At 42.7% G+C, this 83,478-nt stretch carries 71 protein-coding genes and 8 tRNA genes; 37 read left to right on the top strand and 42 right to left on the bottom strand.

From position 1 onward, the window contains the following. Window position 1: 1 nt before the first annotated feature. From CTN01_RS18940 to orn, 5 genes are all read right to left on the bottom strand, one after another. Window positions 2–77 (bottom strand) — tRNA-Gly (locus CTN01_RS18940). Between the two features lie 22 nt (window positions 78–99). Then, window positions 100–176: transfer RNA gene (locus CTN01_RS18935), tRNA-Met, on the bottom strand. A 71-nt stretch (window positions 177–247) separates the two neighbouring features. Then, a tRNA-Gly gene (locus CTN01_RS18930) sits at window positions 248–323 on the bottom strand. Window positions 324–345: 22 nt separating this feature from the next. Beyond that, window positions 346–422 (bottom strand) — tRNA-Met (locus CTN01_RS18925). Window positions 423–552: 130 nt separating this feature from the next. After that, window positions 553–1,098, bottom strand: a complete 546-nt coding sequence (gene orn, locus CTN01_RS18920; RefSeq protein ID WP_045150157.1) for an oligoribonuclease — start codon at window positions 1,096–1,098, stop codon at window positions 553–555. Between the two features lie 72 nt (window positions 1,099–1,170). Between orn and rsgA the strand changes: the two genes are divergently transcribed. From rsgA to CTN01_RS18900, 3 genes are all read left to right on the top strand, one after another. Beyond that, window positions 1,171–2,223, top strand: a complete 1,053-nt coding sequence (gene rsgA / locus CTN01_RS18915; protein ID WP_039872903.1) for a small ribosomal subunit biogenesis GTPase RsgA — start codon at window positions 1,171–1,173, stop codon at window positions 2,221–2,223. Between the two features lie 200 nt (window positions 2,224–2,423). After that, the gene (gene asd / locus CTN01_RS18910; protein WP_045129035.1) at window positions 2,424–3,296 is read left to right on the top strand and encodes an archaetidylserine decarboxylase; all 873 of its coding nucleotides are present in this window, start codon (window positions 2,424–2,426) and stop codon (window positions 3,294–3,296) included. Between the two features lie 302 nt (window positions 3,297–3,598). Then, on the top strand, window positions 3,599–4,315 hold the full coding sequence (locus CTN01_RS18900; RefSeq protein ID WP_045184630.1) for a carbonic anhydrase: 717 nt from the start codon (window positions 3,599–3,601) through the stop codon (window positions 4,313–4,315). Window positions 4,316–4,593: 278 nt separating this feature from the next. Here the strand turns inward: CTN01_RS18900 and epmA are convergent, their stop codons facing one another. After that, window positions 4,594–5,562: an elongation factor P--(R)-beta-lysine ligase gene (gene epmA, locus CTN01_RS18895; RefSeq protein ID WP_045129032.1), complete on the bottom strand. Its 969-nt coding sequence runs from the start codon at window positions 5,560–5,562 to the stop codon at window positions 4,594–4,596. Window positions 5,563–6,092: 530 nt separating this feature from the next. Between epmA and frdA the strand changes: the two genes are divergently transcribed. Genes frdA through frdD form a run of 4 tightly spaced genes read left to right on the top strand, consistent with a single transcriptional unit; the run spans window position 6,093 to window position 9,415 of the window. Next, entirely contained in the window at window positions 6,093–7,916 is a 1,824-nt protein-coding gene (gene frdA / locus CTN01_RS18890; protein WP_045150155.1) for a fumarate reductase (quinol) flavoprotein subunit, read from the top strand. Beyond that, a complete protein-coding gene (locus CTN01_RS18885; RefSeq protein ID WP_045084710.1) occupies window positions 7,916–8,656 on the top strand; it encodes a succinate dehydrogenase/fumarate reductase iron-sulfur subunit in 741 nt (246 codons plus the stop codon). The genes frdA and CTN01_RS18885 overlap by 1 nt, the downstream gene beginning before the upstream one ends. 2 nt (window positions 8,657–8,658) lie before the next feature. Then, complete coding sequence (gene frdC, locus CTN01_RS18880; RefSeq protein ID WP_005372596.1) at window positions 8,659–9,042, top strand: fumarate reductase subunit FrdC; 384 nt, start codon at window positions 8,659–8,661, stop codon at window positions 9,040–9,042. A 10-nt stretch (window positions 9,043–9,052) separates the two neighbouring features. Then, a complete protein-coding gene (gene frdD / locus CTN01_RS18875) occupies window positions 9,053–9,415 on the top strand; it encodes a fumarate reductase subunit FrdD (protein WP_107188529.1) in 363 nt (120 codons plus the stop codon). 177 nt (window positions 9,416–9,592) lie between these two features. On the opposite strand, the gene efp is transcribed toward frdD, so the two are convergent. Then, window positions 9,593–10,159: an elongation factor P gene (gene efp, locus CTN01_RS18870; protein WP_005372599.1), complete on the bottom strand. Its 567-nt coding sequence runs from the start codon at window positions 10,157–10,159 to the stop codon at window positions 9,593–9,595. A gap of 33 nt (window positions 10,160–10,192) precedes the next feature. Here efp and epmB point away from each other — a divergent pair, with 33 nt between their 5' ends. The 3 genes from epmB (at window position 10,193) to CTN01_RS18855 (ending at window position 13,447) form a co-directional block, all read left to right on the top strand. Then, a complete protein-coding gene (gene epmB / locus CTN01_RS18865) occupies window positions 10,193–11,215 on the top strand; it encodes an EF-P beta-lysylation protein EpmB (protein ID WP_045084713.1) in 1,023 nt (340 codons plus the stop codon). A 438-nt stretch (window positions 11,216–11,653) separates the two neighbouring features. After that, a complete protein-coding gene (rimK, locus tag CTN01_RS18860) occupies window positions 11,654–12,556 on the top strand; it encodes a 30S ribosomal protein S6--L-glutamate ligase (protein ID WP_045137470.1) in 903 nt (300 codons plus the stop codon). A gap of 432 nt (window positions 12,557–12,988) precedes the next feature. After that, window positions 12,989–13,447, top strand: coding sequence for a hypothetical protein (locus tag CTN01_RS18855; protein WP_005372602.1), 459 nt, complete (start codon window positions 12,989–12,991; stop codon window positions 13,445–13,447). 1,010 nt (window positions 13,448–14,457) lie between these two features. Here the strand turns inward: CTN01_RS18855 and CTN01_RS18845 are convergent. From CTN01_RS18845 to CTN01_RS18830, 4 genes are all read right to left on the bottom strand, one after another. Next, window positions 14,458–14,679: a DUF2188 domain-containing protein gene (locus CTN01_RS18845; protein ID WP_045150153.1), complete on the bottom strand. Its 222-nt coding sequence runs from the start codon at window positions 14,677–14,679 to the stop codon at window positions 14,458–14,460. Between the two features lie 122 nt (window positions 14,680–14,801). Then, window positions 14,802–16,460 carry a group II intron reverse transcriptase/maturase gene (gene ltrA / locus CTN01_RS18840; protein ID WP_045150152.1) on the bottom strand — a complete coding sequence of 553 codons (1,659 nt, stop codon included), beginning with the start codon at window positions 16,458–16,460 and terminating at the stop codon, window positions 14,802–14,804. 1,531 nt (window positions 16,461–17,991) lie between these two features. Then, the gene (gene groL, locus CTN01_RS18835; protein ID WP_045130908.1) at window positions 17,992–19,635 is read right to left on the bottom strand and encodes a chaperonin GroEL; all 1,644 of its coding nucleotides are present in this window, start codon (window positions 19,633–19,635) and stop codon (window positions 17,992–17,994) included. Between the two features lie 41 nt (window positions 19,636–19,676). Next, window positions 19,677–19,967, bottom strand: coding sequence for a co-chaperone GroES (locus CTN01_RS18830; RefSeq protein ID WP_005372610.1), 291 nt, complete (start codon window positions 19,965–19,967; stop codon window positions 19,677–19,679). A gap of 209 nt (window positions 19,968–20,176) precedes the next feature. Between CTN01_RS18830 and CTN01_RS18825 the strand changes: the two genes are divergently transcribed. Continuing rightward, window positions 20,177–21,544, top strand: a complete 1,368-nt coding sequence (locus CTN01_RS18825; RefSeq protein WP_045150151.1) for an MATE family efflux transporter — start codon at window positions 20,177–20,179, stop codon at window positions 21,542–21,544. Window positions 21,545–21,625: 81 nt separating this feature from the next. Here CTN01_RS18825 and CTN01_RS18820 read toward each other — a convergent pair whose 3' ends face one another. Beyond that, complete coding sequence (locus CTN01_RS18820) at window positions 21,626–22,141, bottom strand: FxsA family protein (protein WP_045150150.1); 516 nt, start codon at window positions 22,139–22,141, stop codon at window positions 21,626–21,628. A 446-nt stretch (window positions 22,142–22,587) separates the two neighbouring features. Between CTN01_RS18820 and aspA the strand changes: the two genes are divergently transcribed. The 7 genes from aspA (at window position 22,588) to CTN01_RS18785 (ending at window position 30,191) form a co-directional block, all read left to right on the top strand. Beyond that, complete coding sequence (gene aspA / locus CTN01_RS18815; RefSeq protein ID WP_005372625.1) at window positions 22,588–24,051, top strand: aspartate ammonia-lyase; 1,464 nt, start codon at window positions 22,588–22,590, stop codon at window positions 24,049–24,051. 348 nt (window positions 24,052–24,399) lie between these two features. Further along, window positions 24,400–25,707 (top strand): anaerobic C4-dicarboxylate transporter, encoded by a 1,308-nt coding sequence (locus tag CTN01_RS18810; protein ID WP_045150149.1) that lies wholly within the window; start codon window positions 24,400–24,402, stop codon window positions 25,705–25,707. Window positions 25,708–25,844: 137 nt separating this feature from the next. Next, entirely contained in the window at window positions 25,845–26,426 is a 582-nt protein-coding gene (locus CTN01_RS18805; protein ID WP_045129021.1) for a thioredoxin fold domain-containing protein, read from the top strand. Between the two features lie 164 nt (window positions 26,427–26,590). Beyond that, a complete protein-coding gene (locus CTN01_RS18800; RefSeq protein ID WP_045129020.1) occupies window positions 26,591–27,220 on the top strand; it encodes a response regulator transcription factor in 630 nt (209 codons plus the stop codon). Window positions 27,221–27,378: 158 nt separating this feature from the next. Beyond that, window positions 27,379–28,011 (top strand): MarC family protein, encoded by a 633-nt coding sequence (locus CTN01_RS18795; protein WP_045129019.1) that lies wholly within the window; start codon window positions 27,379–27,381, stop codon window positions 28,009–28,011. A 198-nt stretch (window positions 28,012–28,209) separates the two neighbouring features. Continuing rightward, window positions 28,210–28,476, top strand: a complete 267-nt coding sequence (locus CTN01_RS18790; protein ID WP_005372635.1) for a DUF4212 domain-containing protein — start codon at window positions 28,210–28,212, stop codon at window positions 28,474–28,476. A gap of 11 nt (window positions 28,477–28,487) precedes the next feature. Further along, complete coding sequence (locus CTN01_RS18785) at window positions 28,488–30,191, top strand: sodium:solute symporter family protein (protein WP_045150148.1); 1,704 nt, start codon at window positions 28,488–28,490, stop codon at window positions 30,189–30,191. A gap of 85 nt (window positions 30,192–30,276) precedes the next feature. On the opposite strand, the gene CTN01_RS18780 is transcribed toward CTN01_RS18785, so the two are convergent. Continuing rightward, window positions 30,277–33,729 (bottom strand): hybrid sensor histidine kinase/response regulator, encoded by a 3,453-nt coding sequence (locus CTN01_RS18780; RefSeq protein WP_045150147.1) that lies wholly within the window; start codon window positions 33,727–33,729, stop codon window positions 30,277–30,279. 170 nt (window positions 33,730–33,899) lie between these two features. Further along, window positions 33,900–35,078: a 3-phenylpropionate MFS transporter gene (locus tag CTN01_RS18775; RefSeq protein ID WP_045129017.1), complete on the bottom strand. Its 1,179-nt coding sequence runs from the start codon at window positions 35,076–35,078 to the stop codon at window positions 33,900–33,902. 386 nt (window positions 35,079–35,464) lie between these two features. Between CTN01_RS18775 and acs the strand changes: the two genes are divergently transcribed. The 9 genes from acs to fis all read left to right on the top strand — a co-directional run bounded on the left by acs (window position 35,465) and on the right by fis (window position 44,667). Next, complete coding sequence (gene acs, locus CTN01_RS18770; RefSeq protein ID WP_045150146.1) at window positions 35,465–37,414, top strand: acetate--CoA ligase; 1,950 nt, start codon at window positions 35,465–35,467, stop codon at window positions 37,412–37,414. 497 nt (window positions 37,415–37,911) lie between these two features. Next, window positions 37,912–38,364: a type II 3-dehydroquinate dehydratase gene (gene aroQ / locus CTN01_RS18765; protein ID WP_045150145.1), complete on the top strand. Its 453-nt coding sequence runs from the start codon at window positions 37,912–37,914 to the stop codon at window positions 38,362–38,364. Window positions 38,365–38,390: 26 nt separating this feature from the next. Continuing rightward, window positions 38,391–38,870 (top strand): acetyl-CoA carboxylase biotin carboxyl carrier protein, encoded by a 480-nt coding sequence (gene accB / locus CTN01_RS18760; protein WP_045150144.1) that lies wholly within the window; start codon window positions 38,391–38,393, stop codon window positions 38,868–38,870. 14 nt (window positions 38,871–38,884) lie between these two features. Next, a complete protein-coding gene (gene accC / locus CTN01_RS18755) occupies window positions 38,885–40,228 on the top strand; it encodes an acetyl-CoA carboxylase biotin carboxylase subunit (RefSeq protein WP_005372645.1) in 1,344 nt (447 codons plus the stop codon). 197 nt (window positions 40,229–40,425) lie between these two features. Continuing rightward, a complete protein-coding gene (locus CTN01_RS18750; protein ID WP_045129013.1) occupies window positions 40,426–40,707 on the top strand; it encodes a YhdT family protein in 282 nt (93 codons plus the stop codon). Beyond that, the gene (gene panF / locus CTN01_RS18745) at window positions 40,700–42,157 is read left to right on the top strand and encodes a sodium/pantothenate symporter (RefSeq protein WP_045129012.1); all 1,458 of its coding nucleotides are present in this window, start codon (window positions 40,700–40,702) and stop codon (window positions 42,155–42,157) included. Before CTN01_RS18750 ends, panF begins: the two co-directional genes overlap by 8 nt. 163 nt (window positions 42,158–42,320) lie before the next feature. Next, window positions 42,321–43,205, top strand: a complete 885-nt coding sequence (gene prmA / locus CTN01_RS18740) for a 50S ribosomal protein L11 methyltransferase (protein ID WP_045129011.1) — start codon at window positions 42,321–42,323, stop codon at window positions 43,203–43,205. Window positions 43,206–43,381: 176 nt separating this feature from the next. After that, a complete protein-coding gene (gene dusB, locus CTN01_RS18735; RefSeq protein WP_005372649.1) occupies window positions 43,382–44,347 on the top strand; it encodes a tRNA dihydrouridine synthase DusB in 966 nt (321 codons plus the stop codon). Between the two features lie 23 nt (window positions 44,348–44,370). Next, window positions 44,371–44,667: a DNA-binding transcriptional regulator Fis gene (gene fis, locus CTN01_RS18730; RefSeq protein WP_005372656.1), complete on the top strand. Its 297-nt coding sequence runs from the start codon at window positions 44,371–44,373 to the stop codon at window positions 44,665–44,667. A gap of 112 nt (window positions 44,668–44,779) precedes the next feature. On the opposite strand, the gene CTN01_RS18725 is transcribed toward fis, so the two are convergent. From CTN01_RS18725 to malX, 3 genes are all read right to left on the bottom strand, one after another. Then, window positions 44,780–46,417 (bottom strand): methyl-accepting chemotaxis protein, encoded by a 1,638-nt coding sequence (locus CTN01_RS18725; RefSeq protein WP_107342202.1) that lies wholly within the window; start codon window positions 46,415–46,417, stop codon window positions 44,780–44,782. Window positions 46,418–46,722: 305 nt separating this feature from the next. After that, window positions 46,723–47,901, bottom strand: a complete 1,179-nt coding sequence (locus CTN01_RS18720) for a MalY/PatB family protein (RefSeq protein WP_045150143.1) — start codon at window positions 47,899–47,901, stop codon at window positions 46,723–46,725. Between the two features lie 71 nt (window positions 47,902–47,972). Then, complete coding sequence (malX, locus tag CTN01_RS18715; protein ID WP_045084730.1) at window positions 47,973–49,553, bottom strand: maltose/glucose-specific PTS transporter subunit IIBC; 1,581 nt, start codon at window positions 49,551–49,553, stop codon at window positions 47,973–47,975. A 286-nt stretch (window positions 49,554–49,839) separates the two neighbouring features. On the opposite strand from malX, the gene malI reads away from it, so the two are divergent. Continuing rightward, window positions 49,840–50,865: a Mal regulon transcriptional regulator MalI gene (gene malI / locus CTN01_RS18710; RefSeq protein ID WP_045129009.1), complete on the top strand. Its 1,026-nt coding sequence runs from the start codon at window positions 49,840–49,842 to the stop codon at window positions 50,863–50,865. 71 nt (window positions 50,866–50,936) lie between these two features. Here malI and ppnP read toward each other — a convergent pair whose 3' ends face one another. Further along, the gene (ppnP, locus tag CTN01_RS18705) at window positions 50,937–51,218 is read right to left on the bottom strand and encodes a pyrimidine/purine nucleoside phosphorylase (protein ID WP_006647687.1); all 282 of its coding nucleotides are present in this window, start codon (window positions 51,216–51,218) and stop codon (window positions 50,937–50,939) included. A 181-nt stretch (window positions 51,219–51,399) separates the two neighbouring features. On the opposite strand from ppnP, the gene CTN01_RS18700 reads away from it, so the two are divergent. Continuing rightward, window positions 51,400–51,603 carry a hypothetical protein gene (locus tag CTN01_RS18700; protein ID WP_005372666.1) on the top strand — a complete coding sequence of 68 codons (204 nt, stop codon included), beginning with the start codon at window positions 51,400–51,402 and terminating at the stop codon, window positions 51,601–51,603. A 10-nt stretch (window positions 51,604–51,613) separates the two neighbouring features. On the opposite strand, the gene zntR is transcribed toward CTN01_RS18700, so the two are convergent. Beyond that, a complete protein-coding gene (zntR, locus tag CTN01_RS18695; protein WP_199883636.1) occupies window positions 51,614–52,075 on the bottom strand; it encodes a Zn(2+)-responsive transcriptional regulator in 462 nt (153 codons plus the stop codon). A 241-nt stretch (window positions 52,076–52,316) separates the two neighbouring features. On the opposite strand from zntR, the gene purH reads away from it, so the two are divergent. Both purH and purD read left to right on the top strand, forming a co-directional pair. Further along, on the top strand, window positions 52,317–53,909 hold the full coding sequence (purH, locus tag CTN01_RS18690) for a bifunctional phosphoribosylaminoimidazolecarboxamide formyltransferase/IMP cyclohydrolase (RefSeq protein ID WP_045150142.1): 1,593 nt from the start codon (window positions 52,317–52,319) through the stop codon (window positions 53,907–53,909). Window positions 53,910–54,016: 107 nt separating this feature from the next. After that, window positions 54,017–55,306: a phosphoribosylamine--glycine ligase gene (gene purD / locus CTN01_RS18685; protein WP_045150141.1), complete on the top strand. Its 1,290-nt coding sequence runs from the start codon at window positions 54,017–54,019 to the stop codon at window positions 55,304–55,306. 69 nt (window positions 55,307–55,375) lie between these two features. On the opposite strand, the gene CTN01_RS18680 is transcribed toward purD, so the two are convergent. Both CTN01_RS18680 and hupA read right to left on the bottom strand, forming a co-directional pair. Further along, window positions 55,376–56,062 (bottom strand): DUF1481 domain-containing protein, encoded by a 687-nt coding sequence (locus CTN01_RS18680; protein WP_244156103.1) that lies wholly within the window; start codon window positions 56,060–56,062, stop codon window positions 55,376–55,378. Window positions 56,063–56,105: 43 nt separating this feature from the next. Beyond that, window positions 56,106–56,378, bottom strand: a complete 273-nt coding sequence (hupA, locus tag CTN01_RS18675; protein ID WP_005372678.1) for a nucleoid-associated protein HU-alpha — start codon at window positions 56,376–56,378, stop codon at window positions 56,106–56,108. Between the two features lie 227 nt (window positions 56,379–56,605). Between hupA and CTN01_RS18670 the strand changes: the two genes are divergently transcribed. Then, window positions 56,606–57,664 (top strand): CNNM domain-containing protein, encoded by a 1,059-nt coding sequence (locus tag CTN01_RS18670; protein ID WP_005372680.1) that lies wholly within the window; start codon window positions 56,606–56,608, stop codon window positions 57,662–57,664. Window positions 57,665–57,730: 66 nt separating this feature from the next. On the opposite strand, the gene brnQ is transcribed toward CTN01_RS18670, so the two are convergent. From brnQ to CTN01_RS18660, 3 genes are all read right to left on the bottom strand, one after another. Further along, window positions 57,731–59,038, bottom strand: coding sequence for a branched-chain amino acid transport system II carrier protein (brnQ, locus tag CTN01_RS18665; RefSeq protein ID WP_045150139.1), 1,308 nt, complete (start codon window positions 59,036–59,038; stop codon window positions 57,731–57,733). Between the two features lie 115 nt (window positions 59,039–59,153). After that, window positions 59,154–59,276, bottom strand: a complete 123-nt coding sequence (locus CTN01_RS23135) for a hypothetical protein (RefSeq protein WP_258179906.1) — start codon at window positions 59,274–59,276, stop codon at window positions 59,154–59,156. 350 nt (window positions 59,277–59,626) lie between these two features. Next, entirely contained in the window at window positions 59,627–60,214 is a 588-nt protein-coding gene (locus CTN01_RS18660) for a YjaG family protein (protein WP_005372684.1), read from the bottom strand. A 67-nt stretch (window positions 60,215–60,281) separates the two neighbouring features. Here CTN01_RS18660 and CTN01_RS18655 point away from each other — a divergent pair, with 67 nt between their 5' ends. Continuing rightward, complete coding sequence (locus CTN01_RS18655; protein ID WP_045150138.1) at window positions 60,282–61,193, top strand: D-2-hydroxyacid dehydrogenase; 912 nt, start codon at window positions 60,282–60,284, stop codon at window positions 61,191–61,193. A gap of 31 nt (window positions 61,194–61,224) precedes the next feature. Next, a complete protein-coding gene (locus CTN01_RS18650; RefSeq protein ID WP_045150158.1) occupies window positions 61,225–61,812 on the top strand; it encodes a uracil-DNA glycosylase family protein in 588 nt (195 codons plus the stop codon). 59 nt (window positions 61,813–61,871) lie between these two features. On the opposite strand, the gene hemE is transcribed toward CTN01_RS18650, so the two are convergent. Further along, window positions 61,872–62,939 carry a uroporphyrinogen decarboxylase gene (gene hemE / locus CTN01_RS18645; protein WP_045150137.1) on the bottom strand — a complete coding sequence of 356 codons (1,068 nt, stop codon included), beginning with the start codon at window positions 62,937–62,939 and terminating at the stop codon, window positions 61,872–61,874. A 118-nt stretch (window positions 62,940–63,057) separates the two neighbouring features. After that, complete coding sequence (nudC, locus tag CTN01_RS18640; RefSeq protein ID WP_045150136.1) at window positions 63,058–63,834, bottom strand: NAD(+) diphosphatase; 777 nt, start codon at window positions 63,832–63,834, stop codon at window positions 63,058–63,060. A gap of 150 nt (window positions 63,835–63,984) precedes the next feature. On the opposite strand from nudC, the gene CTN01_RS18635 reads away from it, so the two are divergent. Further along, window positions 63,985–64,467 carry an Rsd/AlgQ family anti-sigma factor gene (locus CTN01_RS18635; RefSeq protein WP_005372693.1) on the top strand — a complete coding sequence of 161 codons (483 nt, stop codon included), beginning with the start codon at window positions 63,985–63,987 and terminating at the stop codon, window positions 64,465–64,467. 167 nt (window positions 64,468–64,634) lie between these two features. Here CTN01_RS18635 and rpoC read toward each other — a convergent pair whose 3' ends face one another. The 16 genes from rpoC to murB all read right to left on the bottom strand — a co-directional run bounded on the left by rpoC (window position 64,635) and on the right by murB (window position 81,285). Continuing rightward, window positions 64,635–68,852, bottom strand: a complete 4,218-nt coding sequence (gene rpoC / locus CTN01_RS18630; RefSeq protein WP_045084739.1) for a DNA-directed RNA polymerase subunit beta' — start codon at window positions 68,850–68,852, stop codon at window positions 64,635–64,637. A 100-nt stretch (window positions 68,853–68,952) separates the two neighbouring features. Beyond that, entirely contained in the window at window positions 68,953–72,978 is a 4,026-nt protein-coding gene (gene rpoB, locus CTN01_RS18625; RefSeq protein WP_045150135.1) for a DNA-directed RNA polymerase subunit beta, read from the bottom strand. A 227-nt stretch (window positions 72,979–73,205) separates the two neighbouring features. Further along, window positions 73,206–73,571 (bottom strand): 50S ribosomal protein L7/L12, encoded by a 366-nt coding sequence (gene rplL / locus CTN01_RS18620; protein WP_005372701.1) that lies wholly within the window; start codon window positions 73,569–73,571, stop codon window positions 73,206–73,208. Between the two features lie 59 nt (window positions 73,572–73,630). Continuing rightward, window positions 73,631–74,125 (bottom strand): 50S ribosomal protein L10, encoded by a 495-nt coding sequence (rplJ, locus tag CTN01_RS18615; RefSeq protein WP_005372704.1) that lies wholly within the window; start codon window positions 74,123–74,125, stop codon window positions 73,631–73,633. Between the two features lie 234 nt (window positions 74,126–74,359). Next, a complete protein-coding gene (rplA, locus tag CTN01_RS18610) occupies window positions 74,360–75,064 on the bottom strand; it encodes a 50S ribosomal protein L1 (protein ID WP_045084740.1) in 705 nt (234 codons plus the stop codon). Window positions 75,065–75,068: 4 nt separating this feature from the next. Beyond that, window positions 75,069–75,497 (bottom strand): 50S ribosomal protein L11, encoded by a 429-nt coding sequence (rplK, locus tag CTN01_RS18605; RefSeq protein WP_005372708.1) that lies wholly within the window; start codon window positions 75,495–75,497, stop codon window positions 75,069–75,071. Between the two features lie 125 nt (window positions 75,498–75,622). Next, a complete protein-coding gene (gene nusG / locus CTN01_RS18600; protein WP_045084741.1) occupies window positions 75,623–76,168 on the bottom strand; it encodes a transcription termination/antitermination protein NusG in 546 nt (181 codons plus the stop codon). 11 nt (window positions 76,169–76,179) lie between these two features. Further along, entirely contained in the window at window positions 76,180–76,557 is a 378-nt protein-coding gene (secE, locus tag CTN01_RS18595) for a preprotein translocase subunit SecE (protein ID WP_005372715.1), read from the bottom strand. Window positions 76,558–76,796: 239 nt separating this feature from the next. Then, window positions 76,797–77,981, bottom strand: a complete 1,185-nt coding sequence (tuf, locus tag CTN01_RS18585) for an elongation factor Tu (RefSeq protein WP_045184670.1) — start codon at window positions 77,979–77,981, stop codon at window positions 76,797–76,799. A 100-nt stretch (window positions 77,982–78,081) separates the two neighbouring features. Then, a tRNA-Thr gene (locus CTN01_RS18580) sits at window positions 78,082–78,157 on the bottom strand. Window positions 78,158–78,169: 12 nt separating this feature from the next. Beyond that, window positions 78,170–78,244 (bottom strand) — tRNA-Gly (locus CTN01_RS18575). A 39-nt stretch (window positions 78,245–78,283) separates the two neighbouring features. After that, window positions 78,284–78,368 (bottom strand) — tRNA-Tyr (locus CTN01_RS18570). Between the two features lie 14 nt (window positions 78,369–78,382). After that, a tRNA-Thr gene (locus CTN01_RS18565) sits at window positions 78,383–78,458 on the bottom strand. A 96-nt stretch (window positions 78,459–78,554) separates the two neighbouring features. After that, window positions 78,555–79,286, bottom strand: coding sequence for a type III pantothenate kinase (locus tag CTN01_RS18560; protein WP_045150620.1), 732 nt, complete (start codon window positions 79,284–79,286; stop codon window positions 78,555–78,557). Then, window positions 79,286–80,248 carry a bifunctional biotin--[acetyl-CoA-carboxylase] ligase/biotin operon repressor BirA gene (birA, locus tag CTN01_RS18555; protein ID WP_045150621.1) on the bottom strand — a complete coding sequence of 321 codons (963 nt, stop codon included), beginning with the start codon at window positions 80,246–80,248 and terminating at the stop codon, window positions 79,286–79,288. Before birA ends, CTN01_RS18560 begins: the two co-directional genes overlap by 1 nt. Then, complete coding sequence (gene murB, locus CTN01_RS18550; protein WP_045150622.1) at window positions 80,245–81,285, bottom strand: UDP-N-acetylmuramate dehydrogenase; 1,041 nt, start codon at window positions 81,283–81,285, stop codon at window positions 80,245–80,247. Before murB ends, birA begins: the two co-directional genes overlap by 4 nt. An 85-nt stretch (window positions 81,286–81,370) precedes the next feature. Here murB and CTN01_RS18545 point away from each other — a divergent pair, with 85 nt between their 5' ends. Continuing rightward, complete coding sequence (locus CTN01_RS18545; protein ID WP_005363553.1) at window positions 81,371–81,838, top strand: GNAT family N-acetyltransferase; 468 nt, start codon at window positions 81,371–81,373, stop codon at window positions 81,836–81,838. 84 nt (window positions 81,839–81,922) lie between these two features. Further along, complete coding sequence (gene pssA / locus CTN01_RS18540; RefSeq protein WP_045150623.1) at window positions 81,923–83,272, top strand: CDP-diacylglycerol--serine O-phosphatidyltransferase; 1,350 nt, start codon at window positions 81,923–81,925, stop codon at window positions 83,270–83,272. Window positions 83,273–83,478: the final 206 nt, after the last annotated feature.

Here is an 83,478-nt window from a genome sequence, read left to right as displayed (position 1 = left end):
TTGGAGCGACACACGAGGTTCGAACTCGTGACCTCAACCTTGGCAAGGTTGCGCTCTACCAGCTGAGCTAGTGTCGCATCACATCTCTTTAAAAGAGATTGGTTGCGGGGGCCGGATTTGAACCAACGACCTTCGGGTTATGAGCCCGACGAGCTACCAAGCTGCTCCACCCCGCGTCCGATTTTGCACCTGTTTTAAGTTGGGTGACAACTATTTTTATTCACCGCCGTAGCCATGAATATTAATTTGGAGCGACACACGAGGTTCGAACTCGTGACCTCAACCTTGGCAAGGTTGCGCTCTACCAGCTGAGCTAGTGTCGCATCACATCTCTTTAAAAGAGATTGGTTGCGGGGGCCGGATTTGAACCAACGACCTTCGGGTTATGAGCCCGACGAGCTACCAAGCTGCTCCACCCCGCGTCCGATTTTTATCGAAAGGAAACAAACACGTTATCTCCTTTCGAGGCTGCGCATTATACGACTAAAATTGACTGATGCAAGGCTTCTGCAGAAAAAAACGAAGAAAGTTCTTCAAGTGCCGATTTAACCATCAAATTGTAAATATATTCTCTCGATAGTAGCGTAATTCATCAATTGAATCGCGAATATCATCAAGCGCTAAATGACTACCTTTTTTATTAAGCCCATCTAATAATTCAGGTTTCCATCGACGCGTTAATTCTTTTAGGGTACTGACATCTAAATAACGGTAATGAAAGTACTGCTCAAGCTGAGGCATATGCTTGTATAAGAAACGACGATCCTGACCAATACTATTACCACAAATAGGTGACGCTCCTTTAGGAACCCACTGCTCTAAAAATGCAATTGTTTGTGCCACCGCTTGTTGCTCTGTTACGGTACTTTTACGAATACGCTCAACTAGACCACTATTTGTATGCGTATTTGTGCACCAATCATCCATTTTATCCAACTCAGCTTCAGGCTGATGGATCGCAAGTACAGGACCTTCCGCTAAAATATTGAGTTGAGGATCAGTAACAATTGTCGCTATTTCAATGATTTTATGGGTTTCTGGATCTAATCCTGTCATTTCAAGATCGATCCAAATGAGATTCTTGTCGCTGATTGTCATTCGATATTGCCTATTTTGTGACTAAACCATGTATGATAATACCGAAAGCTAACCAAATTGAATGATATTCTTGTGGCAAAAAAGAAAAAGCTAACTAAAGGTCAGAGCCGACGCGTCCGCTCAAACCAAAATAAACGCCTAACTCGCGAAAAAAATGACGTCCAATGGGATGAGTCATTATTAGAAAATGCGCGAGAAGGGTTGGTGATCACTCGTTTCGGCCAACATGCTGATGTCGAAGATCCCGAAACAGGCATAATTCATCGCTGTAACTTACGTCGCAGCATTCAAAGTCTCGTCTCTGGCGATCGTGTTGTTTGGCGTCCAGGGGTTGAAACCCTACAAGGTATTGCTGGCGTGGTTGAAGCGGTGCATGAGCGCCAATCAATGCTGACTCGTCCTGATTACTATGATGGCGTAAAAGCAGTCGCAGCCAACGTTGACCGTATTGTTATCGTCTCTGCTATTTTACCAGAGCTATCTCTTAATATAATCGATCGCTATATTATTGCCGCAGAAACTATCGGCATTAAGCCGCTTATTGTCGTAAATAAAGTCGATTTATTGAACGCAGACGAGCGTAAAGGTGTTGAACAAAAACTCGCACAATACGAGAAAATTGGTTATCACGTTCGCCTTGTCAGTACCGATACAGGCGAAGGCTTAGATGGCTTAAAGCAAGACTTAAAAGATCATACCAGTATTTTTGCGGGCCAATCGGGTGTGGGCAAATCAAGTATGGTTAATGCCTTAATGCCTGAAGTTGAAGCCGATATCGGTGATGTTTCAAGCAATTCAGGGTTAGGTCAACATACCACGACAGCGGCACGCTTATATCACTTTGAAGAAGGTGGTGATCTGATTGATTCACCTGGAGTGCGTGAATTTGGCTTGTGGCACTTAGAATCAGAGCAAGTAACAGAAGCTTTCGTTGAATTCCGTGATTACCTTGGTGGGTGTAAATTCCGCGATTGTAAACATAAAAACGATCCGGGCTGTATTTTGCGTGAAGCCGTTGAGAAAGGTGAAATTAGCCAAGACCGTTTCAATAGCTACCATAAGATCATTGAAAGCATGTCGGAAAATGTTGCTAACCGCCAATTTTCTCGTAACAAGCCTGATTGATCCCCCTCCCCTAAGAGAGTGCCTATACTCTCTTAGGGATGCTCTTCATTTTTGGACTCGACTCTCAAACTCTTAGCCACCCATGCAGATAACCTGACTTTCCCCTAAGAGTTAGGTATCATTGCCGATTCGGGTTGTTCTTTGTCTTTGACAGAAGCAGCTAGACTATTGATTAAGTGGTATTTTTCGGAAGATTAATTGTGCTAGATAAGATAAAAATCGGCCTGCAATATTGTACGCCAAAGCATGCGCTAACACGTTTAGTGGGCAAACTGGCTTCATTAGAAGGCGGCAAAGTAACCACAGCGATTATTCGTTGGTTCATCAAACAATACAATGTTGATATGGCAGAAGCACGTAATCCCGATCCTACGGCTTACCCAACGTTTAACGCTTTCTTTGTTCGTGAACTAAAAGATGGGGCGCGTCCAATTAATGAAGATACACGTATCATTAGCCACCCAGCAGATGCTTGCGTTAGCCAACTCGGTCCAATCAAAGAGGGCCGTTTATTCCAAGCAAAAGGTCACTATTTTGATGCTTGTGAACTTTTAGGTGGCGATAAAAATCTTGCCGATGAATTTATGGGCGGTGATTTCGCGACACTATACTTATCACCGAGTGATTACCACCGTGTTCACATGCCATGCGATGGTGTGCTACGCCAAATGATTTATGTACCCGGCGATCTTTTCTCTGTTAACCCACTAACTGCAGAAAATGTCCCTAATCTATTTGCGCGTAACGAGCGTGTTGTGTGTATCTTTGATACCGAATTTGGCCCATTAGCACAGATACTTGTTGGTGCTACGATTGTCGGCAGTATCGAAACCACGTGGGCGGGAACAGTAACACCGCCAACGGGCCCAGAAGTACGTCGTTGGGATTACCCAGCAACAGGTACTGAAGCAATTAGCCTGAAAAAAGGTGAAGAAATGGGCCGCTTTAAGCTCGGCTCTACGGTGATCAACTTATTCCCTAAAGGTACGGTACGTTTTGTAGAGGAAATGAAACCACTACAAATAACACGTATGGGTCAGCCTTACGCAGAGCAAATCTCCCAAGATCTGTAATAATAGATAAAAGAAAAAAGGGCTAATATAGCCCTTTTTTCTTATCCATAATACGGTAAACACTGGGCTCTAGTTGACGACGCCATGTAATCATCGATCAACCATTGCACTAAAGAATATGACATTTCCTCCACTCTCAATACCGTAAACCCGTAACAAAGATAATCTTATTTTCCTTTCTCTCGTATTCGACTTACCATCATACCTATCTAGAATAAATACCGTTATGTCAGTCCTTAACCTGACAACACCAACGCGCCGCTTTTTCACTATATAAAATGCGATATAACAAAGGTTTTCACATGATAAAAAAAGCATCTTTAGTTCTTCTTTCTCTCCTTGCAGGAGTGTCTCTAACTGCACAAGCCGCTGACTGGGGCTATGGCAAAAGCAACGAACACTGGGCTGAAAGCTATCCAATGTGTGGATTAGGTAAAAACCAAAGCCCAATTAACATCACTTCTGCGCTACAAACAAACCTTGCCCCACTGCGAATTAAGTACGACGGAAAAATCACAGATATCACCAATAATGGGCATACAGTGGAAGCACTCGTAAGTGGCGATAATAAGCTGATTGTGGATGGCGATACGTATACCTTGAAGCAAATTCATTTCCATACGCCATCTGAAAACTTAATCAACGGTAAGCAATACCCGTTAGAAGCGCACTTTGTGAATGTAGATGATAAAGGCAACATTGCCGTTATCGCAGTGATGTTTGAAAACGGCTTACGTGAGAACAATGCTCTTAACTCTTTACTCAAAAATATCCCAACTAAAGGCAATACCATCGATTTCACCGATGACCTGAGCCCGAATAACCTTCTTCCTCGCGAGCGAGAGTACTATCAATTCAATGGCTCGCTAACGACACCACCATGTACTGAAGGTGTTCGCTGGTTTGTGTTAGAAACACCACAATACAGCTCTAAAGATCAAACCGAGAAACTGCATCAAGTCATGGGCAATAACAACCGACCAGTACAACCCATTAATGCTCGAATTATCGTTGAATAAGCACGTAATGAGAATTACTTGCATTTAAAACATAAATTCTCTATATTGGATTATTAAAGATAAGACGCCTTGAAATCCTATTTGCGGACTATCTAAATGAATTTAAGCTGTTTTAGGTAAATTTGCGGTCGCCCTGATACCGTCCTCTGTTGATATTTATCTGCATCTTGGACATATCAGTTAAATTTATCTTACGTAATAAAAAAGCACGGTAATGATGATAATTACCGTGCTTTTTTACGTTTATAACAAACGTAACGTCTCAAAAATATTGCCGATTATGCTCGATCAATAGGAAAGGCCGTCACTTTTTCAATGTGATCAAGCCCTAATGCCAACATGATCAAACGGTCGATACCTAATGCGACACCCGCACAGTCAGGGAAGCCAGCACGTAGTGCATTAACCAAATTCATATCAATCGGTTGAGGTTTTAATCCCATCTCCAAACGCTTTTGATTATCTTGATCAAAACGTTGTAATTGCTCATCACCATTTGCTAACTCATGAAACCCATTCGCCAATTCGATACCTTTAAAATACACCTCAAAGCGCTCTGCCACACGAGGGTCCGTGGGGTTAATTTGCGCCAATGCCGCTTGCGAGGCAGGAAAGTCATAAACAAAAGCCGGTACATGCTGACCAATTTTACCTTCAACCCCAATACTAAATAACAACTGTAATAAGGTATCGCGATCGTCTTCAGGTTCAGCAATATCAGATAGCCCTAGCGTTGCAGCCGCCGCTTTAAGTTCCGTCATTGTGCCAGTTAAAGGACACACGCCAAGTTGGTTAATAAACGCCTGTTGGTAGGTCATCTTCTCAGCGGCCCCACAACCTAAAACTAACTGCAGTAAGTCATTCATTTCATCCATGAGCAAATGATGATCAAAGTTAGGACGGTACCACTCTAACATGGTGAATTCGGGGTTATGGTAACGACCAGACTCTTCATTACGAAAAGATTTGCAGATCTGATAAATCGCCCCACTTCCCGCAGAAAGTAATCGTTTCATGTGAAATTCGGGGCTGGTCATTAAAAATAACGTTTGCCCATCAGCATACCCAGGTCCTACAAACTCCGTTTGAAAAGTATGTAGGTGTACATCCGTCACCGTTGCTTGACTCATGGCAGGAGTATCGACCTCCATCACATCACGAGCGGCGAAAAACTGACGAATAACCGCTAACAGATGAGCGCGTTTTTTGAGTTGCTCGATAGATGCAGTAGGTTGCCAAGTAGACATAAACTTTCTTCTTTGATGAAATTGAGTAATGCTCACATTTTATCAGAGCTCAGCAATAAACGTCGCTGATTCCCACAAGAGATCGCAACAAAGTCTCTATATCGGATAGAGATATGAATAAATTATGAAAAAATAGCTTCTCTTTTTTCTCGCTGATGAAAACTTAATGTCAAACCGTTAGTTTTCAACATCCATATCCCCCGCACTAAATCATTTCTTTATTTATCTTTTCTATCATCAAGTTAGAAGAAACTCCCAATAAAAACAAAATAACCACCATACATCTATTAACATTTATTAAACATAAAAACCAACAAATACAAAGAGATGACAATTTTAAAACATGATCGATTGTGACAAATATCACAGGTTTTGTAATCTTCTTACATTTTTTGACCATTTAGGTAAAAACATGCGTCTAAATCAATTTATCTAATCACAGGGTTTCATAGAATGCGCTCAGGATTTCAAGGATAGATGCGCCGCGCGCGTCTTTTCAATTTTTACCGTCTTACCTTCGGAGGATAGCTGTGAAGACTATTACCACAGATATCGCTGTAATCGGCGCAGGTGGTGCAGGCCTACGTTCTGCCATCGCTGCTGCAGAAGCTAACCCAGAACTAGAAATTGCACTGATCTCAAAAGTGTATCCAATGCGTTCGCACACTGTTGCGGCTGAAGGTGGCTCTGCTGCCGTGATCAAGGACGAAGATAGCTTAGATAACCACTTCAACGATACCGTTGGCGGTGGTGATTGGCTATGTGAACAGGATGTTGTTGAATATTTTGTAGAAAACGCCACTCGTGAAATGATCCAAATGGAACAGTGGGGATGCCCATGGAGCCGTAAAGAAAACGGTGAAGTGAACGTTCGTCGTTTTGGTGGTATGAAAGTAGAACGTACATGGTTTGCTGCAGATAAGACTGGCTTCCACATGCTACACACCTTATTCCAAACTTCAATTAAGTACTCTCAAATCAGACGTTTTGATGAATATTTTGTGGTTGATCTTTTAGTTGAAGATGGTGAAGTACAAGGTCTAATTGCTATCCACATGTCTGAAGGTGAGTTGATTTGTATTAAAGCAAAATCAGTGATCCTGGCAACGGGCGGTGCAGGCCGTGTTTACCACTGTAATACTAACGGTGGCATCGTCACTGGCGATGGTATGGCAATGGCGTACCGTCACGGTATTCCACTACGTGATATGGAATTCGTACAATACCACCCAACAGGTCTTCCAGGCACAGGTATCTTGATGACGGAAGGCTGTCGTGGTGAAGGCGGTATCATTGTAAATAAAAACGGTTACCGTTACTTGCAAGACTACGGCATGGGCCCTGAAACACCGGTGGGCCAACCAAAGAACAAATACATGGAATTAGGCCCTCGTGACAAAGTGTCACAGGCTTTCTGGCATGAACAACAAAAAGGTAACACCATCAAGCACCCACTTGGTGATGTGGTACATCTAGATCTACGCCATCTTGGTGAAGAATACTTACATGAACGTCTTCCATTCATCTGTGAATTAGCAAAAGCCTACGTCAACGTGGATCCAGCGAAAGAGCCGATCCCAATTCGCCCTACTGTTCACTACACCATGGGTGGTATTGAAACAAATGGCGAATGTGAAACTCGTATTAAAGGTTTATTTGCTGTGGGTGAGTGTGCTTCTGTCGGTCTTCACGGAGCCAACCGTTTAGGTTCTAACTCATTAGCAGAGTTCGTAGTATTTGGTCGTGTTGCTGGTGAGCACGCGGTTAAACGTGCTGAGGAATTCAAAGGTTGGAATGACGCATCGATCAATGCACAAATTGATGCTGTTCAAGCACGTATTGATGCCCTAATGGCACAAGAAGGTGATGAAAACTGGGCAGAGATCCGCACTGAAATGGGTCACACCATGGAAGCGGGTTGTGGTATCTATCGCCAAGAAGATTTAATGCAGGCAACGATTGATAAGTTAGCTGAGCTAAAAGAGCGTTACAAGCACATCTCAATTCAAGATAAAGGCAAAGTCTTTAACACCGATCTGCTATACGCAATTGAAATTGGTTACGGCCTAGAGGTGGCTGAAGCGATGGCACACTCAGCGATTAATCGTAGAGAGTCGCGTGGTGCACACCAACGCTTAGATGATTGCTGTACTGAACGTGATGATGTGAACTACCTAAAACACACGTTAGCGTTTTACAACAATGGAGATGCGCCAATTATCGATTACAGCCATGTAACGATCACCAAATCTCAACCAAAAGCACGTCTATATGGTGCTGCCGCTGACGAAGCTGCAGCAAAAGACTCTGCTGAAAAACTAGCAGCCACAGAGCAACAAGAGGAAAAGGCATAATGTCAGCGACTCGCATTCAATCAGTTGAAATTCTGCGTTATGACCCAGCAAAAGACGCAGAACCGTACCTAGAAAAATTCGAAGTACCGTTCAATGAAACCATGTCTGTTCTTGATGCGCTTGGTTACATTAAAGACAACCTAGATAAGGATTTATCCTACCGTTGGTCTTGTCGTATGGCTATCTGTGGCTCTTGCGGCATGATGGTTAATGGCGTTCCAAAGCTCGCTTGTAAGAGCTTTTTACGTGACTACCCTAACGGTGTAAAAATTGAGCCTTTAGCAAATTTTGCGATTGAAAAAGATTTAATTGTCGATATGACGCCATTTATTGAGCGCCTTGAAGCAATTAAGCCATACATCATTGGTAACGATCGCACGCCTGAAGATGGTACAAACCTACAAACACCAGAGCAAATGGCGAAATATAAGCAATTTGCAGGCTGTATTAACTGTGGTCTATGTTACGCCGCGTGTCCTCAGTTTGGTTTAAACCCTGAGTTTATAGGCCCTGCGGCATTGACTCTGGCTCACCGTTACAACCTTGATAGCCGTGATAACGGTCAACATGAGCGTATGGAGCTTATCAATGGCGAAAACGGTGCGTGGGGCTGTACATTTGTAGGTTATTGCTCGGAAGTCTGTCCTAAGCACGTTGATCCAGCTGCGGCTGTTAACCAAGGCAAAGTGGAGTCTTCTAAAGATTTCGTTATTGCGATGATCAAACCGATGGAGGCATAAGGATGAGCAATCGTAAACCTTACGTTCGTGAAATGAAGCGTACTTGGTGGAAAGACAGCTCTTTCTATCGCTTCTACATGATCCGTGAAGCAACAGTATTACCTTTGATCTTTTTTACTATCTGCTTAACCTTTGGTTTAGGTAGCCTAGTAAAAGGTCCAGAAGCATGGCAAGGCTGGTTAGATTTCATGGCTAACCCTATTGTGATTATTTTAAATATTCTTGCCTTAGCAGGTAGCCTATTCCACGCATTCACCTACTTCAATATGATGCCACAAGTTGTGCCTATTCGTATTAAAGGCAAATTGCTTGATAAGAAAATTATCATTCTTGCTCAGTGGGCTGTTGTTGCTGTTATTACCTTGTTTGTTCTTGCGATAGTTTAAGGAGTCCGTCGTGGTTAATTTACATCCTAAACGTTCTGACGAGCCAGTATGGTGGAGTCTGTTCGGTGCTGGCGGTACTTGGTTTGCAATGATCACACCGGTTACAATTCTAGTGCTCGGTATTCTTGTTCCTCTTGGCATTATTAGCCCAGAAGCAATGACTTACGATCGCGCAGCAGATTTCGCAACAAGCTTTATTGGTGCGCTATTTGTTATCGTAACTCTATCGCTACCAATGTGGCATGCGATGCACCGTTTGCACCACGGTATGCATGATTTAAAAATCCATGCAGGTGTAGTCGGTAAGATTGTTTGTTACGCATTTGCGTTTTTGATCACCGCCCTATCCATTATTTTTGTATTCATGATTTAAGCTTTATACAAAAACACAAAAAGCACCGCTTGCGGTGCTTTTTTATTATCTAAATTTTATGATGGAGACAGTTTCTAACTTACCTTTATTCCATCAACATCAAAAAATAGAAACAAAAAAGGCCGCTTACGCGACCTTTTCATCGTTAATGATATAACGACCTTATAAACCGATTAATTACTTAACGCGGCTTACGTATTCACCAGAGCGAGTATCAACTTTGATCACTTCGCCGATAGCGATGAATAGAGGTACACGAACAACAGCACCAGTACTTAGTGTTGCTGGCTTGCCGCCAGTACCTTGTGTATCACCTTTAAGACCAGGATCTGTCTCAGTAACTTCTAGCTCAACGAAGTTTGGTGGAGTAACAGCAATTGGGTTACCGTTCCAAAGTGTTAGCGTACAAGTGTTATTTTCAACTAACCACTTAGCATTATCACCAACAGCTTTAACGTCAGCAGCAATTTGCTCAAACGTTTCGTTGTTCATGAAGTGGTAGAATTCACCATCGTTGTATAGGTAATCAAGATCAGTATCGATTACGTCCGCAGCTTCAACTGATTCACCTGATTTAAAAGTCTTCTCTAAAACTTTACCAGAAATAAGTTTACGGATTCGTACGCGGTTGAACGCTTGACCTTTACCAGGCTTAACAAATTCATTTTCGATAATGACACATGGTTCATTATCTAGCATAATTTTCATTCCGCCGCGGAATTCATTGGTGCTGAAAGACGCCATTCTAATCCTCTTAACATCTTCGAGTTGTATTTAATGTCGCATATCATACCCCTAAACGTGCCATCTGTTGAGCAAAACTGGCTTAATGATCTATCGAATGCGATATCTGATCCCTTTCAGTTACTCAAATTGCTCAAAATTGATCCCACACCATGGGAAAATGGCCTCGCCGCAAGGAAACTGTTTGCGCTACGTGTTCCATTGAGCTTTGTTGATAAAATGGAAATCGGCAACCCACATGACCCACTTTTACGTCAAATTTTACCCTTAGAGCAAGAATTCGAAGTTCACCAAGGTTACTCTGTCGATCCCCTAGAAGAGCAGCAGAACGATATTCCAGGGTTACTGCATAAATACCACAATCGTGTATTGCTGATAGTCAAAGGGGGCTGTGCGGTAAACTGCCGTTATTGTTTCCGTCGTCATTTTCCATATAGCGACAATAAAGGTAACAAACATCAATGGCAGCAAAGCCTTGCGTACATCGCCGCCCATCCTGAAATCAATGAAGTGATTTTATCCGGTGGCGATCCTTTAATGGCGAAAGATCATGAGCTCCAATGGCTTGTTGAGCATATTGCAGCAATACCTCATATCAAGCGCCTACGCATCCACAGCAGGTTACCTGTGGTGATCCCTAACCGTATTACTGATAATTTGTGTCAAATACTGGCAGAGACGCGTTTACAAACGATTTTGGTGACTCATATTAATCATGCAAACGAAATAGATGATGCGCTAACCACTGCAATGAAGAAGCTAAAACAAGCCAATGTTACCTTACTAAACCAAGGCGTACTGCTAAAAGGCATTAATGACTCTGTAAAGACATTAACAGACCTTAGCGAAGCATTATTTGATGCAGGCATTCAGCCTTATTACCTTCACGTTTTAGACCGCGTGCAAGGCGCTGCGCATTATATGGTAGATGATGAAACGGCTCGTCAATTAATGGCAGGATTAATCACCCAAGTCTCGGGGTATCTAGTCCCTAAACTCACCAGAGAAATCGGTGGACGAGCAAGTAAAACGCCGCTGGACTTACTGCTTGAATAGGCCATAAACCCAACAGCAACACGAAAAAAGACGATTTAATCGTCTTTTTTTACACCCAAAATAAAACGATCACCTTTTTATTGAAATTACACCAAAAAGATGAACGAGAAATCACAACCACTTAAAGAAACATGGCAGCTCACATATAAGATATTGATTAATAACAATTAAAATATCATGTACAGCTTTTCAAGAAAAATAACAACCGAGCATAAGTAACATGATGTTATTTATACTTACATTAAAAAGAACATCATGTTACTTATACCTCTTCGATAAATAAAATTATCCAAGACAATCAAAAAAAATCATCATTAAGGCTATCGATTTTTTATTGTTTTAAGCGCATAGTCGCGATTCATACAGCAGCATATCTTTAACAAGTTCGCCAAACTTAACGCTGCTGACTATCACCTCTTATTTGTCGCGAGTAACGCAATGAAAATTGGCATTTTGTCGCAAAACGCTAACCTATACTCCACCCGTCGCCTTGTTGAAGCTTGTGAGCAACGAGGACATGAAGCTGTAATTATTAATGCACTGCGTTGTTATATGAACATCAACTCCGTGCAGCCTTCAATTCACTTTGAGGGCAATGATTTAACAGGTTTTGATGCCATTATTCCGCGTATTGGCTCAGACATTACCTTTTATGGCTGCTCTGTGTTACGTCAGTTTGAAATGATGGGTGTCTTCCCTGTCAATCAATCCATTGCTATCTCTCGTTCACGCGACAAACTACGTTCATTACAGTTATTAAGCCGTAAAGGTGTTGGTATGCCTGTTACTGGCTTTGCGAGTAAACCAGATGACGTGCCTGATTTAATCAAAATGGTCGGTGGTGCACCTTTAGTTATTAAGTTATTGGAAGGAACTCAAGGGATTGGCGTAGTATTAGCTGAAACTCAAAAAGCAGCAGAGAGTGTGATTGAGGCTTTTATGGGCCTAAAAGCCAATATTATGGTTCAGGAATATATTAAAGAAGCCGGTGGTGCCGACATCCGTTGTTTTGTTATTGGCGATAAAGTCATTGCTTCAATGAAGCGCCAAGCAGCAGAAGGTGAGTTCCGCTCAAACCTACACCGTGGTGGGAGTGCATCACTGATCCGTATTACACCTGAAGAGCGTAAAACGGCGATTGCAGCAGCGAAAGCAATGGGATTAAGCGTGGCAGGTGTAGATTTACTGCGTTCTAACCGTGGTCCATTAATCATGGAAGTCAACTCATCACCAGGCCTTGAAGGCATTGAAGCCGCAACAGGTAAAGATATTGCTGGTATGATCATCGAATATATTGAAAAAAATGCCAACAAGAGCAAAAGGTTTCAATTAAATCAATAACTTGAAATCGCCGTTGTTATATTTCATAACAACGGCAACTATGAACTAAAATAAAGATCAGCTTTTCACTTAAAATACAGCAAAAAGCAGAACAGAATCATCCTCAAGTAAAAACCTCAATCAACCAATATAACCTATTGATTATAAGCAAATTAATTCCGTACAGCTTTTTAAGCTTTTTCCTCAACAAACTAAAGCTTTTATACCACTGAGTTCTTTATATCTTATTTATTATTAATATAGTTAGTAAGTAACAGCTTACCTATTCACTGAAAAAGCAAAGTTTGAAACAATATATCATCACATTTCTATAAATGTGATCGTTAAAACATCCATTAATCACTGGGAGATTAACACTATCAGACAGTTCAAATTTACGTTAACGTAGTACGTTATATAATGATGATGATATTAAAGATCAAAGGATTAACAATGACAGACTTTACCTATAACGTTGCTATGATTGAAGATGAAAAGCCTTTTGACATGGGACAGGTAAATACTAAAGATGTACCAGAAGAAGCCCTAGAGACTTATACAGAGATGCTTTCTCAGCTATTACAGCAAGAAGATCCAAGTAAGCATTACGCAGGCTTTGGCTTTGAAGGTGCTGAAAAGTTAGCGTTTAGCGCTTTACCTATCACTGAACACGATCAAATTGGCGCAGGTATGGTTTACAACCCAGACGATAATGGTGAGAACCTAGTACTGGTTGGTCGTGTATTCTTCAGCATAAAGGATCGTACCGTTTCTTTTAACATGGAAACTAACGCCGATGATGTATTAGTTCAAGGTGATATCGATTTACGTGGTTTCATCCAGTCCTTCATTGTTTGCTTTATGGCTGCGTGGGTCTCATTAAATCAGGATAACCTACCTAGCGAAAGCTAATAGACTCCCTTTTTGATATTCACTACGCCTCTGTCAATACAGGGGCGTTTTTATAACTAAATACCATCTTTTCCAGCCCTATTAGACATCAAAATCATCTCCCCGAACCAACCTGTACAGCTAAACACAAAAATTACAGCTTTTTTGCGCTCAAATTCAGTCGCATTTGCAGTGCCTTTTGATTTTAACGTAAGTAATTGAAATAAAACAACAAAAATAAAGTACAGCTTTTGGAGGTTTTTTCTAGGTGAGCGATAGTTCATGGCTGTCAATATACTGGGGAAACATATTTATCGACCACGTCAAAGTCGATAATTTAATTAAGTATTATTAAAGGAATATTGCCGTACACATTTTTAACATTATTTCACAAAAAACATGTTTTAATATATTTATGATATTTAAGTGGCTTAGTTAAGTTAAAACACAATAAAAATATAAAGACACTTACTTAAACAAAAACATGCAAATAGAAATCTTTATATACTTATGAATTAAGATGTGGTTATTGGTGTTTTTTAGATAAAATACTGTACGCCATTTTTACTAATTACACGCTTGATTATAACAATCACGCCTTATTTTTATCTGAGTCTATTAGAGAGAACAACAGGACAAGATGAACACCTTTACACGACCAGAACAACAAATAGGTGTACACTTTCAACAATATAAGCTAACACATCGCAATGCTCACATAACCCACTGTTTTTAAATGACTTTATTTTTGTGCAGCTTTTTAAGGAATATTCCCGGCAAACTATGTACAAAAATAAAATAATATTACGCATCTTGGTTCTATATTTGTCAGACAATAAAAAAGCCGAGCATCACGCTCGGCTTTTCAAATAACTAAGAGACAAATCTCTACTGTTATTAATGGATGTCGGGTAGCAGTAGTGTATTGCTACAACCACCGCCCCCTAAGAACCGTACGTGCGAGTTTCCCCGCATACGGCTCAAGTCTTTATAAGTTCTGGAATCATCATGAACCAGCAACAAAGTTGTATTTAACCTTTTGGTGGGTAGCTGTCATTACCGTAAGAGTTTTTTTCTCGAATCTTATGATCTTTACCTTGTATTATAAGTTCGCTTTTTTGATTTTTTGCTATGGATTTAGCAGCAGCAATAGCGTCTTTTTGTGTGTTGTGAAATGAAGTAATTCTTTCATTTCCTTCACCTTTAACACCCCATTGCTCACCTTTTTTTACTACCCATTGATTCTTTCCCATACTTTACCCCCTAATATACAACAACACTAATATATATGTGGGTGATGCATGTAGAAAACAACCATTAAAAACAAAATTTAAGCAAAAATACAGATAGTTATATGATTTAAATTAAAATTCGTTCACTCTAATTGGTGTAGCTGCCGATGACAGTTAATATGCAACATCATCAAATTTGAGCTAATGTCCGTGCCACCATCTACTCTTCTGACAATATGGTGAATATCCCATTCATCTTCCGAGTTAAACTGCTGATGGCAAACCGCACATTTGTAATCTTGTCTCTCGACAATTTTCCATAGCTTCCAGTTACCTTGCATAGACTTTTTCATTCTTTGCATCTTTAGACGCTCAAAATATTGTTCGTCTTCAGGTAGGTAACAGTTAGCTAATGCCCGAATTTTAACATGCTTGTCGATTTTGACTCTCGTTGCACTAAGCAAACGATAGTGCCCATCATTCCCATTTGGTTTAGGTGCACTAAATACCCAGTTTCTATCCCCCACTGTTTTAAAGTATTTGTCTTTAATCCAGCGCTTACGGCGATTCAAATGTATTCGGCGGCACCACTGCCACAACATTTTCCAGATCCTGTAATCGATATATTTGAATGTCTCACTCGCACATACCCAGCGATGGTAGTTACACCACCCTCTGATCATCGGATTCAACTTCGCTATCACCGCTGAAGCTGGCACCGTTTTATGGCTGTTGAGATAATCTCGTATACCGCGCAGAAAGCTCTTCACGTTTTTCTTTGACGGCTTAATTAACATCTTACCGTCGTATTTACGCAAATTCTGCCCGAGAAAATCGAACCCGTCGTCTATGTGCGTGATCAGCGTTTTTTCTGCTGACAATTGCAATCCCCGTTCTGCCATAAAGGCTTCAACTATTGGTAAGACCTTATCTTCTAGTAGCTCTTTCGAGATTCCCGTGATGATAAAGTCATCTGCATAACGAACATAATTAACCTTAGTTTTGTAACTGGCTTTCGTGTTCTTCTTCCCGAAGTGGGATTCGATCACCGTTTCCAGTCCGTCTAAGGCCATATTAGCGAGTACAGGTGATATAATCCCACCTTGCGGTGTACCCGCCTCCGTCGAGTTAAACTTCCCAGATTCCATGAATCCAGATTTCAGCCACTTCTTGAGTATCGCCTTATCCAAAGGAATATTGGCGATAAGCCAATCATGGCAGATAAAGTCAAAACACCCTTTGATATCACCCTCCAGTACCCAACGGGCACTAGTCTTACGACTGAGGTTCACGAAACATTGTTCGATCGCATCAGCACAAGAGCGATTCGGGCGAAAGCCATAGCTGTTTCGATCCGCCGTGGTTTCCGATATGGGTTCAAGAGCTAACAGGTATAGTGCCTGCATTGCTCTATCACGCATGGTTGGTATTCCCAACGGTCTACGCTGGCCATTAGCTTTAGGAATATAGACTCGCTTCATCGGTCTGGGCTTATAACCTTTACGCGTCAGCTGATCTATGGCTCCCCACTTCAAAACCGGAGTGTTCCAAATTTCTCCATCAACACCCGGGGTGTTTTTCCCTCTGTTTTCGGTGACACGCCGAATGGCTATCACCTTGGCAGCAAACGAACGAGTTAGCATGCGTTGCAGCTTTTTAACCTGTCTCCAATCAGATTTTAGTGTTGCTTTCGCGATCCTTACCTGTAGCCCCCTCACTCTATGGTGCATCAGTTCCCAGTTAATACTGTGCCAATGCTCCGCCGAGTGGGAGAATGCAGGTAATACGGAAGAATTACTCATCTTGCTCTTCTCCTAGTTGGGCGAACCAAGATCCTAGAGAAAAGACAGAATTATCCCTAGAGGGATAAAATAGCCTTCATCCCTCAGGGTTTAGTTCGAGTTTAACGTCTAAACGTATGTTTATGTTTGGTGGCTTTACCTGTTTTCACACGATTAAAGACCAGAAAGAAGTCAGCCCGCTTTCACGTGAGGCAAATTTTGAACCTCTATTTCTACCATTACAGTAGAACATTCGCTTTTTCCTTCGTCCTTTACCCTCTTATCCATCAGATCATCTTACGAATCACTTGCCAACAAGGGCGGATAGTAGGGCTTACCGAGTTCCCATGTCTGTACAAAAATAACTTAGGTGCTGTCTATTCACCGGTGGCTTATAAGCAGTGTATCCCTAGATGTAAAAGAAATAACTATGCCACATACCTTTTGGTTTAAGCGTATCAATACATTTCGCTTAGTGCGGTTGACGGTGTTTAACAACAGTTCACATGTGTTCACCTTATTATCTAGCCTAGCCTCTAAACCTACTGTATTTAGGTTGTCTTAATAAGAACTCACGTTCAATATTAACTGTTTGCACAGGAGTACATTGTTAGGAAGCTTCAGACAATTTGTTACCAAATTTGCCCTATCCCTAGGCTACGATTGACTGCACAATCGGTTCGATAGTTTAACTTCGAACAATACAGACAAGAGCTTAAGTCGTGACTGTCTAAGTTGGTTGTATGATTGGTTAGATCATATTTGGGGAATATTTCTATGAGAATTAATACAGGCTAAGATCAAAATAAACCAAGTAATGATTTTAAGCTTCTCAACATAGAAATATGATTGCTGGTGTGGATGGATTTCCATAGTATTTTAGTTTCTCAGTCGAGAAATTAATATTATTGCAGTTAGCAATGTATGAGGATGATCAACTTAAAAGCTTAGGTGTTCCAGATCATCACCTAATTTAGTTTATGAAATACATTAAAAAAATATCTCAATAAAACCTTAGAGCAGATATGCATCATAATCAATCGATTAAGTACATATTTTGTGATTTAAGTCTTATAGAAAGAAAGCTTTCTGAATCTACTCAATATAATTAACCTTGGATATCAACAGATAACAAGATAACAAGATAACTAAATACGTAAATATATGGTTAGACTGATATTTAAAACCTATCAAATCTAGTTCCATTAAGAACAGCTTTATTTCAATCGACAATTTATAGATATCTTAATATCAAAATTAATTAGATATAAGAATATTATGACAAAGTTCATGCCATTAGAGGGATTATGGAGAATCCAGATAATATAAATATTCTAAAAAAAACTTAGAAATTATATAGAGTTGCATTACGCAGGTAGTGTTTTAATCAGCTGAAAGCTTGAGTGTTTCAGATTATCACTCAATTCGGTTAGTCAATGAGGTGTTAACCTCATTGACTACCTTAGGCTAGTGGCGATTAATTTTCAACCACTAGAGCGAGAGTCCATTCAAAAGTTTGAACTGGATCTCAGACAGCACGACTCTCGTCGCACTACATCATACCGCCCATGCCACCCATACCACCCATGCCGCCCATATCAGGCATTGCAGGAGTATCAGTCGGTTTGTCAGTAATCATTGCTTCTGTCGTGATCATAAGACCAGCAACAGATGCTGCGAACTGAAGTGCTGAGCGAGTTACTTTTGTTGGGTCTAGGATACCCATTTCAATCATATCACCGTACTCGCCAGTTGCTGCGTTATAACCGTAGTTCGCTTCACCTGCGCGTACGTTATTAGCAACAACAGATTCTTCATCACCTGCGTTCTTCGTGATTTGACGGATAGGAGCTTCCATTGCACGAAGTGCTACACGGATACCCACGTTTTGCTCTTCGTTGTCGCCAGTAAGGCCTGCAACTTTAGATGCTGCGCGGATAAGTGCAACACCACCACCAGCAACAACGCCTTCTTCAACCGCTGCGCGAGTTGCGTGTAGTGCATCTTCTACGCGGTCTTTCTTCTCTTTCATTTCAACTTCAGTTGCTGCGCCAACTTTAATAACCGCTACGCCGCCAGCAAGTTTAGCCACACGCTCTTGAAGTTTTTCTTTGTCGTAGTCAGATGTTGCATCTTCAATTTGTTGACGAATTTGTGCAACACGACCTTGAATCATCGCTTCTTCACCAGAACCGTCGATGATTGTTGTGTTTTCTTTAGTGATAGTTACACGCTTAGCTTGACCAAGATCTTCTAGCTGCACTTTTTCTAGCTCAAGACCGATCTCTTCAGAAATCACGGTACCAGCTGTTAGTACTGCGATATCTTGAAGCATTGCTTTACGACGGTCACCGAAACCTGGCGCTTTAACAGCAGCCACTTTCACGATGCCACGCATGTTGTTCACAACTAATGTTGCTAGCGCTTCACCTTCAACGTCTTCTGCAATGATAAGTAGAGGACGAGATGCTTTAGCAACGCCTTCTAATGCAGGAAGAAGTTCACGGATATTTGATACTTTCTTATCAACCAATAGGATGAATGGGCTTTCTAAATCAACAGAACCCGCTTCTTGGTTGTTGATGAAGTATGGAGATAGGTAGCCACGGTCAAACTGCATACCTTCAACAACGTCTAGTTCGTCTTGAAGTGCTTGGCCTTCTTCAACTGTGATAACGCCATCACGGCCTACTTTTTCCATCGCTTCAGCAATTAGGTTACCCACAGTTGCATCAGAGTTCGCAGAAATCGTACCTACTTGTGCGATAGCTTTTGTATCAGCACATGGAACAGATAGCGCTTTTAGCTCTTCAACCGCAGCAATAACCGCTTTGTCGATACCACGCTTAAGATCCATAGGGTTCATACCCGCAGCGACTGCTTTTAGACCTTCAGCGATGATCGCTTGTGCAAGTACTGTTGCTGTTGTTGTGCCGTCACCCGCCGCATCGTTAGCTTGTGATGCAACTTCTTTCACCATTTGTGCGCCCATGTTCTGGAATTTATCTTCCAGTTCAATTTCACGCGCAACAGAAACACCATCTTTAGTGATAGTTGGTGCACCAAATGATTTGTCTAGTACAACGTTACGGCCTTTAGGACCTAATGTTACTTTTACTGCGTCAGCTAGAATGTTGACACCTTCTAGCATTTTAATTCGTGCGTCGTTACCAAATTTAACGTCTTTAGCAGCCATCTTGCGTTTCCTTTCTTAATTTTTAATTCGATGTGATCGGATTATTCAACGATTGCCATGATGTCATTTTCAGACATGATTAGAACTTCTTTGCCATCGATCTTTTCAGTCTTAGTACCGTAGCCTTCAGCAAAGATAACAGTGTCGCCAACTTTAACGTCAAGTGGCTGAACAGAACCGTTTTCTAAAATACGACCTTTGCCTACTGCAAGTACTTTGCCGCGAGTTGATTTTTCAGCTGCAGAACCTGTTAATACAATGCCGCCAGCAGACTTAGATTCAACTTCTTGGCGCTCAACGATAACACGGTCGTGTAAAGGACGAATGTTCATCGGTCGTCTCTCCTGATAATTGGTAATTTCCATACATGAATGTACACACAAACTGATGTTTGGCGACTTTTCTATTATCTAATCATGTTGGGTCTAATTAGAGAGAACCCAAGGTTTAGACCGATTTTTTTTCATTATTTATTTGAGAACTTTTGCCCGATCACATTCTTTGCATTAGGGTATGCAAGCATCCTTACAATGAGACCGCCATGGAAACCAACAACAAGCCTGATAAATACGGCTTATTATCCGATCCGATCCCAGATGCATTACGCCGTTTAGCAGTACCAATGGTATTCGGTATGATTGCTATTTTAATGTTTAATCTGGTTGATACATTTTTTATCTCACTACTTGGCACCAATGCATTAGCCGCAGTCAGTTTTACGTTTCCCGTTACCTTTGGTTTGAACTGTATCACCATGGGAATGAGTGTTGGGATCTCCACCAGCATTGGACGTTTACTCGGAAGTGGTGATACCAAAAGTGCAGCAAGGCTCACCACGCATGGTTTATTGCTTGCCGTTATTTTAATGGTGTTAGGCTCAACCGTTGGTTGGCTAACAATCGATCCACTTTTTTCCTTAATGGGCGCCAGTGCGGATTTACTGCCAATCATCCATGAATATATGACAGTGTGGTACATCGCGATCCCCTTATTAGTGATCCCAATGACGGGTAACAGTGCAATACGCGCAACAGGCGATGCCAAAAGCCCTGCGAAAATTATGATCATAGCTGGCTTAATTAACGGTATCCTCGACCCTTTATTGATCTTTGGTTACGGCCCGTTTCCAGAATTAGGAGTGAAAGGCGCTGCAATCTCAAGCGGGATCAGTTGGGCTGTAGCATTAACCGCTTCACTGTATTTGCTCCATCGCCGTGAAAAATTACTCACTACGCCAGTACTCCTAAAATTAAAATCCGATTGGCAGCAGATATTACATATTGGCGCGCCTGCTGGATTATCAAACGCACTCAATCCATTATCGAGTGCTTTATTAATGTCATTGCTTGCCGTACAAGGCACCACATCAGTTGCCGCATTCGGTGCCGCGATGCGTATTGAATCAATTTTAGTGATAGGAATGATGGCATTAGGCTCAGCATTAATGCCGTTTATGGCGCAAAACCTTGGCGCCAATAAACCTGAACGTGCATTTGAAGCGCTTTTTACTGCCATGCATTTTGCGATTTTATTCCAACTGTTGATTTTTATCGCCATGGTGCCACTCAGTGTGCCATTAGCTTCACTGTTTTCTCGTGATGCAACGGTACAACATCAACTTTGGCATTATTTATTAGTTGTACCTGCCAGTTATGGTTTACAAGCAGTATGTATGCTACTCATTAGTGCGCTCAATGCATTACATAAAACTGTCAACGCACTGATTTGGAATCTGTTACGTTTATTTGGTTTTCTGCTGCCAAGCGCTTGGGTAGGTAGCTTGTACTATGGTACGGAAGGGCTATTTATCGGTATCTCTATTGCCAATGTTATTGGCGGTATTTGTGCTTATTTGTATGCGCGGCGATTACAAAAAACGACCTTATCTTCGCTAGTTACGCCCACCTAAAATATGAATAGTGTAAATATAAAAAAGGCAGATAACGCTGCCTTTTTTATTAATACTTTTTTATATCTTACGTTTAAACACCTACTTTAAGCGTGGGTTTTGATGGTTGTCATTTTGATCATCTTTACGTTCAAATTCACCATCGAAAACATCACCATTATCATTTTTATGACCAAACGGTCCTGCTGATTGCCCATCAAACCCCGAGCTAAAACCACCACCAAACTGATTAAAATTACTCTGTACTTTTACTCTCTGCATTAATTGCTGTGCAATCTTGGCGCGAATAGGTGGCAGTAAAATACACATGCCTAAGGCATCTGTCATAAATCCAGGCGTGAGCAATAAAACCCCAGCAACGGCTAACAGTACACCTTCAACAATTTCTTGTGCTGGCATTTGTCCTTGCTGCATCTTAGTTTGTACAGACATTAATGTCGCTAAACCTTGACTACGTACCAAAGAAGCCCCAACGACGGCAGTAATAAACACTAACATCATGGTTGGCCAAAAACCTAAAAAGCCACCGACCTGAATAAATAAGCCAATTTCAATCATTGGAACGGCGATAAAAAGCAGCATTAATATTGCAAACACACCTAACCTCTTTTTTATAACGTATTGGTTATTCAAAACGCTGAATGACTCAATATAGTATTACATGTTTAAACGCTAAATACCGTGTCGCCTAAGATAAAAAATCGTTAACAAATAATTCAACAGTGATATTTGAACTGGGTCTTAAAAACACATTTCCCCTCCAAACAACTTGTTCATATTTTGTTATTTATTTTCATTTTTAGATAAATAAGCCGCTCAGGTGTTAACAACTTTTGTGAGTATGATCGCGTTTCTGTGCAAATATTTTCAGGCTAACGTAAAAAGTGATCTGGGTTATGTTTTTAGCCAATCAGGGGAGTATCATCAGCATCAATTAAGATGTCAGGTACGATCATCTTGCTTCAACTTAGCGAAACGGATTCTTTGCTTGGATAGTTGGCTTACCCATTGATTTTATTAAAAGATTCCCAAAGGGCTATATTATGTCTCAGATGATTGATCTTGAAAAAAATAACGAAGCAGCACTGAATGTTGCAACTAGAATCGAAGAAGATCTTCTTGGTGAGCGTCACGTTCCAGCAGACGCGTATTGGGGTATTCACACTCTACGTGCAATCGAAAACTTTAATATCTCTAATACCACCATTTCAGACGTACCTGAGTTTGTTCGCGGCATGGTTTTCACCAAAAAAGCAGCAGCGATGGCGAATAAAGAACTTGGCGCGATACCTTCAGAAGTCGGTAACTACATCGAGCAAGCTTGTGATCTTATTTTAGAAACAGGCCGTTGTATGGATCAATTTCCTTCTGATGTATTCCAAGGTGGTGCTGGCACATCGGTAAATATGAACACCAATGAAGTGATTGCAAACCTTGCTCTTGAACTTATGGGCAAAGAGAAAGGTGAATATGACATCATTAACCCAAACGATCACGTAAACAAGTCACAATCGACTAACTGTGCTTACCCTACTGGTTTCCGCGTTGCGGTATATAACAGCATCATTAACATGCTTGAAGCACTAGAGTACCTAAAGACGGCCTTCGATGTGAAAGCAACAGAGTTTGCTAGCATCTTAAAAATGGGCCGTACTCAGCTACAAGACGCAGTACCTATGACGGTAGGCCAAGAGTTCCATGCTTATAGTGTATTACTAAAAGAAGAAATCAAAAGTCTACATTACACGGCGCAATTACTGCTTGAAGTCAACCTAGGTGCGACAGCTATCGGTACTGGTTTGAATGCAGCGACAGGTTACCAACACCTAGCGGTTCAACGTCTAGCTGAAATTACAGGTCTACCTGTTACACCTGCAGAAGATTTGATTGAAGCAACATCCGACTGTGGCGCTTATGTTATGGTTCACGGCGCGCTAAAACGTACTGCGGTGAAACTATCTAAGATCTGTAACGATCTACGCCTACTTTCTTCTGGCCCTCGTGCTGGTATTAACGAAATTAACCTTCCTGAAATGCAGGCTGGCTCTTCTATCATGCCAGCAAAAGTAAACCCTGTTATCCCTGAAGTGGTTAACCAAGTTTGCTTTAAAGTAATTGGTAACGATACAACCATTACTTTTGCTGCAGAAGCAGGTCAGCTTCAACTTAACGTTATGGAACCAGTAATTGGTCAAGCGTTATTTGAGTCAATCAGCTTGCTAAAAAATGCGTGTGTTAATTTACGTGAGAAATGTATCGAAGGCATCACAGTGAATAAAGATGTTTGTGAGAGCTACGTATTTAACTCTATCGGTATCGTAACTTACTTAAACCCATTCATTGGTCACCATGAAGGCGATATCGTAGGTAAAATCTGTGCTGAAACCGGTAAGAGTGTCCGTGAAGTTGTTCTAGAGCGCGGTCTTCTTACTGAAGAGCAATTAGATGATATCTTCTCTATCGAAAACTTGATGCACCCTCAATACAAAGCACAAAGATACAGCTAAGCAATTGAAAAAATGTAAAAAAGCGGGTTTTCACATGAAAACCCGCTTTTTTTTTGAGCTTTTTTGTTTTGACTCAATTCATGCCAAATATGACCCTGTTAAAATACCTGCAACAATAATAGATCTCAGATCTTTTCGTTTATTTAAAAACATTGTTACTTAACAAGAACGGATTAAACTTGTGTGAAATTGTATAAAAACAGGCGTATGAGCGTTATCACGATAAGAATAATTAATTCAAAAAAATGAATTTTATTCATCGTAAAAGCTGTGACTTTATTTTTGTTTTTACCTCAAACTTTTTATTTTTAACTTCTATTTTTTAAACTTTTAAACAGGAAAAATTCTATGATTGGAATAGAGCTCTTTGTTGTCCTTGCCTTTATCTTTTTAGGGGCAAGGATTGGTGGGATCGGGATTGGTTTCGCCGGTGGTGCAGGTGTTATTGTTTTATCGCTAGTGTTAGGTGTACCTACTAGCCAATCATTTATCCCTGTCGATGTTATCTTGATCATTATGTCAGTGATCACCGCAATCGCAGCCATGCAAGTCGCGGGCGGTATGGACTGGCTGGTACAGCTTGCAGAAGATTTCCTGCGTAAAAATCCCAAACGCATTACTTTCTATGCGCCAATCGTGACCTATTTAATGACGGTAATGGCAGGTACAGGACATACCGCATTTTCAACCTTACCAGTTATTGCTGAAGTGGCTAAAGGCCAAGGTATACGTCCATCTCGCCCCCTTTCTATTGCTGTTATTGCCTCACAAATTGCAATTACTGCATCCCCAATATCTGCGGCCGTTGTTGCTTTCTCCGGTATTCTAGAACCTATCGGCGTAAGCTACGTAACACTACTGGCAATCTGTATTCCTACAACATTCATTGCTTGTATGGTTGGCGCTTTTGTTGCCAATTTTATGGGATGTGAGCTAAAAGATGATCCTATTTATCAAGAACGCCTAGCAAAAGGTCTAGTAACGGCAGAAAATACAAGCCGTCGCGAAATTAAACCTGAAGCAAAACGTGCAACTTACATCTTTTTAGTCGCGATTATCTTTGTTGTTTGCTATGCCGCTGCTATCTCGCACTCTATTGGTTTAATTGACAACCCAACTCTAGGTCGTAACGAAGCTATCATGTCGGTAATGTTAACAGCAGCCGCAGCAACAGTTTGGTTATGTAAAATTGATGCATCAAAAATTGCTTCTGCGCCAACATTCCGCTCAGGTATGACAGCCTGTATCTGTGTATTAGGTGTCGCATGGTTAGGTTCAACGTTTGTTAACGCCCACGTTGATGGTATTAAGGAAGTTGCTGGTTCTCTATTAGGTGACTACCCATGGATGCTATCACTGATATTATTCTTTGCATCAATGCTACTTTACTCTCAGGGCGCAACAACTGTTGCACTGATGCCAGCAGCATTGGCGATTGGCGTCGCACCGCTAACTATGATTGCTTCATTTGCAGCAGTAAGTGCATTGTTCGTTCTGCCAACTTACCCAACACTATTGGCAGCCGTTGAAATGGATGACACAGGTTCCACCCGTATTGGTAACCTTGTATTTAACCACCCATTCTTTATCCCAGGGGTCGTTACGATAGCGACTTCTGTAGCACTTGGTTTTGTTGTTGGCGGCTTCTTGCTGTAATTCTAAATACGCATTCCAATTATTAAAAAGATTGCTTTCGAGCAATCTTTTTTTTGTCTTAACTTTGACATCCATTTACACAAATTAAAGAAATTATTGCTAAGCTAATAACATCCTAAAAGATAAGAGTTATCACTATGATGTTATTAACGAATTACCCGATTATCATGGCGATAACGATTATATGTATCCTATTATCTTGCGGAACACTCTGGTTTATCTGTCGCCACCCTATCCCATATAAAGGGTTATACAGTATTGGGCTTGGGATCATTATTGGTCTGTGCTCTATTTTCCTCTTTACCACGATTAAACATTTAGAGCGCCAATCTCAGCTCATTTCCGCCCCTACTTTTATCTCTATCCAATCTATTGACGATTTAGATCTCGCGTTAGCAGACGCGGCAAGCCAACATAAACCGGTATTACTGGACGTAACAGCTGATTGGTGTGCGCCTTGTATTGCCTATAAGAAAGAAGTTTTTCCCTCTCCATATGTAGCTAAACAACTAGCAAAATATACCTTGCTCGAAGCCAATGTGACCGCTAATACCCCACAAGATCTAGCGTTGATGAAGCAGCTAAATGTTATAGGCTTCCCAACATTATTGTTCTGGGATAATAACGGTAACCAAGCAACTAAAGCCCGAGTAACAGGGTTTATGGATGCCAGTAAATTTAGTGAACACCTGCACCAACAAGCGCAGCTGACACAATAAACAAATACCCTCATAAAAAGAGGCACATTTAACAAAACAAGCATCGCGTATTACATCTCAAACCAGTGATAGAGGATCAACATCCGATCTTTATGGTATGAAAATTGCGCAGTAATCAGTGAAGTGTTAGCGTTAGTTTATTAATAATAAAAATAAGTACTGCCATGGAAGCTCAGCACACTATTGTTATCGCCGATGATCATCCTCTGTTTCGTAATGCCCTGTTCCAATCGGTCCATATGGCGATTAGCGGTGCAAACCTGCTCGAGGCAGACTCCCTTGATTCTTTATTTGCGTTGTTAGAAAAAGAGCCTGATGTCGATTTGCTCTTACTCGATCTCAAAATGCCTGGTGCAAATGGCATGTCTGGATTAATCCAACTCCGTCAGCAATACCCCGAATTACCGACTGTTGTGATCTCTGCCAGCGAAGAAGAAAAAGTCATTCGTCAGGTTCACAGTCATGGCGCGTTTGGCTTTATTCCAAAATCAAGTGATATGCGTGCGTTGGTCTCAGCACTAAATCAAGTCCTCGATGGCGAACCTTTTTTTCCTGAAGACATCGCAGATAACAATAATGCTTATCGAGATCTAGCAGATAAAATTGCTACCCTAACGCCACAGCAATATAAAGTATTAGGCATGTTGTCAGATGGCTTACTCAACAAACAGATTGCTTACGAGCTAACTGTTTCTGAAGCAACAATCAAAGCACACATGACCGCGATATTTCGCAAGCTTGAAGTCAAAAATAGAACCCAAGCCGTTATATTGTTGCAACAACTAGATCTATAACGTCCCTTTCACTATCGGCATGATCTCATAAACACATAATATTTTGTTACGTTATCATGCCTTAAATAAAATGTTACTAAACATCACAAGTGAATATTTTGATACACTCGTAAGTGGCTACTCACACTATTTCGTTGCCTTAGCTTATGGAGGGTCGTTTGCTTACTGCCTTAGTTACTCAATTTGTTCTTATTTGGGCTGTTATTGATCCTATCGGTTCAGTCCCTGTTTACCTTTCTCAAACCCAACGATTAACTGCACAGCAACAACGTATTGTTGCTTTAAAAGCCGTTGCTATTGCAACAGGTGTATTATTGTTTTTTGTTGTTGTCGGTCAGGTATTATTAGAAGCGATGCAAATTCCATTGCCCGCTTTTCAAGCTGCTGGCGGACTCGTTCTACTACTGTTTGCCTTGACCATGATTTTTGGTGAGGGGAAAGTCGATCATGAATGTAAAATTAGCAAAGAAGAAGTCGCTCATTCAGAGTTAGGCAGCTTAGCTGTCTACCCACTTGCTATTCCCTCTATTGCATCTCCTGGCGCCATGATGGCTATCGTGATGCTGACAGATAACAACCGCTACGCCTTAAGTGAACAAATCATTACGACACTTGTGATGATATCAGTATTAATGATTACCCTATTACTCTTACTTGGCGCCAACAAAATCCAACGATACATTGGTAATGTAGGCGCTGCGATCATCAGCCGTGTCATGGGATTGATATTGGCCGCTGTTGCCGTCAATAATCTTTTAATGGGTATAAAAGATTTCTATCTATTAACTTAGACTTTTGGCTAATCATAATCGCCACCTTCATTATTAAAAGCGATTTACAGCTCACAAAAACGCCCTCATCTGGGCGTTTTTTCTTTTTCCCCCCTCGACTAAAGTTGCACAGATAGAATCTCCTTTCATTGCTATTGTTTCTTCCGTAACAATTTATTAACAACGGATATCGTATTTTTAATTGTGAAGGAGATAACAATGGCGTTCGCATCCAAGGAGCAAGCACAAGCCTATTGGAAAGAAAATCTCAGTATCATGGGATCGCTACTCGCAATCTGGTTTGGTGTTTCTTATGGCGCAGGGATCTTATTTGTTGATGCTCTCAATACCATTCAAATTGGTGGCTTCAAGTTAGGTTTTTGGTTCTCGCAGCAAGGGGCGATTTATACCTTTGTCATTCTGATCTTTGTTTATGTTAATCGCATGAATGCACTCGATCGTAAATTCAACGTTCAGGAAGATTAAGGAAGCGTCATATGGATATTCAAACTTGGACCTTTATTCTCGTCGGCATTACATTCGCCATTTATATCGGCATTGCCATTTGGGCTCGTGCAGGATCAACCAGTGAGTTCTATGTTGCTGGCGGTGGTGTCCATCCTGTCGCTAACGGTATGGCAACGGCTGCAGACTGGATGTCTGCTGCCTCATTTATTTCAATGGCGGGGATCATCTCATTCATTGGTTACGATGGTGGCGTATACTTAATGGGTTGGACTGGCGGCTACGTATTATTAGCGCTATGTCTGGCACCTTACTTACGTAAATTCGGTAAATTTACGGTACCTGATTTTATAGGCGATCGTTATTACTCTAAAACTGCCCGCATGGTGGCTGTGTTCTGTGCCATTTTTGTTTCATTCACTTATGTAGCAGGCCAAATGCGTGGGGTTGGGGTGGTATTCGCTCGTTTCTTAGAAGTGGATATCAACATGGGGATCATTATCGGTATGGGGATCGTCTTCTTCTACGCGGTAATGGGTGGCATGAAAGGGATCACCTATACCCAAGTCGCGCAATACTGTGTGTTGATTTTTGCCTTCATGGTTCCTGCTATTTTTACTTCTTTAATGATGACAGGATCACCTATTCCACAATTTGGTTTGGGATCAACGGTCAATGGCTCTGAAACGTATCTACTTGAGAAGCTTGATGGTTTAACTACAGAGCTTGGCTTCACCGCTTACACCGATGGTTCAAAGAGCATGGTAGATGTATTCTTCATCTGTGCAGCTCTTATGGTGGGTACTGCAGGTTTACCTCACGTAATTATCCGCTTTTTCACTGTACCTAAAGTAAAAGATGCACGCGTATCAGCGGGCTGGGCATTAGTCTTTATTGCCATTTTATACACTACCGCGCCTGCTGTTGCCGCATTTGCCCGTGTCAATATGATTGATACGATCAATGGCCCTGACATGAAAGGAGTTCCTGCCGAGCAAGCACCTGGTTGGGTGAAAAACTGGGAAAAAACGGGCCTTGTGGCTTGGGAAGATAAAAACAATGACGGCAAGATGTTCTACTCTGGCGATGATCGTAATGAAATGAAGATCAACCGTGACATCATTGTATTAGCGAGCCCTGAACTTGCTAAGTTACCTAACTGGGTTGTCGCACTGCTTGCCGCCGGTGGTTTAGCTGCCGCACTATCGACCGCTGCGGGGTTACTACTGGTGATCTCCACCTCAATTTCACATGATTTACTGAAAAAAGGCTTTAAACCGAACATGACCGACAAACAAGAGTTACTCGCCGCCCGTATTGGTGCCGCCGTAGCGATTGTGGGGGCGGGCTACTTAGGAATTAATCCACCAGGCTTTGTTGCTCAAGTGGTTGCATTCTCGTTCGGCTTAGCCGCTGCGTCTTTCTTCCCTGCTATTATTCTTGGGATCTTCTATAAGAAGATGAATAAATCAGGGGCGATAGCAGGCATGATTTCGGGTATTACTTTCACTGCAGCCTACATTATTTACTTCAAATTTATTAACCCTGCAGCAAGTACACCTGATAACTGGTTCTTTGGTATTAGCCCAGAAGGGATCGGTACTCTCGGTATGTGTTTAAACTTTGTTGTCGCGATTGTGGTGAATAAGTTTACTGCCGAAGTACCTGACGATGTCCAAGAGATGGTGGAATCTATCCGCTTCCCTCAAGGCTCTGGCACTGCCCAAGATCACTAAGCAACACCTCACTTCTCCTTAGCTATACTTCCCTAGCTTTTGCGGAGTCCATTGGACTCCGCCTTTTTCTTTGTGCTAATTCACATTACGCTTCTACAGGCAAACATTGATTCAGTACCGCACGAAGCTTTAATGGCTTAACCGGTTTACTAATAAATCCAAAGCCATGCCCTCGGATCGCAGCCTGATTTTCGGTCATTCTATCTGCGCTAATCACCACCCCTTTAAAACTATCACCTAACCTTGAACGACATTGCAGCAATACTTCTAATCCTGTTTGTTGATGGGATAAATGGTAATCACTAAAGATCACATCGGGTTGCCACTGCTGCTCGATAGCACACATAGCTTCATCAAGATTTTCAGCTAATTTAACCTCACAGCCCCAGCGAGTGAGTAAGGTTTCCATTCCTAATAAAATGTCACTTTCGTTATCGACACACAGCACTTTCAGTCCAGCTAACGGCGCTTTGATCTCGGTTGTGGATACCTGCGAACAAGCAGCTAGCATAGACGCATTACCTAATGGTACTGATAACGAAAAGACCGTGCCTTTTCCCTGCCACGAGCGTAAATCTAATGGATGCTCCAATACCCGTGAGATACCACGTGCAATCGCCAGCCCTAATCCCAAGCCATGCTCGCTCCCCGTTTGTTCTATACGAGTGAATTCATCAAAAATATTGGTCTGCTTTTCTATCGGGATCCCCGGCCCGTTGTCCCAAACTTCAATCTGTAAACGCAGACCGCGACGTCTCACACCTAACAACACTTTACCTCTCGGGTTATAGCGAAAGGCATTGGTTAAGAAATTTTGCAAAGCACGGCGTAAGAGCTTGGCATCTGAGATGATCACCGCATCACTGCATACCACATCAAAGGTGATCTGTTGTTGTTGCGCTAAAGCACCAAATTCAGCCGATAATGTATTGAGTACATCACTGACTTTAAACGGCACAATATGCGTTTGTAATTTACCTGCTTCTAAACGAGAAACATCCAATAGATCTCCAATCAGATCTTCTGCTGCTCCTAATGCACTTTCGATATGAGTGGCTAAACGCGCACTTTCTTTGCCCTCCGCGACTTCAGTTAACGAAGAAGAAAAGAGGCGAGCTGCATTGAGCGGTTGCATCAAATCATGACTCACCGCAGCTAAAAAGCGACTTTTTGATTGCGCTTGTTGCTCCGCTTGCTGAGTGGCTAGCATGAGTTGATGATTCAATTGTTCAAGCTGTTGGGTTCGCTCTTTGACTCGCGCTTCAAGGTTTTCATTGGCTTCTTTTAATGCCATTTCAACCTGACGAAAAGCAGTAATATCACTAAAGCTCATCACAAAACCACCACCTGGCATTGGGTTACCTTGCACTTCTATCACTTGTCCATCAGGGCGAATTCGTGATGACGTATGTGCCGTTCCCCGCTGTAAATGCTCAACTCGTTTAGCAACATGTGCTTCAGGATCGCCGGGGCCGCATAATCCTTGCTCAGCGTTATATCGAATCACATCAGTAATAGGGCGACCGACTTGGATCAAACCCGGCGGAAAAGAAAACTGCTCTAAATACCGTTGGTTCCATGCCACCAGCCGAAGCTGTTTATCAACCACAGCAATACCTTGGCTAATATGTTCAATCGCTCCTTGTAATAATCCTCGGCTAAAATCAAACAACTCAGAAGCTTCATCAACAATCGTTGCGACTTCTTCTAATTGCATGTTTCTACCTTGCAAAGCGGAAGTAAGCACTAACCTTGCTGAGGATGCACCAAAAACGCCAGCCAATACTCTTTCGGTATGGCGGATCATGCTGGCAGACGCTTGTTGTTGAGGATCTAAACGATTATCTTGCTGCTCGGCAAACTGAGCAAATGCATGTCGAACGCGTTTACGGCCAACAAAACGAGAAGCCAACATTTCTAATTCTGCGACCGTCACACGGGTTTGATATAAGCTCCCATCTTCTGTTTCTGCAGGAGAGGCACCAACAAAAGAAGCCGCTTGTAAACGTTCAGTGAGTGACGAGCGCGTTATTAATGAAATCCCGACAAACAAACTGACATTGACGCATAAACTCAACAACATGCCCCAATCAACAGAAGATAAACTTCGTAAAATAGGCAGTTGCGGTGGGCTTAATAACCACAGTAGAAAATTACTGCCAGCATCCCCTGCCAACATACTTGTTTGGCTCATCATAGTAATAAGCCAAATCGTCATCCCACCAACTAGACCGGTATACACGCCTTTTTTATTACCAAAACGCCAGTAAATACCGCCGAGCAACGCTGGGGCAAATTGTGCAATCGCTGCAAATGACAATAAACCTATCGCCGACAATGAATGGACATTATCTAGCACATGGTAAAAGCCCCATGCTGCAAGTAATAACACTGCAATTAACACCCGACGGACATTTAATAGTAAGCCAGAAAAGGCTGAAAAATTACGCGGCCCAATGCGTACTCGACGTAACATTAAGGGCATTACTAAATCATTCGATACCATAATTGCCAAAGCAATGGTTGATACAATGACCATTCCTGTCGCCGCTGAAGCACCACCAATAAAAGCGAGGAGCGCAATGCCATTCGCACCTTGCTGTAAGGGCAAATTAATCACGTAAGTATCTGCTAACACATTCGGTAGTAATTGCTGTCCAATCAAAGCTAGAGGGATAACAAAAATCCCCATTAAGAACAGGTAACAAGGAAAAATCCAACGGGCTTTATGTAAATCAGCTTGGCTATGGTTTTCCACCACAATGGTATGAAATTGACGTGGCAAACAGATAATTGCCGCCATGGTCAGTAGCATATGAATAAATAGGCTACCAATATTAGGTGATTTGTAAGTAAGTGATTGCCAACTTAGTGCGTTAAGCTGAGGTGCGGTTTTAAATAAACTCAGCGCAAAAATTCCGACCGCAAGAAACGCAGCAAGCTTGATCAATGATTCAAACGCTATCGCCATCATCATGCCGCGGTGATGCTCGGTAGAATCAATATGCCGAGTACCAAACAAAATAGAAAATACTGCGAGTACACCAGATACTATCCACGCAGTATCTAACCCTTCGAGATTGAACATCTCGCCTAAATTCGGCGTGATCTGTTCAAGCCCCATCGTAATGCCACGCAACTGCAACGCGATATAAGGCAAAATACCTATCACCGCAATCACGGTGACGAGCATCGCTAACCCTTGCGACTTTCCGTAACGGGCCGCGATAAAATCTGCTATCGAAGTAATGTGTTCACGCTTGGCAATAAAGATCAGCCGAGCTAAGACTTTCCAACCTAAGGTAAATACAATAATTGGCGCGAGATAAATGGGGAGGAAAGACCACAACTCACGGCTAGCTTGTCCCACCGTGCCGAAGAAACTCCATGAAGTACAATACACCGCAATGGATAAACTATATATCCACGGTCGCCACCCTGCTAACCATTGGCTTTTTTTATCGCCATACCATGCAATCGCGAACAGTACGCCGAGATATACCAGTGATACGGTTATAACAATCCATCCCTGTACCATCACACATCATCCTTTTTAAACAGATTCACCACTGTAACTAAGTTGTCACAGCTTACTCAATCCTGTCTGATCACAGTTCTCTCAGTAAGATAGTGAGCCTTCTCTTTTCTTTGTTGTAATAAAAAAGCGCAGCCATCAAGACTGCGCTTTAAAATAGAAGTTAGTAATCACTATGCTTTACTGGTTTTATATTCCGTCGTCGCGATCTGTTGGGGGGGCGGCGTTAAACGAATAAAGAACACAGGAAAAGCCATCGCAGCCATGATCCAAAAGACATTAGCGCCCCAATTGCCATACATCCATCCACTCATCGACGTTAATATTGCCATTACCGCGCCAAGGGGAATCGCATTATATAACGATTGCAGCGCGACAGAATGGTTACTCGGCTGTTGTTGAATATAACGAATCGCCGCTAAGTGAGCAGCAGCAAAAGTTACGCCATGTAGAGCTTGAACGGGAAACATCAGCCATTGATCTGTCAAAGTGGCGGTTAATCCCCATCGTACCAAGACGCCAAATGCTGCTAAGCGGAACATATTATTTACCGACCAACCAGAAAATAAGCGCTTACTAACTAGAAATACCATAACTTCTGCAGCAACACTGAAGCTCCATAAGTAACCAATCATTGATTCACTAAAACCAATTTTCTGCCAGTAGATAGAGCTAAAGCCATAATAAGCCGCATGACTACCTTGCAGTAATGCTGCAACCACAATCAACTTAATCACCGCACCATTACATAAAATTCCCCACAATGCAGGACGCACTTGCTCAGAGCTCCCTTCATCGAATGGCATAATCGCAGGATTTCTTGCCGCCATTAACTGTGAGAAAGCTAATCCAGATAATGCCACCCAAGGAATGATATCGGCACCATAGTGATTAGCCAGCATCCCTACTACCGTTGATCCCGCAATAAAGGCAATCGAGCCCCATAAACGGGTACGACCATAATCAAGATGCCCATCTTTTGCATAATGGTTCACGATAGCATCAGAAATTGGCACGATAGGTCCAGCTGATAAATTAAATAAGATAGTGACAGCGGCAAGTACCCATAATCCCCCGCCACCGACAATATAAAGAATACAAGCAAGCAGACCGAGCAGAGTAAAACCTCGTAAAGCAGGGATAAGATGCTCTACTTTGTGGATACGCGGGGTTAATAATAAGTTGGCCAAGCAACGAACGGCAAAACCTAATCCCAACAACAAACCAATATCAGAATCATCCACTCCAATATGCTTAAACCAAATAGCCCAAAATGGCAGATAAACACCGTAAGAGAAGAAAAATCCCCACAAGTATTGTGAGCTCCAGCTGTAGGGCGAACGTGTAAACATAGTGATCTCGCATAATGTGGTGAAAAAAAAAGCAACATATTATGACGTAGTTTTCTTATCAAACTAATGTCATCGCGCAATTTAACCCCACCAACAACACATAATTACTCTAATAGTGCGATAGAGATCTCTTTTCTGTTTTTTATTAATCTCACTCAATTACTCAAGTTCAGATATCCCCCTACAAATTGTCATGAAAAATCCATGTAACTCGCATTTACGTCCTTTGATCTAGCTCTCTCATCCTAAAGTCTAATTGTAGACATACACAAAATGGCACACCGTATAGGCAGCACAAAACAACTATAAAAAGTCAGTTTGCTCACCCTTATTACATCGGCTAAGGATGCAGGGCGCATAAAGTATAAGAACTCAAGGAGAATAGGATGAGTGAGGTTCACGTTTATCCGGTCAATGAGACCATCGCAAAAACAGCTCATATCAATGAAGAGCAATACCGTGAGATGTATCAGCAATCAGTGATTAACCCTGAAGGTTTTTGGCGTGAACATGGCCAAATCGTTGATTGGATGACACCATTTACTAAAGTTAAAAACACCTCATTTGATACCGGCCACGTCAGCATTAAATGGTTTGAAGACGGTGAGCTTAATGTCTCTGCTAACTGTATTGATCGCCACCTCGCGACCAAAGGCGATCAAGCGGCTATTATTTGGGAAGGTGATGATCCTAATGATGATGCCACCTTAACCTACAATGAATTACATCAAGAAGTCTGTCAGTTTGCTAACGCCCTAAAGAGCCAAGGTGTACGTAAAGGTGATGTGGTTTGTCTTTACATGCCAATGGTTGCAGAAGCGGCAATTGCAATGCTTGCTTGTACCCGTATTGGTGCAGTACACACTATCGTCTTTGGTGGTTTCTCTCCAGAAGCATTAGCTGGACGCATTATCGATTCAAATGCAAAAGTGGTTGTTACTGCTGATGAAGGCGTACGTGGTGGTCGTGCTGTTCCCCTTAAGAAAAATGTCGACGACGCGCTAGTAAACCCTGAAGTAACGACGGTTGAAAAAGTGGTTGTCTTTAAGCGCACTGGCGGTGAAGTCGCTTGGAATGATGATCGCGATGTATGGTGGCATGAAGCGACCGCTGTGGCTTCGGCTCACTGTGCTCCAGAGCCAATGAACGCTGAAGACCCTCTTTTTATTCTTTATACGTCTGGCTCAACAGGTAAGCCTAAAGGTGTACTTCACACCACAGGCGGCTATCTTGTATACGCCACGATGACGTTTAAATACGTATTTGATTACCAAGACGGTGATGTGTACTGGTGTACCGCAGATGTAGGTTGGATAACAGGTCACAGCTACTTGGTATACGGGCCACTTGCTAACGGTGCTACTACAGTATTGTTTGAAGGCGTGCCAACCTACCCATCAACCAGTCGCATGAGTGAAGTGGTTGATAAGCACCAAGTCAGCATTTTATACACAGCACCGACTGCGATTCGTGCTCTAATGGCAAAAGGTGATGAAGCAATTCAAGGTACTAACCGTTCATCATTGCGTATCATGGGCTCTGTCGGCGAACCCATTAACCCTGAAGCATGGGAATGGTATCACCGCACAATTGGCGACAAACGTTGCCCAATCGTGGATACATGGTGGCAAACAGAAACAGGCGGGATCTTAATTACCCCACTACCGGGTGCAACCGCACTAAAACCAGGCTCTGCAACACGTCCATTCTTTGGTGTACAACCAGCACTGGTTGATAACGTCGGTAATATCCTTGAAGGCGCCACTGACGGTAACTTAGTCATGACCGATTCATGGCCAGGTCAAATGCGTACGCTTTGGGGCGATCACGAACGTTTTGAGCAAACCTATTTCTCTACCTTTAAAGGTATGTACTTCACCGGTGACGGTGCACGTCGTGATGAAGACGGTTATTACTGGATCACAGGTCGTGTAGATGACGTGTTAAATATTTCAGGTCACCGTATGGGGACGGCTGAAATTGAATCTGCACTCGTTGCTTTCGATAAGATTGCAGAAGCGGCAATTGTGGGTGTACCACATGAGATAAAAGGCCAAGCAATTTACGCTTACATCACCCTAAACGATGGTGAAATTCCAAGTGCAGAGCTGCATAAAGAAGTGAAAAACTGGGTACGTAAAGAAATTGGTCCTATCGCCACACCAGACTTCTTACATTGGACGGACGCATTACCCAAAACACGTTCAGGTAAGATCATGCGCCGAATTCTTCGTAAGATAGCAACCGGAGATACCTCAACTTTAGGTGATACTTCAACCCTTGCTGATCCAACAGTCGTTGATCGACTCATTGAAGAAAAACAAAAAGTGATGTAATTCGACTTTTTTATCAATACACAAAGGCCGCTCAATTGCGGTCTTTTTTATTTTTACGCTATCATTATCTTCACTCAATTCAGCTAACTACCAGCATTCTCCGCCTAAAATACGCCACTTTGATCGCAATGCTGAATAAATCAACAGCTTGATTGTTGATTTATTCGTCAAATATTATCTACTGAACTGTATCGTTTTTCATATTGTGGGAATGCAGCGAATTTAGTCATAATTATCACTAAATTCTTACACTTAGTTGATTGAACTTGTCGTAAGATAAAACCTCTAATAGTAGCGACACTCTCCACTACGGCTTACACGTGTTCACACAAAAAAGTGGTGATTAGACCAGTATTTTGCTGCGATTTGCGGTGAATTCTCTATAATTGCTCAACAATGAACGTTTAGCAGTAAAAAAACGGACACACGGAAACAAAATTGCATAAGCTTGCAAGTTGTTAGAGTTTAACCTCATAAACAAGTGAAAATACGTCAAGATGTCGACCGTTAAACGAATTTTATTAATAAATGGACCTAACCTTAACTTACTAGGTCTACGAGAGCCGGGTCATTATGGCCACCAAACATTAACTCAAGTGGTTGATGGGCTCACTGCTAAAGCGACCCAATTAGGTGTGGCATTAGAACATATTCAATCCAACGCGGAACATGTGTTAATTGATGCAATCCATCAAGCTTATGGCAAAATCGATTTCATCATTATCAATCCTGCAGCTTTTACTCATACGAGTGTAGCCCTTCGTGATGCCTTACTCGGCGTCGCCATTCCGTTTATTGAAGTACATTTATCTAATGTCCACGCTCGTGAACCTTTCCGTCATCATTCTTACTTATCCGATAAAGCAGTAGGTGTGATTTGCGGCTTAGGCCCTGACGGCTATGAATTCGCCCTGAGTGCAGCGGTACGTCGTCTGCATGCAGATAGCTAACTGAACAATATAAAAGAGAAATATAAATGGATATTCGTAAAATCAAGAAGCTAATTGAGCTTGTAGAAGAATCAGGCATCGCTGAGCTAGAAATCTCTGAAGGTGAAGAATCAGTACGCATCAGCCGTAGCGTTCCAGCAACAGCAATGCCACAACAATACATGGCAGCGCCAATGGCACAACAACCTATGCCAACTGCACCTGCAGAAGCACCAGCCGCTGTTACTGCAGCACCTGTGACGACAACTGAAGCACCAGCACCTGTTGCATCAGGTCACTCTGTGCTTTCACCTATGGTTGGTACTTTCTACCGCTCTCCAAGCCCTGAAGCAAAATCATTTGTTGAAGTTGGTCAATCGGTGAATATCGGCGACACACTATGTATCGTTGAAGCGATGAAAATGATGAACCAAATCCAAGCTGACAAAGCCGGTAAAATTGTCGCTATTCTTGCAGAAGACGGCGATGCGATTGAATTCGATCAGCCTCTTATCATCATCGAGTAATCGAGGCTCTGGCTATGTTAGATAAATTAGTAATTGCAAACCGAGGTGAAATTGCACTTCGTATCTTGCGCGCTTGTAAAGAGCTAGGGATTAAAACAGTTGCGGTTCACTCAACTGCTGACCGCGATCTTAAGCACGTTCTACTTGCTGACGAGTCAGTATGTATTGGTCCTGCACGCGGTATCGATAGCTACTTAAATATTCCTCGTATTATCAGTGCTGCTGAAATTACAGGGGCAGTCGCTATCCACCCAGGCTACGGTTTCCTTTCTGAAAATGCTGACTTCGCAGAGCAAGTTGAGCGTTCAGGCTTTATATTCGTAGGTCCAAAAGCTGACACTATTCGTCTAATGGGCGATAAAGTTTCTGCTATTACGGCAATGAAAAAAGCAGGCGTACCTTGTGTTCCTGGCTCTGACGGCCCACTTGATGACGATGAAGCAAAGAACAAATCTTTTGCTAAACGTATCGGTTATCCTGTGATCATCAAAGCCTCTGGTGGCGGCGGTGGTCGTGGTATGCGTGTGGTTCGTTCAGAAGAAGAATTGACTGAAGCGATCGCAATGACCCGAGCTGAAGCAAAATCTTGTTTCAATAACGACATGGTTTACATGGAGAAATACCTTGAAAACCCACGTCACATTGAAGTTCAAGTCTTAGCTGATGGTCAAGGTGGCGCTATTCATTTAGGTGAACGTGACTGTTCGATGCAGCGTCGTCACCAGAAAGTGGTTGAAGAAGCACCAGCACCGGGCATTACCGAAGAAATGCGTAAGTACATCGGTGAGCGTTGTACACGTGCATGTTTAGAAATCAATTACCGTGGCGCAGGTACATTCGAATTCCTTTACGAAAACGGTGAGTTCTACTTCATTGAAATGAACACCCGTATTCAGGTTGAGCACCCTGTAACCGAAATGGTAACAGGCGTTGACTTGATCAAAGAGCAGCTACGTATTGCCGCAGGTCAACCGCTGTCATTTAGCCAAAGTGATATTCAAATTCGTGGCCATGCTATCGAATGTCGTATTAATGCTGAAGATCCAGAGCGTTTCCTACCTTGTCCAGGTACTATCGAGCGTTTCCATGCGCCAGGTGGTATGGGTATTCGCTGGGAATCACACATCTATTCAGGTTACACAGTACCGCCTTACTACGATTCAATGATCGGTAAGTTAATTGCGTACGGTGAAAATCGTGATGTAGCTATTTCTCGTATGCGTAATGCATTGAGCGAAATGATCATCGACGGCATTAAAACCAACGTTCCGCTTCAGCAAGATATTATGGCTGACGAGAACTTCCAAAAAGGTGGTGCAAACATCCACTACCTTGAGAAGAAACTCGGTCTGCAATAAGCACACCTGCTTGACGATAAAAGGCTACCTTAGGGTAGTCTTTTTTATTTATACACAATCTCAATTCACCTCGATTGATCGGTTCACATGGCATAACACAGTATCTTTTGCCACAATAGCCAACCTTTTTGACCAACCCTACTAGTTACTACACTGTATTGAGTAGGAAAACACTTGATAACAACTGGAGATACAGCATGAAAACGCTCTCAGCACGCTATCGCCAAGCCCATAAAGAGGCACGTTGGGCGATAGGACTAGCGTTAGCTTATTTTCTTTGGTGGTACCTATCCGCCTACGGCTTAGCGCCCGCCATCGGTGATCTAAGCATGCCAACCCTATATTTTGGCTTTCCACTCTGGTTCTTGATGTCATGCATTGTCGGCCCGATCATTTTTACCGTCATGTGCGGTGTCATGGTCAAAGTCGTCTACCGAGATCTTCCTTTAGATATTAACCACGAAGACCCCCATGAATAGCCAACTCATTATTCCTATCGTACTGTACCTTGCCGCAGTCTTTGCGATGGCACTTTATACCCGACGCTTTCAAAGCAAAGGAAACTTTCTTACCGAGTACCTAGTCGGTGGGCGTAGCATGGGCGGTTTTGTCCTTGCGATGACCCTTGCAGCCACTTACGCCAGCGCCAGCACCTTTATTGGTGGCCCAGGGGCTGCCTATAAAATGGGCTTAGGCTGGGTATTACTTGCGATGATCCAGTTACCCGCAGCATGGCTAACCCTTGGTGTACTCGGTAAGAAATTTGCCATCGAAGCGAGACGTCATAACGCATTAACCCTTAATGACATCCTTTATGCTCGCTATAAAAATCGTGGTGTCGTCATTTTTGCTTCACTGTCACTACTGATCGCCTTCTTTGGCACCATGGTCGTACAGTTTGTCGGTGGTGCACGTCTGCTTCAAACCGTGACAGGCTTATCGTATATGCATGGCTTAATGATCTTTGCGATCACCGTAGGCCTATACACTACTATTGGTGGCTTTCGTGCTGTTGTGATGACTGATACTTTACAGGGCTTAATGATGATCATCGGTACCATTGCGTTACTGGTTGGGATCGTGCATGCCGGCGGAAGTATCGGCGCATTAGTTACCAAGCTTCACGATATTGATCCGGCATTAATTACCCCTTACGGTCCAAATCATTTCCTGAGTCAGCCCTTTATGTTGAGTTTTTGGATTTTGGTCTGTTTTGGTGTTATTGGTCTTCCGCATGCTGCGGTACGTTGTATGTCTTATAAAGACAGTAATTCACTGCACAAAGGCATGGTACTCAGTACCATCATGGTGGCGCTACTGATGTTTGGTATGCACTTAGCAGGCGCATTAGGCCGTGCTATCGTGCCTGATATCGCTAGCCCCGATCAGATCATGCCAACTCTTATGGTAACCGTATTACCACCAGTTGTAGCCGGTGTGTTTCTGGCAGGCCCAATGGCGGCGATTATGTCGACTATCGACTCACAACTCATTCAAGCTTCAGCAACACTACTCAAAGATTTATATATCAACTATATCAATCCAAGCATTGCCAATAATGAACACGCAGAAAAACGCCTGCCTAAATTGTCACTATGGGTAACAGGAATTTTCTCAGGTTTAGTATTTATCGCTGCGATGAATCCGCCCGACATGATCATTTGGCTTAACCTATTAGCCTTTGGTAGCTTACAAGCCGTATTTTTGTGGCCTCTGGTACTCGGCTTATATTGGAAAAAAGCCTCCGCAACCGGTGCTTTTGCTTCCATGATCGTCGGCTTGAGTAGCTACATTATTTTGTCATTTAGTAAGCCCGATATGAATGGCGTTCACGCAATTGTGCCAACGCTTTTATTAGGTTTGATCGCTTTTGTCGTTGGTAGCTATGCCAAACCAACAAAAGTAGAAACACCGCAATTAAGCGACTAAAATCGGCTATATCACGCTAAATAATCCACTAGATTAAAGATAGTACCAGTCGGTACTATCTTTTTTTTATCCCTAGAATGGCATCTGATAATGGGGATTGGTGAAATTTCATGCTAGACTTCGCCCCCTATGTTCAAGTAGTCACAAAATAAGCGAATAAACCATGCCTTGGATTCAAATTAAACTGAACGCAACTGCAGAGAGCGCAGAAGCAATTGGCGACATGCTAATGGAAGAGACTGGTGCTCTGTCTGTCACCTTCCTAGACGCACAAGACACGCCAGTTTTCGAGCCTATGCCAGGTGAAACCCGCCTATGGGGTGATACCGATGTAATTGGTTTGTATGATGCTGAAGCCGACATGGATTTCGTGCTGAACATGCTTAAAAACAGCCCATTAATTGCTGATGATTTTGCTTATAAAATCGAGCAGTTAGAGGATAAAGACTGGGAACGTGAGTGGATGGACAACTTCCACCCAATGCGTTTCGGTCGTCGCCTATGGATCTGCCCAAGCTGGCGTGAAGCGCCAGAACCCGATGCGGTAAACGTACTATTAGACCCAGGTCTAGCATTTGGTACAGGTACTCACCCAACGACATCACTTTGTCTTGAGTGGTTAGACAGCCAAGACCTAACGGGTAAAACAGTTATCGATTTTGGTTGTGGTTCAGGCATCTTAGCTATCGCAGCACTAAAACTTGGCGCTGCAAAAGTTATTGGTATTGATATCGACCCACAAGCTATCTTAGCGTCACGTGATAACGCAGAGCGTAACGGTGTGTCTGACAATCTAGAACTATACCTACCACAAGACCAGCCTCAAGGTATTCAAGCAGAGGTTGTGGTTGCTAACATCCTTGCAGGCCCACTGCGTGAACTATCACCAGTGATCAAGAGCCTTGTTAAAGACGGTGGCGACTTAGCGATCTCTGGTGTACTAGAAAGCCAAGCGGCTGATGTGTCAACCTACTACGGTGATGAACTGGCTTTAGACCCAGTAATGGCACGTGAAGAGTGGTGTCGCATCTCGGGCCGTAAGGCATAATCACACTAAGTTTTGGGTGCTATTGCTGATTTTTATTTATAAATTTAATCGGTCAATTGATTGAAAATCATACGATTTTGGCAAACAAAATCATCATGCTCAATTATTGGCCTTTTCAGCAGAGCAAAAAATGCGTAAAATGCGCGCCCTTACTGGCACAGTCAGGTAGAGACATTTTGCAAATCGGTCCTTATCAACTTAAAAACCAGCTGATAGTCGCGCCTATGGCGGGTGTGACCGATCGGCCATTTCGTGAGTTATGCCTTCGCTACGGTGCAGGTATGGCTGTTAGCGAGATGATGTCGTCGAACCCAGATCTCTGGAAGACGTCTAAATCGCTCAATCGTATGGTTCACGAAGGTGAATCAGGTATTCGTTCGGTTCAGATAGCAGGTGCTGATCCAAAGTTGATGGCTGAAGCTGCACAGTTCAGTGTTGAAAACGGTGCGCAAATCATCGATATCAACATGGGATGCCCAGCAAAGAAAGTAAACAAACGATTAGCCGGTTCTGCGCTACTGCAATACCCCAACCTTATCGAAGACATTCTTCGCTCTGTGGTGGATGCGGTAGATGTCCCAGTTACGCTTAAAACCCGTACTGGTTGGGATCTGGAAAATAGAAACTGTGTCGACATAGCCAAACTCGCCGAGCAATGCGGCATACAGGCCCTCGCCCTTCACGGACGTACCAAGGCATGTATGTACAAAGGTGAAGCGGAATATGACTACATTAGAGCGGTGAAACAAGCCATCTCGATCCCAGTTATCGCTAACGGTGATATCGATAGCCCGGAAAAAGCACGCTTTGTACTCGATTATACGGGTGCCGATGCTCTAATGATTGGCCGACCTGCACAAGGGAAGCCGTGGATTTTTAGAGAGATCCACCATTACTTAACAACTGGTGAACACCTCGCTGCTCCATCAATTGATGAGATCAGTGAAATCATGTTGGGACATGTTCAAGAACTCCACCAGTTCTACGGTGAATACCTAGGACTGCGCATTGCACGTAAACACGTGTCTTGGTACTTGAAAGAACATGCACCAGCCGGTGATTTCCGCCAGACCTTCAACGCACTCGAGGATGCTCAACAGCAACTTGATGCGCTGCAAGGCTACTTCGAAAACGTTGCATAAATACTAGAAGAGCTTACAGAATTATGTTCGAACAAAATCTGACTTCCGAAGCGTTAACAGTAACAACTGTAACTTCACAAGACCAAATCACACAGAAACCATTACGTGATTCAGTGAAGGCATCCCTTAAAAACTACCTTGCTCAATTAAATGGTCAGGAAGTCGACGATCTGTACGAGCTTGTGCTTGCAGAAGTTGAACAACCACTATTAGACACTATCATGCAGTACACTCGCGGTAACCAAACTCGCGCTGCTACCATGATGGGTATCAACCGTGGTACGCTACGTAAGAAGCTTAAAAAATACGGCATGAACTAATACATTTAGTTTAAATTATTGATAAAAAAGCCATTCCTGTGTTTTCAGGCATGGCTTTTTTATTGGCTGCTATTCGATACTGTTATGCTAGATAAAACACAATAGCCCTGCTTTAATGCAGTTTAAAACGCTGAATCGTCACCATCAGATCTTCCGAAATTTGATTAAGCTCTTCACTCGATGACGACATCTGATTAGATTCAGTCGACAATGATATCGAGCTATCATTCAAACTTGCCACATTTTGATTAATACTATTAACGGTTAAAGATTGCTGCTCTGTTGCGGCTGAGATCTGCTGATTCATCCCTTGTATCGCATGAACCTCTTCAACAATTAAATTCAACGCTTCCCCTGCCGACTCAGAAATCTTTGACGCATTCTGGGCTTTTTCAGCCCCCTGATTCATGACACCAACCGCTTGCTCCGCACCTTGTTGTAATTTTTCAATAATGGTTTGAATTTCAATCGTCGACTCTTGTGTGCGCTGTGATAACGTGCGAACTTCATCAGCAACAACAGCAAAGCCTCGCCCTGCATCGCCTGCTCTTGCAGCCTCTATCGCAGCATTTAACGCTAATAAGTTGGTCTGCTCTGCAATGCCACGTATTACTTCCAATACGGTATCGACATTGCGGCTATCTGTTGCAAGTTGGGTGATTACTTTACTGGCTTCACCAATATCTAATGCGAGCAATTGTGACTCTTCAATATTGCGTTGAATAATCACTTTACTGGCTTCTGTTTGTTTCGCCGCTTTAACACTAAAATCAGTGGCATCAACGGTTCTACCTGCAATCTCTTCAACCGCGGTTAGCATTTCCCCCATTGACCCCACGAGTTGATCCGTGTCTTCTTTCTGTTGATTTAAATTACTATCCATCGATAACACTGACTGTGATAAACAACGCGAAGAGTGAGTCAGTTGTGAGCCTGCATCACTAATATTGTGGATAATGGTCTGAATAGAAATAACAAAGCGATTAAAATGTTTCGCAAGTGCCGTTAATTCAGGGCCGCCCTCTTCTGTAAGGCGCTGAGTTAAATCACCTTCACCCGTTGATAGGTCACGCATCGCAGCAACGGTTTTTTTAATTGGCAAAGTAATGCTACGAATAAAATACGCCATCAATAATGATAGTATTGCCAAAATAACAGCAACGTTCACAAACGATAGCAATTGGCTGGCTTGAATCTCTTGGTTTAAAGCTTTGATATTCATTCCTGCGCCAATCATCCAGCCCCAAGGATGAAAATAATCAGCATAGCTCGTTTTTAAAATCAGTTGGTTAGGATCTGACGATGACTTCCACATATAATCAACAAAACCACCACCTTGCTTACCGACACTGTAAAGCTCTTCGACGAATCGTCGTCCATTACCGTCTTTTAGTGACAGAATGTCAGTTCCCATCATTTCATCAAAGCGGGTCGCTATTTGATAGCCTTCCCTATTTCCCGCAAAAATATAATTTCCGCCATCAAAACGCATTGCATTAATTGCAGCTAAAGCCTGTTTTTGCGCTTCTTCTTCGCTCAATGTGCCATTGGAGCTAAGTTCATGATAGTAATTAACCACTCCTACCGCCCCTTCTACTATTTGCTTAATACCTCTCTCATAATTAGCTCGCATATGTTGATTAGTTGAGGAAATATTTAATGCAGCAATAGAAATAAGACCGATGGCAAAGAACAGCCATATTATCCAGGCTTTGGTACTAATAGATGCATGTGTTAACGATAGATTCATAGAACCTCCCTATCCTACTTATTACGTTTAGTCATGAAATAGTTTCGCTATAACGACAAGATCAATTAGGCTCTAAGTATCTTAATGCAACACGTTAGGCGTGATTAACCAGAACTCAACCTTGCTAAATACTGTTACTATAATGCTTTCTCTCCAGATAATTTTTATAAATACAACATATGCGCTATATATCATATAAAGACGTAATTGATAAAACGCTTGATCTCTAAAAGTGAGTGGCAATAACAGATACAAAAAAGCTCCACCGAAGCGAAGCTTTTCTTAATTAGAAAACAAGAAGTACTCTATTGATGTTTTAGATCATGCAATGCACTCATCAATGCCTTGATGCCTATTTCTACTTTGCTACGAGGACAACCGACATTCAAACGTACATACCCTTGCCCTTCTTGACCATAGGTATCACCGCGCATAATGGCGACTTTGTAATGACTAATTAAACGTTGTTGTAGGGCATCCATATCCACGCTCAATGGCGTTAAATCAATCCACGCTAAATATGTCCCCTCAGGCACTTGGTAATTCAACTCAGGAAAAGCCTGATTTAATTGCTCTGCGACATAACGGAGGTTAGCTTGAAGGTAGTCTTTTAAACTATCGAGCCATACTTCACCTTGGTTATAAGCGGCAATATGTCCTATTACGCCTAAAGTCGACGGTGACGATAAACCATGTGCCGCTTTTAACTGAGTAAGGTACCGTTCACGCACAGCTTGATCGACAATAAACGCATATGCACCCGTTAGTGCAGGAATATTAAATGACTTTGATCCTGAAGAAACCAACGCCCAATTATCATCTAATGCCACTTCAGGCCAAGGGATATAATCATTAAATGCCATATCCATATGGATATCATCGGAGATCACTTTCACCTGATGTTGCAAACAGATTTGTGCCATACGGCTGAGTTCATCACGTGTCCATACTCGTCCAGTTGGATTTTGTGGACTACACAGTAACAACACTTTACAGTTTGGTTTTGCCGCTTGTGCTTCAAATTGTGCCCAATCAATCTCATAACTGCCACCAGCCGTTTTTAACAACGGGCTTGTTAGCATGAGACGATCATTAGCCGCTAACATATTACCGAACGCATCATAGGCTGGAGTATGAATGAGGACTCCTTCCCCCTGCTTTGTCCACTGCATCACTAATTGCGAAATGATGTAAATCACCGATGGACCATACACAATATGCTCGGGATTGATTGGACTATGATAGCGGCGTGAAAACCATCCTGTGATCGCAGATTTAAAATCATCATGATTCCATCGGCTATAGCCAAATACACCATGTGCTAATCGCTCAGATAACGCCTTCTCAATACATGGCGCAACGGCGAAATCCATATCAGAAATAGTAAACGGCAATAAATCCGCTTTACCAAACCGATCTTCAACATAATCCCACTGGGTACAATAGGTACCATATCGGTTAACTGGAGTAGAGAAATCAAACATATCAACCTCTTGTAACAAACGAAAACAGTTATCCAAAACAAAAAAGCGGAGCACTAGGCTCCGCAATCATATTATGCCGTCGCTGGCATTAAGCCCTGCATTTCATTTTTGACCATGTGCACCTGAGGCCCAATCACAACTTGTAAGTTATGATCGTCAAGCTTAACGACCCCTAACGCACCGTTAGCTTTGAGTACGGCGTCATTCACTAAACTCATATCGTTAACCGATAAACGTAAACGAGTAATACAGTTATCAAGTGACGTAATGTTTGCAGCACCACCCAGTGCTTCTAAAATAATATCGCCTTTGTAACCCGACGTTTTCTCGCCAGTTTCCGCAAAGGCTAACTCATCTTTTACATCAGCCACTTCACGACCAGGAGTTTTTAAATTGAAGCGAGTGATCACAAAGCGGAATACGCTGTAATACATCACAAACCATACTGCAGCCACAAGAGGTACTAAGTACCATTTCGTTGCCGTACCTTGAAGTACGCCGAAAATCAAAAAGTCGATAATATTGCCATCAGTATTACCAATCGTTACTCCTAATAGATGCATCGCCATAAAGCCAACACCCGTTAAAATAGCGTGAACAAAGTACAGTGCTGGTGCTACGAACAGGAATAAGAATTCTAATGGCTCTGTGATACCACCAATCACACATGCAACCACACCTGATAACAATAACGCTTTTACTTTGCTGCGATTTTCAACACGAGCACAGTGGTACATCGCAAGAGCAGCGCCAGGTAATCCACCAAGGAAAGCCGGCATTTTACCTTGCGACAAGAATGATGTTGCCGAGTTAGAGAAGCCGTTAGTTGTTGAGCAAGAAAGCTCTGCATAGAAAATATTTAGTGCCCCACTTACCGTATTACCACACACATCCAATGTGCCACCCGCTTCCGTAAAACGCACCAGTGCTACAAGAATGTGGTGTAAGCCGAATGGCAATAACAAACGCTCACCGGTACCGAAAAGGAATGGACCAAATGGGCCTGAGTGAGAGATTAAGCTGCCAATACCATTAATACCCATAGCAAAATAAGGCCATACTAGCGGTACTAACAGGCCAACTACACCGAGCGTTAAGGTTGAGATGATCGGAACAAAACGCGCACCACCAAAGAAAGCTAATGCATCTGGCATTTTGTAGGTATAGAAACGTGCATGCAGTTTCGCCACAATAATACCGACGATCACCGCGCCTAAAATGCCAGTATCAATCGACTCTATGCCTAAAACAGACTTCACACCGTAGGCTTTTTCTTCGGTCGCATTGCCTAATACGCCAGCCACTGTTAGGTAAAAGTTAATTGATAAGTTAAGTGCTGCGTAACCAACAAAACCAGCAAACGCGGCAACGCCTTTTTCTTCACGAGCAAGGCCAAGTGGAATGGCTACAGCAAACATGATAGGTAAATAGATAAATGCAACCAAACCAACTTTGGTCATCCACATGAACAGCAATTGCAGTACGGTATTATCAAGAAAAGGCATACTTTCTTTTACTGCAGCACTTGATAACGAACTACCAATACCTAGTAAAATACCGGAAAACGCCAAGAGCGCCACTGGCAACATAAACGTTTTACCTAAGCTTTGGAAAAATTCCCATAGCGTTGTTTTATTTGCAGATTTAGACATCATTGTCACCTGATCACTGTTTTATCTTCGTCAAAAACAAAGTGGTAAAACGTTTTATCACTTTGTTGAAAAAAAACGTCGACGAAGATGAGCTCAAAACTTCTGCCAACGCTTTTGCTGAATTACGAAATAAATGATAAAACGTTTTATCAACTTTTATCGGCATCGAGATCACGGAACATATCTCGCGCCAGAACACATATTAAAAACTGTGATCCTGTTAATATTCAGATCATAGAGATAACGTTTTATATTGATAGATAAATACAGGGTAATTAACTATCTAATGGCTAAATCAAGCAAAGTAAAGATCACCGATGTTGCCGACTATGCCGGCGTCTCCGTTTCCACTGTTTCTTTGGTACTGGGAAATAAAGGCCGTATATCAAAAGCGACAATTGATAAGGTCAATCAAGCAGTTGAAGCTCTAGGCTATGTTCGCAATAACGCCGCAGCGAATTTAAGATCCAATTACTCAAATTTGATCGGTTGGATTTTAGCGGATATTACAGATCCCTTTTATACCGAAGTTACGGCAGGGTTAAGCGACGAGCTTGAACAACATGACCATATGTTATTTCTTGCACAGTCCAACCATCAAGCAGACAAATTAATCCAATGTGTCCAATCGATGATCCAACAAGGCGTCGCAGGTATTGCGTTTAGTCCTGTAAGAGAAGCAACCAATCAAGTACTCGAAATGGCCAAACAAGCCAATATTCCTGCGGTTTGCTTAGCCCGATCCGCCGTGAATAATGAGGTCGATTATATTGGGCCTGATAATCATCAAGCCGCAATACTTGCAACTCAGCATTTGATCCAACAAGGTCATCGTCATATTGCGTATATTGGCGGCAGCAGTGACTCTCTCACCCGTGCAGAACGCATTGGCGGCTATGGAACGACATTAATGCAATACGGCTTACCATTTAAAAATGAATGGATAATTGAAGCTCAGAATAACCAGTGCCAAGCCGCTGATCATGTTCAACAATTGCTAACTCAACATCCTAAAATTACCGCACTATTATGCCACCGACCCGCCATTGCATTAGGGGCGATGTATGGTATTCAACGGGTTGGGAAAAGTGTCGGAAAAGACAACTATATTGGTCAACAAATAGGCTTAATTGGGTTTGATGATACCCCTGAAGCGGCTTTAACCCAGCCTAGTTTAACCATGATCAGCTCTCCTACCCGACAAATGGGACAACTTGCAGGACAACGATTACTCGCAAAAATGAAGGTGCATAATGAAACGGCACAACAGTTTATTTTACCGCCACAATTAATTGAGCGAGGATCGGCATAAAGATACCAAACTGCGACAAACAAAAAAGCTCCACCGAAGTGAAGCTTTTATATAATCACGATAATTAAAAATTATAAATAATCACAAAGATAAGCAGTAGTAACCAATACTTTCACATTAAATGAACTGTCACCAGGAACTTCAAAGTTATCGCCTGCGTTGTAAGTTTCCCAGTCAACATGGCCTGGTAGTTTTACTGTTAATGCACCTTTAACCACCGTCATACGTTCAGGTGCTACAGTACCAAAGGTATATTCGCCAGGTGCCATAACGCCAACACTGACATGATCGCCCGAAGATTCAAAGCCAATTGATTTTACTTGGCTATCAAAATATTCATTTACTTTTAACATCGATTTTCCTTATCTTTGATTCGTATTAGCAATACGCTATTGACTGAAAATTATCACAAAATTTCACAATGCCCTAATGAAATATAATGACGCTAATCACGATATTCATGACATGAATTTAACTTGGTTCATGATAAAAAAACGCTACACTAATCTTCGAAATTTTACCGAGGGATCTCAGATGTTAAATAAGCATGTTTTAGCGGTATTACTGATCGCTTCGTTACCATTGGTTGGTTGTAGCAGTAGCGATAAGCAAAGTATTAAAGATGGCTTCACTGAAATTGGTCACGCGACCCGTGATGCAACCAAGGCAACGGGACACTTTTTCCGTGATACCACAAAAGATGCGATCCAAAATGCAAAAGAAGCCACCAGCGATTAATTTATACGTTCTATTTCTTGTGCCTTGAACAACATGACTTAGTGTCACCGATAGGATCTGGCGTATCACAGCTATCGTTCAAGGCCTCAAGGATTGAGCAATGGCTCGCATCATCATCCACATGGCCACAACACGCATCATTGATCTTTTTTAATGCGCGTCGAATACGTGTGAGTTCCTTTATTTTCATGTCCACTTCATCAAGCTTCGCTTGAGTGATCGCTTTTACTTCCGCACAACTATGCTGACTTGCTTCTAGTCGGATATCTAATAGCTCACGAATTTCTTCCAAACTTAAACCAATAGCTTTGGCCCGTAAGATAAATTTAACTCGTGATAAATTATCCTCACTATATAAACGATAACCACTGTCGCTTCGGCCTGCTGGCTGGAGCAAATGATTTTTTTCGTAAAACCGTAATGTATCGCTACTGACCTGACATAACTTTGCTAATTGACCAATCAAATACATCGCCATCTTGCTTATTTCTCCTAAAGACAACCCAAAAGCAAACGTTTGCGTAATCTTCCTATTCATGTAAAATAATGGTCACATTACGCACGAATGACCATTACTGATAAATCACTATTGTCATCACCCAAGCTTTGTTGATGTGATGAGAATCAGGATATTTCCCAAAGCCAATTCACACCAAATGGGCTTGGTCTTGGGAAATATTCTATTCACCGTGTAATTAAAAGAGATAGTAGCCATGGAAAACGCTCGTCCTATTCGCCGTGCACTGATCAGCGTATCAGACAAAACAGGTATTGTGGAATTCGCACAGGCTCTTGCCAATCGCGGCGTAGAAATCTTATCGACTGGCGGTACCGCTCGTTTACTTGCCGAAAAAAACATTCAAGTAACTGAAGTTTCTGATTACACCGGTTTCCCAGAAATGATGGATGGCCGTGTAAAAACCCTTCACCCAAAAGTTCATGGTGGCGTACTAGGTCGTCGTGGTACTGACGACGAAGTAATGGAAAAGCACGGCATTAATCCTATCGATATGGTTGTTGTTAACCTATACCCTTTTGCAGAAACCGTTGCCAAAGCCGGTTGTACGCTAGCCGATGCAGTTGAGAACATCGATATCGGTGGACCAACAATGGTACGCTCTGCTGCGAAAAACCATAAAGATGTAGCGATTGTCGTTAATGCGCACGATTACGATCGCGTACTAACAGAAATTAGCACGAACAATGGCTCACTAACCCAGGCAACACGCTTTGATTTAGCTATCTCGGCTTTTGAACATACTGCAGCTTACGACGGTATGATCGCCAACTACTTCGGTACTATGGTGCCATCATACGGCGACAACAAAGAAGGTGATGAGGAATCGAAGTTTCCACGCACTTTCAATCAGCAGTTCGAGAAAAAACAAGACATGCGCTACGGTGAAAACAGCCACCAAGCAGCAGCATTCTATGTTGAAGCAAACCCACAAGAAGCTTCTGTCGCAACGGCAACGCAACTTCAAGGTAAGGCGCTATCATACAACAACATCGCAGATACAGATGCTGCACTTGAGTGTGTGAAAGAATTCGATTTACCCGCTTGTGTGATTGTAAAGCATGCTAACCCATGTGGCGTAGCACTCGGTGACAATTTACTTGAAGCCTACGATCGCGCTTACAAAACAGACCCAACCTCAGCATTTGGCGGCATTATTGCGTTCAACGGTGAATTAGATGCAGCAACTGCACAAGCGATTGTTGATCGTCAATTTGTCGAAGTTATTATCGCGCCGAAAGTATCAGCAGAAGCGGCAGCCGTTGTTGCAACCAAGAAAAACTTACGTCTTCTTGAGTGTGGCGAATGGACAACCAAAACAACTGGCTTTGACGTTAAACGTGTTAATGGTGGTTTATTAGTTCAAGACCGTGACCAAGGCATGGTATCAGTTGATGATTTAACCGTTGTCACCAAGCGTCAACCAACCACAGACGAACTGCGTGATGCTCTATTTTGCTGGAAAGTAGCGAAATACGTGAAATCAAACGCGATTGTGTATGCAAAAGGCAATATGACAATCGGTGTCGGCGCTGGCCAAATGAGCCGCGTTTATTCTGCCAAAATTGCAGGTATTAAAGCTGCTGACGAAAACCTAGAAGTCGCGGGTAGCGTAATGGCATCAGATGCATTCTTCCCGTTCCGTGATGGTATTGATGCGGCAGCAGAAGCAGGTATTACTTGTGTTATCCAACCGGGTGGTTCAATGCGTGATGATGAAGTCATTGCTGCCGCTGACGAGCATGGCATGGCGATGGTATTTACCGGTATGCGCCACTTCCGCCACTAAGTTGTCATCACAAACTTAAGTGAATAAACACTATCGATTTAGTCTCTGCTCTTTTTTTAAAGAGCAGAGATTTTTAAGTATTTAGCGCGAAGCAATAAGGATTAACGATGAAAGTACTGATCATTGGTAACGGCGGCCGTGAACACGCATTAGGCTGGAAAGTTGCACAAAACCCACAAGTAGAAACGGTATTTATTGCTCCTGGTAATGCAGGTACAGCACTTGAACCAAAACTGAAAAATGTAGAGATTGGTGTTGAAGACATCGCAGCATTAGTGGAATTTGCGCAAAATAATCAAATTGGTTTAACCATTGTCGGCCCAGAAGCGCCACTGGTTATTGGTGTGGTTGATGCCTTCCGCGCCGCTAAACTGCCCATCTTTGGTCCAACAGAAGCCGCAGCGCAACTTGAAGGTTCTAAAGCTTTCACTAAAGACTTCCTTGCTCGCCACAATATTCCAACGGCGGAATATCAAAACTTTACTGAAATCGAACCCGCTCTTGCTTACTTAAAGCAAAAAGGCGCACCGATTGTAGTAAAAGCGGACGGCTTAGCAGCAGGTAAAGGCGTGATTGTCGCAATGACAGAACAAGAAGCCGAAGATGCCGTACGCGACATGCTCGCTGGCAATGCATTTGGTGAAGCCGGACACCGCGTAGTTATCGAAGAGTTCTTAGATGGTGAAGAAGCCAGTTTCATCGTAATGGTCGATGGTAAAAACGTCCTACCTATGGCCACCAGCCAAGATCATAAACGTGTCGGTAATGGCGATACAGGCCCTAACACGGGGGGCATGGGTGCTTATTCTCCTGCTCCTGTTGTAACAAAAGAGATCCATAACCGTGTGATGAAAGAAGTGATCTACCCAACGGTTGAAGGGATGGCTGCAGAAGGCGCACCTTACACAGGTTTCCTTTATGCCGGCTTGATGATCATGAGCGATGGTACACCTAAAGTAATCGAATATAACTGTCGTTTTGGTGATCCTGAGACCCAACCTATCATGCTACGTATGCAGTCAGATTTAGTTGAGCTATGTTTAGCAGCGATTGATGAAAAACTCGATACTGTAGAATCTAAGTGGGATCCTCGCGCTTCTATCGGTGTTGTTTTAGCTGCTGGCGGCTATCCTGCAAGCTACAACAAAGGAGATGTGATTTCAGGTTTACCACAACAAGAAATCGCTGGCGAAAAAGTCTTCCATGCAGGGGCTGCAAACAACAACGGTAATATCGTCACCAACGGTGGTCGTGTGTTATGTGCAACGGCGATGGGCGATACTGTTCTTGAAGCACAACAGCGCGCTTATGCGTTGGCAAAACAAATTTCGTGGGATGGCATGTTCCATCGTGACGATATTGGTTATCGCGCCATTGCTCGTGAGCAACAACAATAAAACTCATTTCCCCTGAGTTAAAAAACGCGCTTAATAAGCGCGTTTTTTATTGCCTTTTTTAGCAAGCAGTTATTGCTTCATATCAATCAATTTCGGTCCTTGTAGGCAAGTCTCACTCACCACATCCGGTAACAAATTATCAATTCTTAACTTACCGTTTTTCTGCTTGCCAATTGCCGCCCAATATCCCGATGGATCAAATACAGATAATACATTAGGTTCATCAATAGCGATCGGTTGTTGAGTTTGACAAGAGATCAGCTGTTGCTGCTGTTTATACCCTTGCTCAAAATACTGTTTTGATTTTTTTAATCGTTCGACCTGATCGATTAAATATTCGCTGTGTTGTTTGAGCTCTGCAATCTCATCTATCGTTAACGGTAAAATCTGTCCATCTTCTGTGTAGCGTTGATAAACTGCAACGCCTTGGCTATCGAAGCGAAGCTGTAATTCAAAAGGAACTTGCTGCCCATCGACTAACCGCTCACCTTGTTGCAACAGCATTTTAAGCTTACCTGACTGCCATTGGTAATCACTTTGATAATCACCTAGCTTAGCACTATAGACGCGCTCTCCTAGCCGTTCAGGAGTATTCTGACGGGATAAATACCAATAGATATGTGTACCATCTAATTTTTGCTCAGCAACATTCACCTTAGTGATCGGTAATGCGGGGTTATCAGCAAGGTTTCCTGCAACACATCCAGAAAGAACGAGAGGAAGAAGAAAAGAAAAGAGAAATGAAATTTTAAACATAAAAAAACCGCCAGACGAATAATTCATTCTGGCGGTATCACAATTACTTCAATGCATCTTTTAGTGCTTTACCAGCAACAAACGCAGGAACGTTAGCTGCAGCAATTTGAATTTCAGCACCAGTTTGTGGGTTACGGCCAGTGCGAGCTGCACGATGGTTTACTTTAAATGTACCAAAGCCAATTAGTTGAACCTGGTCACCATCTTTTAGCGCATCAGTAATGCCGTCAAGAGTAGATTCCAAAGCTGCTTTTGCTTGTGCTTTAGATAGATCCGCTTTTTCTGCGATCAGGTCAATCAGTTGGGTCTTGTTCATTAGGTTTCCCTTCTAAGGTTTTTTCGTAAGACGAGACAACTCTAATTCAAAAGAAGCCCGTGTGGCAAAGGTTTGTCTGCTTTATTCGACTCAGGTGCGGACTCTTTAACCACAATCTGAGCGCAAGTTCACAAAATGTTACTAAATACTGCATGAAAATAGTTGTATTTATTCTGTCCAGCCCCGATTAATATAGCGGATATTCGCTAATTTACTGATAGGTTGACATGGTACTCCTTACGATTTACATCTCCGTTGCGATTGGTGTTTCGTTTATTTGTTCCGTATTAGAAGCGGTGTTACTTAGTATTTCACCAAGTTATATCGCCACATTGCGCCAACAAAATCACCCGGCGGCGGCAAAACTCACCGCGCTCAAAGATAATATTGATCGGCCGCTTGCCTCGATCTTGACCCTAAACACCATTGCTCACACCATCGGTGCAGCAACCGCAGGTGCACAAGCAACTATCGTATTTGGTAGTGAGTGGCTAGGTGTGTTCTCGGGCGTATTAACAATAGGTATTTTATTACTGTCTGAAATTGTGCCAAAAACCATTGGTGCAACTTACTGGCGTCAACTTGCACCATTCTCAGCGACTATGTTGCGTTGGATGGTATTGCTTTTGATCCCTCTTGTATGGGTATCGGAGCAAATTACTCGTCGTTTATCACGCGGTCATGAGCAGCCAAAATTACGTGATGAAATTTCAGCAATGGCATTATTAGCACACGAAACAGGTGAATTAGGTGAAGGCGAGTCAAAAATCCTAACCAACTTACTGCAATTCCGTGATGTAAGCGTAACGAAAATTATGACGCCACGTCCGGTGCTATTTCGTGTTGATGCAGAGCAAACCATTAATGAATTCTTGTCTCAGCATAAAAACAGCCCGTTCTCTCGCCCATTGGTTTATAGCGAGCAGAGTGACAACATTGTCGGTTTCGTTCACCGCCTAGAGCTATTTGCTGAAAGCCAAGCGGGTAAAGGGGGCCAAGAGCTTGGGGTATTAATGCGCCCACTACCCGTTATTATGAATAACGTTAGCGTACCTAAGGCTTTTGAACGCTTAATGCAGGAACGTTCACAGCTTATCTTAATCGTTGACGAATACGGTACAGTACAAGGTCTGGTGACCTTAGAAGATATTTTCGAAAGCCTTGTGGGTGAAGAAATTGTCGATGAAGCCGATAAAAATACTGACATGCAGCAACTGGCTTTCCAGCGTTGGGAAAAGTGGAAGAAAAAGCATGGTGTAATTCAAAATAATGATGAAGAAAAATAATTCTCCATCATGAAAAAAGGGACCTTTCGGTCCCTTTTTTATTATCTCTTTAAACCACTCTGTATATTAGTAGTCTTTAGCCAGTGCTTGGCGTTTTACTGTCAAACGCTGCGAAATTAATCCGATAACCAAGGTGATTACCGTAGGTAAAATCCAACCTGCATAATAGTGATATAGCGGTAGGTTAGCCTCTAGTACCTTATCCATCTGTGCTGGCATCGCTTCAAGAATATGCGTTGCATCAATACAACCAAAAATCATCGCAACAGCCAAGGTTACCAGTACCATCTTTTGTGATAATTGATGGCGTAACGGTGCAATAATCAGTAATGAAATCGCAATAGGATGTAACGCAACAACCACAGGTAATGTCACTTTCAACAATTGCGACAAGCCAACGTTTGCAATAAAGCCTGATAGCACCATGATCACAATAACACTTTTACGGTAAGTCACTGGTGTGAAAGTACGGCTATAAAATTCACTACCCGCAGTTGTCACCCCAATCGCTGTTGTTAAACACGCCAATACTAATACCGCGCCCAATAACAAAGTACCAAACACACCAAAATGATAATTGGTGAAAGCAGTTAAGATCTCACCACCATTGGTGAAGTTTAACCCCAACCCTTCGCTTGTTACGCCAATATAAGCAAGAGACAAATACACTAATGCCATTGCACTTGAATACATAAGCGCCGCAATTAAGGTGTATTTTGCAATAGCTTTAGGCTCTTTAACGCCCATACCTTCAATAGCACGGAAGATAACCCAGCCAAAACCAATCGATCCTAACGCATCCATCGTCATATAACCTTGGGTTAAACCTTCAGCCATCGCACCATTAACATAAGCCCCGGTCGCTTCAGTGACATAACCTGAGGGATATAAAATAGCGACAACAGCCATCACACCTAAAATCGTTAGCAGTATTGGCGTTAACCATTTGCCTAAGGTGTCCACCAACTTACCGGGATATAACGAGAACAAAATAGCGGCGATACAAAACGCCATAGAAAAAGGGATAAGCCCTGCATCCCCCATAAAAGGAGCAAAACTAAATTGGTAAGCCACAGTGATCGTACGAGGAATAATAAAAGCGGGACCAATCACAATAAACAACATCACCCAAAAGCTAGTTGCTAAAGGTTTCGGTAATGCGGCGGTTAAGTTATCAGAGCCTCGAACCCAAGCGACAATCACCAGCGCAATGGCAGGTAAGCCTACTCCAGTTAAAAGAAAGCCTGTCATGCCACTTAGAAAGTTATCACCAGCTTGATAGCCTAAGAATGGAGGGAAGATTAAGTTTCCCGCGCCTAAATACATGGCGAATGTCATAAAGCCTAATGCGGCAATATTGCGTGCACTTAACATAGTATTCCTTTGATTTTGACTTTCAGCTTGGAGGAAGCGAGATGGGAATATGTTTCAAAGGACCTATCAGCTTCTTCGCAAGCTGACAGTAATGTTTAAATATAAGCTGCCAGCTCTAAATACGTTTTAGAGAGAGCATGAGGAGTTGGCGAATATTACCGTCACACATCGCATATTGCGCAGTAATTTTACGACCACAAAAACAGGTAGCGAATGTCATTGCTATAAATGTATGCATTGTACCTCCTCGTGAATAAACCATTATTGCCATAAACAATGTGCTACGGCGCTGTAATGTTATAAACGGCGAAGGGATCGAATTACAATAGCCAAAATAAAATAAGTGGAATGGTGCAAAGTTAAACCAACAAGCAGTGATATTCACTGGTTTTCAAATCAAAAACCAGAACTAAAAACTTCACAAACCCCAAACATACTGAAACATAAAAAACACAAATGATGAAATAACAGTCTTTTCTACGATATTTTGCTTATATAACGAAATATTTTTATGCTGAATACTAACTTTCACCTGATACAAAAAAAGAGCCCTTAGGCTCTTTTTTACTGTCGCTACGATATTAGCTGTTAAAGCTCAATACCGATATTACTGACAGGCTCATCGCGCAACTCTGCACGAAGATCTTTAATCAATTCGATATCACGGGTTTCTGCTTCTTTTAATGCACGGAAAATCGCCCACTGGGTATCCCATTCCGCACATACCGCTTCATTCTCTTTTTGATTATCGTTGGTGATCTCAATACCTGTTTGTGCATACTCAAGATTAGCAACAGTTTCTGCCGATAAAGCACTTAGCTTGATCACTGTTTCCATCATAAGATCACGATCCAACATCGCATGAAGAAGATCAGCAAGTGCAACACACGCATCAATCGCAGGGCTTACCGCGTAGATATCAAACTCATCTTCGCTTGGTACCATATCTTCTAATTTTTCTAGCTGATTCTCGAAGTTAATTTTGGCGTTTTTAACGGTCAAAATCTCCCAGACGCTATCTAAGATCACTCGATATTTATAAGAATCAGCAAATCCTGTTTCTGCACAGAAAAATACATAATTTGGGTACATACGCTCACACAAAGACACCATAAATGTCAGGTGTTGCCACGGTTCTAATTTTTCTAAGCGTAACTGGATCGGATTTTTAAGCATGAGATAATCTACAGTAGTGATTTGAAGTGAAGTTTACTTGATAAACGAATAAGGCTAAAGGAAAAGCATGATCAAAGTTTCAGTAATATCAAAGCAACAACAACGCTATACCCAATTATTGGCACAGGCGCAGTTACCGGACCTTTGCTTAACCGATGATCCTTCGCAAGCAAGCGTAATTCTAGCGGATCCTCCTTTGATCGCCAACCAACTCGAACAATTACCCAAACTAAAGTGGTTACAATCAACATTTGCCGGTATTGATGCCCTCATTAAACCTCATCTACGACAAGATTATTTACTCACTAACGTTAAAGGATATTTTGGCCCTTTGATCAGTGAATATGTTATTGGTCAGTGCCTTAATTACTATCGTCACTTCCACCAATACGCACAGCAACAAACACAATCTTTATGGCTGCCAATCCCTTATCAATCTGTCAGTGGTAAAACCATGGTAATCATAGGTACAGGAAGCATCGGCTGTATACTCGCAAAAACGGCAAAAGCATTGAATTTCTCGGTCATTGGTGTCAACAGGCAAGGCTTATCAGCCTCTAATGATTTCACTCAAACGTATCCAATTACAGAATTGCAGCACGCACTCAGCAATGCTGATGTGATTGTTTCTATTCTGCCATCAACAGAGCAGACGAATGATATCTATAACCAACAATGCTGGTCCCACTGTCGTAATGCACTTTTTTTCAATGTTGGTAGAGGTAATACTGTTGTTGAATCAGACTTAATTAATGCGCTTGATAATAAACAGCTCAACCATGCTTACCTTGATGTGTTCAAGCAAGAGCCACTTAACCAAGATCATCCTTTTTGGCACCATCCAAAAATCAGTATCACTCCACATATAGCAGCAGAAAGTTTTCCAGAACAAGTCATAGAGATATTCAAAACTAATTACCTCCGCTTTAAACAACAGCAAGATTTAAACTATCTTATTGATTTTAAAAGCGGATATTAAAAGTGCAACTATATTTGAATGTACAAATCAGATGAAACAAGTTGATAACTTACGCGATCTTATTCACCATTGCGAGATCTGCAAAGATCACCTAGCACCTCGGCCAGTGATTCAATTTAGCTCTAAAGCTAGGTTATTGCTTATTGGACAAGCACCCGGATTAAAAGTCCATCAGACGGGGATCCCATTCAATGATCCTAGCGGTGATCGTTTACGCCAATGGCTTGGGCTGGATAAAGATACCTTCTATAACCCAGAACACATTGCCATTATGCCGATGGGTTTATGTTATCCAGGAAAAGGGAAAACTGGCGATTTACCCCCTCGCCCAGAATGTGCGCCACAATGGCATCAGCCAGTGCTTGATCTGATGCCTAATATCGGTATGACATTACTGATCGGGCAATACGCACAAAACTATTATTTACAAGATAAGCCAAAAACGCTCACAGAAACCGTAAAGCAATGGCAACAATGGGCACCCCGCTACATTCCATTGCCTCATCCATCGCCTCGTAATGCTATTTGGCTTAAAAAGAACCCATGGTTTGAATTAGACGTCATCGCTTATATTCGCCAATACGTCCACCAGCATTTAGCTATCAAAGACCAAGTTTAGAGATAAAAAAACCCACGCTATTGCGTGGGTTTTAATTTTTATCATATCAATTTGGCAGATTACTTATGATAAGGCTTAGATAACTCATGCACGGCTTCAACAAACACACCTGCATTTTCAGGCGGAACGTCAAGGTGAATACCATGACCTAGGTTAAAGACATGGCCTGTACCACCATCACCAAAACCTTCAAGAATCGTTGCCACTTCTTGACGAATACGTTCAGGTTGCGCATACAGCATAGATGGATCCATATTACCTTGTAATGCAACCTTATCACCGATGCGACGTTTTGCTTCTGCAATATCAATCGTCCAGTCTAAGCCTACGCCATCACAGCCCGTTGCTGCGATTTGCTCAAGCCACATACCACCATTTTTAGTAAATAGCGTAACAGGTACACGACGACCTTCATTTTCACGAATTAAGCCATCTACAATCTTATGCATGTAGCGTAGCGAGAATTCGTTGTAATCACGTGGGGTTAATACACCACCCCAAGTATCAAATACCATCACAGCCTGTGCACCGGCTTTGATCTGTGCATTTAGATATTCAGTAACACTATCCGCTAACTTATTTAGCAGTAGGTGTAGCGTTTGTGGCTCTGCATACATCATCTTCTTGATCTTAGTGAAAGCTTTAGAGCTACCACCTTCAACCATGTAAGTCGCCAATGTCCATGGGCTACCAGAGAAGCCAATCAACGGCACTTCACCTTGCAGATCATGACGAATTTGACGAACAGCATTCATTACATATTGCAGCTCACCTTCAGGATCGGGTAAACCAATTTTATCTACGTCAGCTTTACAAGTAATAGGACGTTGGAATTTAGGGCCTTCTCCGGCTTCGAAGTATAAGCCAAGACCCATTGCATCAGGAATCGTCAAGATATCTGAGAACAAGATAGCAGCATCAAGCGGAAAACGCTTAAGTGGCTGCAATGTGACTTCACTTGCTAGCTCAGCGTTCTTACATAGCGACATAAAGTCACCTGCAACGCTACGTGTTTCACGGTATTCAGGGAGATAACGACCCGCTTGGCGCATCATCCACACTGGCGTGTAATCAACAGGCTGTTTTAACAACGCACGTAGGTAGCGGTCATTCTTTAATTCGCTCATTTGAGACTCCATGGGTAAATTCTGCATTTATTGTATCATTCATTACTCAGAACAAAATAGAGCATATCTTATTCTATCAATAGGAAATAACGATACGATAACGCGTTAAATCTGATTGTTAATCATTACAGGGCGAGCTTGAAAAAGACAGCGTATGATCTATCAACCGACGTGCAATTGTCCCTTGTGGCGGTAACTGAGGTAAATGATCCGTATCAGCCCAAATTGCGTCGGTTAACTCTTCATAATCAGGCTTAATATCACCACTGGCGTAATCAGCAGTAAATCCCATCATCAGATTAGATGGAAATGCCCACGGCTGACTAGCAAAGTATTGAATATTCGTAACAGTAATGCCTGTTTCTTCCAATACTTCACGTGCAACACATTGCTCTAGTGTTTCACCAGTTTCAACAAAACCCGCAATCACGGTATACATACCTGTTTTATGTCGGGGATGCTGCGCAAGCAAAATTTTCTCACCTTTACGTACCGCGACAATAATACAAGGCGAAACACGTGGATAATCTATTGCCTTACAAGTTTGGCACTGCATTGCCAATTGGTCTTCACACAATATTGCTTCATGACCACAGCGTCCGCAAAAGTGTTGTTGATAGAGCATATGAGATAATTGGATTGCTCGTCCGACAAGATTAAAAAGCCCTGAATCTATATTTAATAATTCGCGCAAACTATAGAAAACGTCTGAATCGTCTAAAAACTTAGCTTCTCCCCAATAAACAGGTATCCCATTAAACGTACCTATTTGTCGAATATCATTCATCTTAGTCGCTAAATCAGACATTGCTCGCAATGGAAGCTTACTATTTTCAAGTAATATTTTACCATTCAGGGTTTCGCAGCTATATGCTACATTCTCATTTTTTAACATTTTTATTACATTCTTCCTTGCGGATGCTATTAATTACTGGCAATCTAAAGTTGAAACCAAGTAGTTATCCGAACAACTAGCTCTCTTTGAAAAGAGAAAGATCATCGACTATCTATTTAACGATACCGACAAGATCATGAGGACGTGCTCATGCTTAGTAAATTCGAACAAGTCAAAAAAGAATGGGGCGGTCATAATGACGTCATTGACCAATGGCTGATGATGCGTCAACAACTGCTTATCGATTATTGTAAATTAGCAGGCTTAGCCCCGAAAGAAGAGGCTAACCGCCAACTTCCTACCGCCTCTCAATTATCGTTATTCAGTGAAGCTCTAGTTGATTATATTTCAGCGGGTCACTTCAAAATTTACGATAACGTAATGGAGCGCTGGCATCAAACAGGTTATTCACCCACCGAAGAAATTTCCACTCTTTACGCAAAAATCACTTTAACGACAGATCCATTATTGAACTTCAATGATAAATACAGCGAAGTCAAACAAGACGATTTACTCGAAAGTTTTGATGAAGACTTATCTCAAGTTGGTGAGCTAATGGAACTTCGCTTTGCCCTTGAAGACAAACTGATTGAGCTGATCAGCGACAGTCTCTCTTGCCCTCCTGGCGCATAGCCTAGCCATTATAATATGTGGCAGTACACAGGCTGCCACTTCATTACACACTATCCAACACCTCTCTATTACTCTCCTTATATGAACCGTCCACCAGCCTGACATTTATTACAGACAATAAAAAAGGCACCCCGAAGGATGCCTTTTAGAATCAGTCACGTTGAGAATTAATTCTCGTCGTTAAGACCTGCATTCAATAGTGCCGCTAAGTCTTGAGAGGCTTGCTCTGCATCAACTTGTGGTGCTACTGGCTCAAGCTCAACATCACGCTGCTGTTGACGACGTTGGTGGTAAGAGAAACCTGTACCCGCTGGGATCAGACGACCCACGATTACGTTCTCTTTCAGACCACGTAGGTCATCACGCTTACCAGAAACAGCTGCTTCTGTTAGTACGCGCGTTGTTTCCTGGAACGATGCTGCTGAGATGAATGACTCAGTCGCAAGCGATGCTTTAGTGATACCTAGTAAGTCACGAGAGTAACTTGCAGGAGTCTTACCTTCAGCTTCAAGCTGACGGTTAGCAATCGTTACGCGAGAGAATTCAACTTGCTCGCCTTCTAGGAACTCAGAATCACCAGCAACAGTGATAGTTACCTTACGTAGCATCTGACGAACGATAGTCTCAATGTGCTTATCGTTAATCTTAACGCCCTGTAGACGGTAAACTTCCTGAACTTCGTTAACGATGTATTCTGCAACTGCGTGTACACCACGTAGACGTAGAATATCGTGCGGAGTTTCTGGACCATCAGCGATTACGTCACCCTTCTCAACTTTTTCACCTTCGAAAACGTTAAGCTGGCGATGCTTCAGGATCATCTCTTCGTACGGCTGACCTTCACTTGGAGTGATGATCAAACGACGCTTACCTTTAGTTTCTTTACCGAACGATACTGTACCGGTAATTTCTGCCAAGATAGCTGGTTCTTTTGGCTTACGTGCTTCGAACAAGTCAGCAACGCGTGGTAGACCACCCGTGATATCCTTGTTACCGCCAGATTTTTGCGGAATACGTGCAAGCGTATCACCGATACCAACCATAGCGCCGTCGTCAAGCTGAACAATCGCCTTACCAGGTAGGAAGTATTGAGCTGGCATATCAGTACCAGGGATCATTACATCATTACCATCAGCATCAACAAGTTTGATAGCTGGACGCATATCTTTACCTGCTGCTGGACGAGCTGCTGCATCAGTTACTTCGCTTGAAGATAGACCTGTTAGATCATCTGTTTGACGAGAAACTGTTACGCCGTCGATCATGTCAACGAACTGGATACGACCTGCCACTTCAGTGATGATTGGCATGGTGTGCGCTTCCCAGTTTGCTACTGTTTCACCAGCAACAACGTCTGCACCGTCACCCTTGTTCAGGATGGTACCGTAAGACAGTTTGTAGTTCTCTTTCGTACGACCGAACTCATCAATGATGGTTAATTCAGCAGCACGAGATGTTACTACAAGCTTACCTGCGTTGTTGGTTACGAACTTAGCATTGTGCAGCTTCATAGAACCTGTAGTTTTCACTACAACGCTATTGTCTGCTGCCGCTGCTGATGCCGCACCACCGATGTGGAACGTACGCATTGTAAGCTGTGTACCTGGTTCACCGATTGACTGAGCAGCAACAACACCCACAGCTTCACCAGAGTTAACCAAATGACCGCGAGCAAGGTCACGACCGTAACAGAATTTACAACAACCGAAGTCGTTCTCACACGTTACAACAGAACGTACTTTAACTTGGTCTACAGAGTTCGCTTCTAGGATCTCACACCACTTCTCATCAAGAAGCGTATTACGAGGTGCTAGAACTTCTTCTGTACCCGGTTTTAGAACGTCTTCAGCAACAACACGACCAAGAACTCGGTCACCTAGTTGCTCTTTGACATCACCACCCTCGATTAGAGGCATCATAGTGATACCAGCGTGAGTACCACAGTCATCTGCTGTGATCACTACGTCTTGCGCTACGTCTACTAGACGACGCGTTAGGTAACCTGAGTTTGCTGTCTTAAGTGCGGTATCCGCAAGACCCTTACGAGCACCGTGAGTAGAGATAAAGTACTGTAGTACGTTTAGACCTTCACGGAAGTTCGCAGTGATCGGCGTTTCGATGATTGAGCCATCTGGCTTAGCCATCAGACCACGCATACCCGCCAACTGACGAATCTGTGCAGCAGAACCACGAGCACCAGAGTCAGCCATCATGTATACACTGTTGAACGATTTTTGCTGCTCTTCAACGCCGTCACGGTTAATAACAGTGTCAAAAGACAGGTTATCCATCATCGCTTTAGCAACTTGTTCGTTCGCTGTAGCCCAGATATCGATAACTTTGTTGTAACGTTCACCAGCAGTTACAAGACCTGACTGGAACTGTTCTTGAATTTCAGCAACTTCTGCTTCAGCTTCAGCGATCTTAGTGTATTTAGCCGCAGGTACAACCATATCGTCGATACCAACAGATACACCAGAAAGTGCAGCGTAAGCAAAACCTGTGTACATAATTTGGTCAGCAAAGATAACAGTATCTTTCATGCCCAGCTTACGGTAACAAGTGTTAAGAAGCTTAGAAATTTGCTTCTTACCTAGTGCTTCAGTGTTTACAAGGCTAAATGGCAGACCTTTCGGTACGATAGGCCATAGCATTGCACGACCAACAGTAGTATCAACAAGTTGAGTATTCTCAACAAAGTTACCCTGCTCGTCTTTCACGTATTCTGTAATACGTACTTTAACGCGAGCGTGAAGCTCAGCCATCTTAGTACGGTATGCTTTCTCAGCTTCACCTGGTCCAGCAAGGTACATGCCCTCACCTTTCGCGTTGATTTTCTCACGCGTCATGTAGTAAAGACCCAATACAACGTCCTGAGAAGGTACGATGATCGGATCACCAGATGCTGGTGAAAGGATGTTGTTTGTTGACATCATTAGAGCACGTGCTTCTAGCTGTGCTTCTAGCGTCAACGGCAAGTGAACCGCCATCTGGTCACCATCGAAGTCGGCGTTATATGCCGCACACACAAGTGGGTGAAGCTGAATCGCTTTACCTTCGATTAGGATTGGTTCAAACGCCTGAATACCTAGACGGTGCAGTGTTGGTGCACGGTTAAGCATTACTGGGTGCTCACGAATTACTTCGTCTAGGATATCCCAAACTACTGCTTCTTCGCGCTCAACCATCTTCTTAGCAGCTTTGATTGTCGTAGCAAGACCACGAGTCTCTAACTTACCGTAGATGAATGGCTTAAATAGCTCTAGTGCCATCTTCTTAGGAAGACCACACTGATGCAGACGTAGGTATGGACCTACTGTGATAACAGAACGACCTGAGTAGTCTACACGCTTACCAAGAAGGTTCTGACGGAAACGACCTTGTTTACCCTTGATCATATCAGCAAGAGATTTCAGAGGACGCTTGTTAGAGCCAGTGATAGCGCGGCCACGACGACCGTTATCTAGCAATGCATCAACAGATTCCTGAAGCATACGCTTTTCGTTACGTACGATGATATCAGGAGCAGCCAGGTCTAAAAGACGCTTCAGACGGTTGTTACGGTTAATTACACGACGGTATAGATCATTCAGATCTGAAGTCGCGAAACGGCCGCCGTCTAGTGGTACCAACGGACGAAGATCCGGCGGTAGAACTGGCAGTACAGACAGGATCATCCACTCTGGGTTGTTACCTGACTGTAGGAAAGCTTCAACTAGCTTAAGACGCTTAGTTAGCTTCTTACGCTTAGTTTCAGAGTTAGTTTCTTCTAACTCTTCACGCATATTTTCGATTTCAGCATTTAGGTCCATGTTGCCTAAAAGTGCTTTAACCGCTTCTGCGCCCATCTTAGCGTCGAACTCGTCGCCCCACTCTTCAAGTGCATCCAAGTACTGCTCTTCAGAAAGCAGCTGGCTACGCTCAAGGTTGGTCATACCAGGTTCAATAACTACGTATGATTCAAAGTAAAGTACACGCTCGATATCACGTAGAGGCATGTCCATTAACAAACCGATACGAGATGGCAGTGACTTTAAGAACCAGATGTGGGCAACAGGTGAAGCAAGCTCAATGTGACCCATACGCTCACGGCGTACTTTAGTCTGAGTAACTTCAACACCACATTTTTCACAGATCACACCACGGTGCTTCAGGCGCTTGTACTTGCCACAAAGACACTCGTAGTCTTTTACTGGGCCAAAGATACGTGCACAGAAAAGACCGTCACGCTCAGGCTTGAAGGTACGATAGTTGATTGTTTCTGGCTTTTTAACTTCACCAAAAGACCATGAACGGATCATGTCAGGTGAAGCTAGACCGATTTTGATTGCATCAAATTCTTCGGTCTTATGTTGTGCTTTCAGAAACTTAAGTAAGTCTTTCACATTCGGCTCCTGTGAGGAGTTGACCCATAAAGGCGCCAGTCTACTGGCGCCTTCATATTTATACCGGAGTAACTAATAAGTATAGGTGACTAACCCAGTCTTATTCGTCTTCCAGCTCGATGTTAATACCCAACGAGCGGATTTCTTTCAACAATACGTTGAATGATTCCGGCATACCTGGTTCCATACGATGATCACCGTCAACGATGTTTTTATACATCTTCGTACGGCCGTTAACGTCATCTGACTTAACGGTTAGCATTTCTTGAAGGGTATATGCTGCGCCGTATGCTTCAAGCGCCCATACTTCCATCTCACCAAAACGCTGACCACCGAACTGAGCTTTACCACCCAGCGGCTGCTGAGTAACAAGGCTGTAAGAACCGGTAGAACGGGCGTGCATCTTGTCATCAACCAAGTGGTTCAGTTTAAGCATGTACATGTAACCAACAGTTACAGGACGCTCAAATGCATCACCAGTACGGCCATCAAACAACGTTAGCTGACCTGATTCAGGTAGATCACCCAGTTTTAGCAACTCTTTAATTGATGACTCAGGTGCGCCGTCAAATACAGGTGTTGCAATAGGTAGACCTTTACGAAGGTTTTGTACAAGAGTACGCACTTCCTGATCAGTAAGAGCTTCGATATCAACTTTCTGGCGAGTATCACCTAGGTTGTATACGCGTTGTAGGAAGTTACGGAACTTGTGTAACTCCTGCTGCTCTTTAAGCATATCGTTAAGTTTGTCACCGATACCTTTCGCCGCAAGACCTAAGTGAGTCTCAAGGATCTGACCGATGTTCATACGAGACGGTACACCCAGTGGGTTCAGAACGATATCAACCGTTTGACCTTTCTCATCGTAAGGCATGTCTTCAACAGGGTTAATCTTAGAGATAACACCCTTGTTACCGTGACGACCCGCCATCTTATCACCCGGTTGGATGCGACGACGTACAGCTAGGTATACTTTAACAATCTTAAGTACGCCAGGTGCCAGGTCATCACCTTGAGTGATCTTACGACGCTTAGTTTCAAACTTCTTATCGAACTCAGCTTTCAGTTCATCATACTGCTCTGCAAGCTGTTCCAACTGGTTTTGTAAAGCTTCGTCATCAAGCGTAACAGCGAATAGTGCATCGCGGTTCATTGAAGCAATCTTGTCTTCGCCGTAACCCGCAGATAGTAGAAGCGTACGAACACGAGCAAGAAGACCACCCTCAAGGATCTGGAATTCTTCTGTGATGTCTTTCTTCGCTTCTTTCAGCTGCATCTCTTCAATTTCAAGAGCACGCTTGTCTTTCTCAACGCCATCACGAGTGAATACTTGTACGTCAATGATCGTACCAGTAACACTTCCAGGAACACGTAGAGATGAATCTTTAACATCAGATGCTTTCTCACCGAAGATAGCTCGTAGAAGCTTCTCTTCTGGTGTTAGTTGTGTTTCACCCTTAGGTGTCACTTTACCAACTAGGATGTCACCACCCTTAACTTCAGCACCGATGTAAACGATACCTGACTCGTCCAACTTAGAAAGCGCAGCTTCACCCACATTAGGGATATCAGCAGTGATTTCTTCAGAACCCAGCTTCGTATCACGCGCCACACAAGAAAGCTCTTGAATGTGGATTGTTGTGAAACGATCTTCCTGAACTACACGCTCAGAAACTAAGATGGAATCCTCAAAGTTGTAACCGTTCCAAGGCATGAACGCGATACGCATGTTTTGACCAAGCGCTAGCTCACCAAGGTCTGTTGACGGACCATCAGCAAGAACATCACCGCGTGATACTGGCTCGCCAGGTAGCACGGTTGGACGCTGGTTAATACATGTGTTCTGGTTAGAACGCGTGTACTTAGTTAGGTTGTAGATATCGATACCTGCTTCACCAGGGATCAACTCGTCGTCGTTAACTTTGATAACGATACGAGATGCATCTACAGACTGAACTGTACCACCACGTTTAGCTACAGCTGTAACACCAGAATCAACACCGATTTGACGCTCAATACCAGTACCTACTAGCGGCTTATCAGCACGGATAGTTGGAACTGCCTGACGTTGCATGTTCGCACCCATTAGGGCACGGTTAGCATCATCGTGTTCTAGGAACGGGATCAGAGATGCCGCCACAGATACAACCTGGTTGGTTGCAACGTCCATGTATTGAACATGGTCACGTGGGTGCAGACCTGAATCACCTTTCTGACGAGCAGTGATCAATTCGTCAGCAAATGAACCGTCTTCGTTAAGCGCGGCGTTAGCCTGTGCAATAACGTATAGACCTTCTTCGATTGCTGATAGGTATTCGATATCGTCTGTAACTTTTCCGTCTACCACTTTACGGTAAGGTGTTTCCAAGAAACCGTAAGGGTTACAACGCGCAAAAACAGATAGCGAGTTGATTAGACCGATGTTTGGACCTTCAGGCGTTTCGATAGGACATAGACGACCGTAGTGCGTCGCGTGTACATCTCGAACCTCAAAGCCAGCACGCTCACGAGTCAGACCACCTGGACCAAGCGCCGAGATACGACGTTTGTGAGTAACTTCTGACAGTGGGTTGTTTTGGTCCATAAACTGTGACAACTGAGAAGAGCCGAAGAACTCTTTCACTGCCGCAGAAATAGGTTTAGCGTTAATTAGGTCTTGAGGCATGATTGCATCAAGATCGCCTAAACTTAGACGCTCTTTAACAGCACGCTCAACACGTACTAGACCAACGCGGAATTGGTTTTCAGCCATTTCGCCAACTGAACGAATACGACGGTTACCAAGGTGGTCGATATCATCAACTTCACCTTTACCGTTACGGATATCGATCAGCTTACGCATAACATCAATGATGTCTGCGTGGTCTAAGATACCAAGACCTGTAGTCTCTTCACGAAGTAGAGAACTGTTGAACTTCATACGACCAACAGCAGATAGATCGTAACGATCTTCTGAGAAGAACAAGCTTTCAAAAAGTTGCTCAGCTGCTTCACGTGTTGGTGGCTCGCCAGGGCGCATCATACGGTAGATTTCTACCAATGCACTTAGACGGTCAGTAGTATTGTCGATACGTAAGGTATCTGACATGTAAGGACCGTGGTCTAAATCGTTCGTAAATAGAACTTCAATAGACTTGTGACCCGCCTGAGATAGAAGTGCTAATGCTTCCAGGCTTAATTCCTGGTTAGCCGCTACAATCAGTTCACCGGTGTCTTCGTTGATGTAATCGCGTGATGCGATCTTACCAACGATGTACTCGACTGGTACTTCGATGTGATCAACGCCGTCTTTGCCTAATTGGCGAATATGACGAGCAGTGATACGACGACCTTGCTCTACGTAAACTGTACCGTTCGCTTCGATATCAAAGCTTGCAGTTTCGCCACGTAGACGATCCGGTACCAACTCCATAACAAGAGATTTACCTTGAACTTCGAAATGAATTTTTTCGAAGAACATGTCAAGGATCTGTTCTGTTGTGTAGTTAAGTGCACGAAGGATGATAGACGCAGGTAATTTACGACGACGGTCGATACGTACGAATACACTGTCCTTAGGATCGAACTCGAAATCCAACCATGAACCACGGTAAGGGATTACGCGAGCGTTATATAACACTTTACCTGAGGAGTGGGTCTTACCCTTATCGCTGTCGAAGAAGACACCCGGGATACGGTGTAGCTGGGATACGATAACCCTCTCGGTACCGTTAATAACGAATGTACCGTTATCTGTCATGAGCGGAATTTCGCCCATGTAAACTTCTTGTTCTTTAATGTCTTTTACAGTGCCAGCCGGCGCGTCTTTATCGTACATGACAAGACGTAGCTTCACACGCAGTGGAGCAGAATAAGTTACGCCACGAATCTGACATTCTTTAACATCGAAGACCGGCTCACCGAGACGATAGCTAACGTATTGCAGCTCGGAATTGCCATTGTAGCTCTGGATTGGAAAAACAGAGCGAAAGGCAGCTTCTAGACCGTAATGCCCTTCTGGATCCTGCTCGATAAATTTTTGGAAAGAATCAAGCTGGATCGATAGCAAGTATGGAGCATCCAACACTTGCGGACGCTTACCAAAATCCTTACGGATACGCTTTTTCTCGGTATAAGAGTAAACCATAGGTTCCTCAGATCGCTGATAAGTGATCCAAACTACCCCAATACACACGGGGGTAGTGACTAAACGTTGTTTATGTGTAGGAACAACCCAATGAAATCAGGGTCGTTTTTTTGCTAGACAGTGGATACAAAACAAGGTGAAAATTACCACTGCCCTACAGCGCAAAAAGGCCGGTGGCAATTTGCCACCAGCCAATAGCCATAAAAGGCTATGAAATCAAATAATGATTACTTGATTTCAACAGAAGCACCAGCTTCTTCTAATTGAGCTTTAAGAGCTTCAGCTTCAGCTTTCTCAATACCTTCTTTTAGAGGTGCTGGAGCGCCGTCAACTACTGCTTTAGCTTCTTTAAGACCAAGACCAGTTGCGCCACGTACTGCTTTGATTACAGCAACTTTGTTAGCGCCAACAGCTGTTAGAACTACGTCGAATTCAGTTTGCTCTTCAGCTGCGTCTGCAGCTGCGCCGCCTGCTACAACTGCAGCTGCAGCAGTAACACCGAATTTCTCTTCCATAGCTTCGATAAGCTCAACAACTTGCATTACAGACATTTCTGCAACTGCGTCTAGGATTTGCTCGTTAGTGATAGACATAACAATTCTCTTTTAAAGTCAACAATAAGTTTAAATAGTAACCAGATAAAACTCTGCAATTAAGCAGCAGCTTCTTCTTTCTGATCACGTACTGCAGCGATAGTACGTACAAGTTTACCAGCAGACGCTTCTTTCATGCACATCATTAGGCGTGCGATAGCTTCGTCGTAAGTTGGTAGAGTTGCTAGTACTTCAACGTTTGCAACAGCGCCTTCAAATGCAGCTGCTTTGATCTCGAAATCTTTGTTCTCTTTAGCGAAGTCTTTGAAAAGACGCGCTGCAGCACCTGGGTGCTCATTAGAGAAACCGATTAGAGAAGGACCAACGAAAACGTCTTGTAGACATTCGAAATCAGTACCTTCTACTGCACGGCGTGCTAGTGTGTTACGAACAACTTTTACGTATACGCCAGCTTCACGAGCTTGCTTACGTAAAGTAGTCATCGCACCCACAGTAACACCGCGAGAGTCAGCAACAACAGCAGAAAGTGCACCGTTGGCAGCTTCGTTGACTTCAGCAACAATTGCTTTTTTGTCTTGAAGATTTAATGCCATTGGATTTGCTCCTGGATTGTTTGACACCACTCACTGCTCAAATAGCAGGAGAGTCTTACGGCGCAGATCCAAGAAAGACATACATCAATCATGCTCTGGCACCGTCTACGTAGGTAAATATTAAGTTCCGAAAAACACCTACGGTCTTTGACGGAGGCTAACTGCAAGCAATTAGCCCCAGCCACGAATTCGGAAGCGACAAATTATACACGAACTTGTCGCTTCTGCAAATTATTACGCTACGTTTGCTTTCAGAGAGTTCTGATCTAACGCTACGCCTGCACCCATAGTAGTAGAGATGCTTACTTTCTTAATGAAAGTACCTTTCGCTGAAGATGGCTTAGCCTTCTTCAGTGCAACTAGAAGAGCTTCTAAGTTCTCTTGTAGTTGAGCGGCTTCAAAGTCCACTTTACCGATAGTAGTGTGGATGATGCCGTTTTTGTCGTTACGGTAACGAACCTGACCTGCTTTAGCATTCTTAACTGCTTCAGCAACGTTAGGAGTTACAGTACCAACTTTAGGGTTTGGCATAAGACCGCGAGGACCTAGGATTGTACCTAGTTGACCAACAACGCGCATTGCATCTGGAGATGCGATAACTACGTCGAAGTTCATTTCGCCTTTCTTAACTTGCTCAGCAAGATCTTCCATACCCACTAGATCAGCACCAGCTTCTTTAGCAGCTTCTGCGTTAGCACCTTGAGTGAACACAGCAACACGGATATCACGACCAGTACCGTTTGGTAGTACAGTTGCACCACGTACGTTTTGGTCAGATTTACGTGCATCAATGCCTAGGTTAACTGCAACGTCAACACTTTCATTGAATTTAGCAGTAGCTAGTTCTTTTAGAAGAGCAACAGCTTCGTTGATTTCGTACTCGCGAGTAGAGTCAACTTTGTCACGGATAACGCGCATGCGCTTAGTCAGTTTAGCCATCTTATTAACCCTCTACCACTAGGCCCATTGAGCGAGCAGTACCAGCAATTGAACGCTTCATAGCTTCAATATCAGCACCAGTCATGTCTGCAGCTTTAGTCTCAGCGATCTCTTGGATCTGAGCGTCAGTTACAGTACCTACTTTCTCAGTGTTCGGACGACCAGAACCAGACTTAAGGCCAGCTGCTTTAAGCAGAAGAACTGCTGCAGGTGGAGTCTTAGTTACGAACGTGAATGAACGGTCACTGTAAACAGTGATAACAACTGGAGTTGGAAGACCTTTCTCTACTGAGTCAGTCTTAGCGTTAAACGCTTTACAGAATTCCATGATGTTAACACCATGTTGACCAAGAGCTGGACCAACTGGTGGACTAGGGTTCGCCATACCAGCTGCAACTTGCAGCTTGATGTAAGCTTCTACTTTTTTAGCCATTGCTATATACCTAAATTTGGGTTCAAACGTCTATTTTTAAACAAACAGACTCCCCGTCTAACGAAAGGGCGCGAAATTATAGCCTAATCTCACGCCCCTGACAATACAACTTGAACAGAATTTGATCAGTTCTTTTCGATTTGACCGAACTCTAGTTCTACTGGTGTTGCACGACCGAAAATCGATACAGAAACCTTCACGCGGCTCTTATCGTAATCTACTGATTCAATTGTACCATTGAAGTCAGCAAATGGGCCATCAGTCACACGAACAACTTCACCAGGTTCAAATACTGTTTTATGAACAGGAGACTCACTAGCTTGCTGTAGACGGTTTAGGATCGCATCCGCTTCTTTATCAGAAATCGGAGCTGGGCGATCAGATGTTCCGCCAATGAAGCCCATAACACGTGGAATACTGCGTACTAAGTGCCATGTTTCGTCGTTCATCACCATTTGTACCAGCACGTAACCTGGGAAGAACTTACGCTCACTCTTACGGCGCTGACCTGCACGAACTTCAACTACTTCTTCTGTCGGAACAAGTACTTCATCAAAGTGCTCTTCCATACCGTGCATTTTGATATGTTCGCGTAGTGACTGTGCAACTCGGCCTTCAAAACCTGAAAAAGCCTGTACTACATACCATCGTTTTTTTGGAGCTTCGCTCATGAATTCTTACCTCACACGCCGGTAACTAGGCGTACTAAACGGACCATAATGCCGTCGATACCCCAAAGGGCTAACGCCATCACTACAGTGACTGCTAGAACGATAAAGGTTGTCTGCGTAGCTTCCTGACGAGTAGGCCATACCACCTTGCGGACTTCCATGCGCGACTCACTTGCAAAACGAATCGCGGCTTTACCTTTTGCTGTAAATGCTGCAGTGATCCCAGCAACTGCTACTAAAGCAATTACTGCAGATGTACGCAGCACAACAGAAACATCACTGTACAGGTAATTACCAACCACAGCAGCAGCTAGCAAAGCAAAAACTACGACCCATTTCAGGCCATCCATTTTGCTTTCGCTTTCTTGGTTTTCGGCATTCGCATTCATACAACCAACCTGTAACTAGTCTTTATTTAGACGAAAATAACCCCGCTATAGCGAGGCCATGGATGAAGAAAAGGGGTAAGCCTTTAATAACATTAATAAAAAACTTCATCTTACGAAATTTATCTCTACCACTTGAACAAAAAACATGCATTTTTATATTAAAGTGTAGAAAAAGGGCATCAAATGATGCCCTTTTTTGTGCACTGTCGTCAAATTAAATTCAACGAAGTCGTCGTAACTTATGCAAGGATAGTTGCAACAACACCAGCACCAACTGTACGGCCACCTTCACGGATAGCAAAACGTAGACCTTCGTCCATCGCGATAGGTGCGATTAGAGTAACAGTCATAGCGATGTTATCACCAGGCATTACCATTTCTACGCCTTCTGGTAGCTCGATAGTACCAGTTACGTCAGTTGTACGGAAGTAGAACTGTGGACGGTAACCTTTGAAGAAAGGAGTGTGACGACCACCTTCATCTTTAGAAAGAACATAGATTTCTGAAGTGAAAGTTGTGTGTGGAGTGATTGAACCAGGCTTAGCTAGTACTTGACCACGTTGAACTTCGTCACGCTTAGTACCACGTAGAAGAACACCAACGTTCTCGCCTGCACGGCCTTCGTCAAGAAGCTTACGGAACATCTCAACACCAGTACAAGTAGTCTTGATAGTATCTACGATACCAACGATTTCTACTTCGTCACCTACAGTGATGATACCTTGCTCAACACGACCAGTTACAACAGTACCACGGCCTTGGATTGAGAATACATCTTCGATTGGAAGAATGAATGGTAGGTCGATTGCACGCTCTGGCTCAGGAATGTATGAATCTAGCGCTTCTGCTAGTTCAACAATCTTGTCTTCCCACTCTTTCTCGCCGTTTAGAGCGCCTAGAGCAGAACCCATGATTACTGGACAATCATCACCTGGGAAGTCGTACTCAGAAAGAAGTTCACGAACTTCCATCTCAACTAGCTCAAGTAGTTCTTCATCATCAACCATGTCACACTTGTTCATGAATACGATGATGTAAGGGATACCAACCTGGCGACCAAGTAGGATGTGCTCACGTGTTTGTGGCATTGGGCCGTCAGTTGCAGCAACAACTAGGATACCGCCGTCCATTTGAGCAGCACCAGTGATCATGTTTTTAACGTAATCGGCGTGTCCAGGACAGTCAACGTGTGCGTAGTGACGAGTTGGAGTATCGTACTCAACGTGAGAAGTTGAGATTGTGATACCACGCTCGCGCTCTTCAGGAGCGTTATCGATAGATGCGAAGTCTTTAGCAACACCACCGTACACTTTTGCAAGTGTAGTACAGATAGCAGCAGTTAGAGTTGTTTTACCGTGGTCAACGTGGCCGATAGTACCAACGTTTACGTGCGGTTTTACGCGTTCAAATTTTTCTTTAGACATGAATAGTCCCTCTGGGCACGGTATTAGGTGGCATTACGACCACACAACCAAACATGGGTTTGTTGAGTATATAACAAATGGATGAATTAGGACTTGAGAGTGGTGCTGATAGGCAGATTTGAACTGCCGACCTCACCCTTACCAAGGGTGCGCTCTACCGACTGAGCTATATCAGCACACAAGAAATGTGGAGCGGGCAGCGGGAATCGAACCCGCATCATCAGCTTGGAAGGCTGAGGTAATAGCCATTATACGATGCCCGCAAAACTTGTATCTCGTAGAGCTATTCAACCATTTGAAAATGGTGGTGGGGGAAGGATTCGAACCTTCGAAGGCAGTGCCGGCAGATTTACAATCTGCTCCCTTTGGCCACTCGGGAACCCCACCGAAATTTTTAAAACTGGTGCCGACTACCGGAGTCGAACTGGTGACCTACTGATTACAAGTCAGTTGCTCTACCTACTGAGCTAAGTCGGCGTTAGTGGTGCGCATTCTAGATAATGATTATTTTTGTTGCAATACCCTAACGTGTTTTTTTTATTGTTTTTTATTTAATTGTCGTAATTTTGGGCATTAACCGCGCTTTGCATACAACCCTAACCCTTCAAGTACCAACTCCGAGCGATGATAAAAAGGCTTACACCATGATTTTGGCAAATGACGAACACCGCCGCCACATAGAATTACCGCGGGTGCTTCATTTAATTCTGCCGATGCTTGTTTTAAGCCAAACTCAATTAATCCAACCAACGCAGCACGGCAGCCATTCTTTAAACCATCAGCGGTATTGTTTGCCAGTGTTAATGATTCACTATGCTCACTATCTGAAAACACCTTGGTCGTATTCTCTAGTACTGATTTCATCATTAATTGATAACCAGGCATGATCCAGCCACCAAGATGTTTTCCATCACTATCCATAACATCAAACGTTAAGGCCGTGCCTATATCAACAATCACTGTAGGTTGCTTAAAACTTTGACGAATAGCAACTAGTGTTAGCCAGCGGTCAACACCAAGGTATTGATATTCAGAATATGCGTTAATAACACCGAAGTCTTCACGTGCAGTTTTTACCTGAGCAACAGGAATATTAGCCATTTGTGCAATACGCTGAATAGTATTGTCAACTTCAACTGGTCCGACACTAGCAAAAACAATGCGCTCAACATTACCTTCCAGTAACGGTTGTAAAACAAGCTCTAATTTTTTACTTGGGTATTTACCAATTTGTTCAATGTGTTCATTTTGGGTTAGTAAGGCAACTTTGACGTAAGTATTGCCTGCTTCAATTAATAATTGCATCAGCAACCTCTAAGGCTGATTTCACCACCGATATACGGTGTAATACCAGTGTCGGTTTCCAGTAGTAGAGCCCCTTGAGCATCAATCCCGCGAGCAGTACCTTCGATGGTTCGCTCACCAATTAATAATTTCACTGGGCGGTTTAAAAAGTTATCGATTTTATTCCAACGTTCAACAAATCCAACTAAACCTTGGTGTTCATACTCACAGAGTGTTTGATTAAGGTGTGAGATCAATGTAGCCGCTAAAATATTTCGAGACGGTAAGCTATCACAAGCTTGCGACAGTGTTGTCCACGCTTGCGTGATCTCACTTTGCTCTGTTAGTGGCATATTAATATTCAGCCCCATTCCAATTACTAAGTGTGCGGCATCCCCTGCTTGACCTGTCATTTCAACAAGAATGCCAGCTAGCTTTTTATCCTGATAATAAATATCGTTAGGCCATTTAACTCGAACATCATCTGCACCAAGTTTTTGGAGCGTTTCAGCAATCGCGACACCGACAACTAAACTCAGCCCCATTGCCGCAGCCATACCAGCTTCTAAACGCCAGTAAATGGAAAGGTACAGGTTACTACCGAAAGGTGATACCCATTGTCGACCTCGTCGTCCACGTCCAGCTTCTTGATATTCAGCCAAACATACACTGCCGCTAGGCAGTTGCCCCACTCTATCTAGAAGGTATTGATTGGTTGAGTCGATGACAGGAATTAAATCAAGATGGGGACACTTAACTTTCGCTAATATTTGTGGCTGATCAAGTAAATCAATCGCCGATGCAAGACAATAACCTTTGCCTTGCACCCTAAAAATATCAAGCCCCCACTGCTGAATGACTTGAATTTGTTTCGCGATTGCAGCACGAGTCATACCTAGCGTTTGCCCCAATATTTCACCTGAATGAAATTCACCATCAGAGAGTAACTTAATCAACGCTAGTCGTACGGTATGATCTTTCATCGCAGCATCTCGATAAGATTCGTTTCAGCGTTATGTGCCATAAAGCGAACTTCATGCTCGAGAGAGACACCAAATTTAGCCATTACCGTATCGACCACATATTTTGCTAGCTGAAGTACATCATGAGCAGTTGCATTACCAACATTTGTTAATACTAGTGCTTGCTGCTGGTGAATTTTAGCACCACCAATTTGGTATCCTTTCAAACCACATTGATCAATCAACCAACCCGCAGCTAACTTGCAATGTGCTTCGTCAACAGGGTAACTTGGCATATTAGGGTATTCAGCCAAAAGAAAGTCACGTGCATCTAACGAAATAATTGGGTTTTTGAAGAAACTACCAGCATTACCCATAACCTGCGGATCGGGTAGCTTTTCACGGCGAATAGCGCACACTTCATCAAAAATCTCTTTGGCTGTAACGGTATCGAGCGAGAATTTTGCTAATGGGCCATAAGCTATCTTTGGAGACCAAGCTTTCGTTAAGCGAAAACCTACTGCTGTTATAATGTGGTTATCTTTTAACTCTCGCTTAAAAATTGAATCTCGGTATGAAAAATGGCACTCATCAGCCATTAACCGCTTCACTTTACCCGTTTGGACATTTAATACATCAACATATTGGCAGACATCTTTTAACTCTACGCCATAAGCACCAATATTTTGTATCGGAGACGACCCCACACAACCAGGAATGAGTGCTAGATTCTCTAGTCCATTTAAACCATTTTCGACGGCCCAAGATACAAATGCATGCCAGTCTTCACCGCCTCCTACATGTAAATCAACATACTCGGCACTATCGACCACATTAATACCTTTAATGCGGTTTAAAATGATAGCGCCTTGGTAATCTTCACAAAAAAGTAAGTTGCTTCCTTGACCAACAACTAACTTAGGGACTTCCTGATATGTTTCGTCCTGCCAAATAGCAAGGAGATCTTCAACACTTGATGCTTCAAGTATGTATTTCGCCGATACATCAATCCCAAAGGTGTGATAAGGCGCTAACCCATTTTCATGTAAAACTTTCATGTTAATTCACAACCAAATCTTTATACTTTTCTATACGAATTGAAACTATTTTACCTGATCCCATTCAACAACGCAGTGTTTTCCCATGTCTCAAATTATTTATCGTCAACTTGATCCTATTCGCTTGCCTTTAGTTAATAAAATATACAAGTCATTCTACCCATCAGGAAAAGCAAAGAGAGATGAAACAATCTGGGTTGCAGAATCAAACAACAGTATTATTGCATCCGTACGATTTAAAACTATTGATGATATACAACTACTGACAGGAATGCTTGTCATCCCAGAGTATCGTTTACAAGGTATTGCGTATAAGCTCATTGAAGCATGCCGTAATCAAATGAACCAACAAGCATGCTATTGCTTTGCATTTCAAGAGTTAGAAGTTTTCTATCAAAAGTCAGGGTTTCAAACTATTAATAGCGAAAATCTTCCCAATAATATCAAGCAACGCTTTCAACGCTATGCCAATAGCGGTAAGAATCTAATTCCAATGTTATTTATTGATACACTTACCTCAGAAAGCATGAGCAAAAACATATCTAAACACTAGATACATTGACTTCGCTTTTTTTCTGGTATAATTGATCCCTTAATCAAAATTCATCTACTTATAGATCGTGTAAACGAGGCGATAATGGATTCAGCTATTGCTAACAGGCAGATCATCGAACAACTGCCATGTATTGCGCACAAGCCCGAGAATTTAGAGACTCTTTTTGATGCAAATTCGTTTAGAGAGCGTCTATATCAAGAAATAAAATCAGCTAAAGAACGCATTTACTTAGTTGCTTTATATCTTCAAGATGATGAAGCAGGAAGAGGTGTGCTTACCGCTCTGTATGAAGCTAAGCAACTCAACCCCGAACTTGATATAAAGGTATTAGTTGATTGGCATAGAGCTCAACGAGGCTTAATAGGCGCCAGTCAGTCCGATGGCAATGCCGCGCTATATCGTGAGTACGCAGAAAAATATACTTACAAGATCGATGTACTTGGCGTCCCCGTTCGTAACCGAGAAGTATTTGGTGTCCTTCACCTGAAAGGCTTTGTTATTGACGATAAAGTTATTTACAGCGGCGCAAGCTTAAATGATGTGTATCTCGCTCAACATGACCGTTATCGTTACGATCGCTACCACGTCATTAAAAATGAAAAGCTCGCTAACAGCATGGCGCAACTCATTATTGACATACTTGTTTCAAGTAATGCAGTTAACTGCCTAGCACAACCGGAAAGACCCGATACAAAGTCATTGAAAACGGCAATTCGAGATCTACGCTCCGAACTACAACAAGCTATCTACCATTTTGATCCGGATGAGATTAAAGATGACGAGGTAGGATTAACGCCTCTGATAGGTTTAGGGAAACGTAAGAACAAACTTAATCAGGATATTTGTACACTCATCGCTAGTGCACAATCTGAACTGACTATTTGTACTCCCTACTTTAACTTTCCAAGAATGGTAAGTCGCGAAGTAAAAAAAGCCCTGAAACGTGGTGTAAAGATCACAATCGTTGTTGGTGATAAAACAGCAAATGACTTTTATATTCCACCATCAGAGCCTTTTAAGACTATTGCTGGGTTGCCTTACTTATATGAAGTCAATTTACGTAATTTTGCCAAACATAATGAAGCCGCTATTGCACATCGCCAATTAGCGATCCATTTATGGAAACACGATAACAATAGCTTCCATTTAAAGGGGCTTTGGGTTGATCGTCATTATATGTTAGTAACGGGTAATAACCTCAATCCACGAGCTTGGAAACTTGATCTTGAAAATGCGATTTTAATTCATGACAAAAATCAACTACTCGCCGAGCAGCAACAACAAGAGTTAGATTGTATTCTCGAACATACCCAGCTCATTGGTAGTTATAAGCAAATTGAAAAAATTGATAACTATCCCGCTCAAGTTAAAAAGCTGATTACACGTATTCGTCGTGTTAAAGCTGATCACATTCTAAATCAAATTCTATAATTTAGATCCTTCATCACTGTGGTAACTCTTTACTGCAGTGATGCATCTCCTTTATTAAATACTAATACTATTCTGTAGGTCTGTAGGTCTGTAGGTCTGTAGGTCTGTAGGTCTGTAGGTCTGTAGGTCTGTAGGTCTGTAGGTCTGTAGGTCTGTAGGTCTGTAGGTCTGTAGGTCTGTAGGTCTGTAGGTCTGTAGGTCTGTAG

The organism is Photobacterium angustum (genome assembly GCF_003026365.1).
Taxonomy (GTDB): domain Bacteria; phylum Pseudomonadota; class Gammaproteobacteria; order Enterobacterales; family Vibrionaceae; genus Photobacterium; species Photobacterium angustum.
The sequence above is the reverse complement of the archived record's forward strand: the minus strand, read 5'-3'. Positions and strand labels throughout refer to the sequence as shown.

Excerpts from the sequence above, each read along its gene's own strand:
- orn (WP_045150157.1), bottom strand. The coding sequence starts at position 1,098 with ATGACAATCAGCGACAAGAATCTCATTTGGATCGATCTTGAAATGACA.
- CTN01_RS18900 (WP_045184630.1), top strand. The coding sequence starts at position 3,599 with ATGATAAAAAAAGCATCTTTAGTTCTTCTTTCTCTCCTTGCAGGAGTG.
- epmA (WP_045129032.1), bottom strand. The coding sequence starts at position 5,562 with ATGTCTACTTGGCAACCTACTGCATCTATCGAGCAACTCAAAAAACGC.
- CTN01_RS18885 (WP_045084710.1), top strand. The coding sequence starts at position 7,916 with ATGTCAGCGACTCGCATTCAATCAGTTGAAATTCTGCGTTATGACCCA.
- frdC (WP_005372596.1), top strand. The coding sequence starts at position 8,659 with ATGAGCAATCGTAAACCTTACGTTCGTGAAATGAAGCGTACTTGGTGG.
- efp (WP_005372599.1), bottom strand. The coding sequence starts at position 10,159 with ATGGCGTCTTTCAGCACCAATGAATTCCGCGGCGGAATGAAAATTATG.
- epmB (WP_045084713.1), top strand. The coding sequence starts at position 10,193 with ATGTCGCATATCATACCCCTAAACGTGCCATCTGTTGAGCAAAACTGG.
- rimK (WP_045137470.1), top strand. The coding sequence starts at position 11,654 with ATGAAAATTGGCATTTTGTCGCAAAACGCTAACCTATACTCCACCCGT.
- CTN01_RS18855 (WP_005372602.1), top strand. The coding sequence starts at position 12,989 with ATGACAGACTTTACCTATAACGTTGCTATGATTGAAGATGAAAAGCCT.
- CTN01_RS18845 (WP_045150153.1), bottom strand. The coding sequence starts at position 14,679 with ATGGGAAAGAATCAATGGGTAGTAAAAAAAGGTGAGCAATGGGGTGTT.
- ltrA (WP_045150152.1), bottom strand. The coding sequence starts at position 16,460 with ATGAGTAATTCTTCCGTATTACCTGCATTCTCCCACTCGGCGGAGCAT.
- groL (WP_045130908.1), bottom strand. The coding sequence starts at position 19,635 with ATGGCTGCTAAAGACGTTAAATTTGGTAACGACGCACGAATTAAAATG.
- CTN01_RS18830 (WP_005372610.1), bottom strand. The coding sequence starts at position 19,967 with ATGAACATTCGTCCTTTACACGACCGTGTTATCGTTGAGCGCCAAGAA.
- CTN01_RS18825 (WP_045150151.1), top strand. The coding sequence starts at position 20,177 with ATGGAAACCAACAACAAGCCTGATAAATACGGCTTATTATCCGATCCG.
- aspA (WP_005372625.1), top strand. The coding sequence starts at position 22,588 with ATGTCTCAGATGATTGATCTTGAAAAAAATAACGAAGCAGCACTGAAT.
- CTN01_RS18810 (WP_045150149.1), top strand. The coding sequence starts at position 24,400 with ATGATTGGAATAGAGCTCTTTGTTGTCCTTGCCTTTATCTTTTTAGGG.
- CTN01_RS18805 (WP_045129021.1), top strand. The coding sequence starts at position 25,845 with ATGATGTTATTAACGAATTACCCGATTATCATGGCGATAACGATTATA.
- CTN01_RS18800 (WP_045129020.1), top strand. The coding sequence starts at position 26,591 with ATGGAAGCTCAGCACACTATTGTTATCGCCGATGATCATCCTCTGTTT.
- CTN01_RS18790 (WP_005372635.1), top strand. The coding sequence starts at position 28,210 with ATGGCGTTCGCATCCAAGGAGCAAGCACAAGCCTATTGGAAAGAAAAT.
- CTN01_RS18785 (WP_045150148.1), top strand. The coding sequence starts at position 28,488 with ATGGATATTCAAACTTGGACCTTTATTCTCGTCGGCATTACATTCGCC.
- CTN01_RS18780 (WP_045150147.1), bottom strand. The coding sequence starts at position 33,729 with ATGGTACAGGGATGGATTGTTATAACCGTATCACTGGTATATCTCGGC.
- CTN01_RS18775 (WP_045129017.1), bottom strand. The coding sequence starts at position 35,078 with ATGTTTACACGTTCGCCCTACAGCTGGAGCTCACAATACTTGTGGGGA.
- acs (WP_045150146.1), top strand. The coding sequence starts at position 35,465 with ATGAGTGAGGTTCACGTTTATCCGGTCAATGAGACCATCGCAAAAACA.
- aroQ (WP_045150145.1), top strand. The coding sequence starts at position 37,912 with ATGTCGACCGTTAAACGAATTTTATTAATAAATGGACCTAACCTTAAC.
- accB (WP_045150144.1), top strand. The coding sequence starts at position 38,391 with ATGGATATTCGTAAAATCAAGAAGCTAATTGAGCTTGTAGAAGAATCA.
- accC (WP_005372645.1), top strand. The coding sequence starts at position 38,885 with ATGTTAGATAAATTAGTAATTGCAAACCGAGGTGAAATTGCACTTCGT.
- CTN01_RS18750 (WP_045129013.1), top strand. The coding sequence starts at position 40,426 with ATGAAAACGCTCTCAGCACGCTATCGCCAAGCCCATAAAGAGGCACGT.
- panF (WP_045129012.1), top strand. The coding sequence starts at position 40,700 with ATGAATAGCCAACTCATTATTCCTATCGTACTGTACCTTGCCGCAGTC.
- prmA (WP_045129011.1), top strand. The coding sequence starts at position 42,321 with ATGCCTTGGATTCAAATTAAACTGAACGCAACTGCAGAGAGCGCAGAA.
- fis (WP_005372656.1), top strand. The coding sequence starts at position 44,371 with ATGTTCGAACAAAATCTGACTTCCGAAGCGTTAACAGTAACAACTGTA.
- CTN01_RS18725 (WP_107342202.1), bottom strand. The coding sequence starts at position 46,417 with ATGAATCTATCGTTAACACATGCATCTATTAGTACCAAAGCCTGGATA.
- CTN01_RS18720 (WP_045150143.1), bottom strand. The coding sequence starts at position 47,901 with ATGTTTGATTTCTCTACTCCAGTTAACCGATATGGTACCTATTGTACC.
- malX (WP_045084730.1), bottom strand. The coding sequence starts at position 49,553 with ATGTCTAAATCTGCAAATAAAACAACGCTATGGGAATTTTTCCAAAGC.
- malI (WP_045129009.1), top strand. The coding sequence starts at position 49,840 with ATGGCTAAATCAAGCAAAGTAAAGATCACCGATGTTGCCGACTATGCC.
- ppnP (WP_006647687.1), bottom strand. The coding sequence starts at position 51,218 with ATGTTAAAAGTAAATGAATATTTTGATAGCCAAGTAAAATCAATTGGC.
- CTN01_RS18700 (WP_005372666.1), top strand. The coding sequence starts at position 51,400 with ATGTTAAATAAGCATGTTTTAGCGGTATTACTGATCGCTTCGTTACCA.
- zntR (WP_199883636.1), bottom strand. The coding sequence starts at position 52,075 with ATGTATTTGATTGGTCAATTAGCAAAGTTATGTCAGGTCAGTAGCGAT.
- purH (WP_045150142.1), top strand. The coding sequence starts at position 52,317 with ATGGAAAACGCTCGTCCTATTCGCCGTGCACTGATCAGCGTATCAGAC.
- purD (WP_045150141.1), top strand. The coding sequence starts at position 54,017 with ATGAAAGTACTGATCATTGGTAACGGCGGCCGTGAACACGCATTAGGC.
- CTN01_RS18680 (WP_244156103.1), bottom strand. The coding sequence starts at position 56,062 with ATGTTTAAAATTTCATTTCTCTTTTCTTTTCTTCTTCCTCTCGTTCTT.
- hupA (WP_005372678.1), bottom strand. The coding sequence starts at position 56,378 with ATGAACAAGACCCAACTGATTGACCTGATCGCAGAAAAAGCGGATCTA.
- CTN01_RS18670 (WP_005372680.1), top strand. The coding sequence starts at position 56,606 with ATGGTACTCCTTACGATTTACATCTCCGTTGCGATTGGTGTTTCGTTT.
- brnQ (WP_045150139.1), bottom strand. The coding sequence starts at position 59,038 with ATGTTAAGTGCACGCAATATTGCCGCATTAGGCTTTATGACATTCGCC.
- CTN01_RS23135 (WP_258179906.1), bottom strand. The coding sequence starts at position 59,276 with ATGCATACATTTATAGCAATGACATTCGCTACCTGTTTTTGTGGTCGT.
- CTN01_RS18660 (WP_005372684.1), bottom strand. The coding sequence starts at position 60,214 with ATGCTTAAAAATCCGATCCAGTTACGCTTAGAAAAATTAGAACCGTGG.
- CTN01_RS18655 (WP_045150138.1), top strand. The coding sequence starts at position 60,282 with ATGATCAAAGTTTCAGTAATATCAAAGCAACAACAACGCTATACCCAA.
- CTN01_RS18650 (WP_045150158.1), top strand. The coding sequence starts at position 61,225 with ATGAAACAAGTTGATAACTTACGCGATCTTATTCACCATTGCGAGATC.
- hemE (WP_045150137.1), bottom strand. The coding sequence starts at position 62,939 with ATGAGCGAATTAAAGAATGACCGCTACCTACGTGCGTTGTTAAAACAG.
- nudC (WP_045150136.1), bottom strand. The coding sequence starts at position 63,834 with ATGTTAAAAAATGAGAATGTAGCATATAGCTGCGAAACCCTGAATGGT.
- CTN01_RS18635 (WP_005372693.1), top strand. The coding sequence starts at position 63,985 with ATGCTTAGTAAATTCGAACAAGTCAAAAAAGAATGGGGCGGTCATAAT.
- rpoB (WP_045150135.1), bottom strand. The coding sequence starts at position 72,978 with ATGGTTTACTCTTATACCGAGAAAAAGCGTATCCGTAAGGATTTTGGT.
- rplL (WP_005372701.1), bottom strand. The coding sequence starts at position 73,571 with ATGTCTATCACTAACGAGCAAATCCTAGACGCAGTTGCAGAAATGTCT.
- rplJ (WP_005372704.1), bottom strand. The coding sequence starts at position 74,125 with ATGGCATTAAATCTTCAAGACAAAAAAGCAATTGTTGCTGAAGTCAAC.
- rplA (WP_045084740.1), bottom strand. The coding sequence starts at position 75,064 with ATGGCTAAACTGACTAAGCGCATGCGCGTTATCCGTGACAAAGTTGAC.
- rplK (WP_005372708.1), bottom strand. The coding sequence starts at position 75,497 with ATGGCTAAAAAAGTAGAAGCTTACATCAAGCTGCAAGTTGCAGCTGGT.
- nusG (WP_045084741.1), bottom strand. The coding sequence starts at position 76,168 with ATGAGCGAAGCTCCAAAAAAACGATGGTATGTAGTACAGGCTTTTTCA.
- secE (WP_005372715.1), bottom strand. The coding sequence starts at position 76,557 with ATGAATGCGAATGCCGAAAACCAAGAAAGCGAAAGCAAAATGGATGGC.
- tuf (WP_045184670.1), bottom strand. The coding sequence starts at position 77,981 with ATGTCTAAAGAAAAATTTGAACGCGTAAAACCGCACGTAAACGTTGGT.
- CTN01_RS18560 (WP_045150620.1), bottom strand. The coding sequence starts at position 79,286 with ATGCAATTATTAATTGAAGCAGGCAATACTTACGTCAAAGTTGCCTTA.
- birA (WP_045150621.1), bottom strand. The coding sequence starts at position 80,248 with ATGAAAGATCATACCGTACGACTAGCGTTGATTAAGTTACTCTCTGAT.
- murB (WP_045150622.1), bottom strand. The coding sequence starts at position 81,285 with ATGAAAGTTTTACATGAAAATGGGTTAGCGCCTTATCACACCTTTGGG.
- CTN01_RS18545 (WP_005363553.1), top strand. The coding sequence starts at position 81,371 with ATGTCTCAAATTATTTATCGTCAACTTGATCCTATTCGCTTGCCTTTA.
- pssA (WP_045150623.1), top strand. The coding sequence starts at position 81,923 with ATGGATTCAGCTATTGCTAACAGGCAGATCATCGAACAACTGCCATGT.